This is a genomic window from Planctomycetaceae bacterium (genome assembly GCA_041398785.1).
Lineage (GTDB): Bacteria > Planctomycetota > Planctomycetia > Planctomycetales > Planctomycetaceae > JAWKUA01.
On the sequence record JAWKUA010000014.1, the window covers coordinates 57,672 to 173,014 of the forward strand.

The window sequence follows — 115,343 nt, forward strand, 5'->3', positions numbered from 1 at the left end:
AAGGGAAATTCCCGGCTCCTGAATCCGCGGACAAAGAAAAAGGAACTCATCACACAGCTCTGGCACATTCAGTCTGATTCGCGAGAGAAGGTCGAGCAGGTCGAGGCCGGGGACATTTGCGGTATCATTGGCCCGAAGGACACAGCGACGGGAGACACGCTCTGCGATCCCCAGAAGCCGATCGTACTGGAACACATTCGGTTTCCGGATACGGTGATCTCGATGGCGATCGAACCTGATTCGAGCGCCGATCGGAAAAAACTGGCCGAAACCCTTCAGCGACTTGAACGACAGGACCCCACATTCACCGCAAGAGTCGACGAGGAAACCGGCCAGACAATCATCAGCGGCATGGGCGAACTTCACTTGGAAGTCATTCGCCACAGGATGGAACGTGATTTCAATCTCAAGATCCGAGTTCACAAGCCGCGGGTCAGTTACCGGGAGAAATTAAAGGGCAAGTTGGCAGCGGCAGTGGAGTTCGCGGCCACGACACCGGCAGCCAGCTTGTACTTTGGCCTGGAAATCACCGCCGAAGAGGTGGCGGGACAGGAGCAGCCGGTCGTCATCTCCCACTCGCTGAAACCGGATGCGATGCCGGGAGCGGCGCTCCGCATTCTGATGGAGGCCATGGAAGAAGAAGCTCGAGGAGGTGGGGTTTGGGGAAATCCGCTGATGGACATGCGGATCACAATCACGCAGACTGATTTTCGCGAAGGCGAATCCACCGAGGTGGCTATTCGCACAGCTGCACGCCAGGCATTTGACAAGATCCTTCACGAAGGAAAACTGGCGGTCATGGAACCTGTGATGTCCCTTGAAGTCGTCACACCGGATACGTTTATCGGAAGCATTCAGTCCGACCTGAATTCGCGCCGCGCTCTGATCGTGGATTCCGATCGACGCGGCGACCTCTGTGTGATGAAAGTCGAAGTACCGCTGATCGAGATGTTCGGATACTCGACGCAAATCAGAAGTCTGTCCCAGGGACGAGCTTCTTATTCAATGGAACCCTGCCGATATGCAGAAGCTCCGCCCACCGCAATGAACTGAGGCATCGTGGGCGAAATGCGGTACGGTTGACTTCTGCCAGGAATCCGGATTTCCCGTTTTATTCTGCATTGCCCATGATTGACAGGATGCAGACACAACTCTAACATGTGCGATTCCCCGTTCCGGGGCGTGTTGGAATTTTCGTAACTTCTTTGCTCAAGGTGACTTGCGGTGGCTCGGGTTGGTGAAGAAAGCATCCGGATTCGGATGGAAGCATATGACCATTCCGTTCTGGATCAGTCTGCAGCCGACATCGTTGACACAGCGAAGCGAACAGGGGCGATTGTGCATGGCCCCATCCCGCTGCCGACTCGTATTGAGCGATATACGGTGCTGCGGAGTCCCCACATTGACAAGAAGTCTCGCGAACAGTTCGAAATTCGAACTCACAAGCGACTGATTGATATCTGTCAGCCGACGGGCAAGACGATTGATGCATTGAACAAACTTTCCCTGCCTGCCGGTGTTGATATCAAGATTAAGGCAACTGCGACCGCCTGACACGGGTGGATCGGTTGCCCTGTGGTTGCGTGCTGTAGCCGACTTGCTCGACTCTGCGTGCAGTTGGCCTTCCTTTGGTGTGTGCGCACTGTCGCACAGGTGGCGTAGCTATGCCCGTCGGATTATTAGGCAAAAAAGTAGGCATGACCCAGGTCTATAGTGACGAAGGCGCCATCGTGCCGGTAACGGTCATTCAGGCTGGGCCCTGCGTTGTTACTCGCATTCGAACGAAGGACCGCGACGGATACGATGCCGTTCAGCTGGGCTTTGGTCAGAAGTCACGGCGATCGGCAAGTCGCGCAGATCGCGGTCAGGTCGCAGAAGTCGGTGGTCGTCGCCAAAAACTCAGGCAGGCGGCAGGCACTGAGGGCTTGGGCCGTGCCGGCTGTGAGCCCGTCGAAATGATGAGGGAATTCCGATGTGACGACGCATCGCATGGATTTGAAATCGGCCAGACGGTTGGTGCTGATTCGTTCGCGGAACTGAAGTTTGTTGACGTAATCGGGGTCTCGAAGGGCAGGGGTCACGCAGGCGTGATGAAGCGCCATAACTTTGGAGGGCAGCGTGCAACCCATGGTGTCAAGCGAGTTCACCGGCACGGTGGCTCCATTGGCCAAAGTGCTGACCCGTCACGGGTCCTTCGGGGTACTCGTATGCCCGGGCGATACGGTGGCGTTCGGGTTACGGTGCGAAACCTTAAGATTTTTCGCGTTGACGGCGAAGCCGGAATGGTGCTTGTTGAAGGCGCGGTTCCCGGTCCCAATGGCGGTTTTCTTATTCTTCGCCGCTCAGTCAGGAATCGTTAGTCGCGGGTGCATGCAATGATTTCCGTTCCCATTCGAGATATGAGCGGTGCCGAATCGGGCGTATACGAGTTCGACCCGGCGGACCTTGCGTCATCGATCAACCGGCAGTTGCTTCATGATGTTGTCGTCATGTATGAAGCAAACCGACGCGTTGGAACCGTTCAGACGAAATCGCGCGGCATGGTAAAGGGAAGCACGCGGAAGCTGTTCCGGCAGAAGGGAACCGGTCGCGCCAGGGCCGGAAATATTCGAACACCAATTCGCAGGGGTGGTGGTCACGCATTCGGGAAAACACCCCGCGACTACAGCTACCGACTGCCAAGAAAGGCAATCCAATCGGCGACACGCATGGCACTGCTAAGTAAGTTTCACGACAGCGAAGCGGTGGTGTTATCGAACTGGTCGTGTCCGGAGCCCCGGACTCGCGTCGTCTGCGGCACGCTCGCGGCACTCGGCGTAGCGGGGCGGACGGTTCTGCTTGCAACGGATGGCCTTGATGCGAATGTCTGGAAATCGGCACGTAACATTGCCGGTGTGGAGGTGATGCCTGCGTCTGACCTGAATGCCTATTCTTTGCTGCGGTGTCGTCATCTGGTGATTACGGCATCTGCCATGGATTCGCTTCTGGGTCGCAGGGCGCAAGTGTCTGCCTGAGCCTTAAGGTGACTGAGTCATGACGGAGACAATCGAAAAGGGTATTCAAATGGAGTCGCACCAGGTAATTCGGCGACCTCTGGTGACGGAAAAGGGAATGCATGCCTCAGAAAGGCTGAATGCATACAGCTTCGAAGTGCATCCGCTTGCAACAAAATCGGACATTCGAAGGGCTGTTGAGGGACTGTGGGACGTTCGCGTTGTTGGCGTACGAACGCAGTCGCGCAAGGGCAAGACGCGCAGGCATCGCGTTGCCATCGGGCGTACAAAGAACTGGAAAAAGGCAATTGTCAAACTCCACGAAGACGACAGGATTTCCTTCTTCTAGAGCGGGGGCGGTCGGGGCTTTTGTCAGTTTCGTGGCTGGGAATGTTTTGAGGAGTTGGCGGTGGGTGTTCGTCAATATAAGCCGGTTACTCCGGGGCGCAGAGGGGCATCGGTCAGCGATTTTTCAGAGCTGACCGATCGTAAGAAGCGACCGGAGAAATCTCTCACCAGGCGAGCGAAGAAGAAGGGCGGTAGGAATAATCAGGGGAAGATCACCGTCCGTCATCGCGGGGGTGGACACAAACGGCTCTACCGGGTCATTGACTTCAGGCGTCAGAAAGACGGGATAAAGGCAACTGTCACTCACATCGAGTACGATCCAAACAGAACGTGCCGGATCGCACTGTTGGAGTACGCCGACGGAGAGAAGGCATATATCCTCGCCCCGGACAAGCTTGTGGCCGGAGCCGTGGTGGAAAGCGGTGAGTCTGCTGAGCCAAACGTCGGCAACTGCATGGCTCTGAGTGCAATTCCGCCCGGAACTCAAATCCACAATATTGAAATGCAGCCTGGTCGCGGCGGCCAGATCTGCCGGAGCGCCGGAGTCGGTGCGACACTAAATGCCCGCGAAGGACGATGGGCTCAGGTCACATTACCCAGCGGTGAAGTGCGAAGACTGCCAAGCAGTTGCCGTGCGACAATCGGAGTCGTCGGGAATGCCGAACACAGCAGCATTGTTCTGGGAAAAGCCGGACGTAAACGCTGGATGGGTCGTCGCCCCCATGTGCGAGGCACAGCAATGAACCCGGTGGCGCACCCGATGGGCGGTGGCGAGGGTCGCAACTCGGGCGGTCGACACCCGTGCAGCCCAACCGGAAAGCTCTCGAAGGGTGGTAAGACCCGAAAGCGACGAAAGGCATCATCAAGGGCTATCATCCGTCGCCGCCGGTCGCGTCGTTATGGTGAAGTCAAAATCTGACTGAAGTTGATTGAAGGTTGAATTATGGGGCGTTCGCTCAAAAAAGGGCCATATATCGATGAGAAGCTGCTCAGGAAAGTTGAGCGTCTGAATGCCTCTGGCGATAAGGAGCCGCTGAAGACCTGGGCGAGGAGCTGCACCATTTCTCCGGAGTTTGTCGGACATACATTTCTGGTACACAATGGCCGTATCCATATGAATGTCTACATCACTGAGGATATGGTGGGACATAAGCTCGGCGAGTTTGCTCCGACTCGAACATTTCGGGGTCATGGTGCGAAAGGTAAGAAGTAGTCATGAGCCTTGTCAGAGCCACTCACCGGTATGCTCGGATCTCTCCAACCAAAGTTCGACCGTTCGCAGACCTAATTCGCGGCATGTCGGCCGAAGAGGGGCTGCAGGCTCTGCAGTATGTCCCAAACCGGGGGGCTCGCTTCCTTGAGCTGGTTCTGAAGAGCGCGATCGCCAATGCTGAGGACCGCGGCGTGAGAAATCCTGACCGACTACTTATCGCTGAGTGTCGGGTGGACGGAGGTCCGATGTTTAAACGAGTCCAGCCGCGGGCGCGCGGAATGGCATTCCTGATTCGGCGCCGGACTGCACATATTCATGTCGGAGTGGACGCACCGGAACTCGGATAGCGTCGCCACTGACTCCTGTGGCATTGCTTTGAAGGTTGACACATCAATGGGACAAAAAGTCAGGCCAACCGGATACCGGATCGGCGTTATGGAGAATTGGCGCAGCCGGTGGTACGCGCCGAAACGCGAATACGGTGACCTGCTTGCAGAGGATTTCAAGATCCGCAGATTTGTCAGTGAGAAGTATCAGTTCGCTGAGATCGCCCGCGTTGAGATCGAAAGAACGCGCGATCAGGTCGTGGTTCATCTGTTTACCGCCAGACCAGGTGTCATTATTGGCAGGAAAGGGCAGGAAGTTGATCGCCTGAAGGGCGAACTGGAAGACCTTACCGGTCGGCGCATGGATTTGAAGATCGTAGAGATTTCGAACCCCAATCGCGACGCGAAGCTGGTGGCTGACAAGATTTCGCAGCAGCTCTCAAAGCGAGGCAGCTTTCGGCGTGCGATCAAGAAGACGCTCGATGAAGTCATGAGTTCCGGTGTGTTCGGCGTCAAGATTGAGATGTCCGGGCGACTGGGCGGAGCTGAAATGTCCCGCAAGGAAAAAGCCAGTCGGGGTTCGATTCCCCTTTCGACGCTGCGGCGACACATTGATTACGGATTCTCCGCAGCCAAGACTGCTCAGGGAATCATAGGTGTTAAGGTTTGGATTGATTTAGGCGACTATACGGACGAGGAGACTGCAGATGGCGCTCATGCCAAAGCGGGTCAAGCATCGAAAAAGCCAAAGAGGACGTATAAGAGGTAACGCGTTGCGGGGCAATACCGTGGTTCACGGCGACTGGGGACTGCAGTCTCTGGATCCCGGCCATGTCACCGCCCAGACGATTGAGGCGTGCCGCATCGCGGCGACGCAATATGTTCGGGGTATTGGAAAAGTTTATATTCGCATCTTTCCACAAAAACCGGTGACTGCACGTCCGCTTGAAACACGAATGGGCAAAGGGAAGGGCGAACCGGATCGATGGGTCGCGGTCGTGAAACCTGGAACTGTTCTGTTTGAACTTAAGGGTGTATCACGTGAGTCGGCGCGAGATTGCTTCAATCGAGTAGCACATAAACTTCCCGTAAGAGTCAGGCTCGTCGGTCGTCGACCTGACATTGAATAGCTAAGGCGAAACGAAAAGAACCCTGTCATGTCAAAAGCGGCGACTTTGCGGGAAATGTCTGACGAACAGCTGTCTCACGAACTAAGGGAGACGCAGCAGTCACTGTTTCGGATCCGATTTCAATCGGCCACAGAGCGAAATGACACTCCGAGTAATGTCAGGAAGCTTCGGCGGGTTGTCGCGCGCATCAAGACGATTCAGCGTGAGCGCGAACTTGATGCGGCGACAGTCGCCCAATAGTTTTGATCTTGTCGGGAAGGTGCTTTTGTATGAAGAAGATCATGGTCGGTACCGTGGCCAGCACAAAACAGAAGAAGACGTTGCGTGTGGAAATCGAGCGTCGTTTCCGCCATCGAAAGTATGGAAAGATCGTTCGCGGACGTACGATTTGCCACGTGCATGATGACGCGGAACTGGCGTCATCCGGTGACTTGGTTGAAATTGAGGAGTCCGCGCCGAAATCCAGAACGAAACGATGGAATTTGACCAGGATTGTCAGACGCGCGGATGAAGTTGCAGTTGAGAACACCGCGTCCACAAGCGACGACGTATAGGTGATGGGTCGTTGATGCAGCCTGCTCGTGGAAGAGGCATAGGGATTACACGATGATTCAAATGCAGACAATTATGGACGTAGCTGACAATTCGGGAGCGAAGCTCGTCCGCTGTATCAAGGTCTTGGGGGGAACCCGGAGGCGGTACGCTAGGCTGGGCGATATTGTCGTTGTTAGTGTCCAGAAGTCGCTGCCGGGCAGCAGCGTGAAGGCGGGAACTGTTGCGAAGGGTGTGGTCGTGCGCTGCCGGAAGCCGACTCGCAGAGACGATGGAAGCTATGTGAGATTTGACCGGAATGCTGTCGTACTTGTGGATGCGGACGGAAACCCCAAGGGAACGCGAATTTTTGGCGCCGTCGCCCGCGAACTGAGGGATCGGCGATATATGAAGATCGTCAGCCTTGCAAGCGAAGTAGTTTAACGAAACCAACTTGACGGCTCGGATAGTGCAGATTACTCATGGCTCGAATGCTGGAAGAATACAATAATCGGATTGTCGCTGAACTGAAAGCGTCACTGGGCAGAGGAAATGTCCATTCACTTCCGAAGTTGCAGAAAATCGTCGTAAGCATGGGGGTCGGCGAAGCGATTCAGGACCGCAAGCGGCTGGATACGGCGGTTGAGCACCTGACGCAACTCACCGGGCAGAAGGCTCAGATTTGCCGTGCCAGAAAGTCAGTTGCAGGATTCCGACTGCGCGAGGGCATGCCGATCGGCTGCAGGGTTACACTTCGCGGCAGGCGAATGTACGATTTTCTGGATCGCCTGATCACTCTGGCGCTCCCGCGTGTTCGTGACTTTCGCGGCTTGAATCCAAACGCCTTTGACGGCAACGGCAATTATAACTACGGTCTTTCGGAGCAGCTTGTATTCCCCGAGATCGACCCGGAGACTGTTACTCAGCCGCAGGGGATGAACATTACAATCGTCAGCACGGCCAGGACAGACGACGAGGGCAGAATACTGCTGAAGGCGTTTGGGATGCCGTTCAAAACCTCAGAGAAATAGACCCGGAATGGCCAGCAAAGCAAAGATCGAAAAGGCACGACGAAAGCCGAAGTTTAGCACTCGCATTGAACACCGGTGTGTCCTTTGTGGACGTCCCCGCAGTGTTTACCGGAAGTTTAAAGTTTGCAGAATTTGTTTTCGCGATCTTTGCCTTGAAGGTCTCGTTCCCGGCGCTAGGAAAGCAAGTTGGTAGCGACGCAAAACGTGGTTAAATCTTTTGTTTAGCGACTTTGGTACGATGAGCCATGATGACAGATCCGATTGCTGACCTGCTGACGCGAATTCGCAATGCGATTCACGTCGAACGGCCGTTTGTCGATGTCCCGATTTCTAAGACCAAAGTGCGCGTTGTGGAAGCTCTGCAGCGCGAGGGATACCTGTGGGACTACGAAATCATTGAAGGACAACCGGTCTCAGTGCTTCGCGTGAACCTCAAGTATGGTCCCAACGGTGAACACGTAATCCAGCACATTGAACGAATCAGCAAGCCGGGCCGGAGAGTCTACGTCGGTGTTCGCGATATGCAGGATGTGCGGCAGGGAGTGGGCATTTCAATCTTGTCAACCTCCAGAGGAGTTCTTAGCAACCGGGAAGCGCGCAAAGAAGGTGTCGGTGGCGAACTGCTTTGCCAGGTGTGGTAGCGACTTACCCAGGGACAATTCCAACAGAAGCGACGTGAAGCGATGTCTCGTATTGGAAAAAAACCGATCAGCTTTCCTACCGATGTCAGTGTGACGATCAGTGGTACCGCGATTTCGGTGAAAGGCCCCAAAGGCAGCCTTTCAATGACAATCCATCCAAACATGTCCGTGGAAATTGACGAAGCGAGCCGTGTTGTGCGGGTCAATCGCCCCAGTGATTCGCGAGAGAACCGGGCTCTGCATGGCCTTACCCGCAGCCTTGTGCAGAATATGGTCACGGGGGTCTCCACACCATTTGAGCGACGGCTTGTTATTGTAGGCGTTGGGTACAACGCGAGAATCTCAGGCAATAAGATTGCCCTGCAGGTTGGCTACGCAAATACCGTTGAGCTTGCGATTCCGCCCTCTGTGACTTGTGAAGTTCCCGATCCGACACGAGTGCTGATCCGCGGCGCCGACAAACAGGTTGTCGGGCAATTTGCCGCCGAGATTCGCAATGTAAGGCCACCGGAGCCGTATAAGGGCAAGGGAATCCGTTATGAAAACGAATATGTGCGCCGAAAGGCCGGTAAGGCTTTCGGTTCCAAGTAGTGATATCCTGTTGTGAGAATTTTTCAAAGTCGTTGCCGTAGAGTCGCGGCAGGTGCAGATTAATCTGAATGAGCAGTCATGAAACTTGAGAAGCGGCTGGCAAGACAGAAGGTACGACGCGGGTTTCGAGTCAGGAATCGGGTTCGCCGGGATGCTCACGGACGTCCCCGGCTTTCTGTTTTTCGCAGCAATCGTCACATTTATGCTCAGGTTATTGACGACGCACTGGGAAGGACTTTGGCAGCGGCCAGCAGTGTCGACCAAGATGTCGCGGGCCCCGGCAAGTGTGCGGGAACGCGTGAGGACGCTGCCTCTGTTGGGAAGCTGATTGCGAAGCGCGCGATCGAGAAAGGCATTTCGGCGGTGGTCTTTGATCGCGGCGTATTTCGATATCATGGACGAATTGCGGCGCTGGCAGATGCCGCGAGGGAATGCGGTCTTCAGTTCTAGCGTATCTTCGGTAACACGTGATTAAGCGAGGTTTAGGTGTCTACTGCTGAATCAAGAAGCGGATCTGCTGAGTTTGTCGTTCAGATCCGCCGTTGTGCATGTGTCGTGAAAGGCGGTCGCCGATTTAGCTTCGCTGCGCTTGTGGTTACGGGCGACGGCAGCGGACGCGCGGGATACGGTTACGGGAAGGCAACTGAAGTGCCGCTGGCTGTCGAGAAGGCCACGAAGCAGGCGAATCGATCACAGCATTCTGTCCCGTTAGTTGGCACGACAATTCCGCACCAAGTTGTAGGAACCTTTCGGTCGTCTCGTGTACTTCTGCTGCCGGCACGTCCGGGTACCGGTGTTATCGCGGGCGAATGTGTACGCTCTGTTGTCGAAGCCGCGGGCGTCCACGATATCCTTACCAAGAGCTTTGGGTCAACGAATCCGCTCAATCTGGTAAAGGCAACGTTTGATGCCCTGTCTCAGTTGCGAACGCGGGAAGTCATCGAACGCCTTCGGGGAGTATCTCTGTCATGATCCTGAATGACGTACACGTAGAGATTCAAAAAAGAAAGAAGCGCAAGCGGGTCGGTCGTGGCCCCGGTTCAGGTCACGGAAAGACGGCGGGCCGAGGACACAAGGGGTACTACAGCCGATCAGGGTCGTCACGTCGCGCCGGATTTGAAGGCGGACAGATGCCGCTCTTCCGTCGCGTGGCAAAACGCGGTTTTAACAATCGCGCCTTTGCTGACACTGTGGTGATCATTAATGTCGGCCAACTGTCCGATGTTTTTGAAGCCGGTTCGGAAGTCACTGCAGAGGCGCTTGTGGCGAAGGGAATTGTCCCGAGCCGATTCGATGTCCTCAAGGTGTTGGGTGACGGTGAACTCACGAAAAAGCTCACCGTGAGAGCTCATCGCTTTTCCCGAAGCGCAGAAGCGAAGATTGTCGCGGCGGGCGGGAAGTTTGAACGTGTCACTGTCTGACGGCAACGCCTGGCAACGGGCGACAGCCATCAGGGATTGAATGTCGGAGAGACACGATATGCTGACAAAGCTCGGAACAGTATTTAAGGTGCCGGAACTGCGGCGGAAAATCCTGCTGACAATCGCACTGCTCGCGGTTTATCGCATGGGTTTTTCGATTACGCTTCCGTTCATGGACCACGCCCTGCTCAAGGAGGCTTTCTCGAAAACTGATGACAGCGGAGGAGGATTGGGGAACCTGCTGCAAGTGGTTTCGTTATTTTCAGCATCGAGCATTACAAATGGGTCGATATTTGGTCTCGGAATCATGCCGTATATTACGGCATCAATTGTCTTTCAGTTGCTCGGAACTGTCTATCCGCCACTTGAACAGCTGCAAAAAGAGGGAGAAGCAGGCCGTCGCCGCCTGAATGAGTATACAAGGTATGCAACGGTGCTGATTTGTCTGTTGCAGAGCTTTTTCCTGATTCGGGGACTGGGTGCCGGGGCAATTTCCGGTGACGGCCGGAGCCTGATTATTGACGACTATAATGTATGGTACTGGCATCTGCTGGGCACGTTCGTGATGACTGCGGGAACGGTGTTCCTGATGTGGATCGGAGAACAAATTGACGCGTATGGAATCGGAAATGGAATCAGCCTTCTGATTATGGCAGGAATTCTCGCCAGAATGCCTGCTGCAGCCGGCGGATGGCTGAGCGGGATTCTTCAAAACGGAATTCAAGTTGGTTCACCCCAGGGTGTGGAGAAGCTGCTGGTTTTGGCTGTGCTGTTCGTGGCTGTCATCGTATGGGTAATCTTCATTACTCAGGGGCAACGGAAGATACCAATTCAAAGCGCCAAGCATGTTCGAGGTCGACGAGTGTCCGGCGGACAGCGGCAGTGGCTCCCCCTGCGGGTAAACCAAGCTGGCGTAATGCCGATCATTTTCGCGTCGAGCCTGCTCCTGCTGCCGTTCTTCGTGTTCAATCAGTTGTCAAATGTCTGGCAGGACAGCTCGATAATGAGGTCGCTTTCAACTGCGTTTTCACCTGGTCAGGGGTTCGTTTACAACCTCTGCTATATCGTGCTGATTTACTTTTTTTGCTATTTCTGGACGGCGATTACGTTTAACCCCCGCGATATGGCGGACAACCTGAAGGATATGGGTAGCTTCATTCCTGGCTATCGGCCCGGTGGACGAACCGCTTCGCACCTAGAGCAGGTGATGATTCGCATTACCTATGTCGGAGCTGCATTTCTTGCGATAATTGCTGTGATTCCCACTGTGATTTCAACGACTCTCACGGGTGATTACGCGATTGCAAGCTTTTTTGGGGGAACGGGGTTGCTGATTATTGTATCCGTTGCCCTCGACCTGGTGCAAAAGATTGACTCTCACCTGGTGATGCGAAACTACCCTGGATTGCTTGACTCCGACAACTGATTTGCGGCGTGTCAGCAATCTGAACTGTTACAATGTCAGGTGTCCGGCGTTTTTTGGAGAATTTGCCATGAAGGTCAGGTCCAGCGTAAAGCGAATTTGCGAGCACTGCAAGACGGTGCGCCGGCGAGGCCGAACTTACGTCATTTGTTCGGCCAATCCGCGTCACAAACAGCGGCAGGGCTAGTCCAGTTTAGCGCCGTAGCGACTCCGGAGAGATTTGAATGCCTCGTGTACTTGGTGTCGACATTCCAAATAATAAGCCAACGTATATTGCGTTGACCTACCTGTACGGCATCGGCCGCGTCCTGGCAGTAAAGATCTGCTACGAGCTGGGAGTCGATCCGCATGTTAGGGCAGGGGAGTTGTCTGAAGATGAAGTCAGCCGCATTACGAGCCACCTGGACAAGAACTACACCGTAGAGGGTCCGCTGCGGCGAAAAGTCCAGCAGGATATCGGTCGACTGAGAGAGATTCAGTGCTATCGCGGCCTGCGACATCGGCGCGGGTTACCGGTCCGTGGTCAGCGAACGAAAACAAACGCGAGGACCAGGAAAGGCCGCAAGAAAACCGTTGCCGGCAAGAAGGGCGTGAAAGACATGAAGCATTGACGGCAGGAAGAAGATCTGAAACATTCGCTCAGCCTCTGGTACGTTCAGCGACAGTGATCCTTTTTCAATAATCCGTGCGGGGGTGTTTCGGTCTATTGTATAGCTGAAATAGGTTCAGGGAATTAACGCGGTGTTGTCAGCATGCGGCCTTCCTGAAAAGCGCGGTTGTCGTCGAGCAAGGCCGTTGCGGATTGACGTTGCAGTGGTCATTGGCCGTCAGGCCGGTACTTTCTGATCAAAGAGAAACGATTGTGGCAAAAGTTAAGCAAAAAAAGAAGATTCGTCGCAACGTCACGAAGGGCATTGCCTACATCAAGGCAACGTTCAACAACACGATTGTGACAATGACCGACATCAACGGCGATGTGCTGTGCTGGGCGACTGCGGGGACAGTTGGTTTTAAGGGAAGTCGCAAGAGTACTCCGTTTGCAGCACAGCGAGCCGCCGAAACTGTGGCTGAGCGGGCTGCGAAATTCGGGGTCAAGGAAGTCGAGATTCGAGTCAAAGGTCCCGGTTCCGGTCGGGAAAGCGCGATCACGGGCCTGCAGTCATCGGGGATTTCCGTCCGTTCAATCGAAGACATCACCCCACTGCCACACAACGGTTGCCGACCGCCGAAGAAGCGAAGAGTCTGATCCTCTTCCTGATCGACAGTTCTCTGACAAATTGATGCGGGCGGGAGCTCGTCCTGGAGTGTGAAATATGCGAATCCGTTGGCGTGGTTTAGAGTTGCCCAGCCGGGTATTTCCGGTTCGGGAATCCCTAACGTCATCCTATGGCAAGTTTGTCGCGGAGCCGTTCGAACGCGGATTCGGCGCTACCGTTGGAAACAGCCTCAGGAGAATCCTGCTGTCAAGCCTTGAGGGAGCCGCCGTTACAAAAGTAAGAGTACAGGGCGTGCAGCATGAGTTTACAACTGTTCCGGGAGTTGTAGAAGACGTCACAGATATCTGCCTGAACCTGAAGTCCCTGGTGTTGAAGAACCATAGTGCTTCAGCGAAGACACTGCGAATTGAAAAGAACACTCGCGGCGTCGTCACCGGAGCAGATGTCATTTGCGACGACCAGGTAGAGGTCATTAATCGGGATCTGGTAATTGCGACGATGACGGACGACGTCCCGTTTCATATCGAAATGACAGTGGAGAACGGGCGCGGGTACGTTCCGGCGTCGGAGCACTACCATAACGATCCCGAAATCGGAGTGATTCCGCTTGATGCAACGTTTTCACCAATCACGAGAGTTCGTCACCACATTGAAGATACGCGTGTGGGCCAGCGCACCAACTACGATAAGCTGACTTTGGAGCTCTGGACGAACGGGACAATATCGCCATCGATGGCGTTGGTGGAGGCTGCCAAGATCCTTCGCAAGCACCTGAATTGCTTCATCACATATCGTGAACCAGGACCGGAGGCGTCGCCAGAAGGTGGTCTGCGGGGAATGATGGAAGCGACCGGGTATTCTCCGGTTGATATGGAATTGGAAGAAAAACTGAATAAGAGCCTGGCAGAACTGAACCTCTCCGTGCGGGCGACGAACTGTCTTGAGTCTGTTGGGATCAATACTGTTCGCGATCTGGTCGTCCGCAACGAAGACGAACTGTTACAGGTCAGGAACTTTGGTGAAACAACGCTTGATGAAGTTCGTGAGCGTCTTGAAGAAATCGACCTGCGGCTTGGAATGCGATTGCCCAATCAACAGCCGACGTCGTAACGCACACTGCGACGACCGGGATTTTACATCTGTCTGTTCTTGTTAGAGAGTGGTTGCCATGCGACATCGAGTTCGCGGCAGAAAACTGGGTCGGAACGCCTCCCACCGCGTTGCGATGTTTAGAAATATGGCATGCAGCCTGATTCGTACGGTCCGCGTCGACGATTCTGATCCGAACAAGCCCAGGGTTTCGGGACGAATCGTCACAACTGTACCCAAGGCCAAAGAACTTCGGCCATTTGTCGAGAAACTCGTGACACTGGCGCGAAATGCGTCGGCACATGAAGACAAGGCTGCGGAATTTGCGACATCGGCGGAACGCGACTCCGACGAATGGAAGACATGGAGAAAGTCCGAGCGGTGGCAGCAATGGGCTCAGGCGGTTGCGCCGGCAGTTGCGATGCGCCGCAGAGCCTATGCCATGCTGAGAGACCGAAACGCCGTTGACATCCTGTTTTCGGATTTGGCTGAGCGATTTGCAGATCGCCCTGGTGGGTACACTCGCATTATCCAATTGCCGAGAGTACGCCTTGGAGACGCCGGCAAACAGGCACTGATTGAGTTTGTCGGCGAGCGTGACCGAGTGAAATCGCGTCGCCGGTCGGCTCCTGTCGTTGTGAACGAGGAAACGGTGGCTGAATCCACGTCAGCCGAATGACGGAGCGCCGTCACAAGTGGAGTCATCTGGTGCCTTGTGGTGGTAGCCAGCGTGAACGTCGGCAACCACGCTTGAGCTAACGGACGTTACCGTCGCCATTGCTGCTGTGGTGATGTTTTTGCAGAATCTGGGTGCAGGTTGTAGGTGCTGTCCTTTTGGCTTCGCGACCATGCAACCCGAAACGCCTGGCAGGGACGGTGCGAATTGCTGTCGACTCCTCAGGCGCCGAGTGACTGCAGGACGCGACTTCCTGAAGACTCGATCTGCCACCTGGAACACCGCATAGGGCGTATTGCGCAAGATTTGCTTGGCTTGCTTCGCGAGAGCTGAGTAGCGATGGCAGAGTTCTGCGATTTCGTTCGTCGCTGTGTGACTTGGCCAATGCTAGACCGAACTTGAATTGCGAAAATGGGGTTTGAGCGTGTATTTTGTCGGGTGAAGTCGTGATTCCATTTTGGTGTTGTAGCCAGAAAATTAAGAAACAGGGCCAGGCGCGGCTCTGCCGAGTTGCTACAACGCCCGCATGAGCCACGAACCAATTCGCCGAGTCCACATCGAAACCGTCACCAGGGTCTACAAGGGCCGTGTTTATCGGTCCGTGTTGCTGCGGCGGTCCTTCCGCGAGGACGGCAGGGTCAGGCACGAAACCGTCGGCAACCTGTCCGATCTGCCCGACGACCTGATCGAGGTCATGAAGCGGCGGCTGGCCAGTGATCAGCCGCTGGCCGGTCACGGGGAAGCCATCCGCATCGTACGGTCGCTGCCGCATGGAAACGTGGCCGCGGTGCTCGGGACGGTGCGGAACATCGGGCTGGACCGGATCGTGTCGTCGACGCCGTCGCGGGAACGCGATCTGGTGCTGGCCATGATTGTGGATCGGGTGATTTCGCCGGGCTCGAAGCTGAGTTGCAGCGTCGGCCTGAATGAAGCCACCGCGCAGAACACACTGGCCGAAGAACTGCGGCTCGGCGACATCGACGTGCAGGATCTGTATGCGGCGATGGACTGGCTGCTGACCCGGCAGACACGCATCGAGAACAAGCTCGTGAAGCAGCATCTGGCAGACGGCACGCTGTTGTTGTTTGATGTGTCTTCAAGCTACTACACCGGCCGCAAATCGAGCCTCATTCAGTACGGCTACAGTCGCGACCATCGCCGCGACCGGCCGCAGATTGTGTACGGCCTGCTGTGCGATCGCGACGGCCGGCCGATTTCGGTGGAAGTGTTTTCCGGCAACACGGCCGACCCGGCCACGTTCACCGATCTTGTTCGGCGCGTGCGGAAGCGGTTCGGTCTTCAGCGGGTCGTGTTTGTCGGCGATCGCGGCATGATCACGTCCGCGCGGATCAACGCGGATCTGCGCGGTGTCGAAGGTCTCGACTGGATTTCGGCTCTCCGCAGCGATGCCATCAAACGGCTGGTGCAGGCGGGCCATGTGGACCGTTCGCTGTTCGACGAAACGGATCTGGCCGAGATTACGGCGGAAGACGAATTCCCCGGCGAACGGCTGGTGCTGTGCCGCAATCCGCTGCTGGCCGACGAGCGGGCGCGGAAGCGCGAAGAACTGCTGCGAGCCACCGAGAAGAAGCTGGATGTGATCGTCCGCGCCACGCAGCGCGAACACAATCCGCTGCGAGGCGAGCAGGCCGTCAGTCTGCGCGTCGGGAAAGTGATTGGTCAATACAAGATGGCCAAACACTTCGAACTGTCGATCACCGACGATGGCTTTTCCCATACCCGTCGAGAAGACAACATCGCGGCCGAAGCGGCGCTCGACGGATTGTATGTGGTTCGCACAAGCGTCCCGGCACAGCACCTGTCGCCGGAACACGTGGTGTCAGCCTACAAGAGTCTGTCGCAGGTGGAACGCGCGTTCCGCAGCATCAAGACGGTGGACCTGCAACTGCGTCCGATCTATCACCACAACGACGATCGCATTCGGGCGCACGTGTTCCTGTGCATGCTGGCGTACTATGTGGAATGGCACATGCGAGAGAAGCTGGCTGAGCTGCTGTTCGACGACACGGATCGGGAGGCGGCTCAGTCGGCGCGGCAGTCCGTGGTGGCTCCGGCGATGCGTTCCGAATCGGCCCGTCGGAAGGACGCCACTCGGCTGAACGACAGCGGTCATCCGGTGCAGAGCTTCCAGGATCTGCTGCAGGACTTGTCGACGCTGTGCCGCACGCGTCTGCGTCTGGAATCGTGCGAGGCCGAGTACCAGCAACTGACGGAATCGAGTCCGACTCAGCGCCGCGCGCTGGACCTGCTGGGCGTGACGGCATAGCCGGCCGTCCCGCGCCAAAATGACGGCCGCACCCGCCCTGTAGCCAGAACCTTCAATTTCGCGACGGTCACTTCGTGCGCAAAAACCCCGCAAAATTCAGCCTCAACCCGCAACGACCGCCCGGTTGAACCGCATCAAGTTCGGGTTAGTGGTTCTCCAGAATGCCGTGCCGACGAGAAATCGAGAACAGTTTTCCACATCGCCAGCACCGAACACAGCGTCTCTGGAGTACACCATAGAGAAGCCGCACCACGCGAGATTTCGTTTCGAAGAGTTCGAAGCGTTCCTGGTAGCGAGGACAGCGAATAATGCCCATAATGATCCGTTCCGGCGTTTCCTTCTTGAAGTCGCGTCAACTCAAACAACCTGGCCAGCACGATTGCAACGGCAGATTCCATGCTACACGTTCGCGGCAATTTTTCATTTTGATTCTGTAAAGATTCCATTCGGAGACTGCGGTCGGCGTCCGGACGATTCGGCCGCCTTATCGTGGGGAGACGCCTGGGGCACTTCTTCAGCACTCGCACGTCAACAAGAGTCTCGATAGTATTCACTTCCGCATCCTGTGCCGATGTCGTCATTGCAGACATCAGGACCCTGACAAATCGGTCATCAACATCCAGCGGTTCCTTTTCCTTCTTGTCTTGCCGACCTCAAGACCCCCTTTTTTGCAGGCGAAAAGGTGCCCGTCACCCATTGCCTGCGACCAGTCCAGCAACTTTCGCCGGTCCATCGCCCGAAGCAGCCTTCGCCACGCTTCGGTGATGATCAGTCCAGCTTCAGTCCTGCTTGTGCCGACGCCAGCATGTTGAAGAAGAAGGATATCGTTCTGTGGAAATCTTGCCATCGGGCACCTGTTTTCCAGAATCCATAAGATCCCTTCGAGGCAGGCTCGGGCTTCGACCAGGGCGTCCACCTTCGGGGACGGATCATGGTTCTAAAACAAGATCTTTGATCAGATTCCACTGGGAATCAGTGATAAATGGCTTCGGGGCCGTCCTGGACCCTGTCGTATTCGGCCGACGCTGTTTCGGCCACATGGACAGGGTAATGAGCATGTGAGCAACTCCTTTCGCCCACACTGGCATGCAATGTGCCTGCCAATCACTCAACAAAAATCAGGTTTGAAATGACCTCTGAGGGCATCTGGTAAGTCAGGTGATGTGGGCCAGGAGGTGTTCGTGTTCGTAGATTTTCCTGGGTGGTCGGGTCAGTCGGCGGAGCATGATATGAGACATGGCCATGTAAATGTCGGCCCGGGCGCTGGCAAGAGTTGCTTCGTGTTCGCGGCAGAACAGCCGGTAACGGCCCAGCCAGCCAAATGTGCGTTCCACAATCCATCGGTGAGGCAGAACTTCGAAGCCGCTGACGTCGTCGCTGCGTTTGACAATCTCCAGATCCCAGCCGAATTCCTGCTTTGTCGAATCGACCAGTTGGCCTCGGTAGCCTCCGTCCGCCCAGATCTTTTCCAGCCGCGTTTCACCGCGTGCTTCTGCAAACACCAGCCTGGCTCCGTCACGGTCCTGAACGCAGGCGGCAGTGATGACCACCGCGATCAGCAGTCCCAGGGTGTCCACCAGAATGTGACGCTTGCGGCCTTTGATTTTCTTCCCGGCGTCATAGCCGCGTTCTCCGCGGGTTTCGGTCGTCTTCGCCGACTGACTGTCGACGATGCCGGCCGAAGCCGTGGCCTCACGCCCGTTCTGTCTTCGCACGGCGGTTCGCAGAGAATCGTGCAGACGCTGCCATGTGCCGTCGTTTCGCCAGCGGGCAAAGTATTCGTAAACCGTGGACTTCGGCGGAAAGTCGTGAGGCAGCAGTTCCCACGAACAGCCGGTCCGCAGGCGGTACAGAATCGCGTTGACGATTTCCCTCAGATCGACCGTTCGTTCGCGACCGCCGCCGGGAGCCGGTGGCAGTTCCCTGTCCACATGCGCCCACTGTTCATCCGTCAAATCCGTGTTGTACGCCCTGCGAGCTGCTGTTCCTGACATGACTGACCTCCGTGTCGGTAAGAAAAGTTCCCGAAACCGACGCGGAGTTTCCACTCTCAACGAAATCTCGCCCAGACCAGTTATCTTCCCAGATGCCCTCTAAGGCTGGCGGTGTTGGTCGGTTGAGTTCAACGCCCCTCGACGCAACGCTGTGATCCGGCATTTCTGATGCGTTCCCGAGGGCTCGTGCGATCCGTATTGTCGTGCCGACTGCAACAGCATACTCTCCGCTGCACACACCAAGTGTGCGGGGAGCTCGCGGCGAATGTCGGGACATCAGTTCGATTTTTGTGCGGCTATGCGGCTGCTGTGCGAGGACATTTGTCGGCGCCATGCGGCATTTCGCCATATTGATATGCGGCGAGTGGCAGTAACGTATTCGCAGACGAGAACTCCCGCGGAATGGGGAATACAGGCGAAACTGACCCCGATGCGGTTTGAAGACGGTCGCCTGACGATGGTTCGCGACGGACGAGTGTGGGCGATCCAGCGGTTGTATCATCGCGGCCAAGAGCTGCTTTATATCCTGACGTTCTACCTGCCGCGGTTTCTGAATCTGTCATTCAGTGAAAAACTCGTGACCGTGTTTCATGAGCTGTACCATGTCGGTCCGCAATTTGACGGCGACATTCGCCGGTTCGACGGAAAGTGCTATATGCATACGGGCAGCCAAGAGAATTACGACCGGCAGATGGCTGCGTTCGCTGCACAGTACCTGAGGCGCCGTCCGGCAAGACGGCTGTATTCGTTCCTGGAACACGACTTTCCAGGCCTGCAGTCGCAGTTCGGCAACGTCGTCGGATTGCGTCTGTCGATTCCGCGCCTGATTGCTGTGGACGACGTTGCGGCATAGTGACGCATACTGGGTGCTGTTATGGAATTCGATCCCGCACAACGGCGACCCGCTGAATTCTATCAGCACATGCTTCGTGTGATCGTGCCCCGGCCGATCGCCTGGGTTTCGACAATGTCACCGGAGTCTGTCGCCAATGTTGCTCCGTTCAGCTTTTTCACGGGAGTGGGGTCGCGTCCGCCGAGCGTATTGTTTTGCCCGGCGAACCGGCCGGACGGGTTACGCAAGGATACGCTGCGAAACATTGAGAGAACGGGCGAGTTCGTCGTCAATGTCGTGCCGTGTGCATTGGTTGAGCAGATGAACGCATCCTCGGCAGAACTTGCTGCCAGCGAATCAGAGTTCGCTCACTGCGGGCTTACGCCGATTGACAGCAGGCGTGTCGCAGTTCCGCGCGTCGCCGAATCTCCTGTGCAGCTGGAGTGTAAGCTGATGCAGTCGATCCACATCGGAACCGGTCCCGGCGGGGCCAATGTCGTGATTGGCCACGTGGTACACTTGCATATCGACGACGCGATCATTGACACGAAAGGCCTTGTCGACCAGGACCTGCTGGATGCCGTCGGACGGATGGGCGGAGTCAGTTACTGCCGCACCCGGGATCGCTTCGACGTGCCGCGGCCGGATTGAGCCGGGTGAACCGTTCCGTGGTCCAACGCCGCACTGTGCGGCGACTGACACTGAGCACCGTGCCCGGCGGGAGCTCACTTGTCCGAGTCAGCGAGTCTGGCGCCGTCTGACAGTCAGGCTCGGAATTGACCTTCGCTGGTAATTACTTCCAGCCAGCGCCATTGGTTGAGGTGCGGATGCGGCAGATGTGCATGTCGGCGCAAATAAATAGTGTTGAGCCGTCTTCGCCCCAGCCACAATTGGCAGTCTTTTCTCCTGTGTCGAGTCGGCCCAGCAGCTTGCCATCAGGGGCAAACACGTAGACTCCACCGGGCCCAGTGGCGAACAGATTGCCTTTGACATCGGCTTTCAGGCCATCCGGGAGTCCCGGCAGTTTTCCAACGCTGTCGGTCGCGTCGTAGAACAGTTTCCCGGGTTCCAGCGTACCGTCGGCATTTACGGCGAACGACTTCCAGATTGCGGCTTGGGGATCCGACTGAGCCACGTAGAGCGTCTTTTCGTCCGGCGAGAAGGCGATTCCATTGGGGCGCGTCATTTCCTTCGTCAGCAGTGTAAGCTCACCGTTTTTGGCAAGCCGATAGACGCCGCAGAAGTCGAGTTCGCGGCGTTCGTCGTCATAGCGGTTGGGCAGTCCATACGGAGGATCTGTAAAGTAGAGATCTCCGTTGCTGTGATAGACGCCGTCATTGGGACTATTCAGTCGCTTGCCCTGATAGTTGTCAACCAATGTCCGTTTGCCGCCGTTACTGGTCAGCACGGAGACTCGCCGATCACCGTGTTCGCAGGACACCAGACGGCCCTGAGGGTCGCGAAGCAGTCCGTTCGAACCAGGTTCGAGTCCGTAGAAGACGGCTCCGGTGTAGCCGGAAGGCTTCAGGAACAGCGAGATACCTTCACCTTCCTTCCACTTGAACACGGAATTCCGCGGAATATCGGAAAATAGAAGGTAACCGTCGGTGGCCGAACCCATCCAGACGGGACCTTCCGACCACGTAAAACCGGACGCCAGCACCTCAATCTTTGCGTCGACGGGAATGAGTTGATTGATCGCCGGGTCCAGGCGAACGATGCTGCCGAGCGTTGCGGGTTCCTGAGCGGTGACAAACGAAGTCGTTGTCAGCAGGATGGCGAGTGCCAGCAGAGAACGGATGGCGGGCATGGCGAGTTCTTTCCGGGCGAAGTGAAAGGAGTGGAGACCTGGTATCCTGGCCGCGTTGCATCTTGAGAATCGACTGCGGCGGTGTCGAGTGACTGGGCGTCACTGTCGATGCAGCAGACGTCGCGGTGCGACCCCGATCCTTCGCGACGAGAGACTCGCGCATTGCCATTGAATTGCTGTCGTGCAATCAACGGCAGCGTGACGAGCTTCCGTTCGTGGTGATTCCCTGCGATGCGAGCCGTCAGCCGAATTTTGCGGAACGACGTTGGTGCACCGGCGGAAGGCGGCAACGGGGCGAGCCGGACTCGGCTGCGACTGGCTTCAGGGAATAGTGTCCGGGAGATCGCGTGTGTCCTGCCGGGGCAGGGCGGCATCCGGCGCGGTCTGTATGGCATTCAGCCATCGCCGACGGGCTTCGGGCAATTGCAAGCCGGGCACCAGCGAAGGGTTCCGTCGGGCCGCCGGAACCGACCGGCTGCTCGCCGGGGGCAGGTCTGCTGTTTACCATTCTGAAGTGATGCCTTCGACAGCCGATGTTCTCCGGCAACAGCCTGTTCCCGTCTATGCGAACGATTCAGAATTCCATCCTGCCTTTCCGAAACGGCGTCGCGCTGGTCGGCGCGTGTTGGGCGATGGGATGGGCAATTGCCGAGTGGCTGAGTAATCCCGTGCTGTCGATGTCACTCTGGCCAACGGACGTCAATCTGGTTGTCGGAAAATTTCTGGGAGCCCGTATCACCGAGGATTCCGTCAGTTGGCGACTGGAGCTGAGCGCGCTTGCTGTGACGGTGCGACTGACGGGACTGATGCTCCTGGTAGCATCGCTGGCATGGAGAAGGTGGCGATGGTCGGCTCCCAAACGACTGTCGAAATCGATTCGACAGACGGCATGCCTGTGGCTGATCTCATGCTGCTGGTGGCCCTTTTTTCTGCTAAGTGACCTGTTGCCTGGTGACGGTCTGGCCTGGTTTCTCGGATCGAGCCTGCCGCTGTGGATGATGACAACAGCAGCGGTGACGGTGTGGGTCTGGATCAGGACCGACGAGCAGCGATCCGGCGTCCGGGAATTTCATCTGCCGGATTCCGGGATCCGAGCGATTTTGCTGGTGAGCATGGCCGCGTGGATCGGCGTTTCGTTTTGGATGAATGAACGGCTCTACGCGGGACTGCTGGTTCCTCACGGTGATTCCGCGATGTATGAAGAACACCTTTGGAACATCCGGCATGGAAAGGGGTTTCGCAGCTACCTGGATCAGGGCCTGTTTCTGGGTGAACACATCCAGGTCATTCACCTGCTGCTGCTTCCGCTGCACATGTTGTGGCCGTCACATTTGCTGCTGGAACTGGCTGAGTCGGTGGCGCTGGGAAGCTGTGCGATCCCTCTCTATCGCATTGCCCGGCGGCACGGCGCAAGTGCCGGAGCGGCAGCATTATTGGGCATGGCATGGCTGCTGTTCTATCCGATGCACTTTCTGGACATCGCAATCGATCAGAAGACGTTCCGTCCGATTGCACTGTCGCTGCCGTTTCTGTTCTGGATGATCGACTGTGCGGAGCGGCGGCAGTTTGCGTGGGCAACCGTCTGGATGCTGGTGGCGCTGAGCGCGAAGGAAGACCTGGCTCTGGTGACATTTCCATTGGGAGTGGTGTTCGCGCTGCGCGCGGGGATTGCGGACCGCGGGTCGAGACGCGGGAATGCGGTGCCTGGCGGACCCGGTGAGTTCACACCGAAGTCCGGTGAGCATGGCCCGCAGGAAGTTCGTGGAGCAACGTCTGACACGTCGTCGGATTCGACGTCGGTCACATCGTCGCGGCTCGGGATCTGGTGGGGTGCCGGAGTTGCCGGGATTTCGATTTTCTACCTGCTGCTGGCAGTGCTGATTGTCATTCCGGCATTTCGATCGGGAGACGCGGTTCACTATGCGCGGTACTTCGGTGATCTGGGAGGCAGTCCGTCGGAACTGGTAAGAACGGCCATGACGGAACCAGGCCGCGTGCTGGCGCGGGTGTTCAGCTTTCGAACGCTGCTGTATCTGCTGGTGTTCACGGCGCCGCTGGGGTTTGTTCCGTGGAGACGACCGCTGGTACTTTCAGCGGGCGTGTTGACGTTCGGGATGCTGTCACTGCTGCAACTGGGAGACGATGTCGGCGGGTTTCCGCCAGTGCCGTATCATCACTTTCACGCTCCGCTGCTGCCGGTCCTGTTCTGGGCATGCGCGGCAGCGTGTGGCGAACGTTTTCGTCGTGCCGGGCAGTCAGCCCTGGCTGGGCACGCAACTCGATGGCGGGAACACGTTCGTCACATGTTCGGGCAGGCTTTCGCGTTGAGCGGGAACGACCGGCCGGTCAATGCGGCAGGACCTCCGTGTTCTCGCCGCAATCTCCAGGCTTCGAATCTTTGCCGCCTGGTGTTTCTCGGCTGCCTGTTTACCGGAATCACGGGGTCACAAATGCCGACGGGAGCAATGTTCTGGTCGAAGGAATCATCGTACGGCTGGCGGGCGATGTATGTTCCCGGTGAGCGAGCGGCGATGGTGCCGATTGTCCTGGAACAGATCCCGATGAACGCCCGTGTCGCGTCGACCGACTATATTCATACCCGACTGACACACCGTGAACGGTCATACGATTACAGCGACTACCTTCGGGCGGTCAGCAACTATGAAGATCGCGTGCCCGATGACACAGACTTTATTGTCATCGACACGGGACACCGCTACAGCACAATCAGGCATCCGGATCAGATCCGCGAACTTCAGCGGGAACCGGAGAAGTGGGAAGTTCTTCCGGATCGAACCAACGGATGGTTTATCGTGTTGAAGCGATCCGCGGACGGTCGTTGATCAACATGCAACGCGGAGAGATACATCATCCCCGCGACGATTCGGCGAGCGGCGCGACGGGAGTCCGCTATCGTCCAGGAACCGCAGCGGCGTGGTTCCCGGCGCGCAAAAAATAAGCCGCCGCGAAACCCGCATTTCGCGACGGCTCGGACCCCGGAACTGCACCTCTGTTTCCAGTGGGCAGTGAGGAACGATTCAGTGGTTTCAGACCTTTTCCCGCCCGGTCAGGCCGCACCCGACCGGGACAGACAACCGGCTCAGACCCGCAATGCTGAGCCGGTCAGTCGTGACTACTGAGCAGAAGTTCCCAGGATCAGTTCTTCTTCCTCCTCATGAATGATGATTCGCGGAGTCACCATCAACATCACGCTTTCAGTTTCCCGTCCGACCCCGCTGTTCTTGAACAGCCGGCTGATGTACGGGATCTTGTTAAGAATCGGCACACCGGCCATGTTGCGGCCTTCGCGAAGTCGCTTGATTCCGCCCAGCAGCACGGTGCCTCCGTCAGGAACACTGACGATGGTCTGGACCGTAATCGTTTCGATGATCGGCTGTTGCAGTGTCAGTGCACCAAGCCCTCCGGCCTGACCCTGCTGACCCTGTTGGCCCTGCTGGCCCTGCTGACCGCCGCCGAAGCCGCCCTGCTGGCCACCGCCGCCGAAGCCGCCGCCGATGCCGCCGAAGCCGCCCTGGCCACCGAAGCCACCGCCGCCACCGCCGCCAAACTGGCCGCCGCCCTGTCCACCACCCTGACCGCCGTTGAAGGCAGCCGCACCGCCCGCTCCGCCGTTGGCGAAGGAGAACGTCTGCAGGTCAATCAGGTTGTTGAATCGTGGCGACAGCGAAAGCCGGACATAGCGGCGGTCCGCGGAAATCACAGCACCAACGGTCAGGACAATGCCGTCTTGGATCTGGCCCAGGATCGGCGTAAATCCGACCGCTCCCGTTCCGACGTTGGCCTGCAGTCCGGCGACATAGGGTCGCGTGGTCTGGTCCTGAATCGTGGCGATCTGCCCGTTGAACAGCGTGACCTTCGGAGCAAACAGCACGTTCGCCCGTTCATCCGCCTGAGCAGCCTGGATGAAGAAGAAGGCTTCAATGTCGCTCAGGATCGCCATCCCGACCTGAATACCGGCGTCAGGATTGAAGTTCCCGAAGTCAGGCACACCGACTTCAAACGATCCCTGACGGAACTGGATGTCATAGTCGTTGGTGAACTGGCCGGGAGCCGCAAGTCCGGCAACCTGACCGCTGAAGTCGTCGCGAGTGGAATTCACGCGCTGGAACGTATCGAACAACTGTGTGACGACGCCCTGCTGGCCCTGCTGACCCTGCTGGCCCTGTTGACCCTGCTGGCCCTGGCCGCCCTGGCCGCCGCCGATACCGCCGACGCCGCCCTGACCGCCGCCGCCGCCCTGGCCACCGGCCTGACCCTGCTGACCAGCCTGACCGCCGGCAAGACCCTGCTGGCCGCCGGGGAAGGTCAACTGTCGGGAACCGAAGGCCGGAACGCCCGGAGGATCGCCGATGGTGTCATTGACGTTGAAGTCAAAGTCAACGCCGATTCGTTCGAAGAACCGGTCCGTCACGCTGATGAAGCGAACTTCCACGGTCACCTGAAGGTCCTGCAGCTTTCGCAGTTGTGCCAGCAGGTCCGTAATTTCGTCGTGAACGGCCGGAACCTGGCGGATGACAAGGCTCAGGGTATTTTCGTGACTGCTGATGTCACCACCGCCGCCATCGACGACCCACGAACCGGGTTCCACGGTGGACATGATCAGGTCCGTCAGTCCGGAGAAGTCAATTCCCCGTTCCGATACGGCACGGTCGCCGCTCCGGGGCCGGCCGTTGCCGTTGATGCTGACTGCAAGGTCATCCTGAACCTGAAACAGTCCATTGCCTCGGCGGGCAGCCCCGGCAACGTTGCCCTGAATGGCACTGCTGAAGGGCGACTCCGGCTCGGGGAGCCCCATCGGCACAACCAGGTCGGCAACGTTGTAGGCTCGGGATTCGTACCGGTTGTCTTCTTCCAGCCGGTTGGTGATCATCAGGACTTCGTCTTTGACGCTGAAGACCAGACCGCCGGCCTGATCCAGCAGCAGGTTCAATGCACTTCGCAGTGTGATGCCATCCACGTCAATGCTGACGGGCTGGCTTGGCGAAATGCCTTCCGTTTCGATGGCTCGTGTGTCCAGAGCAATGTTGATGCCGTGCACCGCGGCGATGTGCTTGATGACTTCCGTCATAGGCACGTCATGGAAGTGCAGCGAAATCTGTTCACTCAGGCTCTTTTCGATCAGCAATTCGCTTTCGGTCAGTTCCCGAGCGTCCGCCCGTCCGAACCGTGAGCGAGCCGTCTTCATGTCGAGCCATGTCTTGGCGTCAGGCAGGGTGTAGTCCCCCCGCGGGCCGGCCATGGATTCTTCGATGCCGTTGAACTGCTGAAGGTTCATGTCGGCCTGGCGAGACTTGACATCTTCATTGAACGCGTTTTGCCTCGCGAACTTTGACTTGAGCGTCATCGTGACGGCTTCGGGAGCCGTCGGATTCAGGTCCAGAGCCTTCTGAGCGACAAGTTCGGCTTCGGGAAATCGACGCTGTCTCATCAGATCATTGAACTGATCCGTGAGTTCGCCGAATTCCTTTTCGATGCGAATCTGGTTCTTGATGTCGCGTTCGATCTTTTCCTTTGTATTGCGATTGCGGTCCTGCAGAGCGATCTGCGGAGCACGCTGTTCCATGTAGCTGCGGATTCCGCTCTGGCTTCGCTGGACGTATCCGGCAAGAGTCTGAGTGGCTTCTTCGCTCAGTTCCGCTCCGTCAACGCTGGCCATCGTGCGGTCCAGGATTTCCAGAGCACCGGCGGGATTCTGTTCCTTCAGCTTTTCCGCACGGAAGACGGAATTCATGACTTCCGTTCGCAGACGGTCGTACCGCACGTCATGCGTATCGGCAGCCTCGGCAGCCTGATCGGCCGCACTGAATGCCGGCAGAGTGATTTCGTCAGACTCCACTGCCTGTCCGGACGCCAGCCGGACGCCGGACGGACGTTCGCTGGCCAGTTCCTGCAGAAAGTCCTGCAGTTGCTGACGCTTGAACGGTGCCAACTGCCCGGATTTCTTCCACGCGTGCAGAAACGCGGCTCGTGCTCCCATGCGGTTGTCAGCTCGCAGCAGTGCGATTCCCTGCTGATAGGCTTCGTCCGCGGAAAGTCCTTCCGGAATGATGACCGGAGTTTCGTTGGAGCGATCGAAATCGGCCGTTGCAACGCCTGTGGAGAATTCCTCCGTCGGCCATGCCGGCGAAGATTCGGGAGTGACGTCAACAGGCTTCCCGTGAGCCCGCGCATTTGACTGCGCGGGAGGCGTCTGTCGTCGTGCGATCAGGTCGGCTTCTTCAAGAATGACTTCCGGGCGATCTTCCATGACGCCGAAAGCAACATCCTGTTGTTGTGCCTGAATGGCCAGTCGTCGAGCTGTTTCCAGATCACCGAAAGCCAGAGCATCGCGTGCCTGAGCGACCAGTTCACGTGCGTTTTGGTCGGCGGAGGCGCCTTGTGCGATGGCGTGCTGAGTGCCGTGCGTTCCGGCTGCGTCCTGCTGAGCGCGTCCACCGAGTGCGCGGTCGATGTCGGCGAGGATCAGTTCGGGTCGGTCGTCCAGAACGCTGTATGTGACGCTTAGACGCTGCGCTTCGGTGGCGAGGTCGCGAGCATCGCTCAAACGGCCTTCCAGCAGAGCAGCACGAGCGTTCTTCAGCAGTTCGTGGGCACGCTGCGTTTCGACGGAAGCCGTCTGCCGCGGTTGTTCGTCCGAGAACCCGGCAGCCGGTTCGAAGCCCGATGCCTTCAGTCGGCTGATGTCGCGATGGACAACTTCGGGGCTGTCGTCAAACAGGCCATAGGCGACGTTCATCGCGGCGGCATTGTCTGCCAGTCGGCTGGCTTCGGTCAGGTTGCCGCGATCCATTTCGCTGCGAGCCTGCTGCAGCAGAGCAGTCGCCTGCTGCCACGAATGCTCTTCTTCGCGAGAACGAATATCCGGATTCGCGGGAGGGTATTGTTTGGTGAGGAAGGTCTCCGTGCCTTCAGCGCGGTCAACTTCCGCGAGGACGTGTTCGGGCTTCTCGTCCCAAAGTCCCCAGGCAACGTTCAACTGACGCGCCTGCATGGCTCGCGTACGAGCCACGGCGGTGTTGCCTTCGCTAAGAGCCTTGCGAGCTTCCTGAAGAAGCTGCTGAGCCTGTCGCTTCCTGAGCAGCTCGGCACCCGTTTTGGGCACGTTGCCCTTCGGTGCCGGAGTCTCCGCAGCGGCCTGTGCGAAAGGGTTTCCGGAAGCCGGCTCGGCGGCTTTCGGTTCCAGGTCGGACCAGTCGACGTCGTTGGTCACTGACCAGTCCTGCCCGGAACCGCTGTTCAGCGACTTCAGGAAGTCCTGCGGCGTTTGTTCGCCGGGTTGCCAGTCGGAGGACAGCGAGGCAGCGGTTTCGGCCAGTTTCCGGGCTTCCTCGATGTTCCCTTCGCTCGCGCGTTTGCGAGCATCGTTCAGAAATTTCCTGGCGGCTGAACCGTAGCCGTCTGCGTTAGCAGACTCGGTCTGAGCCGACAGTGTTCGGGATGGGTCACTGCCGCTGAACAAATACAGCGACGCGGCCATCACCGACACGCACGCGATGAATCCGATGGCCTTAGGCACGTGAACTTCCTCCTTCAGGCAGACACAACAGAATCGTCCTGATTCCGGCACACTGTCACCTGCCGGTCACGCGGACCAACAGATCGCACAGGATCAATTCCGAACTTGATGTTTCTGGAAATCACACCGCCTGCCGGCACTCGTCATCAGTTACCCGCAGGCAATTTCCAGCCCGTGATCCGGCCCCTCTCACCCATAGCGGATGCGCAGGGAACCAGTCCGGAGCGGGTTGATAGCCGTGATGTTCCGAACAGGTCAATACGGCATGAAACCTCTGTTCCGCCTTTTTTTTTCGATTCCGCAAATCCGGTTCTGGCATCGGCATTGGCTGCCGAACGCAGGTCAAAATCGCTCAGGTCCGGCCGAAATCGCACCACAACCTTCTGCAGGATGTGCCGAGTCAGCACACCGCAACCCACGGGCAGATGGGCAAACAGGGAATCCCGAAGAAAACCGGAAGGCAGACAGGCGGAGAAAATGAGGTGGCGAACGGAGCGGCTCTGCCGTCAACTTGCGTTCGGAATAAGTCCGATTGACTCGGTCGCCCGGCAGATACTACGGATGCCGATCGCGATTGCCCCGTGTCCCTCACGGGCAAGGCCAGCTCCGGCCACAGTCGCGAAGTCCTGCCACTGGTCGCAAATAGAACCACGCCCAGGCAGGGCAGGAATCATCGGGCGCCTGCAGCTCGATGCGGCGACGTTCGTACATGCCTTCGTCGACACCTTCGACCCGGTCCAGGCGCTTCAGACATGACTGCGATACGGAATACAGCTCACCATTGACGGCGATTCCGTCGCGTGCGACGCGAATCAGACCGGGATATGATCCGCAATCGAACATCCGATACACCGGCTGCGTGATCGCCGTGCGGAGAAACTCCTGGTCCTGAAGTTCGACGGCCAGTTCGCAGCCGCGTTTCAGCGATCCGTAAACAAAGATGCGTTCAGACTGACTCACCACGGGGATCCTGATGAACGGCGGAAACAGGCTTGAGCGGCAAGGCGAAGATGAGACACTGCGGAACCGCAGGCAGTCGGCCGGAAAAGCATGACGTCTCACCGAACGCGCCGCGGGATCGGTCCGCCGCCACGGTTTTGTTCTCCGCTTTGTCCTCCGTCACGGGAGCGCCCGGTTTGATTCAGCAGCATACGATCGAAGTTCGGGTGCGGTACAGCGAAACGGACGCAATGGGCTTTGTTCACCATTCGAACTACCTGAACTACTTCGAAATGGGCCGCACGGAACTGTTCCGCCAGCAGGGCGGGAATTATCGCAATATGGAACTGCAGGGGCTGTTCTTCGTCGTCGTAAAGCTTCAGTTGCGATTCCGCAAGCCTGCGCGGTACGACGACGTTCTGACACTGGAGACGCAGATCACCCGTTCGACGCCGGCTCGCATTGAACACGGCTATCGGCTGCTGCGCGGCACCGAATTGCTGACGGAAGCGTCGTCGGTGATCGCCTGCGTCGACCGAAACGGCGAACTGCAGCGCATTCCGGATGACCTGGCGGACCTGACATCAGATGCCTGAGGCGGACCGGGTGCGATTGGCACCTGAGTGCAGAAATCGCGGCGGAATTCGTGCAGCGTCGGCGAAAATCCCTGCTCGTGTATGAGAACTCTAGGCAAATTGAGCGACCTGGTTGACATTTGCCGGTTTCGTAACATACGGTCCCTCGCTGCTGGTGAGCTGTCTTTTGCCGTCCGGATTCCGGAGGCAGGCAGCACATCATCGGAACGTACCGGTGATGCAGACATGGAATCAGGTTGAGAAGGAAAGACAATGAAACACACAGTACTTCTGGCCCTCTGCGGGCTGCTGGCGTTCACGGCTTCCACAGAGGTCGAAGCGGGAAGGCGAAATGCAGGCTGTTGTGCGCAGCCAGTTCGGCAGCGAGCGTGCCGTGTTCGTCCGGTTCGCTGCCGTCCGGTGCGTCACACGCATAGCTGTTGCAACACGGGCTGCAACACAAGCTGCGGGTCCACGTACACAATGACAAGCTACGGCTGCGGTTCGTCCTGTGGTTCAAGCTGTGCTTCGACATGCAGTGCACCGATCAGCACATGCTCCACATGCAGCAGCTCGTGCGGCAGTTCCTGCGGTGCACCGATCAGCACATGTTCGACTTGCAGCAGCTCGTGTGGTGCTCCGGTCAGCACATGTTCGACATGCGGCAGCTCCTGCGGCGCACCGATTTCCACCTGCAGTAGCTGTGGCGGCTGCGGAAGCTTCACGACCTGCGGCATGTCCTCAAGCTGCGGCTCAGCAGGTTGTGGCAGCGTCAGCGGTTGCGGAGCAGGCGGCTGCGGCGTGATTTCGACATCAGAGCCTGTCAGTGCTCCGGCTCCTCCGGCACCGGCCACGGGCGCAGAAGACGCTCCGGCTCCTCCTGACGCCATCTAGTTTTCCGCCCGAGCGGCTGCCAGACAGTCTTCAGCAACGATGCTGAAGCGAGCATTCCGCGGTGGGTGATGCCGGTCGAGCCGACCGGCCTGCAATTCTGAAAAAGACGGCAAGAAGCCGTCTTTTCTTATGCGCACGCCTCGAATCGCGCGACCGCACCGTCAGCTAGCGCCCGAGCCGGCGGTTTAGATGACGTCCTCAACACGCTCCGCTATGCTGCCGACGCTGTCAGCCGGTCTGCCGGTTTGCCACCATAAAATTCGTTGCCTGCGCATTCCGGTCATCGCATAACAACCGCCATGATTTGTATCAGTCTCGGTCGCACTCGCCATTCGTCAATGCGGGAAGAGCATCTGCACCTTGCCGAAAAAGGCGCGGAGCTGGTGGAACTGCGAGTCGACTGGATGCGAAAACGCCCGGATGTCGGGCGACTGCTGCAGGACCGGCCGACTCCTGTGATCGTCACGTGTCGACGGCAAAAGGATCGTGGCCGCTGGACCGGCAGCGAAGACCAGCGGCTGACTCTGCTGCGGGAAGCCATCATCGGCGGGGCCGAATACGTCGATCTGGAAGACGACATCGCCAAGTCGATCCCGCGTTACGGCAGCACGAAGCGAATCGTCAGTTTTCATGACTTCGACGAAACGCCATACGAGCTGTTTGAAATCTACGAGCGTCTGAAGTCGTGTAATCCGGACATCATCAAGATTGTCACGATGGCGAATTCGCCGGAAGACAACGTTCGCATGCTGGAAATGGTCAGCGCCGCGGACGTTCCGACCGTCGGATTCTGCATGGGGGAATTCGGCATCACCAGCCGCATTCTGTGCGGACGCTTCGGGTCTCCGTTTACGTACGCGGGCTTCAGCCGCGACCGCGAGATGGCACCGGGGCAACTGACGTTTGCCGAGGTCCGCAACCTGTACCGGTACAACAAGATCACGAAGAACACAAAGCTGTTCGGCGTCGTGGGAGACCCGATTGCTCACAGCATGAGCCCGATTCTGCACAATGCCGCCTTCCGCAAAGCAGGATTCGACGGCGTCTACCTGCCGCTGCGAATTCCGGCCGACTCCTTCGCGACGACACTTCGGGAATACGCGAAGCTGGGATTTTCGGGATTCAGTGTGACGATCCCTCACAAACAGGCGGCTCTGGACTTTGCCGACGAAGCCGACGTGCAGACGGATCTGATCGGCGCGTCAAACACACTGTTCCAGACCAGCGGAGAATGGCACGCCACCAACACGGACTACGACGCGATCATTGAATCCGTAGTCAGCGGCCTGAAAGCCACCGGAGTGATGGAACCGCGACTGACGGAAAAGAAGGTGCTGATCCTGGGAGCTGGTGGAGTCGCCCGTGCGGCCGCGCACGCCATGCAGCAGTCAAAGGCTACAGTGACCGTGACCAACAGAACTCGCGATCGCGCGAAGGCGCTGGCGGCGGAACTCGGCTGTCTGACAATCGGCTGGGAAAACCGGGCCTCGGAAAAGTGCGATATTCTGATCAACTGCACGTCTGTCGGCATGCATCCCAACGTGAACGAATCACCGTTCCAGGAAGTCTGGATGAATGAATCCACGCTGGTTTTCGACACGGTCTACAATCCGGAAAACACGTTGTTCCTGAAAAGCGCTCGAGCGCGGGGCTGCCCGACGGTCAGCGGAGTGGAAATGTTTGTCCGGCAGGCCGCACGGCAGTTCGAAATCTTTACGGGAGCGCCGGCGTCGCTGGACTATCTGGCCGAAACCATGCGACGGGCGATGTCGGCGGCAAGGCAGTGATGCGATGATCATCTCACTGATCGGCTATCGCGGTTGCGGAAAGTCCAGTGTCGCTCCGCTGCTGGCGAAACGGCTGCACTGTGAATCGGCTGACAGTGACGACGTGATCGAAACACGTGCCGGAAAGTCCATTCGGCAGATCTTCAGCGACGACGGCGAAGCGGCGTTTCGCGACCTGGAAACTCAGGTGCTGGCAAACCTGCTGCAGCGCGACCCGATCGTCGTTTCCGCCGGCGGCGGCGCGGTGCTGGCGGAAATCAACCGGCAGCGCATGCGGCAGGCCGGTCCGGTCGTCTGGCTGCAGGCGTCCGCGGAAATTCTCGCGGAACGTATCGCGCGGGACGCAACGTCCGGCCAGCGACGTCCGGCACTGACAGGTGATTCCGCTGTGCGCGAAGTGTCCGACGTCCTGGCTGTGCGGCTGCCGCTGTATGCCGCGACCGCGACACTCACCGTGGATTCCGAACAGCTCAGTCCAGCGGAAATCGTCGAACAGATTCTTTCTGACCTGAATTCCGGCATCGTCGCCGAGCGGGAGACGTGATGGGGCCGATCCCGCCTCAATGGGTGCTGGTGACCGGTTACTTCGCCGCCGGTGCATTTGTCGGGCAGTGGTTGTCTGTCGCGATCGAACGCTTTCCCATGCACGATCGCCTGCTGAACCAACTGACATCACTCCGCGGCGCGTCGTCCACATGCACGTATTGCGGACACCCGGGATCCTGGTGGTCGAGACTGCCAATCGTGTCCCGGATGTTCGGCGAAGGACGCTGCCAGCGCTGCCGACGAAAAAAACCAGGGCGTCCCTTTGTCGTGGAACTGGTTACTGCGATGCTGTTCGCCGTCATCGCCTGGCATGAGTTGCCTCTGTCTTTGCATGCAGCACGTGCCGGCGAGGGCCTGTATTCCGCGGGCGGTCCTCCGGGACCGGAACTCATCACCGATCTGTGGCATCCGTTCCTTTGGGTGCACGTGAGGTGCCTGCTGCACCTGGCAATGATCTGCGGGCTGGTCGTAGCGACGTTTATTGACCTGGAACACCGCATCATTCCCGATGGCAGCACGGTGCCGATCATGCTGCTGGCTATTGCCGTCAGCTTCACCGTCGGCCAGGTGTTCATTGTTCCGCTGTGGTTTCAGGACACCAGCGTCGTCAGGACTCTGGGACCGCTGCTTCCGTCGACTCTGCAGCCGCTGATCTTTGAATGGAACGTGATTCCGTTTGCCATGCAGCATCCGCACTGGCACGGGTTGCTGGTCAGCCTTGCCGGACTTGCGGCGGGAGCCGGTTCGGTGTGGATCGTGCGGCTGATTGGCTTCTGGATTGTGAAGCAGGAAGCGATGGGCTTCGGAGACGTCGTGCTGATGGCCATGATCGGCAGCGTGATTGGCTGGCAGCCGGTTCTGACGGTGTTCTTTATCGCTCCCATGCTGGCGGTCTTCGCGGCCGGAACCATGTGGCTGGTGCGACGGGACCGCGAGATTCCCTACGGACCGTGGCTGAGCCTGGCGACGATCATCCTGCTGGTCGGCTGGAAACCGCTGTGGCCATACGCGAAGCGCATCTTTGACATGGGGCCGCTTCTGTTTCTGATGGGACTGGGAATGACGCTGTCGCTGGCGGCGATGCTGCAGGTCGTCCAGTTGCTGAAGCGTCTGCTGGGAATCTCCGCGGATGCTCAGGCTTCCCCGGACGTCTGGACGTCGGCCGATCACCTGTCGTACTACAACAGTCCGGCGTCCCGTGACATCTGCGAAGGGCTGGCGCGCGACGTCTGGCCGGGCGTGCATTCCGCGCAGGGGAAAAGTCAGTATCGCCGCTGGCGAGACGGCGGATAGACCTCTCACATGAGAGACGCCGCCAATCCGCCGAGCGTTCGTACCGGCCGACTGCTATCCTGCGCCGCAAAGAAAAAACAGGGGCGGCATGTGTCGTCAATGGCACTGTTCGTCAATGGCACTGGAAAGAGGATTCGCATGTCAGAAGCTCAGGAAACTCAGAAACAGGTCTGGGTCGGTTTCGATCTCGGCGGCACAAAGATGATGGCCGCGGTATTCGACGACGACTACAAGCTGCTCGGAAAGAAGCGCCGCAAGACGCGCGACAAGAGCAAGGACGGCGTCGATCTGAAGCGGCTGGCGGAAACCATCCGCATGGCGCTGGAAGATGCCAAAGTCGATCCGTCGGCAGTGCGAGGCATCGGAGCAGGGTGTCCCGGACCGCTCGATCTGAACAAGGGCGTGATTCTGGAAGCGCCAAACCTTGGCTGGAAGAACGTCGAAATCCGCGACTTTCTGTCGAAGGAATTCAACTGCCCCGCGGAGATCTGCAACGACGTCGACGGCGGCGTGTACGGCGAATACGTGGCCGGTGCGGCGAAAGGTGTTCGCTGCGTGCTGGGAGTTTTCCCGGGAACCGGTGTCGGCGGCGGTCTGGTTTACGAAGGCGCGATCTATCGAGGTAAGCGGGGATCGTGCATGGAAATCGGCTTTCTGCAGATGGCCACGGCCGGACCGTCCGCCGGGCTTGGGCCTGTGGGAACTCTGGAAGCGCTGGCCAGCCGTCTGGCGATTTCCGGTGAAGCCGCCAAGGCTGTCTACCGCGGACAGGCTCCGATTCTGGGTGAAATGGCGGGCACGGATCTGGCGAACATGCGCAGCGGAGTCATCGCCAAAGCGATCGACGCCGGAGAAAAGATCGTCGAGAAGCTCGTGCGGGAAGCGGCGGAACAGATCGGCCGCGCGGTGGGTTCGCTGGTGAACATCCTGGCGCCGGACGTCGTGCTGCTGGGCGGCGGGCTGGTTGAAGCAATGCCGAAGCTTTATCTTTCGGAAGTCGCTGACGGAGCCCGGCGCAACGTGCTGCCGTCGCTGAAGGATTGTTTCGAAATCCGCATCGCGAAACTCGGCGACTTCGCCACTGCCACCGGCGCGGCTGCTCTGGTGCGTCGCCGTGTTGAGGCGAACAGCTGAAATTCCGCGATAGTTTCGCCCCGCAGACTTCATTCGACGTTCTCAGAACCGATTCCGGATCCCTCTTCGCTTCCACAGCAATGACTGAACGGCAGCCTGTACTGTTTCCGGACTTTGTCCCGGAACCGCCGCGTCCCGCATCGACGTATCCCATCGCCGTCATCGAACTGGGAACGTCCGCCATCCGCATGGCAATCGGCCAGACCGACGGCGTTTCGGGCGTGAAATCGCTGGAACAGCTCGTTCGCGGAGTCAGCCTGGGAAAGGACACGTTCACCCGTCGCGAAATTCAGCGGGAAACCATGCTGCAGTGCATCGATGTGCTGAAAAGCTACCGCCGGAAGCTGGAGGAGTATCAGTGTACGAATCCGCAGGACATTCGCGTGGTCGCCACGAGTGCTGTGCGGGAAGCGACAAACCGGATGGCCTTTCTTGACCGCATCTACACCGCCACGGGGTTCGCCGTGGAACCGATCGACGACGCCGAAATCGCACGCGTCACGTATCTGGGAATTCGCCCGCTGCTGGAAACCAGCGCGGAGCTGCGGGATTCCACCATCATGCTGATGGAAGTCGGCGGCGGCCACACCGACGTGCTGCTGCTGGAAGGCAAGACGATCCTGCTGTCACACGCCTACCGGCTGGGATCGCTGCGGCTGCAGCAAATGCTGCGGCAGTACAATGCGTCACGGGACCAGGCGGCCAGCATTATGTCCGGGCAGATCGACCGGACTCTGGAGCAGATTCGCGAGTCTCTTCCGAAAACGTCTCGCATTGAACTGCTGGCTCTGGGAGGCGACATGCGATTCGCGGCGCGGCTGCTGCAACTGGATATCAGCAATTCGCGGATCGTGCATATGCCGACAGCTGACCTTGCGAAGCTGACCCACAAACTGCTGCAGCTCAGCGTCGACCAGATCAGCCGGCGATACCATCTGGAACTGACGCAGGCTGAAACGCTGGTGCCCGCCCTGCTGGCCAACCTGCGGGCCGCTCAGATGCTGAATGCGGAGTACCTGCTGGTCACACCGTTCAACCTTCGCGACGCGCTGCTGCAGGGAATGCTGCGGACCGCCGACTGGTCGGAAGACTTTCGTGACCAGATCATCCATTCCGCCCGCGTTCTGGCTCGACGGTACGGCGTGGACGTCGCGTACGCGGAACATGTCGCCAACCTTTCGCGGCGGCTGTTTCAGTCGCTGCAGACTCTGCAGTCGCTGCACAATCTGGACATTCATTCGGAAATCATTCTGTACGTCGCGGCGATGCTGCACGAAGTCGGACTGTTCGTCAGTTCGTCGGCGTACCACAAGCATTCGTACTACGTGATCAACAACAGCGAACTCTTCGGGCTCAGCGCCTCCGATCAGCGGCTGGTGGCCCTGGTGGCTCGTTATCATCGGCGAGCCATGCCGAAAGCCACGCATCAGGAATTCGCTCAGCTTTCGCGCGACGATCGCGTGCTTGTGTCCCGGCTGGCGGGAATTCTGCGAGTCGCGCTCAGCCTGGATCATTCGCGCAGTCAGAGAATCCGCGACATCGAATGCAGTATCGAACGCAAGCGATTCATCATTCGCACTCCCGCGCAGGCCGGCGATCTGGCGATGGAACGCCTGGAACTGCGCCAGAATGCTTCGCTGTTTGAAGACGTTTTCGGGCTCAGTGTGCTGCTCAGACTGGAACGACCGTAGCAATATGACCGCCAACGATCACGAACACTTCCTGAACCGCGAACTCAGTTGGCTGGAGTTCAACCAGCGCGTGCTGGATGAAGCCTCCGATCCGACGGTGCCGCTGCTGGAAAAGCTGCGGTTTCTCGCGATCACGGCGTCCAATCTGGACGAATTCTTCATGGTCCGCATCGGCAGCCTGCGCACGGCGGTGCGGCGAGGCAGCGTCGGTGTGGACCCGGGAGGCATGACGGCGGCCGAACAACTGGACGCCGCCAGCAAGCGCATCGCGGAAATGGTCGCCGACCAGTATGCCGTGTTTCTGAATGAAATTGAGCCGCAACTGGCGGATGTCGGCATCCGGCGGCGACACGTCACGGAACTCAACCAGCAGCAGTCGGACTTCGTCAAACAGGTGTTCGAAGAACAAATCCTGCCCGTGCTGGCTCCGATTGCGATTCACGATCCGGAACAGTTCCCGCTGCTGGCCGGCCGCACATTGAACGTCGCCGTCCAACTGGCGCCGAAGGAACCGGAAGAAGACTTTCGGTACGCCGTCATTCCGTTCGGCCGTTCCAACCTGAGATTCATCACGCTGCCGTCCGATGGCGCGTTTGAATATGTCCTTGCCGCGGACGTCATCGCGATGATGATTCACCGCTTCTTTCCCGGCGAACAGATCATCTCGACGGTGCCCTTCCGGATCACCCGCAACGCCGACCTCAGCGTGCGGGAAGAAGACGGCACCGACCTGCTGGCCGAAATGGAAGATGTGCTGGACGAACGCAAGGACAGTTTCTGCGTCCGGCTGGAACTGTCCGATGCCGTCACGACGCCGCTGCTGGGATTTCTGAAAAAGCTGCTGAAGCTGCAAAACCGCGACGTCTACGTGCTGCCGGGACCGACCGGGCTGAGCGACTTCATGCGACTTGCCGAACTGAATGGCTACGAACAGTACTGCTATCCGAAGTGGACGCCGCGCAGTTCTCCGGACATCGACCCGGACACGTCCATGTTCGACATCATTCGAGCCAGCGACGTGCTGCTGTATCACCCGTACGAATCCTTCGCACCGATCGTGCGGCTGATTTCCGAGGCCGCCGAAGACCCGGATGTCCTGGCCATCAAACAGACTCTGTATCGCACCAGTCGCAACAGTCCGATCGTGGCCGCGCTGAAACGAGCCGCCGAAAACGGCAAGAACGTTGTCGTGATTGTCGAACTGAAAGCCCGCTTTGATGAAGCTCGCAACATCGAATGGGCCAGACAACTGGAATACGCGGGAGTCCAGGTGATCTATGGCGTGCGGGCTCTGAAGACTCACGCCAAAGCCTGCGTCATCGTCCGCCGGGAACCGCAGGGGTTTCAGCGATACATCCACTTCGGCACCGGCAATTACAACGAAATCACCGCCGGCTTCTATACCGACGTCAGCTACCTGACCTGCAACGAAGAACTCGGCAGCGACGTGATCTCCTGGTTCAACGCCGTGACCGGGTATTCCCAGATTCAGCACTTTCAGCAACTGGAATCCGCTCCCATCGGACTGCGGGAAAAGCTGCTGGAAATGATTGAAGTGGAAACTCAGCGAGCCGAAAACGGCGACGACGCACGAATCGTGGCCAAACTGAATTCGCTGGTCGACCCGGAACTGATCCGAGCGCTGTATCGGGCTTCTCAGGCCGGAGTCGACGTCCAGCTTAACGTTCGCGGCATCTGCTGCCTGCGACCCGGCGTTCCGGGACTCAGCGAACACATCCGGGTGACCAGCATCATCGACCGGTTTCTGGAACATGCCCGAATCTTCTACTTCTACCACGGCGGGGATCGGCGAGTCTTCATTTCCAGCGCCGACCTGATGCCCCGCAATCTCGACCGCCGCGTGGAATTGCTGGTCCCGATCCTGAATGACGACTGCAAGCGGCAGGCGATCCGGATTCTGGAGACCTGCTTCAAAGACAACGTCAAGGCCCGCCGGCTGAACGCGGACGGCAGCTACAGCATGTCCGCCGCCAGGCAGGATTCCGTCGTCCAGAGCCAGTTGGAATTCCAGCGACTTGCCCGGGAAGCCGAAGAGAATGCGTTCGAATCCAAACGCATGACGTTCATCCCGGCGGAACCGAACTGATTCCGCTCGCCGGTCGATCGGCGAACCCCTCGCTGCCGCACGGACGGTTTTCCTTCCGCATTTGCAGCAGCCACGCATGAGACTGGTCTCACGGAGCGAGTCCGTCGCTGTCGCCGTCGGTCAGGAGTCGCACCGTGTCATGGTCCGGCATATGCCACTCACTGGGCCTTCGGCCGCAGGTCCGGTCCGGCTTTCGCCGATACCATCCCTGACGACGGACAGGTTTTGGAAAAGTTGCCGACAAATCGGTCACACCGACGGATGACGGGGGAGCACCGAGGCGCAACGGCCGACTGACGGCAGCAATGGTGCTCGCTATGATGCGTCTGCCACGGCCCGTGGCGTTAGTGCTGCGTTGTCTTTCCACCATCAACCGTTCGCCATGACGTCCCGCATTCAGCAACTGGATTCTCACGTTGTCAATCGCATCGCCGCGGGTGAGGTGATTGAACGGCCGGCGAGCGTCGTGAAGGAACTGCTGGAAAACAGCATCGATGCTCTGGCGACTCGTGTGGAAATTGATGTTGCCGCCGGCGGGATGGACATGATCCGCATCTGCGACAACGGCGAAGGGATGCACCCGGAAGATCTGCTGCTGGCGGTCACCAGTCACGCGACCAGCAAGATTCGCAGCGACGCCGATCTGCAGCAGATCGCAACGCTGGGTTTTCGGGGGGAGGCGCTGGCGTCGATAGCGTCGGTCAGCCGGTTTCGCATTCGAACGCGCCGGGAAGACTCACCCGTCGGTCGGGAACTGGAGGCCGACGGAGGCAGTGTGACCGTACATCGCGACTGCGGATGTGCTCAGGGCACGACGATCGAAGTCCGGAATTTGTTCTTCAACACGCCCGCCCGGCGCAAGTTTCTGAAGAAGGCTTCAACGGAATTCGGCCAGATCGGGGAACAGTTCACGCGCATCGCGCTCGCCTGCCCCTGCCTGCATCTGGTGCTGCGTCACAGTGATCGACTGGTCTATGAACTGCCGGCGACCACCGATCAGCGGGAGCGGATTCGGCGGTTTTTCGGCAGTGATCTGGCCGATAAGCTGATCGCCGTGGAATCCAGCACGACGACGGAATCCGGAGAAACGATCCGCGTCTGGGGATTCGTCGGTGATCCGTCGCTGAGCAAGGCCACCCGAAAGAATCAATATCTGTTCCTGAACGGACGCTGCATCCAGGACCGAAGTCTGCAGCACGCGCTGAACGAAGCGTACCGCGGACTGTTGATGGTCGGGCGGCATCCGGTCAGCTTTCTGTTTCTGGAACTGCCGCCGCATCTGGTCGACGTCAACGTGCATCCGACCAAGACGGAAGTCCGGTTTCGCGACAGCCAGGCTCTGTATCGCCAACTGCTGCACACGCTGCGGGATCGCTTTTTGTCGATGAACTTTCAGGCAGAATTCAGCGTGCCGGCGCCTCAGATGCGACACGCTGTCGGGGCAGGGCAGGTGGCGGTCGCGACGAACCCGCAACGGGAACTCAACATCTGGTCAGCATCAGCGGCGCGTCCTGATGTTCGAGTCCACGCCCCTGAACCTGCACCGTTCGAGCGGCGAGATCATAACAGCGCCGCAGCGGTCAGCGATCAGGATCACTCAGACGCGATTCCGCCGACCCGCGAAGACAGTTCAGTGTCGTCAGCGACTTCGGAAGCGAAATCGGAACGGGGGCCGCAGCCGCCGGCACCCGTTGAGACGTCTCAGCAGGCTGCGGTTTCGGCAGCGTCCGGCAGTTTCACGGCTGGCGAGTTCCGGGCCTTTCAGATTCACGACTGTTACCTGGTCGTCGCCGGTGACGCGGGGCTGGAGGTCATTGACCAGCACGCCCTGCACGAACGCATCCTGTACGAACACCTGAGAATTCGAGTACTGGAAGGCGGCGTCGAGCGACAGAAGCTGCTGATCCCCGAACCAATCGAATGCAGCGCCGGAGAAGCCGCGGTTCTGCTGGAGTACCAGGAACTGCTGAAGGAAGCGGGTTTCGAACTGGAGGAATTCGGGGGCACAACAGTTCTGCTGACAGCTCACCCGGTGCTGCTGCCAAGGGGCAACTTCGTCAACATCCTGCGCGACCTTGCCGAACAACTGGAATCCACAGACGGTAAGACATCGCGCCGCGACCTGCTGGACCACATGCTGCACACGATGGCATGCCGAGCAGCCATCAAAGCCGGACAGCGGCTGGCTCCGGAGGAAATGCAGGAACTTCTGAAGCAGCGGCATCTCGTCGACGACGCTCACCACTGCCCCCACGGACGCCCGACGTCGCTGACATTGTCACGCATGACGCTGGACAAGCAGTTCGGCCGGCTGGGCTGAATTCCGCTATTTGGGGCGGCCGACAATCTTCGTGACTGGGTGACGGTCGGTTCGTATCATGGCAGTTTACCAGCGCGACGGGACTCAAGTGCCGTTGCCAGGTCAGGTCCGAAAGCCGTCACGTTGTCCCGCCAGATTCTCATTGCGATAATCGTGCTGCCGCTCCTGGCTGGCGGCGAAGCGGTGGCCCATCCGGTGTCACATACGGACGCCTGGGTTCGTGTCAGCAGTGCCATTGACGTCCGGCTGAACGTCTTTCTGGACGACGTCGCGCGGCATCAGGGGTTGCCGCCGGATCAGGAACTGATTCCCGCCGATCGGATGCAGCAGGCGATCTCGGATTATTCACAGACGCTGATTCGTCAGTTGCAGATCTTCGACGAATCCGGCCGGCGTCTTTCCGGCAGCGTTGTATCGGATCCAACGTGGAAGCCGCCTGCAGACGGAGTTCGAATGTCGGCTGACGCATCGTTGAAGCTGGCGTGGAAACTGCGGTATTCATTCCCGGGCGAAACGGAACCAGCCAGCGCCGGCGGCCTTCGGTCGCTGACATTTCTACATACGTTCACGCACGAGTCGCTGCCACAGCCGGGGGAACTGCGGCTTCATCTGCAGGACGAAACATCCGGTCGTCGCATCGACGCCGTGGTGCGACCCGGGCGGCCGCACACGATGTTCCTGCCTGCGTCGAATGACGATGGCAAGACACCGGCACCGTCTTCCGAAGAACTCAGTGAACTCGTTGCGCGGCTGACCGTGACGCGCATGGCAGTCGTCCTGGAGTTCACAGCGCCGCTGATTCTGTGCGACAAGGCACTGGCAACGCTGCCGAAGCCTGCGGAGCAGCCCGAAGCGCCTGTTCAGATCAGTACTTCGCAGGCGATGATTGTTCGACAGGAACTTGCTGACTGGTTCGAAGATCACGTTCAGGTGCGGCTGAACGGCCAGCTTCGCATCCCCGAATCAACCACGACCGTGCTGCTGCGAATTACCAGTGAGGAGATCCGTTCTGACGGCGCAGGCGGCGAGAATGAATTCATTCCGACAATGGGCACTCGAGCCGGCATTCGGATGGTCTGGCATCGCGTCGGCGAACCTCGCAGTGTAAACGTGACTCTGACAGGCGTTCCGGGTGGGTTCGATTCGATCACAGCACACGTCGCGGGGATCGGGGACTCGCGGACTCTGGTGATCCCGGTCGTTGCCGCATCTTCGAACGACAGTCGCAGCGTTGCTGAGTTCGGCTGGACTTCCCCGTCGCGATCGGTGACGGGAGCAACAGAGTTCGGCAACATCGATTTCAATTTCATCGATCGAGCCGGGCTTTGGCGGGATTCCGGTCCGGGACGAGAGGCGACGATGGCGATCGCAAGCCTGGCACTGCTTGCCGCGCTGATTGCCGGCACACTGCTGATACGCGGGGGAATGAAAGCACGCATTCTGTACGCAGCAGTCCTGGCAGTGTTCGGCGTTCCGGCAGTCTCCATGATTTCGTCGAGCCCCGCGCGGTCGGTTGACAATGCATCCTGTCAGCGACTTACGCAGTCGTTGCTGGATCACGTCTATCGCTGCATGATGCTGAACGACGAATCCGAATCCGTCGACCGGCTTTCCCGGTTGCTGACGCCGCAGGCCGCGGAAGCTGTGTTTCTCGCCGCCAGGAACTCCGTGGGAAGCGATCCCGCGGACGTGCCCGTCGTGGAGATTCAATCGGTGCGATGCGAAGAATGCACCGCGGATCCGCTGACGCAGGACACAGGTACTGACAGCATTGAAGTGACGTGCCGCTGGAACGTCCGCGGAGTCGTGACTCACTGGGGACATACTCATGTCAGAAACATCCTGCTGAGCGGACGGATCTCCCTGTCGCCGGATGCTGAGCGATGGAAGATTGCCGCGGTCACGCTGACGTCGGCCCCGCAGATTCGTGATGACTCGTCGCCGCGGGCGGCAACGGCGACATTCGGCAACGGACTGTGATTCGACAGTTCGCAGTGTCAGCCATCTGTCGGGAATCTCCGTTCGGCCGGCAGACCGGTTGCCGTTGAAGCAGACCGGTTGCCGTTGGAAATTTGTCCCGCAGCCGTGTGGCGGGCGGCCTTCGTGAAGTCACCGGCGGGAAACGTGCTTTCCGAAAATGGATCGGTGCAGCCGAAAGTCGGAGTGCAGTTTGGCTGGATTGCATTCAGAGACCACTCATTTACACTGATTGTGACCGCAAGCCTGCCGCGATTTGAACAGGAATCGCATCAACGAATTCACCGCACGGCGTCCCTCAACGCTGCCTCGCGCGATCCCCTCGATCATTCCAGCTTAGGAAGCACAAACCCATGCGATGTCTCACATTTTTGGCACTGGCCGGGCTGACCTGGACCGCTGCGTCCGTGACCGCGGAAGACTGGCCGGGATGGCGAGGCCCTGAAAACAACGGCATCTCGCTGGAAACCGGACTTGTTGACACGTGGAATTTTGAAACCGGTGAAAATGTCCTGTGGACGAAACCGATCGGCGGCCGAGCGGCTCCGATCGTGATGAACGGCCGGGTTTACCTGGACTGCCGGACGAACGACGACGTCACAAGTCCCACCGAAAAAGTGCATGCCCGCGAACAGGTCATCTGTCGCGACGCCGCCACCGGGGAAACGATCTGGCAGGACGTCTTCAACGTCGCTCAGACAGACATCCCCGCGCCGCGAGTCGGCTGGGCGAGCATGGTGGGCGACCCGGAGACCGGCAACGTCTATCTGCATTCGGTCAGCAGTATCTTTCGGTGCTATGACCGCGACGGAAACGTTCTGTGGAACAAGTTTCTGTTTGAGGAATATGGCAAGATCTCCGGATACGGAGGACGCACACAGACTCCGATCATCGACGAAGACCGCATCATCGTCGGATTCTTCGGGCTGAACTGGGGTCGCTTCGCCGCGCCGCCGCCAAAGATGAGCTACTACGCATTCGATAAGCGCACGGGAGACCTGCTGTGGGTCGCTCCGGTCGGTAAACCGCCGCTGGACACCAACTATTCGAACCCCGTGATCGCAGTGGTGGATGGCCAGCGATTACTGATCGGCGGAGGCGCTGACGGCGGCATCCATGCGATCAACGCTCGCACGGGCGCTCCGGTGTGGTCGTTTGAAATGTCGAAACGCGGCCTGAACGCGACACCTGCCGTCGACGGGCATCTGGTCTATATCGCTCACGGTGAAGACAACATCGACAGCCTTGCCTTCGGCCGCATCGAATGCATCGATGCCCGCGGCACGGGAGATATCACAAAGTCCAACAGCGTCTGGCGAGTGGATGACATCAAAGCGGGTTACACCGGACTGGTCGTGAAGGACGGGATCCTGTACGTGGTCGCTGATACGGGAAAACTTCATGCGTTTGACAGCCAGACGGGCACGGAACTCTGGAACTACTCCCTTGGCACCGTCGGGAAGGGCTCGCCGACGTGGGCCGACGGCAAGCTGTACGTCATGGAAGTCAACGGCAACATTCACATTCTGAAGCCGTCGCGCTCGGGTGTCGAAAGCCTGTCCAGAGTCACGCTGAAGGCTGGTGACGGCAACGGACTGGATGAAATCTATGGAACTCCGGCGATCTCCGACGGCCGCGTGTTTTTCGTCACGCGCGACCGCACGATTGCTGTCGGGAACGAAAACGCCGGAAAGCGGACGGAATTTGAACACCCGAACCTGAAGGCTGAGGAAGCCGATGGAGGCTCCGAACTGGCCATGATTCAGGTCCGGCCGTTTGAAACACGCACTGTCGAAGGCGGCACCACGACGTTTTCCGTCCACGGATTCAATCGCCTGGGCCAGCCGGTGGACGCTGCCGGTGCGGAACTGAGTCTGCCGGAGGGACTGAAGGGCGTTACGCTGGAAGGCGACACAGTGACCGTCGCTGCGGATGCTCCGGCACAGGGTTTTGAAATCACCGCGAAGTCAGGCGATCTGACCGCGTTTGCCCGCATGAGAACCTTTCCGCCGCTGCCGTGGAGCTGGGATTTTGAAGGACTGACAGGCAAACAGGTACCGCCGACATGGGTCAACGCGTTCATCAAACTCGTGCCGGAAGTCATCGATGGCAATACGGTGATGAAGAAAGCCGCCGGCAAGGGGACTCCCAGCGTCGATTTCTGGATCGGCTACACCGAAATGGATGAATACACCGTGCAGGCAGACGTCATGATGAAGGAGGACAAGCGCAAGCTTCCCAGCATCGGCCTGACCGCACAGCGGTACAACCTCATTCTGAAAGGCAACACGTCCAAGCTGGGAGTTCAAAGCTGGGCTCCTCACATGCGGATCGGCAAAGAAGTCAGGTTCGTCTCCAAACCCGATGTCTGGTACACGATGAAGCTCACTGTTCAGGTCCGCGATGATGGTGCTCACGTGCTCGGCAAGGTCTGGGAACGAGACAAGGCCGAACCGGAAGAATGGACGACGGAAGTCGTCGACCCGCACCCCAATCCCAAGGGCAGTCCCGGCCTCTATGTGTACTCACTTGCGGATGCTTATTTCGATAACGTGAAGGTCAGCAAGTAGCCGAGCTGGCGCGAATCGCAATCGCTCCGTGCAACTGTGCCCCGCAACTCTTTCAAATGCGAATACAGACACAGGATCCACTCTGATGAAGAAATATTCGGTGCAACTACTTCCCGCGATGGTGATCGCAGCATTGCTGGCGGGCTGCGACGCGGCGCCAACAGCCGACAACAAAGCGTCCGATACAGCGAAGTCCTCCGGCGCGATCGAGCCCGCAGACGGCGCCGCGCCCGGGCAGGCACAGTCGACCGCAGCTGGTGCGGATGCCGACCAGAAGGATCAACAGTCCACAACGGCACCGGCAGATGTTACGCCAGCGGAAACGGCAAAGGCTGACAGCGTGACGACCGGCGACTGGCCGATGTGGGGAGGTGCTCCGGGGCGCAACATGGTCAACGACACGACCGGCGTAAATCTGAATTTCGTCGGCGATGATTTCTCGATGAAGATGCTCACACTGCTTTCGGAAGCCGCTGAAGTCAGTTTTGAAGACGCCGTTCAGAAACTGGAGTCCAGTGCGCTGGCCACGGAGAAGGGCGGCAAGTATCTGGCGGCTGCTGGTCTGATCAACTTTACTGTGGACGTTTCTAAAGTCGAAAAGGACGGCAAGCAGGTCACGGAGAAAGACTACAGCAGCCTGTCCATCACCGACAAGGGTCGCGACGCACTGCGGCGAGTTCTGTGGACAGCCACACTGGGATCGCAGACTTATGGCAATCCCGTTGTTGCCGAAGGCCATGTCCTGGTCGGCACCAACAATGGCGGGGAGTACCGGGAAAAGCACCAGGGCGATCGCGGCGTCATTCTGTGCTTCGACGAGAAGGACGGTCGGTTTCTGTGGCAGTTGACTCGCGAAAAACTGGAAGCCGGACGTGTCAATGACTGGCCCGAACAGGGGATCTGCTCCACTCCGTGTGTTGAAAATGGCCGCGTCTATGTTGTTTCCAATCGCTGCGAAGTTCTGTGCCTGGATCTGCAGGGATTCCATGACGGGGAAAACGACGGAGCCGTCACCGACGAAGCCGACTCCGAAGAACTGGACGCTGACGTCATCTGGTCACTGGACATGATGGACAAGCTTGGCGTGTTTCCTCATAACCTCGCCACAAGTTCACCCGTGATTCACGGCGACCTGTTGCTGCTGGTCACGTCCAACGGCGTCGACGAAGCACACCTGGAAGTGCCTTCGCCCCGCGCTCCGTGTTTTCTGGCACTGAACAAGAACACCGGGGAAGTCGTGTGGGAAGACAGCACGCCGGGAATCGATTCCCGGGCACCGGAACCGTTCAACAACATTCTGCACGGACAATGGAGTTCTCCGGCGGTTGGCGACGTCAACGGCACATCGCTGGTGTTCATGCCGGGCGGCGACGGTGTCCTGTATGCGTTCAATATCGAATCCGGCGAAATGGTCTGGTGGTTCGATTTGAACCCCAAGACGTCCGGCTGGGAACTCGGTGGCCGCGGAACGCGGAACGCGATCATTTCCACTCCCGTGTTTTTCGACAACAGCGTTGTGCTGGCTGTCGGACAGGATCCGGAACATGGCGAAGGTGTCGGGCACATCTACCGAATCGATGCCACGAAGCAGGGTGACGTCAGCCCCATGATTGCCGACGGCGACGGCGGCTGGAAGGAAAACCCCGACAGCGCACAGATCTGGCACCTGGGCGGCATTGACGAAGATGGCAGCGTCACCGGTGAACAAAACGGGTTGATCTTTCGCCGCACAATTTCCACCGCCGGGATCAGTGACGGTCTCGTCTACGCGCCGGATCTCAGCGGCTTCCTGCATTGCATCGACTTCGCCACCGGCGAACAGAAATGGGTCTATGACGCATTCGCCGCTGTGTGGGGGTCGCCGATGGTGATTGACGGCCGGGTTCTGATGGGCGACGAAGACGGTGACATGGTGATTCTGAAAGCCGGATCGGAACTGCAGCAGATCGAAACGAAGAAGTTCAATTCGTCGATCTACAGCACGCCGACCATTGCCAATGGCAGGATGTTTGTATCCGACCGATCACGTCTGTATTGCATCGATGTCAAGTAGTCGGCGGCAGCGTGCGATCACGCTGCCGGCGTTCGCAAACGCTGCCGCAGTCCGGGGTTTCCCGTGCGCCTGTCATCGTGTGATTTGCTGTCTGCGATTCAGACCAAGGCGACTTTCAGGCAGTTGACGGGCGGAAGTGAATCGAAGATGCAGGACCATTCTTCGCCGCCGTCCCGGCCGAGCCAGACCTGACCGGTTGTCGTGCCGAAATACACGGCTGGTGATTTCAACTCGTCGACTGTCATGGCGTCCCGCAGCACGGTGAAGTAGCCGTCCTTCTTCGGCATGCCCTTGTTCAGTCTCTGCCACGAATCACCGCCGTTCTGACTTCGCCAGACAGCGGGAGAACCGCCGGGACACGTGCGCGTCATTGGTTCGTGCGGCATCACGTAGACGACGTCCGGATCGTGGGGATGTACGGCGATTGGAAAACCAAAGTCGCTGGGCAGGCCTTTTGCGATTGATCGCCAGGTCTTACCGTGGTCATCGCTTCTCAACACGCCGATGTCGGGACGAGGACCGCCGGGACCGTGCCAGTCAGCCCAGCCGCCGTGGTTCTGCATATACAAGCGTCCGGGAGCCGCGGGGTGAGCGGCGATCTTGTGAACGCACTGGCCGAATTCCGGATACGGGTCCGGAACGAATCCGGCACCGACACCGTCGTTTGCCGCCTCGAAGCTCTTGCCGCCGTCTTCACTCATGTAGTGCCCGCCGGTGGAAATTCCCAGATGCATCCGGTTCCCGTCGCGGACGATGGTGTGCAGGCACAACCCGCCATTGCCCGGGTGCCATTGCCGCGAGTGCTGGTGATTGCTGATTCCACTTACCATTTCCCACGAATTGCCGCCATCGGAACTGTGAAACAGAGCAGCAGGCTCAACGCCGCACCACAGCTCCTTTTTGCCATTACCCGGTTCCAGAGACCAGATGTTGGCCAGGGCGCGACCGTCACCTTCCGGAAACGCGGGCGCCGATTTTGTTTCCTTAAACTTTTTTCCCAGGTCAGTTGATACCAGCAGCTTCATGCCGAAGAACGCGTTGCAGCTTGACGCAAACACGCGCGGCGCGGAACGGTTGTCGATCAATGTGGAATAGACTGACACTCCGGGACCGAATGGCCCCCGAAGGCTGAACCGACGCCGGTTCCTCGCGGACTCCGCGACGAACACACCCTTCTTCGTTCCAATTGCGACAATGACACGGTCCGCCATTTTCAGCCTCCTGAAACTGCCTGAAAGACCGAGACGACATCGCCCGGCTCCAACCGGGTTTCGAGGCCATCGCGGTCGTGAAGAAAACTGTCATTCACGAACAGGTTGACGTGCCGCCGCACGGAGCCGGTTTCATCGCAGATGCACCCGTACAAATCCGGATGCTGCCGTTTGACGGCGACCAGCACCTGTCGCACGGTCTCTCCCGCCAGCGACAGCTCCGCTTCGCCGTCGGCGTAACGCTGCAGGACACGAGGAATCCGGAAGGCAGTCACCATCGAGGCATTCTATCAATCGTCGGACTTTGGCACAGCGAGCCACGGAACAAATCCGTGCCCGGCAGAACGCGACATTCGGAAAGCGACCCTGACCAACGAATACGTGCGCGACGCCAAACCAAAAAGAAAACGCCCTGAAGCCGGGTGGCTTCAGGGCGTCGTGAACTTGTGGCGGGCTGAATCTCGGGCGGGAGTCGAATCACGGGCTGGAAATCGGGTCGCTTTCCGGGAATGGCGGTCGGCTGACGTCGTAGGTTTCCGCTGAGACGGAAGTGCCGCAGTCGCCGGTGGCACACGGGGCACACAGGGACTCGCCGCACACGGTCTGCGGCACAAGTCGACAGCGAGTATACGGAACCTGCCGCGACACCTGCCGCGCCACCATCCTGGTACAGGTGGATTCCACCTGCCGCGGCACGACCTTGCAGACTCGCTGAGTCGTCGTGTAGGGAACCTGCTTCTGCACGCAATAGGGAACTCGCCGCGTCTGCTGTTCATTCACCATCCGGCAGACGGTGTACGGAATCTGACGAGTCTTCTGCTCAGTCACATACTGACAAACCTGATACGGAATCCGCTGTGTTCGAACTTCGGTTTCCATGCGGCAGGTGCGGTACGGAATTCTCTGAACGCATTCCTTCGGGACCATGCGAGTGACCTGAACGGGCACTTTCGAAACCACGACTTCCGGAACGCAGCGGGTGACGGTCACCGGACAGCTCTGCCGGACAACCTGCGGCACCATCACGGTATAGGGAACGTCCTGTTGGACCACCTGCGGGCACCACACTCGGCGGGTGATCGTTCTGGGAGGCGCCTGGGCCATGCAGATCGACGGGCCGCACGGACCGCAGACAATTCGCGGACATACCGGGCCGGGAATGCAGTGCTGTCTGGTAACCCACTGTCCCGTCAGACGCTGGACGCAGCGAGTTCGCGTTTCGGGACGCATCACGGTGTAGCACCGTTCCTGGTTGATCGTTTCCGTCACCTGGCGATTCACGACCGTCCGCCGTTCCTGCTCGATCGTTTCACACACCGGTTGCATAACGGTGTACTTCACTTCGCGAACGTTGTCTTCCCAGACCGGCCGCTGCACGGTGTAGTTGCATTCGTTGTACCGAGTTTCCCAGGTCGGCCGCTGCACACAGTAGCTTTCTTCACGGACCAGCGTTTCCGTCACCGGTCGGCAGACCGTGTAGGATTCCTCGCGAAACGCTGTTTCCGTCACGGTTCGATAGCAGGTCTGCTGAACGTCCTCGTACACGTTTTCGTAGACCGTTCGTGACGTTGTGTACTGTTCAGGCTCGTACACGGTTTCACAGACCGTTCGATAGCAGGTTTCCGTTTCGACCTTACAGGTTGTGTAACAGGAAGACGGAGCACAGGCGGCAACCGGGCAGCACGAGTACGATGGCACGCCGCACAGCCCGGCATTCAGTGAAGGAGCCGTCAGACAGCACACGGTGGCCACAGTCAGGGTTCGTAACAGCGACATCTGAGTTCTCCGCAGATTCTGATGATCCCGCGAGTCCGTTCGCAGATGTTTGAGTTCGACCGGGAATTCTTCGACGCGGACCTGTCCGCGTACACCTGCAAAAGTGCTGCTGCAAGAGCGTACCCACAGAGCACCGGAGCTCACAGCAGACGCTGGGCCTGCGGACAAAATCTCGCACCACGGCCGGACTCGACTTCCGGTCGCGTAAAAAGAGTAAACCACGGAGACTGGCCACTTGTGGAAAACAGCAGCGACGAAGCGGTTTTCCGTGTTACGAAAACTCAACCTGCCTGAATTGCCGGACACCGCGCGAAGCTGCCTGCCAATGCAAATGTGACAACGCCTCTTGAAAAAACGTCGCCGTTTGTGGATCAACACCAATCCCGGAGTCCGGTGCGGGGGCAAACCAATCGTTGCTGCCTGCGATCGGATTTCGATGCGGCTTCCGGCGCCGTGATGCCGGAGAATTCCAGCCTTTCTTCAGTCGAACGAGCACGATCGGTGTCCGAACGGGTGCCGTGATCGAAGCGTCGAAGGTCGTTTGATCGGTGTTTATGGCTGTTTGGTATCCGGATTGCTACAATCGTGAGGCAGTGCCGTCACGGAGGTGTTTTCGCTGAGCGGACAGAATCAGAGCTGGCGTGTTTTCCCGGAGTTTGACGGCTTTGACTGGATGTGACCAAAACAAACTCAGACAGCGGTTTCCGTCATGAACCTGTCGTGTCCTGCCGAAGGAGTTCGTCGGCTGGTGACATGGGCCGATTCTCCCCTGATTCCATTACCGTTGCCGGTTGATTCGTGGTGGGGATTCGGGGTCGTTCTTGTTCTGCTGGTGCTGTTCGTTTGGGTAGTTGTTCGCTTAGTTTCGCGGGAGACGGATGATATCGATCCTGCGGAAGCCGATCGGCAGATGTTGACCGCCATCAATGAATTGCATCGCCGGGGTGACCTGAGTCCGGAGGAATTCCGATCCATCAAAGGTCAGCTTGTCGAGCGGCTTGCGGACCGCCCCGTTTCTGATTCTGCCGATTCCACCGTGGAACATGCGCGAGGGACTGGCGAGCAAACTTCAGATCACCTGCAGACCGAAATAACGAAAGACAAACACAGCGCGGCAGCGACCGGACAGCCATCAGCGTCCGGCGATGTTCGACAGCCGGAGCCGGACGGCTCCGGGCAGCACACACCGTCGATTCCGCCCGAAAAGTCTCCGGATAACTGAACTCCCATCACCAGACGCGACACACCTCAAGTAAAAGAATACATGTTTTGTTGGCAGGGATGCCGACAGTCTCGGAGATCCCGTCACCTGCCAGCCGGCAGACCTGAATTTTGATGCCAACTGGATTCTCTCTCCGGAATCAGGAACCGCATCAGGTTTCGGCTGCTGTTGTCTAAAGGAATTGAGATGCCATCGGGTAAGGATTTTGGAGCCGGAAAAAAGCCTCAGCAGGGCAAGCGAAACGCCAATTGTTCGTTTTGCCGCAAGAACTACCGTGAGGTAGGTCCGCTGGTGGAAGGACCGGAGGACGTTTACATCTGCGGAGAATGCATCGAGCTTTGCCAGTCAATTCTCGATCAGGAAAAACGTCGTCGTGGTTCCTCGCGCAAGCTGTTTAACCGGGTTCCCACACCGCGTGAACTGGTCGCGGCCCTCGACGAATACGTCATCGGGCAGGAACAGGCCAAGAAGCTGCTGTCCGTTGCCGTCCACAGTCACTACAAACGACTGATGCATCACCACGAACAGGGGGATGACGATGTCGAAATTGAAAAGTCGAACATCCTGCTGATCGGTCCGACTGGCTGCGGAAAGACGCTGCTGGCGAAGACGCTGGCTCGCGTCCTGCAGGTGCCGTTCGCCATCGGCGACGCGACAACTCTGACGGAAGCCGGCTACGTTGGCGAAGACGTCGAAAACCTGCTGCTGAAACTGCTGCACGCGGCCGACTTTGACATCGAAGTCGCTCAGCGCGGCATCGTTTTCATCGACGAAATCGACAAGATCGGCAAGACCAGCCAGAACGTTTCCATCACACGTGACGTGTCCGGTGAAGGTGTCCAGCAGGCTCTGCTGAAAATGCTGGAAGGCACCGTTGCCAACGTGCCGCCTCAGGGCGGACGCAAGCATCCGGAACAGCAGTACATCCAGATCGACACCACGAACATCCTGTTCATCTGCGGCGGAACGTTCGTCGGGCTGGAAGACATCGTGGCCAAGCGGCTTGGCCGTAAAGTCATCGGTTTCGGTAACAATTCCTCAACCGCCGAAGACGCCGTTCGTGAACAACTGCTGAATCACGCCGGCGTCGACGACGTCATGACCTTCGGGCTGATTCCCGAACTGCTGGGCCGACTTCCCGTGCTCGGAACGCTCGGTCCGCTGTCGGAAGAAGCTCTGATTCAGGTGCTGACGGAACCGAGAAACGCCCTGGTTCGCCAGTACGAAAAGCTGTTCGAAATGGAAGAATGCGGCCTTCAGTTTACAGAAGGTGCATTAAGAGAAATCGCCCGGATGGCGAAAGTCCGCAATACCGGTGCCCGCGGACTTCGCAGCATCGTCGAACGAGTCATGTTCGATATCATGTACGAACTGCCGGAACTTGAACGCGGCCAGAAATTTGTCATTACGGAAGAAATGGTCCGCGGTGAACAGCCCATGTTGCCCAATGGAGATGCCGCAGCGGCATAAATCCACCGGCAGTCGGTCGGCGAAGCGGTCAGATTTGCTTCGTCCGAATGAGCGGACGGATGCAAGTCTCGCCGCGGCCGGTTCAACATGGAAACGGTTTGGCCTGCAAACCTGATGAAAGCTCACGGCACTCAGCGACCGGTCGCTGAGTGCCGTTTTTCATTGATCCGTCAGCACTGCCGATACATCCTCATCGCCGATGTCGAAGCAGAACCGGCGTTCATCCCGAAGGCAGCGGCAAGCGGCGAACTGACTGATGTCCATGCCCGGCAACAATCCGGAAGGCCCGACCTCGCCACAGCGGCGTTTCGCTGTCGACGTCGTAAAGAAACTGCGGGCAGCGGGATTTCAGGCACTGTGGGCCGGCGGGTGCGTTCGCGACGCGATGCTCGGCCTGCCGCCGAAAGACTACGACGTCGCCACGGACGCCAAACCCGATCAGGTAATTCAGTTGTTCGGTCGACGGCATACGGTTCCCGTCGGAGCCAGTTTCGGTGTTGTGATGGTGCTGGGACCGACCAAAACCGCGGGCCAGATTGAAGTCGCCACGTTTCGCACCGACGGCGAGTACTTTGACGGTCGGCGGCCGGCGGAAGTGATATTCTGCTCGCCCGAACAGGATGCGCTGCGACGCGATTTCACAATCAACGGCATGTTTATCGACCCGCTGTCTGGCGAAGTCATCGACTTTGTCGGCGGTCGCCGAGATCTTGAAGCACGAGTGCTGCGCGCCATCGGTGACGCCCGGAAGCGATTCACGGAAGACAAGCTGCGAATGCTGCGTGCCGTCCGGTTTGCGGCGACATACGAATTCCGAATCGAACACGACACGCTCGATGCAATTTACCACCTGAGATCCGACCTGACTCAGGTCAGTGCCGAACGCATCGCTCAGGAACTGCGTCGGATGCTGGGCCACGCGTCCCGTGCAGTTGCCGTCGCGCTGCTGCATGATACGGGACTGCTGCCTGTGATTTTCCCGGACGTGTTCACCGACACTCCGGAACGCACGGCGTCGTTCCTGGCCTCACATTCGGTCATCGCGGCGCTGCAGCAGGCGACATTCGAACCCTCCCTGGCGGCCCTTCTGGATTCTCGGCATCAGGTGCAGGGTTCAAAACTCGCTGATCGTACGCTGGCGGTTCGCCGGGAATGTGGCCGGCTGCGGCTTTCCAACGACGAAACGCAGTGCGTGTGCTGGCTTGTCGATACGGCTCACGTCTGCAGCCCGGCGGAAGCACAGCCGCTGCATGTCCTGAAACCGATTCTTGCCGACACGCGCCGGAACCTTCTGCTGGACCTGCTGCGTGCGCGGCACGCGGCGGGAATCGACAGCACCGACAACGCTGAATTTCTGCGGGCCTACCTGCAAACGGTGCCGGAAGATCAACTCAGCCCGGCTCCGTTTGTCACCGGAGCCGATTTGCAGCAACTGCAGGTTTCTGCCGGACCGATCTTTAGTGACCTGCTGACCACGCTTCGTCATGAACAGCTTGACGAAGTCATCACCAGCCGTGAATCCGCTCTGCAAAGACTGCGGGAACTGATCGCCCGACGCGAAACGGACGATCGATAGAAAGCCGCAGTTTTCCAGCGACGAGCGATCTTCAGTCCGCGACAGCTGCGGCACTATCAGAGCTGCGGATCTGCCGCCAGTCGGTAGCGTTCCAGGGTCACATGCGGCCACTCATGATGTTCACCACGGACGAAGCCTGCTGACTCGGCAATTTCCCGCATTTCGGGCAGCGAGTTTCGGTTCAGGTCGGTATCGGTGGCGATGGCGATCCAGAACGTCTTGTCGGGCAGCGGACTGCTCAAGATGAAATCACGGTACAGCGGTCGCATGCCGAGGGAATCATTCCAGACGAACGGCAGTCCCAGCCTGGGATGTGTCGACTCGATATAGAACCGACCGGCCCGGCAGGCGGCGTTCTCCATCAACAGCGAATCGTCCGGGTGCATCGGCACCATGTGCGATTCCACCAATCCGCTTTGAACAAAGATGGCTTCACCGGGCCGGGAGTATTCGGAAATGAACCGACCCAGCTCCTTCCATTCAGCATCGGTGGGGTCGCCCAGTCGTCCAGGTTGCCATGGGGCCACCGGAGCCAGCGCCCACGACGAAATTAGCAGGACAGCGGTGCCGGCGACCGCAGCAGGCCAGCGTCTGCCTCGGCGCAGAACCAATGCCATCAGGCACGCTCCCGCCGGAACACACGCGACGCGGTAGCGTGGATTGGCAAGACTCGGCAGGTCTCCGGCGGCAAGGACGGCCAGCATCAGCGCCGGTAACAGCGAACACGCCAACAGCAGCGCCGCATCCCGCTTCATCGGGAAACGCGGTTCACCAGATGAACGTCCCGCCAGACAGGTCACGATCCATCCCGCCGGAAGCCCCAGCCACCACATCGGCCCGATGAATCCCCGGAGCGTCTGGTCGTCCGCCATGTAGTTCAGATACTCACCCAGATCGCGCAGCCGCAGGACCGACGGTATTAGCGGCAGGCAAACCAGCATCAGAGCCAGCATGGCGACCAGCCAGACGGAAAAATGCAGTCCGCGATTGCGTGTCGCCAGACAGCGGCCGCCAACGCATGCGGCAGCGATCACGACCAGCAGTCCCGATGTGTAGTGGGTCCACAACAATCCAGCGGCCGACACTGTCCAGAACATCGCGCGTGTCATGGAAGCAGGCAACGTCAGCCACCGCCAGGTCGCTGCCACGACGACTGCCGACATCAGCAGCACAAGTCCGTAGCATCGGGCGATCCGAACTTCGTCGAGTGCCTCCGGATGCCATGCCACCAGCACTGCGGCAATTCCGCCCAGCAGAGGATCGCGAAGTCGAACACCGAATGAAAACACCACCAGCACTGTGGCAATGTGGCACAGTGCTCCGGGCAGTCGCAGCGCCGATTCGCTCTTTCCAACGACCTTCAGTGACAGTTGCTGCAGCCAGCTCGAAAGCGGCGGTACGGCGGAATAATCCAGACTTCGCGTCAGCAGACTGCCCGGCAGGTCAGAATCGATGACCCAATAGGAAACATGCTCATCAAGTGCCAGGGGCGCTCCGCGAAACATCGGCAGCATCAACAGCACACTGCTCAGGCAGGCAAACACCAGCAGGCACCGCCCGGCGATCGTCGCGGCGTCCGCGGACTTCAATCCGCCTGCGGAATCAGACGCGGCCGACGCCCGACTCGACGCGGACGGTTCTGCTTGTGAGTTATCCGGCACGGTGATGAGTTCTTCCCAGCGACGTGATCGCGGCGCCGGATTATTTCATTCACCACGCAGGCTGTGAAGCCACGCGGCGATCACTGACCATCGCGAACAAAACGGGACGGCGCGTGTCGCGCTTACAATGCGACAGAACCGACAGCCAGCTCGTCCCGCGCATCGCGCCGACGGAATCAGTGCCGCTTGCGAACCATCGGCCTTCGCACGAGACTCCTGGCCGAACGGATCCTGAACCCGGCATCTTCCCGAACTGGCGAAGCGACCTCATGGCGAAAGACTGCATCTATGTGATCGACGTGTTCAACCTGATGTTTCAGGTCTTTCACGCGATCCCGCCAATGACGGGAACTCAGGGCCAGCCGACGAACGCGGTCTTCGGTTTCACTCGCGACATCTTCGCGATTCTCGACAGGCAGCCGACGCACCTGCTGTGCGCGTTTGACAGTCCCGGCGAAGGTCGGCGCAATGAACTCTATGCACCCTACAAGGCGAACCGCGATGAGATGCCGGATGACCTGCGACCCCAGATTCCCCTGCTGAAACAACTGCTGGAAGGTTTCGAGATTCCGTGCGTGCAGGTTGAAGGCTGGGAAGCGGACGACGTCATCGCCACCGTAACGCGACAGGCGACGGAGCAGGGCATCGATGTCGTGATCGTGTCAGGAGACAAGGATACCAGGCAGCTCATCAGTCCGTCTGTCAGGATCCTTAACAATCGCAAAGGCACGTTTCTGGACGAAGCCGGCTTGCTGGACGACTGGGGCATTCGTCCGGAGCAGGTCATCGACTATCAGGCTCTTGTGGGGGACAGCGTCGACAATGTTCCGGGAGTTCCGCTGGTCGGTCCCAAGAAAGCCAAAGCACTCCTTGAACAGTTCGGAACGCTGGATGATGTGCTGGCGAATGCCGACAAGGCTCCTGGAAAAAAACTCAGCCAGAATCTTGTCGAATTCGCCGATCTGGCGCGGATCAGCCGAGACCTGGTGACACTGCGAACGGATCTGCCCCTGCAGATCAATTTCGAGTCCGCGCGCGTCAGCGAACCGAACCGGCCGGCTCTGCGCGATCTGTTCACGCTGCTGGGATTTCGCCGCTATGCCGGAATGATGCAGGACAGTCCCGGCAACGATACTCTGCATGAACCGCAGCACTCCGTAACGGTCCTGTCGACCCCGGCAGCGTTCGAACAGACCGCAGAACTCTGGACGACGTCACGCGACGTATTTCTGTCGGCCACGTTTGCGCCGAGCAATCCCCGACACCGACGCTGCACCAGCATTGCGTTCGCCTTTGACAGTTCACAGACGTGGTATGTTCCGTTCTCCGAATCTGATTCCGCGTCGGCCGCGCTGGAATTGTGCGTGTTGCGCCGAATTGCCGAATTTCCGGGAACCGTGATCACCGACGATGCCAAGCCGCTGCTGCAGACTTTGTTGCGGCAACAACTCACCGACGTTCCGTCGGTTCGCGACTTGTCCGTGGTGGACTACCTGCTGGATGCCGGCGCCCGCGCTCACGATCTTCGTGACGTCGCGGCCCGTCGAGCGGCCCCGAATCCGCTGGACGCCGTCGATTCGGCGGCCGGCAAACCTCAGCAGCAATCACTGTTCGACGATGCCGGCACGGAAACCGCAGCCGCGGCCCGCGCCGATGCGCGATTGCAAGCTACGCAGATCATCGATCCGGAGATGCTGTCGGCACTTAAGGAGGACAACCTGCTGGCGCTGTACGAAGACCTGGAACGACCGCTGATCAGCATTCTGGCACGAATGGAATTCACCGGCATCACGGTCGATGTCAGCGAACTGCGCACGCAGAGTCAGCAGGCGAAGATTCGCGCCGACGAATTGACGGACGAGATCTACGAACTCGCCGGTCGGCAGTTCAACATCGATTCGCCCAAACAGCTTTCCGAGATTCTGTTCACGGAGCTCGGTCTGCCGGTCATCAAGAAAACCAAAACAGGCGCCAGTACAGATCAGGAAGTTCTGGAAACGCTGGCCGCCATGCATCCGCTTCCCGAACGCATCGTGGAACGTCGCCATCTGACCAAGCTGCGGGGAACCTACCTGGATGCCCTGCCGCGACTGGTGGACCGCGAAACCGGCCGCATCCATGCCGGCTTTCATCAGACCGTCGCCGCCACCGGACGGCTGAGTTCCAGTGATCCGAACCTGCAGAACATTCCGATCCGCACGCCCGAGGGACGCCGAATCCGCCGTGCTTTCACGGCCGGGGAAGACGGCTGGACTCTGTTGTGTGCCGACTATTCACAGATCGAATTGCGGATTCTGGCGCACTTCAGCGGCGATGCAGCGATGTCGCACGCGTTTCGCGAAGGGCAGGACATCCACACTGCCGTCGCGGCCGAAGTCTTTCATGTCGCACCGTCCGAAGTCAGTTCTGATCAGCGCCGAACCGCCAAGGCGGTCAACTTCGGAGTCATCTACGGACAATCCGCGTTCGGCCTGGCGGCTGCGCTGGGCATCGAAAAATCAGAAGCCGCCGCCTTCATCGAAAGTTACTTTGAACGTTACCCGGGAGTCGCTGCGTTCTGCGAACAGGTGCTGACGGATACTCTGCGCACCGGTTTCGCAAGAACCATTCTGAATCGGCGCCGGGCGATTTCGGGGATTCGCAACACGTCCGGCATCCAGCGAAACATGCCCGAGCGAACGGCCGTCAATACCGTCATTCAGGGTTCCGCAGCGGATCTGATCAAACGTGCGATGATCGACGTCGATTCCGCCCTGCAGACGTCAGCGCTGCGAGCACGCTTGCTGATGCAGATTCACGACGAACTGGTGCTGGAAGTTCATGAATCGGACGTGGCCGCGCTGCGAATACTGGTCGTCGAAAAAATGCAGTCCGCGATGAAATTCACCGTTCCGCTGGTTGTTGACGTAACGACCGGACGGAACTGGCTGGATCAGGACAAACGCATTTGACAACCGCCCGGTAAACGCGAAGACTTTTAAGCGGAACAAACCTGTTTCCACGCGCCCAAAGCATCTGCAGCAGGCATGCCGGCGGGAAGCAGGGCGTACGGCGGTCCTCCGAGACCGTTGAGTTCTGATGAAAGATTACCGACAGGCTCGGAGACCGGTCGCAATAAGAGTCTGCATGCTGGAGTGCGTTCGATGAAGAAGTGTCGGCGGTGTTCAAAGCCTGCCACTTTGCATATCACGGAAATTCATGACGGGCACGCGTTCGCAATCCACCTGTGCGAAAAGTGCGCAAGAGAATATCTGGAAGACGAAAACGACGGCGGTGATTCCAGTCCCGCCGCCGAGCTGGCGGCAAAACTCGAACAACTTGTCTCGGAAGAGGGCGAAGATGCGCTGGCGGCTCTGCAGTGCCCGAACTGCGAACTGACATTCAACGAATTTCGCGAACGCGGCCGACTGGGGTGCCCCACCTGTTACCAGGAATTTCGGCAGGAACTTCTGCCGTTGCTGCAAAACATCCACGAAGATTCCCGCCACGTTGGAAAGCGGCCGCTGCGGTCTCCCGAACAGACGCCGGAGCAGGCCGAAGTCATCCGGCTCAGGAAACAACAGCGGGATGCCGTGGAACGCGAGGAATATGAACGAGCGGCCGAGTTGCGAGATCGCATCGCCGAAATCGAGTCAATGCTGCACCGCATGCCGGGAGGTGTTCCCAAGCCACCGGCGTGAACAGACTTCAGGCAGAAATTGTCTGTCCTCAGCAGCTCGAAACAGCCGCTGACCGCGCGGAATTCCTCCGTATCCGCGACAACCGCCGCACTCGCCGCGCGCTGCCTGAAACACGCTTCGTCACCGCCGGGCGATTTGCGATTTCCGGCCCGGAGCACAATACTCTGCGCTAGGTGAAGTTCCCGGTGACACTTCGTTTTTCGCCTTTACGAAGGGCTGCAGCGAAACGCTCGCGGATGCGTTACAATGGCAGTCTCTGAAGGGTGACTCGTCGGCGGCGTCTCCGGTCCCGGGAATTCGGCGTGAACCTCGAAGTCACGAAACCGGACTCAGGGCCGCCCGGACCTGCTCGGTCTGTCGACGTGATCCGGTCGCTGTCTGTTCTGAAGGTCCTCCAAAGAAGGAATCAAAACCGTTGGCTGAAGATGGAGCAAACTCCTTTCGTCTTTCCGATCTGGCGCAGACCAGCGGGCAATGGCTGAAAGGCGACGGACCGGAATCCGACATCGTGATTTCCAGTCGCATCCGGCTGGCACGCAATGTCGCCGGTTTTCCGTTTATGTCGCGAGCCGACACGGACATCCGCCAGCAACTGGTCGATTCGCTCAGAACCACCGTGCTGGCGGTCACTCCCGAACATCATTTTCACTTCGTCGATGTTGCCGCGCTGGATGAACTGGATTCTCAGCTGCTGACCGAACGACAGCTCATCAGCCGCGAACTCGCCAGGTCGGAAGGTCCCCGCGGCGTCGCGATCGGCGAAGGCGAACACGTCAGCGTCATGCTGAATGAAGAAGATCATCTGCGAATGCAGGTGATTCACAGCGGCTTCGCGCTGCAGGAATGCTGGCGCACCATCAACGCTCTGGATGACGCGATCGAGTCGCATACCGCTTTTGCGTTCGACGAGGAACTCGGTTATCTGACCGCATGCCCGACCAACGTCGGCACCGGAATTCGAGTCAGCGTGATGCTGCACCTGCCCGCTCTGAGGCTGACGCGCGAGATTCAGAAAGTTCACCAGGCATCACAGAAAATCAATCTGGCGGTCCGGGGTCTTTACGGAGAAGGCAGCCAGGCGATGGGCGACTTCTACCAGATTTCGAATCAGATCACTCTGGGCAACAGCGAACAGGAACTGATCGACAACCTGTCCGAAGTCGTCCCGAATATCATCCGCTACGAGCGTCGAGTGCGTGAGCTGCTGTGCCGCGACAACAAGGCCACACTGGACGACCAGGTCGCGCGAGCTCTGGGAATTCTGACCAGTGCGCGTTCCATCAGTTCGGAAGAAACGATGCACCTGCTGTCCAGCCTGCGCCTGGGAATCAACCTGGGAATTGTGCCGAACATCAAAATCGCAACGGTCAACGAACTGTTCATTCACACGCAGCCGTCGCACCTGCAGAAACTCCACGGCGGCCCCCTCAAGACCGCCGACCGCAACGAAGCCCGAGCCGACTACCTGCGCAAAAGGCTCGCGGCGTCGAACTAGGCAGTCGTGTGCCTTCCCAGGCAAGTCAAGCAGCTCGCCGCTACTGTGTACGAGCGATGGCAGGCGTGCCCGACTTCAAAATATGCGTCTACTCGGAACTCGGTCACAACTACGTGCCCCGTGCTGACGAATGACTGCTCCATCGGCGATGATCCTGAAACTTCATGTGCCCATCGCCGGGCCGCCCTCAAGAGCGCCTTCGCCAGCGGCAATACACAGACATCGTCGCCAACATGATGGCGCCTGCCGCGGCACCAGTCAGAAGCGCATACGAAGGACCGGGCATACCGAATCCACTCAACACCATGGGAGAGCCGACCGGCGTCGAAATTGGTTCCAGAACCTGCGGAATCCGGTCCAGCAACCATCGGTCGATTTGGGTGACGGAGCCACCGCGACAGAACGTCAGCAGGTACGGGTACAGGATTCCGCCGCTCGGACCAACAGATGTGAAGGAATACGTCGCGTATCCCAGATAGACCGGCAAAAGAAAGAACACTGGCAGTAATGTGATATGACTTGCCCATCGAATTGGCGAACCACCGCATACGGCTGGCCAGACAGCAAAAAGTGCGAGTCCCGTTAGAAGCAACCATTCAAAGACAATGCTCGCCCAGTACCAGCGAGCACGGCGCCAGCGTTGCCAAAACTGCTGCTCAGCGACGATGCGGTAGGCCATTCGCTGGACGCCTTCGCCCGTCAGTGCGCGGGCTCGCTCGGAGTCGATCTCTCCAAGTAGTGCCGGCAGATCAAGTCGCCTGTCAGCGTCATTCCGCAAGCGGGCGTACGCCGTCGTCGCAGGCGTTTCGTCACCACGGTTCGCCGCCTCTTCCAGCAGCGAGACAACTTCTTCAAATTCGGCCACAACGTCCGCTCGCGGAACGCGGCGGATATCGCTCCCTTTCATATGAAGTTGTTCGTAGGCGACCCATTCGTGGTCCACGAGGTAAACGGCACCCATCCCGGCATCTGCAACCTGCGGAGAGAGGTTAACGTCCGCTGCAATCTTCCAGAAAACGTGAGGATGACCCTCACGCACGGGTGCCATGCGCGGTGCCAGAACTGCAAGACCGACAGCTACGATGAGCGAAATGAGACCAACTGCTGAACAACAGGCCCCAACGCGAATTCTCGGATACTTTCGATCGGCCACCATCGGCGTATGACTCTCTCAGGTCGAAGAAGATGACTTGACCGCAGTGCGAATCGAGAACATATCGATTGCCCGCTTTGGTCGCGACCCATCCGCATACGCTCTCTCACGCTCATGCCGCCTTGATTTCTCTCCGGTCTGCCGGGCATTGAAATGAGATTCTGCGCCCGATCCGTCATTGACTTTGCTACCAGGGACGCCGAAATTTATATCCTGCCTGACGGCAATAAATGATGGATCCCCTAAGATGAGTCTTCCTGGGTCACTGAGAAAATTCGCGTCTAACATTTGACTGGAGACCATCCAATGCAGTCGAGTTGTTGCTCGGGACGGAACTTCAATGATCGGCGGCGAGGTATCGTGGCGTGGCGTGTCGGTCCTCGAGTACTTGCCGCAACCATCGTCGCTGCCGCCATGAGTTTTTTGACCGGCAGCACTCCTGCTGACGTCATTACATTTACAAGTCGATCCGCATGGCTCGCGGCAGTCGATCAGACGACGATGCAGACGGCCGACTTTGAAGAGTTTACAGAGGATGTCCGCTTTGTACCTGCCCCCACCGGGGTAGGAAGTGTGGATGCAGGACCATTTTCGCTGGCAGCGAACAAGATCCTTGGCACCTCCGAAATTCTTTTGCCAAACCGTGTGGACGTCGCTCCGTTTCGTGGATCGATCGACCAAACGACAAACAACGCGTATGTGTTTGTCGAGCGCGACAGTAACCTGGAAGTCACACTCACCTTTGACTCACCGGTATTCGCATTCGGCGCTGATTTTGACAGAGTCAACGGCGCTCCTGGTGAGAGGCTGGACCTCGTGTTGACTGGAGCAGGCTCGCCGATACTTCAGGCGCCTGACGACGACACCTTCTTCGGTTTTGTGTCCGATGGTGGTCTCGTCAGCCAGTTGGTATTTCAAGCCCGAACCGCCAACGGCACGCAGAGCGGTACTGGCTTCGGCCTGGACAACGCATCGGTCGCTTTCAGCGCGAGTGCAGTGCCGGAGCCATCGGGACTGCTGCTCGTCGCTGCAGCGGGTTTCGGTTTCATCATCCGGCACCGCGTTGTGAAGCGATCGGTGCAGCGATGATGGCGCGCCTCATTCTTTGGCGTTCTGGACCAGACGACGATCCCGATAGCCGTCCACGCTCAGGTTCCCGTCCTCGCGGATCACCACTGTGACGGCTCCCGCGTCGCTGGTGAACAGGATCGACTGTGACGCAGCGTAGACCTTGTGCAGGTAATCGCTTGCCTGCGAATCGCGGGCGCTGACGATGACGTGGTCAGGATTGACGGCGTTTGCCAGGTCCGTCGTGTTGGCGGTCTTTGAACCGTGGTGCGGACTGATCAGCACGTCGACATCACCCATCCGCGGCAGCAGTTCGTTCAACGCGTCGCCTTCCAGATCGCCTGGAAAGCAGATCGTTCGGCCGGCAGACTTCAGCAGGACCAGCAGACTCTTTTCGTTGTCCTCGATATCCGGCGGCAGTGCGGACAGGTCCGCCTGAAACAGTGTCAGTGTCGCTGAGCCGAAACGACACGTGTCTTCCGTGACGGCAACACGAACCGGGACGCGGCGACTGTCGGCAACCTGCAGTACGGCGGCCGCGGCGGGCGAGTCGTTGTGCAGAAAGTCCTGCGCGAGCAGCAACTGACCGACCGGCATGCGATGCACGATTCCTTCCAGCGCGTTGAAGTGATCCATGTCGGCGTGCGAGATCAGGATTCCGTCCAGTCGACGATAGCCGCGATGCCACAGAAATCGGCAGACAACGTCGGCGGCGCGGTCACCGCGGTTCATGGCGCCGGCATCAATCAGCAGCACGCGACCGTCGCCGGATTCCACAACCGCGGCGCTGCCGTGTCCCACGTCCAGCACGGTGCAGCGCACGTCCGACGCCTGTGGCAGCTGACCATTAATCGCGAATGCAGCAATCACAAGGCTCAGCACGGCAATGATCGATGCCTGCCGGACCAGCGGACGCCAAGACACAACAGCCGTCACCAGCAAGACGTAAAACGCTGGAACGAACCACGGCGGAAGATCGGCGATGTACACATGTCCGACGTTCCACCGGGCTGTGGCGTGTACAACGGCCAGCAGAATCTGCAGAGCCCCGGAAAACAAGACTCCCGGCAGCGGCGCGGCAATCGGCAGCAGAAACCCGGTCAGCAACAGCGTGAAGCCCAGAACCAGAGCGACCGCTGTAAACGGAATCAGCAGCACATTGATCAGCAGTCCGACGGGTGAGACGACATGGAATTCCGACGCGACGAGTGGAGTCGTCAGCGCCAGAATGCACAGCATCTGCCGGTATCGCAACACCAGCCGCTTCGCGATGACTCGACCGACATCGCGCAGCCGGTCACGCAAAGTCAATGCGTCCGGCGGAGCTTCCCGATCGGTATCGTCGTCGGCATTCCGGCTGGACACCCAACCGAGCGCCGCGACGGAGAGAAACGACAGCCACGCTCCCGTGTCGAACACCAGTTGCGGCTGCCACAGTAACATGACGATTGCCGTCAGGCTCAGCAGTGACGTCGTCGAGACTTCGCGACAGGCAAGTTGTCCGGTGACAAACAGCAGAAAGAACACCGTAGCACGAACCACTGACGGTCGCAGGTCGGTCACCAGCGCATACAGCACACAGATGACCGCGGTGACGAGGAGTGCTTTGTTCCACGGCACGAGCAGCAGGTGCAGCGTTCGCATCAGAAACAGGCACAGGATTCCAACATGAAGTCCGGAAATCGCCAGCAGGTGCATGGCTCCGCTGGAGATGAATGCAGTCTCCACGTCGCTGGTCAGTTCGTTGCGATCGCCCAGCAGCAGTGCCATCGCCACGCTGCGAGATTCGCCCGTCAGTTGCCGCTGCAGAATCGACTGCGCCTGGTGCCGCAGCAGCGTCAGCCAATACCCGGATGACGTGCGGCCTGCGGCGTGGAGAACCTCGATCGCCTGCGCGTGATCGATGTAGATCAGCCCCGCCGTGTCCTGACGACGCAGGTATTCGGGAAAGTTGAATTCTCCGGGATTACCTGGATCAACCGGCCAGTCCAGAGTTCCCGTCAGCCGGATAATGTCGTCGCACGTCAGGCCCGCCGCCGCATTTCCATCTACGTAGACCCGGCAGCGGCCGGATACGGAAACATCGCCGTCCATCGTCGCGATGCTCAGGACGTCGACCAAAAACCGAGTCTGTTCGTCGGAACCATAGATCCGCGGCGACAGCAGCGATGCCGGCCGCAGATGAACCACAGGAACAGACGATATCCGCGCCGTAAGTCGGACCGTGACCGACCCGTTTTGACACAGGTCTCGCAGCGGCTGACGATCGGATTCGACGGCCGACACGTTCCATCTCATCGCACCGGCCAACAGCATCAGCAACAGGACGGCGATGGAAGCCACCCGCGGCCAGGCACGCTTCATGGAATACATCGCTGCCGCAATCACGATCGCAGCAGCAATCAGCACAGCATTCCCGGACACCGCGAACCGTTCGGCAGCGACAATCCCAAGAACGAACGCGATGGCAACCGCAGCACTCGCCGGAATGGCGTCGGTGCCCGTGTTCGCAAGATCCGTGTTCGCGATGCCGGCGTCCGCGTCGACCGTGTCGGCTGCGCCCGTCTCGGCGGTGGAAATCTGGGAGTCGGGCTGCAAAGTCATCAATTGCGTCGGCGCGGGCGTTTTTCCAGCATGGGCTGCAGCTCCTCAACGAAGTCGTTCACATCCTGAAATTCGCGATACACCGATGCGAACCGGACAAAGGCGACCTTGTCCAGATCACGCAGCGCGTTGAAGACCATTTCTCCGATCTGGCGGGACGGAACTTCGCGAACACCATCTTCATAGACGGACGCTTCCACGGCCCCGACAAGCTGATCGATCTGCTCGTTGCTGACCGGACGCTTGAAGCACGCCTTTTCAATTCCCGCGCGGATCCGGCTGCGATCAAACGGAACCCGGCTGCCGTCCTTCTTGATGACTTTGACGGGAGATTCTTCGATCCGTTCGTAGGTCGTGAAGCGGCGTTCGCACTTCAGACATTCGCGACGTCGACGAATTGAGAAATCCTGGCTGTTTCTCGAATCGATGACTTTGGTTTCGTCGTGTTGGCAATAGGGACATCGCATGTCCGGCAGGACTCCGAAGTCGGCGGGCATTCCGGCTCTGTCTTCTCGCCGCAGTCAGCCCCGGCGGCCGGATCATAGCAGGCGGCTTAATCGGATGGACAGTCTATCGAGGCGGCAGGAACGGAGCGTCAGCGTCGTAAGATGGATTCGGCTGCGGCATGCGGGCCTGCATCTGCGACTGCCACTGCTGAAGTCTGCCACGAAGCTCGGACAGCTTTTCGGGATGCGATTCGCTCAGGTCGTTCCGCTCACCCACGTCGCCGCGCAGGTTGTAGAGTTCCGCCCGGTCGAATTCGTACAGTTCGATCAGTTTCCAGTCACCGTCGCGCATCGCGGCGCCGGGAGTCCACGTGGACCCGTGGTAATGCGGGTAGTGCCAATACAGCGGAGCATGCTCAATTTCCCGTTCGCCTTTTAGCAGTGGCAGCAGACTTGTGCCGTCGACGTGGAGTTCCGGCTGCAGCGGCAGGCCGGCCAGTTCCAGAATCGTCGGGAAGAAATCCGTGCTGATGACCGGCTGATCGCAGGTGCTTCCGGCAGTTGTGACGCCGGGAGCTCGAATGATGGTCGGTTCGCGAATTCCGCCTTCGTACAGCCAGCCCTTGCCGGACCGCAGAGGCAGGTTGCAGGTCGGGCCTTCGCGAGCCAGCGTACACAATCCTCCGTTGTCAGAGAAAAAGATGACAGCCGTGTTATTGGCGAGTTTCAGTTCGTTCAGAGTCGCCAGCACGGATCCCACACTGTCATCGACGGCCGCCACCATCGAAGCATAGTCAGCGTTGTCCTGGCGACTTCGTGACATCCCGCGCCATTCGCGAATCGGTTCAGCCGGTTCCGAGAACTGCTCCTTCGCCCGATCCTGAAACTGCGGCAGTCGCTTGCGATAAGGCTGAATCGGAGAATGCACGTTGTAGTATGACAGGTACAGCAGAAACGGCTGCTGAACGTCGCGGTCTTTCAGAAACCGGATTGATTCTTCCGTCAGTCGTTCCGTCAGGTACTCACCGTCGTGAGCGGCCTGCAGATACGGGTTCTTCCACGGAGCGTAATAACCTCCTGGCGGCGATCCGACATGGAAACCTCCGATGTTGACATCGAATCCCTGATCCGTGGGAAGCGACCCTTCGCCGCCAAGATGCCACTTCCCGGCGAAGAATGTCTGATACCCATTCTGCTTCAGAACTTCCGCGATCGTGACTTCTTCCAAAGCCAGCGAATCGCGATCATCGATCTGCTGAAACCGCGGGTTGTAGGCACGATCCGCCGTGGACCCCGGAATCCAGTCGGTAATGTCAACGCGCACCGGGTGCCGTCCCGTCATGATGCTGGCGCGAGTCGGAGAACACACCGGACACGCGGCATACGCATCCGTGAATCTCATTCCGGTTGCCGCCAGAGCATCAATATTCGGAGTCTCGTGGAAGGTGCTTCCGAAGCAGCCCAGGTCCGCCCAGCCGAGATCATCGACAAGGAAGAAGACAAAATTCGTCCGCGTCGACGGCTCAGCCCCGCCGGCAAGCGCCGCCGCAAACATCACGGACATGGCAACCAGGTACGGAATCGTCTGTCTCATGGGAACCTCGCGTCGTCATGCGTGATCGGGCACCGCGCCGGCCCGATTGGTGGCGGTGGAGGGAACAAAAAATTTCAAAAACGCGTGGTTCGTTTGCCGTACCACGTCGTCTTTGAATGGCAGCGAGTGTTCGGAAAGTCAGCCGTCGCGCGATCAAAAGCCGACCGAACAACATCGAATGTCTCCGCGGCCAGTATGATACCAGGGCACATCATCGGCACGAAGCAGCCCGGTAACAACCTTCGACGCACCACCTGCGATGAATCAGCCACACCCGCCATCGAACCACCGACCGGACCTGGAACAGTACCGCACTTATCTTCAAGTCCTTGCGGAATTGCACCTGGCTCCGGAACTTCGAGGCCGCGTCGACGCTTCCGACATCGTGCAGCACGTCATGCTGAAGGCCGACGCTGCCGTCGGTGATCTGAAACAACCGGATCCGAAATCTCTGAAAGCGTGGCTGCGAACAATCCTCACCAACGAACTCGTCGATGCCTTTAAATTCCATCATCGAAACCGCCGCGATGTCGACCGGGAACGCTCAATCGCCGCAGGCATCGACCAGTCCGCGGCGGGTCTCGACGCATGGCTGGCCGCTGCGAGATTTCGGCCCAACGGGCCAGCCGTTCCTCCAGCCTGGGGCATCGCCCCAGGTATGCGGCACACAAAACACAGAGTCCCAACGGGACGGCCATTCAAAATGGCCGCCCGCATCACATTCGTTCATCATCCCGCGTCGGACCACGGCCGGACGGTCCGTGGCGCATCGGGCAACGCGATTGTGATGCCATCGATTGCCGGCCCGCGATAATCGGCGCGGTGGTGTGGTTTCGGAATCGCCGCACGAACGGCCGTCCCCTTGGGACTCTTTCGCACGTGGTGGCCCGTTACCTCGCACGTTGTGCCAGGCTGGATGAATGGTCGTCCCGCTGGGACTCAGCTCGCCTCATTCGTACTACACTGACGCTCTCTGGCTTCGCCCCTCCGACATCTCGATTCAGTCCGCCCAACACACCCGCAACGCATTGGGACTCCGCCATGACCGACGCACCGGACCCGCAATCGAACGACGAACTCGACGAACTCATCGCCAAATGGATGGAAATGGTCGAACAGAATCCGGACGCCGACCGGGAAGCCTTCATCGCGGCTCATCCGGACTACGCAGCCGGCCTGAGACGCCACTTCGAGAACGAAGACCGTTTCAACGCCGCCACGGTCCGCCAGCAGCAACCCGGCGAACCCCGCGACGACGCCGAAATCCGCCGCCTGACGGGCACCGTCATCGCCGGACGCTACAAGCTGCTGGAATTCATCGCGGACGGCGGCATGGGAACCGTCTGGGTTGCCGAACAGCAGGAACCCGTCAAGCGGCGAGTCGCCGTGAAGCTGATCAAGGCCGGCATGGATTCCAAGCAGGTCATCGCTCGCTTTGAAGCCGAACGGCAGGCGCTGGCTCTGATGGATCATCCCAACATCGCCCGAATTCTGGACGGCGGAGTCACCGAACAGGGCCGGCCGTTCTTCGTGATGGAGTACGTCAAGGGAGTCCCCTTCACTCAGTACTGCGACAAAGGCGACTGTCGCTGACCGAACGTTTGGAACTGTTCGTACCGGTGTGCCGTGCCGTTCAGAGTGCTCATCACAAGGGAATCGTCCACCGCGAAAGCGTCCAACATTCTGATCTGTCTCTACGACGGCAAGCCGGTTCCCAAAGTCATCGACTTCGGCCTGGCCAAGGCTCTGCATCAGCCGCTGACGGAAAAGACCCTGTTCACCAGCCACGGCCAGATGGTGGCACGCCGCTGTACATGAGCTCGAACAGGCCGAAGTCAACAACCTGGACGTCGATACGCGGACCGATATCTATTCTCTGGGGTCGTCCTGTACGAACTGCTGACGGGAACAACGCCGCTGAAGCGCGGCTCGACCACGCCGCGTATCAGGAAATCATCCGTCTGATCCAAAGGAAGCCGTCCGCCCCAGCACACGCCTGAGCGGTAACGCAACGCTGCCCGGCATCGCCGCTCAACGCAGCATCGAACCACGGCAACTCACGCAGTTGCTTGCGGGTGAACTCGACTGGATCGTCCTGAAGGCTCTGGAAAAAGACCGCTCCCGCCGCTACGGCACCGCCAGCGACTTCGCCCGGAGACGTGAAAACTACCTGCACGACGAACCCGTCGAAGCAAGACCTCCCAGCAGGTCGTATCGCCTGCAGAAATTCCTCAGAAAACACCGCACCCAGGCCATCGCAGCCACGACTGTCCTCTGCGTCCTGATCGCCGGCATCATCGGCACGACGTGGGGATTGTTTCGAGCCAAACAAGCCGAAGACGCGGCTGTTGCTTCGGAAGACAAAGCCGTCGACGCTCTGCAACGCGTCACGGAAGAACGAGACGCCAAAGACCAGGCTCTCGCAGCCGAAGCCGCTCAGCGAGAGCAGACCGAACGAGAACTCATCGCCGGCCTGCTGCGTCCCATTGGCTTCGGCGACGAACCGAGCCAGGCCGAACTGAAGAGCTTCGTCGACTGGTCTCAGATGGCAGACCCGCGCCTGAAACTGCGAGTTCTCGAACAAGCCTTCGAAGACCCCGCCACAGCCCTCCGAGTCGCCCGCCGAGCCGAACGAGCGATGCAGGCTTGCGTCACGCTCAGCCGCACCCGCCGAGCGAGAGCTCTGGAGTTCCTGACCGCCAAACAACTCGACAAAATGCCGACCCACGTATCGCCGCGTGCTGGCTGCTGGAGCGCGCGGACGATTTGCCGGCTCTCGCGGAGAGCACCGCTTGCAGTTCCAGAAAACACCGAAGAACCACGTCCAGACTTCATTGAGTTCGCAGGATTCTTGGCCGAAAGGACCATGTCGCTTTCCTCCCGGAGGTTCGACCGTGTCCGACGACTGATTGACGTGCTAAAGCAGGCAACCAACGGCGATTCACCGAATCGGCAGCGCCCGCTGATGGCACGCGCCACGACTCGATCAATCGAATGTCAATTTGGCATGCGACACGCTGATCGCCGTCCTTGAGCAGACTGAGACTGTTTAAATGATTGGGGTGCCCGGTACTCGTGATTTCCACGGATGGAGCTATAGCGATGTATTTATATCAGTGTTTTACGAGCAATGGCGATTGATCAGCAGCCCTAAATCATCTGGGTCGTCCGAGAACATCGGCGATTGAGGACGCATCTTACAATCGAACCGATGCGCGTTATCAATTCGCCGAAAGTATCGGACGAAGATGGGAACCTGGGACATGCACGACAGGTGGAAGAGGAAGAAGGACGACGGCGATTATCGAAGCAATTTCGAGGCGGAAGGCGGCGAAAACCGTGGTTTTGATGGGAAGTCAGCCAAACGACACATTGGGTCGACACGCCGGTCTGTTCCATGGTGAGGATCAGACCGGGGCAAACGGTACTAGATTCGCGACAAGTGGACTGAAGTTCGGCGACACGCCGGACGCAGCGCCCCAAGGCATCCTGAAACGATTCTGCGACCGGTCAACGTCGTTTTCCCAAAGCTGGATGTGGAACGAACTTGAAGACATCACGAACCAGACTAAAAGCTCACAGAAAACGGGATCGCATTGACCTCCAAACGCGCGACATTTGCTTGAACAATGATTGGCATCGTGCGGCGGTAACGTGATTGCAGCTTTGGGCGAGAATTTCCATGGATATCCAGAAATGTGCGGGAACTTGCTCAACGTCTAGACCAAAGCTACGTGTCGCGCGTGGAGCATACTGATTGCCAGTTCCGGGGGCAGCACCGACTCTGTCACTCTCGGTGCTGTCCGAGAAGCAACTCCTGTCCTCGCTAAGCGCCTTCCCGTGGACGCAGTGAACAATGCCTGGGAAACGCAAATGATCAGGCTCAGGGAGCGTGTCGACAACGGGTCACCTGAGTGGGCCGCGAAATTCCTCGGCGCGCTCGTTCCGAGCATTACATATTCCCGAGTGATACCGGCAGTCGAGGAGCTAATGCAGATTCTGACAACATCCGACGACTTCGCAGTCACAAACGCTGTCGCAGACCTCCTCGCTGAGATCGCGCCCCAGCTTGCCGAGGACGCGAACTCACACTTGTGCATCTTGATTGTGGCATTCGTGGAACGTGAATCGCATGGTGTACTCGAAGGGATGCACGGAACCGACTGCCTTGATGCGGCAATTCGGGTCATGGCCGCGCTCGCACCAAACCTCGAGCCAGACCAAGTCGATCGATCTGCGGACATCGCTGAGAAACTACTCCTGAAGCCAAGTGACCCATTTGCGGTCGCTGCAGGTGCCGAGATCACAGTAGCCCTCGCAATGACTCTAACTGCACAGCAAGTTGACGACATTGCAATGGCGTGCACTACTACATTGAAGCAGTCGAAGGATCGCCTTGAGCTAGAGGCCAGCTGCAATGCAATCATCGCACTGGCTCCGAGACTCTCCTCGGAACAAGTCACCAGCGCTTGGGACGCAGTGATCGACCGATTGCGTGAGTCGGAGGACGACTGGCATTCACGAGATGAGCTGGCTGCCGCATTAGCTGCACTGGTGCCGAGTGTCGGTCAGGATCAGATTACTTGGGCCGGGGACGCCGCGATAAACATGACCGCGAAGGCGGAACACAGTTGGCAGGTTGATGCTGCGGGCGCAATGCTCGTTGCGATCCAATCGCACATATCGCAGCCTCAATTTGCCCGTGCCGCCGATACGTTTATTGCAACAATGAACTCGACAAATGACAGCAACTTCAGATTTCACGCGAGGGAAAGGCTTATAGGGGTGGCTCCGCAACTGACGCCGTTGCAAAGGCAGAAGACGCTTGAGGTACTCCTACCAGAGCTTGAACGATACTATGAATTCGAATACCCGTTCTACGAACTGGTGGCGCTGCTTCAGCTCTCAGGCCCGCAGGATTCAGCGGGTCATGCCACGACCGTACAAGTTTATTCTTCAACGACTAGTGAATCTGAATGCTAAGCAGTCTTGGCTGTTTGAGGACGAGTCGGCTACGAGTACTGGGAGCCGTTTCAGCGGCCGATTGCAGAATCGGACGATGCAAGAGCGTTGGCAGTCTTCTTGTGCCACCCGGGTTGTTGCGGCCCGCCGCGATTACTTCCTCCGCAGGCTTGAAGAACTGTTATTTCACGATGGCAGCCTCCTGCTAGGCGGACGCAGTCGACGATGACAGCGACTCCGTGCTCACGACAACTAATAACGACGTCCAGCCTCCGCGGGTGTTTCATTCGGTACATGATGCGGCCGCATGGATTGAGGAGAACTGGCCGGATTTCGATCTCGAAGCCACGCACCCGGTGACGTGGTACGGCGACCGATAACCGAATCCGTGGCATCCGAGGTACGCCGACACGTCGTGCGGGGGCCAAACGCGGCGTCGAATGGCCGTCCCGTTGGGACTCCGTCGCGGGGCGGACTGGTTCTCGCACGTTGTGCTGGCGGATGGTCGTCCCGCTGGGACTGAATCGCAGGTCGGGGTCACACTTGAACGCGGGCGTAGCGTTCAGCCGGAGCCGCGATTTCGGCAACGGGGCCAGCCGTTCATCCAGCTCGGCATCGCCCCAGAATGCAGGTCCCTGGCACGTTGCGCCAGGCTGGGCGGATGGTCGTCCCGCTGGGACTGAATCGCAGGTCGGGGTCACACTTGAACGCGGGCATAGCGTTCAGGCCGAGCCGCAATGCGATTTCGGCCCAACGGGCCAGCCGTTCATCCAGCTCGGGGCATCGCCCCGAGAATGCAGCCGAGGACACGGAGAGTCCCAACGGGACGGCCGTTCGAACCCGCGTCGAACCATGACGCGACCCATCCACTGCCGGTTGCAAGGACGATGCGTTCGTGATTCCATTGATGGATACCGGCATCCGATTTGTCGAATCACGAATGAACGGCCGTCCTGCTGGGACTTCCGTCGCCGGGCGACCGATACCCGGCACGTTGTGCCAGGCTGATGAATGGTCGTCCCGTTGGGACTGAACCGCCCGCGTGACCGAACATGACGCGTAGATTACGATTCCGGGCCGATCGCAATGCGACCGGCCCAACGGGCCAGCCTTCATCCAGCCGGGGCATCGCCCCGGTATGCGGCACAAAACACAGAGTCCCAACGGGACGGTCGTTCGAATCGTTGACACCCATCGCGTTCGAACATCGTTGCGGGTCGAATAAACGCGCGGTCGATTCGCGCGATTGCATGGCGCTACGCGTCGGCGTGTGATTCGATCAATCGGTTGCGGGTCCACGATGATCGGATCGGTGGCGTGGTTTCGGAACCGCAAACGAACTGTCGCCCCGTTGGGACTCCGTCGCGTTGGTGTTTGTTTCCAGGGGCGATGCCCCAGGAATGCGGCCACCAACAACCAAAGTCCCAACGGGCCGGCCGTTCAAAACGATCCCACGCATCGCGGTTGCACAGCGTTGTGCGGCGAATCAACCCGCCGTCGTTTCACGAGATCACACGGCGCAATGCGTGTGATTCCATCGATCGGGTACGGTTTCGCATCCGTTTGCCTGGTCGCCGAATCGCAAAACGAACTGCCGTCCCGTTGGGACTCCGTCGCGGCGTGGGCCGTTACCTGGCACGTTGTGCCAGGCTGGATGAATGGTCGTCCCGTTGGGGCTGAATCGCACGACGATGGGACCGGGCCGCACCGTGTTTCAATCCCAGACGTATCGTTCGTCGATCTGGATCTGATGTCGGTGGCACAGCTCGCGAAATTCGTCCTGGTAGGAACGCGTGCGATGGTGATATTCCTGATTCTGAACGTACGCGACGGTTTGTTCGAGATTGGACTGGCTGACGGAGAACGCTCCGTAGCCCGCCTGCCACGTGAATGCTTGCGAACACAATGGAGCCGACTTTGCCCATTTCGATGTCTCGATTTTGGCCTGCTGGACGAGGTCGGCAATCGTGGCCGTTCGTGACAGTCCACAGACGATGTGGACGTGATCGATCCAGCCGCCGACTCGCAAGGCGGTGCATCCGGTCTGGTTGACATGATGTCCGAGCATCCCGAACATCTCTTGACGGAAATCGGGCGCTTGAAGAAATGGCCGACGGCCCTTCGTGCTAAACACGACATGCAGCCAGACCTGTGACAATGACTGAGGCATCGTGGACCTTTCCTGCAGGTGATTCGGTGTCGGACGGGATCGCAAGTTGCGTTCAGCGTAGCAGTTTGACGGTACGCACTTGAACGCTGGCGTGCAGGTGATTTCGAACGCCACCGATCCATTCTGGCACGATGCGCGATTCCGGCCCAACGGGCCAGCCGTTCCTCCAGCCTGGGGCATCGCCCCAGGTATGCGGCGGAGAACACGGAGAGTCCCAACGGGACGGCCGTTCGAGAACGATCACCGGCATCGCGGTCGTCCATCATCCGGCGTGGGGGAAACGCGTGGTTTGCCCGCAAGTTTCCACAAGGCAATGCGTTTGTGATTCCGCCGATTGGGGATCGGGCCGCGATGATCGGCGTGGTGGCGTGGTTTCGGAATCGCAATATGAACTGCCGTCCCGTTGGGACTCCGTCACGGTCCGGGCCGTTGCCTGGCACGTTGTGCCAGGCTGGAGGAACGAGCGTCCCGTTGGGACTGACTGAAACGCGGAGATTTCCGTGGTTCATCACGCCACCGGTGTCGTCTTGAGTTCTCAGAGGCCGGTGCGACCGGAATTCGAGTGTCGAATCTCGGGCGGTTCCGCATACTGGCCCGCCTTTTCGAGGAGTTCTTGCCATGCGAATACTGCCACTGACTGTTGTTCTGCTGTTGGCAGGCACGTCGATCGTGGTCGGGCGTGATCAGTCGATTGACGATCTGGAGAAAGCCGTCGAAAAGAAGGTCGTCGTGTTCGAGAAAAAGCTGAAGTCCGAAAAAGATAAGGCACTTAAAGCCTTCGATTTTCAGATCGCCGCGGTCAGGCGAGCTCCGGACCTGGACGCCGCGACGAAGGCCAGCCTGATTGCCATCCTGACGAAGCAGAAGGAACACTTCGACAAGACCGGTGAATGGCCGGAGAACAACGACATGCTTCTGGCGGGGATCGATTACGCAAGCCGGATCAGCTCGGCCTATGTATCCGTCGGTGCAGCCTTCGACAGGCTGATCAGCAAGTGCCTGGACGACGAAGACTACGAGGCCGCCAAAAAGTACGGCGACCGCAAACGCGACTATGAAAAGGAGAAGCTCGGGACGGACCGGCTGCTGGACGGAACCAAATGGCGCGGGACACTGACGAACGGGAAGACATCCACGCTGTTTCATTTGAACCTCGGAAAGATCGAAGGAAACATTCTTGAGGGCCGGATTCACATCGATCCGCACCGTCAGGGGCATCCGATTCAGGACATCCGAGGAACGATTCAGGGCAATGTCATCGAAGCAAAAACCACGAATCAGATTCAGGGAAAGAACCGACCGCGCCAGATGCGTGCCGTGCTGATGGGTAACAAGATCATCATGGCGATCGACGCCATCGAGCCCGATAAGCACCCGGAGAAATGGGTCTGGCTGGAACAGCGGTAGCCAGCGCGGGTATTCGGGGCGTTACAGACCTGCTTGTCAGTTTCCGCCACTTCCGGTACCCACACTTGCAGCGAACGCGGGTAAGGCGTAAGAACCGCAGCCTGCGAGAGTGGCGGAATTGGCAGACGCGCTGGATTTAGGATCCTGTGCCGGTAACGGCGTGGGGGTTCGACTCCCCCCTCTCGCATTCGTTCGCTTCCCCGAGGTGCCCGGCATCGACGTTCCGATGCCGGGCATCTTCGTTGTCTCCGCGCTACGACGACAATGCTGAAGAAACTTCGCGATCAGGCTGCCTTCTTTCGACAGTTCCGGCAGCAGTTCGAAACCACGGGAGCTGTCGCGCCCAGCAGCCGATTTCTGGCGAAGTCCATGACGCGGTACCTGCGTCAGCGGGGCACGGACCCGGTTCGAGTGCTGGAGATCGGGCCGGGAACGGGAGCGGTGACTTCGGAAATCGTGAAGCATCTGCGACACGGCGACGTATTTGACCTGGTCGAACTCAATGACGCTTTCGTCGACATTCTGGAACAGCGGTTTCTGGACGATCCGGTGTGGAACAGCGTTTCGAAGCTGGCGAAAGTTCACACGCTGCCGCTTCAGGACTTCGCTGCCGAACATCCCTATGACTTTGTGATTTCCGGATTGCCGCTGAACAATTTTCCGGTGAGTTTGGTGCAAACGCTGACGGAATCCTATTTCCGGCTGTTGAAGCCCGGCGGAGTGCTGAGCTACTTCGAATACATGTTCGTCCGGCCGGTCCGCAAAGTTGTGAGTCGCGGGAACGAGAGAACTCGCATTTCCGGAATTGATGAGATCATGCAGCGCCACTGCGATCGCTGTCGCATTCGGCGTGACAGTATCTGGATCAATGTGCCGCCGGCATGGGTTCAGCATCTGCGGCTGGAGGAAACCCGGGGCACTCGGCTCTGACGGATGAGCCGCCGGTGGCTGCATGTCTGTCGCGAGCCACCGTCGCTGTGTCCATCCGGTGTTCAGCCGATCGACGTGAAGTCCAGCGTCGCGAACAGATCGTCAAACGTTTCCGCGCGGCGAATCAGCTTCACGTCGCCGTTTTCGCGAAGCAGCAGTTCGGCACTGCGCAGCTTGCCGTTGTACTGAAAGCCCATGGCGTGTCCGTGAGCCCCGGCGTCGTGAATCACCAGCAGGTCGCCGCGTTCAATATCCGGCAACGCTCGATTGATGGCAAACTTGTCGTTGTTTTCGCAAAGCGAACCGACGACGTCGACCGTTCGGTGATGCGGCGCGTCTTCCTTGCCCAGCACGGTGATGTGGTGATAGGCGCCATACATGCCCGGGCGCATCAGATTGGCCATGCACGCATCGACGCCGACGTAATCGCGATAGATGTGCTTTTCGTGTACGGCTTTCGTGATCAGGTATCCGTGCGGCCCCGTGATCATGCGGCCGTTTTCCATCACGACCCGCAGCGGGTCAAGATCGGTACCGGCAATCATCTGTGCATAAAGGCCCTGAATCTGTGCGCCGAGCCATTCCAGATCCACGGGTGTGTCGTCCGGCTTGTAGGGAATTCCGATGCCGCCGCCGAGATTTACGAATTCGATGCGAACGCCGACATCGCGCTGAATTCGCAGCGACAGATCGAAAAGCATGCGAGCGGTTTCGACGAAGAAGCTGCCGTCCAGTTCATTGGACGCCACCATCGTGTGCAGCCCGAAACGCTTAACGCCGCGCTGCTTCAGGACGGTATAGCCTTCGAATAATTGCCGCTCCGTGAAACCGTACTTCGCTTCTTCGGGACGGCCGATGATCACGTTGCCGGTTCGAGCGGGACCGGGATTGAAGCGGAAGCTGACCAGTTCGGGCAGCCCCACGGTTTCGTCGACAAAATCGATGTGCGTGATGTCGTCGAGATTCAGGATCGCTCCCAGTTCGCGAGCGGCCTGGTACTCCGCCGCCGACGTGTTGTTGGACGTGAACATGATGTCTTCGCCCGACAGCCCGATTTTGCTGCTGAGAATCAGTTCCGCCTTGCTGGAACAGTCCGCGCCGAGGCCTTCTTCCTTCGCGATCTGCAGGATGTGTGGATTGGGGGTCGCCTTTACCGCGAAGAAGTTTCGAAATCCGTCAACCCACTGAAACGCGCCATGCAGTCGGCGACAGGTTTCTCGAATCCCGCGTTCGTCGTAGAGATAGAAGGGAGTCGGAAACACGTCGGCGATTTTGCGAACCGCCGCTTCGTCAAAGGGCAGGAGCCTGGGATTCGTCATGAAAGTCTGCGATGAAAAGTGAGGCCAAGGCGAGCGGCAGAGGAGTTGTTAACTGCCCGCGAGCCGCACGGTGCCAGCGGCGGTTGTGTTCACAAAGAACCGGGGCTGGTGTTTTGTCAGGTATAAATCGATGGGTCGTGTGCCACTGGCTGTGCCAGTGCTCTGCAACATTGAACTCACTGGCACAGCCAGTGGCACACATCAAAACACGATGGACAAGGCACTAGCGCCCTGCGGCTGGCGGGTCGATTCTCATCTGCGGCACGCCCAGGAACGCGGTCGGAGCGGCCGGAGTGTCGTGGGCGGATCGCTGGAATGCAACCGGTCTCAACCCGACGTCCCCGCGAACCCGACACCGTCGTGCAATCGAGTGATCTTTCCGGTTCCGGGACCGTGCCAACCGCAATCGGCCGGACGTTGCAGCCGCGTGAAAGCCTCGTCGGGTTGTGCCGGACGGATTTCGGCCTCGTTCGAACCCGCGATCGGTTTAGCCAAGTTGGCTGCGGAACACTTCGGCACCGGCCCTGATCGCGTCGTCGAGCTTGTCGACAAGTCTGGCTCCGGCTTCAGCCATGTCCGGTCGGCCACCACCTCCTCCGCCGGCGGCCTGCGCGGCGGCTTTCACGACATTGCCGGCGTTAAGGCCCTTGTCTTTGATAAGCGGCTTACTCACGGCAGCAATCAGGGCCACCTTGCCGTCGATCTCAGCTCCGAGGATGACGGCCACCGGACTGTGTTTGTCGCGCAGTTGGTCGACGAAATCTCGCAGACTTTCGCGGGAGACGTTGTGCAGCTTTTCCGCGATCAGGCTGACGCCTTTCACTTCCTGGGCTTTGGCGACGAGGTCTCCGATGGCGTCTGAAACGGAAGCCGATGTCAGTTCGGCGATCTGCCGGCTCAGGTCTTTCAGTTGTGACTGCAAAGCATCCACGCGAACCGGAAGGTCGGCAGGTTGATTGGCTTTCAGTTGTCTTTGAAGCTGGGAAATCAGTTCGTCGGATTCGCGGCTTTTCTGCAGAGCCCTGGGGCCGGTCAGAGCCGTGATGCGGCGAACTCCCTTGGCGACGGGTTCTTCCGAAGTCACTCGGCATAAACCAACCTGGCCGGTGTTGGTCAGGTGAGTTCCTCCGCAGAGTTCAACGCTGAAGTCACCCATCGTGACGACGCGCACGTTGTCCGGGTATTTCTCCCCGAACAGCGCCATGGCTCCCCGTTTTCGGGCCTCGTCGATCGGCAGGACTTCCGTGTTGACGGTGGCTCCGCTGGCGATTTGAGCGTTGATGATGTCTTCAACCTGGCGGACTTCCTCACGTGACAACGCCTGCTTGTGGGCAAAGTCAAACCGCAGGGCATCTTCTTCGACCCGTGATCCCCGCTGCGTGGCCTTGTCGCCGATCGTCTTGTGCAGAGCATGATGCAGGATGTGCGTGGCGGAATGGGCTCGCCGAATCCCTGCGCGGCGATCCGTGTCAACGGAGGCGGTCACCATATCGCCGACCGAAATCGACCCTTTTCGCAGGCGAGCTTCGTGGACGAACAGTGTCTGGTTGTGTTTCTGAGTGTCCGTGACCTCAAGTTCGGTTTCCGGCCCGCCGGTATGATGCTTCGGCTCCCGGTCGCGATCATAGAAATGCCTGTCGAGTTCGCTGATGGGCGGCTTTTGCAGCCAGCCCGTGTCGCCGATCTGGCCGCCGGATTCGCCGTAAAACGGAGTTCGGTCGAGAACCACACCCACGGGGCCGGAGTAGCCTTCCGGCACGGCGTCGACAGACTTCTTGTCGACGATCAGGCCGACCACGCGGGCTTCGGCGGTCAGAGTTTCGTAGCCGAGGAATTCGGTGTCACCGTGTTGCTTGCGAATCAGATCCAGCGGTCCGGCGGCCATCACGCTGATTGTACGGCCGCCGCGGCTGATGCCTTCGTGTTCCGTCATGCGTTCATTGAAGCGGGCACGATCGATCTTCAGACCGCGATCGTGGGCAATCGCTTCCGTAAGTTCGATCAGGAATCCATCTTCCGTGTGCAGCGTGAAAGCATCGTCCCCGCTGATGATTCCCTTTGCCGACCTGGCAGAGGAGGCCAGTGAATCAAAGCGGCTCAGGCCGCGGTCGATTGTTCCCAGAAACTGCGATTCTTCCTCACGGACCGTGTTCTGAACGCTGTCAACGGTGCTGGCCAGTTCCGGGTACGCGTCGCCCATGACGTCAACAACCGCGGGAACGATCTGAAACAGGAACGGATCGCGTTTGCCCAGCAGATAGCCTTCCAGCAACGCGCGGCGCAGCAACTGGCGGACGACATAATTCTGCTTCTCCTTGTCCGGAATGACTCCTTCGTGAACGCAGAATGTCACCGCGCGAATGTGATCGGCAATGCGGCGAATGGCACGTCCCTGTGGAGAACTGAACTCGTACCGAATGCCGACAACATCCGCTGATGCACGGCACAGCGGCTTCAGTACGTCGTTTTCGAAGTTGCTGAGGACTCCCTGAAGCACTGCGGCCGTGCGTTCGAGTCCCATTCCGGTATCGATGTTTTTCGAGGGCAAGGGACGCAGATTGTCCGGCGGATCTCCGACTCGATTGAACTGCGTAAACACCAGGTTCCAGATTTCGACGTCACCGTCGATGCCGGGTGGATGGTAGAAAATCTCGCTGCACGGTCCGCAGACTCCGTCAGGACCGGCACTCGGGGCACTCGCCGGCCAGAAGTTCTCGTCTTCCTCCAGGCAGGCAATGCGGTCGGCCGGCACGCCGACTTCGTCCTTCCAGATGTTCAAAGCCTCTTCATCAAAGCCGTGGGCTCCCTGATACACGCTGACTGTCAGCCGATCCTTATCCAGCCCCAGCCACCGTTTGTCGGTCAGGAATTCCCAGGCCCAGTGAATGGCTTCCTTCTTGAAGTAGTCGCCGAAGGAAAAATTCCCCAGCATTTCAAAAAACGTGTGATGATAGGCGGTCACACCCACATTGCTGATGTCGCCGGTTCGCAGGCACTTCTGGCACGTGGTGGCTTTGGTGAACTCCAGCTTGCCGATTCCCATGAACTCGTTCTTGAACTGATTCATGCCGGCCGGTGTAAACAGCACGGTCGGGTCGTCACGCGGCACCAGGACGTCACTGGGGCGTCGCAGGCAGCCCTTGCCTTCAAAGAACGAAAGGTATTTTTCGCGAAGTTCGTTAGTTTTCATGGCACCGGAGCCGGGTCGTCGGAGGTTCAAATGGTCATGGAATGCGGAACGATAGCAGACGCCCGTGGAGTGAGAAGCAGGAGAATCGAGCGATGCAGCGCCGTGAGGCTGGCGCGGTGTGCCCGCAAGCCGTCCCCGCCATTTCCCGCCGAACGGAGCGGGGGAGTCCGATCCCGGATTGCGTACGGCTTTTCCCTGCGAGGAGTCTCGCACGTCTGCGGATCGAACCGTCAGGCGTCCAGGATGCAGCGAGCGACGAGTTCCGTGTCGCTGAGGTCGTCCAGCAGTTCGTCAGGGTCATGTGCCGCAAGTTCCTGACGTGAGTACCTGCCGGTTGCAACCGCGATGATTCGCGCACCGACGGCACGAGCACAGCGGATGTCGGCCGGCGTGTCACCGATCACGCAGGCTTCTGATCCGTCCACCGTTCGACCGGCGGCTTTCGCCAGCGCCGCGACGGCCATGCGTGCGACATCGTCGCGGTCTGCGTGCTGATCGCCGTATCCTCCCGGACTGTGGCCGTTCCGCCGGAAGAAGCGATCGAGATCGAAGTGACGGAGCTTCACGGCGGCGCCCTGCGCGTAGTTGCCTGTCAGCAGACTCAGGGTGACATGTTCGAATTCGGCCAGTCGTTCCAGCAGAGACACGACTCCCGGCAGCAGCAACCCCGATTGCTCACGCAGGCATTCCGGAAGCCGGTTCAGATAAGCAGATCGAAACCGCTCTCGCTCCGTTTCGGTATCTTCGATTCCGTAGCGAGCAAAGATCTCGCTGACGATGCCTCGGTCCGTGCGTCCCGCTGTCAGAATTCCCTCAAATGGAAAATCGACGCAGAATTCCTCAACGAGCGCTCGTTCCATCGCCCGTTGCCCGGCTCCGCCCGTATTGAGCAGCGTTCCGTCGATATCAAACAGGATGTACTTTGGGTTCATTGTCGTGTTCGTCATGCCGTCAAAAAACGTGAGAATGTCGTGGATAAAAAAGTCGCGGCGAATCGAATTCTGACAGCCTCCGGCCTTTCCGCAGCCGTGAACCGCCGATATTCTTCGTGCCCCACAACTAATTCGCACCCGATGCGATGCCGATCGCCGCAGTGAACATGACGATCGGCGGACACCAGGATCAAGGTTCGGAACATGGCAAAGACACAAAGAAAACTGCATAAGGCTAATCACGGCAGGCGACCGGCAAGTGCCAAGGCACGACGGCTAAAGCGAAAACACGTGAAGCTTTCACGATAGAGTCTGTACGGACTGCCGATCGATTTCGGCACGTCCGGAGCACCTGTCGGGAACATCTGTTCAGTGGCCCGCACCTCAGACGAGCGTGCGGGCTTTTTCGTTCGGAGGCCCGCGAGACGCCGGGTCGACGCTCCATACGTGAACGTTATACTCCGCCAGCAATGAATGACTCACCAAACCCGGTTTCCCTGACTCAAACGCAGGTCCCGCAGACCGCCGTTCCGGCTTCGCGGTCCAGAGGAAGTGACATGATTGGCAAGGTCGGCCAGCTCTCCATCCACCAAAAGCTTGTGCAAATCTCGGGAAATCTGTGGTGGAGTTGGCATCCGGAAGTCGTTGAGCTATTTCGCCTGATTGATTCCGAGCTGTTTACGAGCTGCGATCACAACCCCGTCAAATTGCTGCAGGAATACACGCCGGAAAAGCTGGAAGAACGTGCTCGCGAGACCGTGCTGCACTCGCGAATCCACTGGGCGTACCGCATGTTTCTGGAATACACGCGGTCCGAATCGACGTGGGGCTCCACGCATACCGGCATCCTGGCCCAATCGGCAGTCGCGTATTTCAGCGCGGAGTTCGGCATTCATGAATCGCTGCCGATCTATTCCGGTGGCCTGGGAGTCCTGTCGGGCGATCACCTGAAAAGCGCGTCCGATCTGGGGATTCCCCTGATCGGTGTGGGGCTGTTCTACAACGAGGGCTACTTCGCTCAGACGATTGACGCCGCCGGCTGGCAGCACGAGGAGTATCCGCGGCTGCCGATCGAGTCACTTCCGCTGACTCCGATGGAAAACGAAAAGGGCCCAATCATCGTGTCGGTCGACACGCGGCAGGGGCCGATCTTTGCCCGCGTGCTGCGAGTTGCCGTGGGCCGCGTTGATCTGTTCCTTCTGGACACGGATATCAGGGAAAACACTGCCGAAAACCGCAAGCTGACCGGCCGCCTGTACGGCGGAGACCAGAGAACCCGCATCCGCCAGGAACTCCTGCTGGGCGTCGGCGGTGTGCGAGCCCTGAACGCGATGGGAATCGTTCCCAACGTCATTCACATGAACGAAGGCCACTCCGCATTCGCTCCGCTGGAAATCATCCGGACGCGGATGCACGAAGACTCGCTGCCGTTCAGCAAGGCTCTTCAGGAAACCGCCAGCCGGGCTGTGTTTACAACCCACACGCCGGTGGCCGCCGGGCACGACCGGTTCGATCAGGGACTGATCGAAGAACACGTCGGCCCGCTCGGCGACGCACTTGGCCTGGACGTCGGCGGACTCATGGCGCTGGGGCGCGTCGATCCGCAGAACGGCGACGAGTCGTTTTGCATGACCGTTCTGGCCCTGAAGATGTGCCGCATCGCTAATGGCGTTTCCAGCCTGCACGGCGTCGTCAGTCGTGAAATGTGGGCCGGACTCTGGCCGTGGCGCAGCGCCGAGGAAATCCCGATCGGGCACATCACCAACGGAGTCCACGTTCCCACCTGGCTGGCCGCCCAAATGCGGGCGCTGTACGACCGAGTGCTCCCCGCCGACTGGTATCGGCGAACGGGCGAACCAGAAGTCTGGAGCGGTTTCGAAACAGTTACGCCGGGCGAACTGTGGGAAACGCACCAGGCGCTCAAGAACCGGCTCATCGTCTACGCTCGCGAAAAGGCGGTTGAGCAGGCCAAACGGCGTGGCGAACCCGCACGCGTGATCGCTGATCTGGAAAACGTCTTTGATCCGCAGGCGCTGACAATCGGATTCGCCCGGCGTTTCGCTCCCTATAAGCGAGCCGACCTGATTCTCAAAGACCTGGAATTTCTGGGGAAGCTGATTCAGGACACGGATCGACCCGTGCAGTTTCTGTTCGCCGGCAAGGCTCACCCAGCCGACGAACGCGGCAAGGAACTGCTTCAGCGGATCTTCAAGCTGACTCACGAAGCTCCGTTCCGCGGCCGAGTGCTTGTGCTTGAAAATTACAGCATCGCCATGGGACGGCACTTGGTTCAGGGCGTGGATGTCTGGCTCAATAACCCGCGACGACCACTGGAAGCGTCCGGCACAAGCGGCCAGAAAGTCGTCTTGAACGGCGGCCTGAACTGTTCCGTGCTGGACGGCTGGTGGGCGGAAGCCTTTGACGGCAAGAACGGGTTCGCCATCGGCAATGGAAGAACTCACACAAATCAGGATGTTCAGGATGAAAGAGACGGAAAACAGCTTTACGAAGTTCTGACAAAACAGGTAATCCCTCTCTATTATCAGCGCGACGCCGACGATCTTCCGCAGAAATGGATCGCCATGATGAAGCGTGCCGTGCGGACGCTGGGCTGGCGATTCAACGCCGACCGCATGGTGATGGACTACGCCGCCCAAACCTACGTCCCGGCTGCGGGCGGGCTGAGCTGTTCCATCGTGACCATGCCGTAACCGAATTTCCGACGGAAAAACCGGTTATTCGTGCTGTTCCGGCAATCAGAACTCAAGAAAGTGCCGATTGACAGATCGGACTCGCGGGCCTAACGTGACAGTGCGATTTCGTCGATTCTTGCGAGTGGCATTCAGCGAAAACCGGGGAGCTTAGAGCCATGAAAACGAGAAACATCGCGAGCTGGGCCGTTGCAGTCATCACGCTAAGTGCCTTCGCATCAGCGTCCAGAGCCGTTGACGGCTGGGCTGATGGAATGATCAAGACGCCCAAAGTCGATTTCGGCGTCATCGCGACCGGCTCAGAAGCGAAAAAGCTGGTTGAAGTCCAGAACATTTACAACCAGACGGTGCATATCTCCAGTGTTCGGACAACCTGCGGGTGTTCGGCGGCGACAGTGGGTCAGACTACTGTTCAGCCTGGTGAAACTGCATTCGTCGAAGTGGCGATGAATACTCGCAAATTCAAGCAGCGGAAGGACTCGAATCTGATCATTCAGTTCGACGCGCCGCAGTTCAGCGAAGTGCGAGTTCCCATTACGGCATACATTCGCACGGACGTTGTGTTCGACCCCGGAATGGTCCGGTTTGGCAACGTCGACTACGGCAAATCCGGACAGGCCGTCGTAAAGATCGCCTACGCAGGACGCCCCGACTGGGAAATCGTGGATGTCAGGATCAGCAACCATGACTTGACGGTCGACCGCAAGCAGACGAATCGCTCGGCCGGACGCGTCGATTACGACCTGACTGTCACACTCAGCGAAAACGCCAGAGCCGGGCAACTGCGAGATCTGGTGACACTGGTCACCAACGACCAGTCTAACCCCTACGTGCCATTGATGGTGGAAGGAACCGTGGTTCCCGACATTACGGTCACGCCGTCAACCGTCAATGTTCGGGCACTCGCCCCCGGACAGACTCAGACCGTACAGGTGGTTATCAAGGGCAAACAGCCATTCATCATTGAAGACGTCGACTGCGAAGGTATGGCCGACTGCTTCAAAGCGGAAATCTCTGACGACGCGCGTCCGGTTCACGTTGTTCCGATCGAATTCAACGCTCCGAACAAGCCCGGCAAATTCAGCGAAGAAATGGTCGTCAAGATCGCAGGTCGCTCGGAACCACTGAAGTTCCGAGTCACCGGCTTGATCAATTGACCAACGGCAGTGCGTCGAACGGAAACCGGATTCAGTCACGTGAACGCGCGCGACCCGGTTTCAGTCCCTTCCACCAGTGCCGGAACGCGCTGGGCTACCATTCTCTGCCAGCCTCAATCTGTCCGTCTTTTTCGGCGGCTAGCCCCACTTCAGGGGATTTGTGGTCGACCATGCCCGAGCATGCTCCACTCGGGCGCATCAACCGCTTCAGGCCCAGCCGGCCGTTCGGATCCGGCCAGAGACAACGTCCCGAGAATTCGATCTCTTCGCTGGAGGAAAATGCACAACCGGCCGGGCAGCCGAAAGACTGGGGCGTCGACAGAAATGCGCACGGATTCACTTGATCCCACTTGGCGGCAGAAACTCAAATGCTCGAAGCACGTGTCGGCAGACCACCGCCCGGCTCATTGGGGCTTGACGTCACCGGAAGTCCTCATACTGGGGGGCATCGCCTGAAGCCCGGACAGCTCCCCGATAACAAGGCCGCAGCAATGTGGCTCACCGACGGCAACGGCACGTGGGATCTGGTGCAGACCCGTAACGCCAACACGGTCAACGAAATCACCGACATCGACAACACCACGGGAACCGCCTGGGCCACGCCGGCCTATGACTTCGCCGGCAACATGATTGGCATCCGCATCCATCAGCGTGCCTTCGTCCACGGTGGCATGGAACCCGATGACCCAGGCTCAGTGGAACGCGTTCACCGAAGCCGAATGGAATGTGTTCGAACTGGATTCTGCGGCTCACGCCCAGGGCATTCTGTCGGCTCGCTACGATGCCTGGAACCGCCTGGTGTCGATCCGCAACGGCAACGACCTGGTGGTGGAAAACGTCACGACGCCCGCGGCTACCGCATTCGCAAAGACAGCTATGTCAGCGGTGCGCTGGACGAGGAACGGCACTACTACTACACGCCCGGCTGGCAGGTGGTGGAAGAACGCGTCGGCAGCGCCACCACGGCCGACCGGCAGTACGTGTGGGGCCTGCGGTACATCGACGATCTGATCGAACGTCAGCGGGACTCAAACGGCAACGGTACTCTGGACGAGACACGCTACGCTCTGCAGGACGCCAACTGGAATAAGCAAGCGAGCACGCCGACCAATGAGGGAGGAGGAAGTGCGAGTGCGGTAGAATCCGGTTCACACGAATTCCCCTCCGGAGCGGCGCGATCAGCGAACGCTTCGCCTACGTACCCGGCGACCGAGTTCCTGAACGGCTCAGGAACCGTGCAGAGTTCCTCCGCCAGCGACTTCGAAACCCTCTACGCCAGCTACCGCTGGGACGGGAACGTCACCGACCTGCCGCCGGTTTGCACGTCGAAACCGGTTCCTGCTGCCTGGAGTCGGGACGTGGAACAAGAGAGATCCACTCGTCTACGAAGATGGGCTGTCGCTTTATCAATATGCATCAAACAGAAGCGTAATTCGCGTAGATCCCGCCGGGCAGACGTGGTTTCTGCCGAATCAGATCGGAGGTGTTTTGACACATCGAATGATGAGCAGCATACGGGCTCAGCATCATTGGCTTCCGCTTCGCAATGAGTTGACGAAGCTGCTTGAAACAAAGTGTGGAAACGTCTTTCAGGATCTCTACTTGTCTGTAGGCTACTTCATCAACCAGTTTACAACGTCCGTTGGTGGAGTCTGGGGCCGTGGCCAGCCACATCATCGAATCGAATACCCTCCGGGAAAGACGCCGTATTGGCACCGGGTCCGGGAAATCTATAGAAACGCTCCTGATTGCTGTTCTCTGATGACCGCAATGGAGGCATTGATGCGAGAAGTGTGGCAAGACCATTGGTATGGTCTTGGAAATGTTGGGCCCGTCGAGTCGCCGCCGTTCCATCCGTACAAGAAGCCTGATGTCGACACGTCAGACCTCTTTAGAAGGTATCGACACGATATCTGCAGGCTGGAACCATGTGAAGGTGTATGAAAGAAGAGTAGATCCTAGTGATACTCCCGTAATTCCATTTGTTATAACCAAGCGGCCAATTGTTGATGTCCATCCGGTTGAGAGAACTGCGCCCTCGGAGAATCCCTCTGCCAAACATTGACCGCAATACCGGCAAAAGAGCTGCCTGCGTCATCGGCGGCGGTGCCGTAGCGTATGGATGTTACCGGCTGATTCGAATGATCCCTTCCGTGGTGAAATTTGCCGCCACTATGGCCAACAATCGTTCCAAATGCTATCGCACCATAATATTGTCGAAGACGGGAGGTGGCCGTGGAGGACATGAGTGAAAGTCAAGCGGTGTGTTAGATCAGGTATTAGACACGTTGCATTCCGAGAGACAGTTTTCGCTGGGGGATGACATAGATTCCGTGTTTGATGAACGGGAGAAGACGCTCTGGCTCTTAATGAACCTTGAAGGCGTTATGCAACACAGAAGTTGTTTCCAGATTGGTTTTGTCATCCGTGTTCATTGTACGTTGACGACACGCTTGAGGCATTCACACGTATTGGGGCAAATGAGTGCCGTGACATCTACGAAGAAGCGTTGAGGTTTTTCGCAGGCAAGATGGCATACCAGTATGCGACTATCGAAGAAACGGGAAGCTCACGTTCTGCGCGTTATGAAGAACTTACCGAAGCTGAATCTTCGTTGCTAAGATCGTTGTATGAACAGTTTGATAAGGCGATTGTGAGCGACCGGCTAATGGATAAGCTCCTATATTACTGGAGCGATTCGCCTTCTGGGTCGCATTCGTCGTAGTCAGATTTGCCGATTGTCGTCGACGTGAAGCATTGGCCCTGAAGTCGGCGACAGCAAACGTTTCATTTCACTTCCGTGTGTTGAACGCGTGACGGCATTTCAAGCGGCAGCTCAAGCTGGAGGGTCGCTCGATCGACAGCATCTGCGTCATCGGGCATCCGAGTTCAGCAACGGAGCGGACACTGAGCTGGATCACCAGATGCGGTGCTGGGCCGCGATGGGAATCGAGGTTCACGTCTGTCCGACGGCACCACTGGATGCCCATCTGCTGGAGATGAAACTTGAAGATCGCGGCGTTGTGTATCACGCCCCGCGGGACTGGCCTTCCGTCGAGGGTCTGCACTGCATCGCGTACTGCAACGACGTGTTTCTGTCGGAGATTGCCGCTATCAGTCGCCATGCTCGGTCAACGACATTCGTGAACTGCATGTCGTGGAACTTCGCCAAAGAACTGGAGGCTCAGGAACAGGGGCTGATCCGGGGAATGGACTTGTTTCGACCGTCGGGGCGCCGGACCCCCGAAATGCTCGCCGGGAATCGTGTGGATGCTCCGAAGCAAGCTTCTGCAGCGAGCTGGCGTTTGGGCAGTGCCGGAGAATGATGATGCTCGGAGAGGCAGGACGTCAGCCGGAGTCGGCAGGGTCTGGCTGCCGGAAATTCGGCATCGACAGGCCTGACCGGCCGACACATAAGGTTTGCATGATGCTGTGTCGCCCCTTCAGGGCTGCGGGCATGATCCGCTGCCTTACCCGTTGCTCGCACCAGCTAACGGTATGTCGGCCCGCCGGGCCTGGAACGCATTTGGACCAGCGCCCATTTCCCGGATGAGCTCGTTCTTCCGTCGCGGAAACGTTCCGTGTCATCATACTGACGATTGTTTGTTGCGGTCCCGCGGCAGCTCCTTTCTCGGGCTGCGTTGAGTAGGCGTCGACGCGGGATTTGGAAATTTGCAGGATCTGGTTGGTGGCAAAAACCCGGCGATTTTCGCCGCTTCGGGGTTAGCAGACGGCCGGGCTTGTTTGTCATACCGCGCGGGCAATGCTCGGGCATACCGATTGCGATCCGAACACCGCTGGAAGGCATGCAGACAGGATTGGACGCCCGTCTTTTGTTGCCAAACGACTCGTTTTCCGAGCCGAGCACAACAACAGCAATCCTGTCAGGGACACCAGGTGAACATCATGATCCGAACGCAAATCCCCCAATGCCTTGGCGTAACCTTGCTGATGCTGCTGCCTGCTCCGGCGATGGCTCAGACGCTCCAGATTTTCGAAGCTCATGGTATTCCGCTGGATGAAGCTCAAAGCGGTGTGGATTTCCCCGCCGATGCTGGGTTGCCGATCGGGTCCGAGCTGCCGGAGACGGATCTGCCGCCGGACGCCGAAGCCTACGACTATGGCGAAGAACTGCTGCGGGGGCCGGTGCATGAGGCGTTTGCAGAACAGTACAACCAGGAGCCGGTCGAGGGGCTGATTGTTGATCGCGAGCCGCCGCCGAATGTTCCGGAAGTGCCTCCGGAGCTCAAACCCGAAGGCAGCAACATCGAGTGGATTTCGGGTTACTGGTTCTGGGACGATGATCGCGACGATTTCATCTGGGTCAGCGGAGTGTGGCGACACATTCCTCCCGGCCAGCGCTGGGTGCCCGGATACTGGGCGGAACTGGACGGAAAATATCAATGGGTTGGAGGAACCTGGGTTTCCACCAGCACGCCGGAAATCGAATACATCGCGCAGGCACCGCCGGAGTCGCTGGACCTCGGACCGGTGGGCACCGCTCCGTCGGAAGAGCACTTCTGGATTCCTGGCTGCTGGAACTGGAATCAGGCCAGCTATGTGTGGCGGCCTGGATATTGGTCGGCCGGATATTCGAACTGGATCTGGGTTCCTCAGCGTTCACTGTGGACACCTCGTGGTTATTTAATCTGCAACGGCTATTGGGATTATCCCATCGTGTCGCGAGGCACGCTGTTTGCGCCGTTTCGGTTTCGGCGACCGGCGTTTGTCAATGTCGGCTTCCGGTATGTTCCACGGATATCACTGCTTGCAGGCGGACTACAGGCACATTTCTGGGTGAGTCCACGGCGGCGGCATTATCTGTTCGGCGACTACTATGCCGCGAACTATCGTCGGGCGGGCATTCTTCCGTGGCATACCGTGCATCAGCGAACGGTCATTCGTGTCGGTAGCCGAGGTCTGCGTGGTTATGACCCGCTGTTCGCTCATGCCAGCCGCACGTATGGTCAGCGAGGCATCAATTTGTCGCAGCAGATCGTCAATCAGTACAACATCTATTCCAGTCGCAGCGACCGCCGACCGCCTCAGACTCTGCACGAACAGCGTCGCCGCAATGCCGCTCAGGTGGTCGCGCGATCGCCGGGATCTCGCGGTTCGCGATCGGACGAATTCTGGAATCAGGGTGACCGGCTGGCCGAATCGATTCGCGATCGAGCTCGTCAGACACCGACTGCGTTCACTCGCGTTTCCACAGATCAGCTCAGTCGCCTGCGCGAACGTGCGCTGGAAACTCCTGCTTTGGCCAGGCAGCGTTCTGAAATTGAAACCGGCGGTCGCGAACGATTTTCCTCGTCGCGTTCTGCGGCAGAGTTGCGTAGATCAGTGGAGTCGCGGGCAGCGGAGTCGCGTGTGTCAGCGGCGCAGGCGAATTCTGCGGATGGCGGATCGAACAGGCGACGTGGAACGGCTCGCACTGGCGACCCTGCGTCGACGACTGAGAGTTCTCGCTCACATGGATCCCTGCGGTCTGGAGAAGACCTGACAGCGAGGACATCGCCACGTTCCGAAGCAGTGCGGGACGCCGTGACTGGTCGGCGCGAGGGGAATGTGCGGTGGCGTTTGCCGGCGGCCGCAGCTTCCGGCGACGCGACACCGTCGCGAAGTGCGCGATCCGTTCGTGAATTGCGCGGGGACGCCACAGCCGGTGCTGCGCCGTCGGCGATCCGATCCAGCGAACGCTCGGCGTCAGGGCAAACCAATTCTTCCAGCGGCGAACGATCGGACCTGCGTTCGCGCATGGAACGTGCGACGTCAGACGCCGGTGCGGCAGCGTCGGCACTCCGTCGATCCGTTCAGGCCCGGGGTCCGGACGCGAGCAGAACGGGACCGAATTCCGGACCGGCCGCAGGTGCGGAGCAGAGAACCGTCCGTTCGGCTCCACAGTCCTCCGCAGAAGCACCACGCGTCACGCCGAGCACCCCGGCGACACGCAGTCCGGTGGACAGGCACGGCATCGCGTCTTCTGAATCAGCACAGCGCGGTGCCGATACCAACTCTCCGCTGTCTCGGCGGCGTGCATCGGCTGCCGATGGAGCGTCGTTGCAGAGGAATCGCACGTCGTCAGGTCGGCCAGCGGCCACCATGCAGGCAGGGCAGGCACCAGTTGCAACACGCAGCAAATCACCGGCAGTCGGTCGTCCGAACGCAGCAAGTGCGGTGCCTGGTCGAACACCGCGAGCAACGGCACCGGTTGCCGGTCCGTCAATCCCTCGCAGCCAACCACCGGCCTCCGGGCCAGCCATCCGCACTCGTGCGGGCGGGGTCGGCCCCGGCAACGTGCGTCGTTCCGGAAGCGGAAACGCCAATGTCGGCCGAAGTTCTGCCGTGGGCACTCCAGTGACGCGTGCTCCGGCAACGCGTGCTCCGGCAACGCGTGCTCCAGTGACGCGTGCTCCGGCAAATCGTCCACCGGCCGTTCGCAGCAACGCTGGTCGCGGTGGCTCGGGCCGAGGTGCATCTGGTCGAGGTGCAAGCGGGCAATCCGGACGCGGACGACGGTAGACCTGTCTCAGTCCCCGGAAATGATGGCTGATCGGTGCCGTTCGTGGTTGGCACGACGGACGAGCGAATTGGCTGTCCGAACAACCGAACACTGTGACTAATGCTTCACCGCAGACCCGTCGCGGCTTTTCCTTCGCTGCTTTCAGTAGCGCGGGCGGCAAGCTGGCCTGCTGCCAAGGTCAGCGTCAGCCTGCCGGGCTGCTCATTCAGGGCGCGGCCAGATCCTGCGCTGGAACACTGGCGGGACTGGTGCCACCGACGAGAACCTGACCGGCGAATCCGGCGGAAGGACGGAAGCAGACGACGAAGGTGTTGCTGCCGTCGTCGATGACCACTGGCAGCGACACGGAAGGAATTCCCGCCCCCGTCGCGGTGCTGGATGCCGTGGTGGTCAGCCGGATGGTGTGCGTGCCGGCAGGGAGTTCGGCCTGAATCACTTCGATTCGCTCCGGCAGCAGACTCCAGTACCGTGTGTCGGCTTTTTCCAGAGCTTCCCAGGCAACACCGCCAAGATTCAGCAGCAGATCGATTCCCGTGTTTCGTGAAACGGCCAGTTGGTCCTTCGCTGTATACACGGCAGCCTTCTTGATGACTCGCCGTGCGACAGCCCGCGCCAGTTGTCTGTCACGGTCGCTTTGGAAGGAATCCCAGGCGGCCTGGTTGAGATCGACCAGCACCTGACTGACGCGGTCACCGCGATCGCGGGCTGACTCAACGGACAGGACGGTTCGGAACGGGTGGTCGCTGAAATGTCGCCGCGGAACGGCAATCCTGACGGGAGCAATGGTCGGTGGCAGCGAGTGTTTTCCGGTGGCGCTCAGGATGCGGTCCGCGATCAGCAGTGCGGCGGAGGTCGGTTCGGCGCGTTCTTCGTCCCACGGCGTGACTCGACCCGCCAGCGTGATGACATGCAGGACTCCGTTGCCCTGCTGTGTGTGATTTCCGAAAGCGACGAGTTCGCTGACGGTCGATTCGGCGGTTTCGCCGGACAGATTCGTCGACGGCCGCGATGCCGACTGCCAATAGCTGATCTGGCGGATGGCACGATCAGTGACGTCCGCGTTCATCGGTTTTTCCGATTGCAGGGCTGCGAACAGGTACGTCGCCAGCGCGTTTGGAGCGAACCGTGCGGGAGCCGGTGGCGGTGCTGCGGGTGATTCAGGAACTGTTTCGGAAGGTGCGGCAACCGTCACGATCTGACCATCGCCGGTGACCGGAGCGTGCGATTTCGGAGCGAGGTCTGCAAGGTCGGCGTGGGCGAGTTCAATGGCCTGCAGTGAATACGCGAAGGCGTCCAGGCCGCCGTGAGTCAGATTGGTCAGCACCAACAGGCTGTCCATCATCCGGCGTTCGTAGTCACGACCTGACCACGCGATCGCCTTGTCGTCGCTGAGTACGGCGGCGGTCTGTTCTCCGACGTCCTTCTGCTGAAGAAAGTCCAACTGCCTGCGAGTCGCACGCAGCCGGGATTCCGCCTGTTCCGGAGAACCGCTCATCAGCAGTGCCATGGACTGGTCAAGCTGAATGATGTCGGCTTCGGCGCGACGCGCCTGCGCAGCTTCGTCCAGATGACGCATTGCCAGCGCCGGGTCGCCGGCGTCGAATCCGGAAATCGCCGCCAGATGCAGTTTTTGCGAAGAACTGCAGCCGGCGGAACTCAACAGCAGAAGTATCAGCAGCACTCGCACAGAAAAACCTCACTGTCTCTGCCGACGACAGCAACCGATGTCGAACATCAGTCGTTGAAGTGCCTGAGCTTACCCAGCAGCGACTTATGGTAGCCCTTCCGCAACAGTGCCGTTTCCTTCAGTGACTCACCCGAATGGATGTCGAGCAGCTCCAGCGTCAGTGTGTAGTCTCGCTGGTAGTCACCGTTGCTGTCCGTCGTGCCGGACGTGATTCTGGCGAACAACAGGTAATCAAACGGCTGATCGGCCCGCTGGAGTGCGGCCTGCAGGCGAAGCCGATGTTCCGGCAGGATGAGCATTTCGGGGCGGCATCGGCACTCCGCCATCGCAGCTTCAACGTAGCGCCGGCTGATCATGCGAAACGCGCCGCTCTGGCCGATCTGGGAATCGATGTGTTCGTAGATCTGTTCGCGAAAATCGCCGATCTCTTCGCTGCTCAGGTTTTCAACACCGACGAAACAGACCATCCGCACCGGCAGTCCGTCAGCGCGCGTGTATGAAACCGTGTCGATGGTATTGATTGACCGATGGGTCAGCCGGGCCACGGCTTCATCAATCAACGGCTTCCATGTTTCGGCGCCGGCTTCGTGGCTGCCGACCATGTCTCGGTCTGTGGTCGCCAGGACATGGGCTTTCTGCCGATTGCGGCAGCCGGTTGTCAGCAGCAGAGCAAGGCAGGGCAGAAGGACGAACAGCCCGAACGTCGGGCGGAGGAAGAGTCGACTCATGAGTTCGATCCATCGAACAGTTGAGAAGCGGACGTCAGCCTGAGGCGCATCGACAGAACGTCTGCGCAGAGAGGAGCCGGATTCTAAATCCCGGTCGAGTTTCCGGATAGACGGATGCCGGTCCGGCTGGAATGGCGCATGAAACAGGGATCGCCGAAAAAAATCGACGATCCCTGAAGGGCGAGAAGTGATTTCTGCTGCTTATTTCCGTGTCAAATTGATCAGACGACTTCCGTGGAGGACTCAGTGGAATGCAGGTTGATCTGTCCGAACGGCAGGGCGATTCGCAGTTCAAACTGGCGGTCGCCGCCAAGCGTTTCGGCAAGATCTGCCATTTCCTCGCTGCCGACAAAACGGTAGCAATTCACCAGCTCACTCCACGCGAAGCTGCGAACCGGTGACGGCATCAGTCGCGCGGCCGACTCCAGGTGCGGGATCGCGGATTCCAGGTCTCCCGCCTGCTTGGTGGCCACGCCAAGCATCAACTGACGCGGACCTTCAAGGGGACCAGCTTCGCCAGCCTTCTGCAGTTCGGCGACGGCCTTGTGAGGCATCTGAAGTTCAAGATATCCGTCAGCGGCGAGCAGACGGCGAATCGTTCGGGGAGTCACTTGAATTCTCATGATTATGTCATCCTTCTCGAAGTGAGACGGGGATCAACAACTCCGTTGTCGTTGTGATAATGACTCTTTCGCAAGTGTTGCGCCAAAACTCAAAAAGACAAGCACGATTCCTGCAACCCACTGCTATTTCTTCACTTATGACGGCTGACTGCCGGATTGCCAACGGTCGCCGAAGCTGCCAAAACTACAATTCCTGCATCTGACTACGACAGAATTACCAGTCCTGATCATCAGAATGCCGCACCGGGTTGCAACTTTAACCATTCTCTGCGGCAGACGAAGAATGTTGCGACGGAACTTACAACGGCCGGTGGTTTGGACTTGGCGATTCCGGGACGGACTGCGTAGGCACTGGCGGAGTCTGACGCGACGAGTCATCCGAAAGTCCGTACATGCTGAGTTTTCTGCTGGTGAGCTTTCTGGCTCCCTTCTTCATAGCGCTTGTCGCGGCGCCGGTCATTCGGTGGATTGCCCCCGCTCTGGGACTCGTTGATCAGCCGGGGCATCGCAAGGTCCACGTTAATCCAACGCCTATGGGTGGCGGAATCGCCGTGTTTCTGGGACTGGTGCTTCCCCTGGCCACGTACGCTGCGGTACCGTCGACGGTCGTTTCGCGTGTTCCGTCGCTGAGTCCCGTGGCAGCGGCGGTGGCCGATTCCGGATTGCAGCGTCAGGTTCTGGCCGTTGTCGTCGGCGCGGCGGTGCTGTTCGCAATGGGACTCGCCGACGACCGCTGGAACCTGCCGTGGTGGCTGCGACTGGGGACACAACTGGTGGTCGCCGCGAGTGTCACGTTGTCGGGAGTGCAGGCGACAGTATTCGTCAGCCAGCCGTGGGTGGGATTTGTTGTGACGGTGCTTTGGATTGTGGTCCTGACAAACGCCATGAACTTTCTGGACAACATGGATGGCTTGTCAGCGGGGATCGGCGTTATTGCGTCTGTGCTTTCGGCGGGAATTCTGCTGCTGCTTGTCAGACAGCCCCACTGGACGGTGGCGTTCGGTCTGCTGCTGCTGGCCGGTTCTCTTAGCGGCTTTCTGTGCTGGAACCGGCCTCCGGCGTCGATCTTCATGGGCGACTGCGGAAGCAACCTGATCGGTTTCCTGCTCGCCACGCTGACCGTTATGGGAACGTTCTACGACTACTCCGGCGCGCGGCATGTGATTCTGGCGCCGCTGTGTGTTCTGGCGGTGCCGCTGTACGATTTTCTGACCGTGATCCTGATTCGACTGAAGCAGGGCCGAAGTCCGTTTCACGGCGATAAGAGCCACTTTTCCCACCGATTGGTGGAACTTGGCCTGCGACCGGCTCACGCTGTGCTGACGATTCATCTGGCAACACTGATGACCGGTCTGGGAGGAATGCTGTTGTATAAGGTTTCGGACTGGACGGGCGCGTGGCTGGTGATCGCTCTGATCTGCTGCGTGCTTTGTGTGATTGCCATTCTGGAAACCGTGGGGCGCCAGCAAAAGCGATGAATCAGGTGTCTGTTTACTCCCTGCTGGCTCTGGTCACCGCCGGGTTCCTGTGGCCGTCGGAAGCAGCCATGGAAGGGCGGGGACTGCATCTTGCCGCGCTGTGGCTGATGCTTGCGGCACTGCACCCGCTTCTGGAGTCACGCTTCAATACGGCAGCGCGATTCTCGTGCCGCGGTCGGTGCCGGCTGCTGACGATCGGCATGTTGCTTCTGATCGCCGGTTTCTGGCTGTCGACGTGGCACGTGTTTCACGTTCGCGGAGATCGCCGCACGGCGCTGAACCTGGCTTTCGAATGGTCAGCAGTTCTGGCCGCATGGTGGCTGCTGAGGCACTTTACATCAACGACCATCGGCTGCGGCCGGCTTGCTTCCGTGCTGACCGGCATCGCCGTGGGACTGTCAGTTCTGGGCGTCTGGCAGCACCACTGGCTGTACCAACATCAGGCCGAGTGGTATCGGGGGATGACGGATGCCCTGAATCAGGCGACTGACGAACCTGGACTGGTCGGCCAGATGGAAGCTGCCAGCATCCGGGCCGAACTTCAGCAGAACGGAGTTCCTCTGTCGGGCACAAGCCGGGAACTCTTCGAACGCCGATTGTTGTCGAGTTCCGAGCCGTACGGCACGTTCGCTCTGGCGAATACGCTGGCGGGAGTCCTGGCCGCGTCGCTGGTGATTCTGGTCGGCAGTGTGACCACCCAGGTGCGACGACGAAGCCTGCTCCATCCCCGAACAGCCGTCCTGCAGGTGATCGCAGCCGTACTTATCGGCTACTGCCTGTTGCTGACAAAAAGCCGCACGGCCTGGGTCGGCTCGGTGGTGGGGACCCTGGCGGTGCTGCTGTCCGGCAACATCGGTCGAAGCCGGCGTCGCGCGTGGCTGGCGATTTCCGGAGTCGGAGCAGTGCTGGCGGCAGGTGCGGGAATCGGACTTGCGACAGGCGCAATCGACAGAGAAGTGGCGCTGGAAGCTCCAAGATCGCTGCAGTTTCGATTGTTCTACTGGACGGGCGCCGCGGGAGTGATTCGCGACAGTCCCGTTTTCGGAGCAGGGCCGGGCAACTTTCGACAGCGCTATCTGGCTCACAAACCCGTGGAATCCAGCGAAGAAATTCTGGATCCGCACAACATCCTTCTGGACACCTGGTCAACCGCCGGAATCGCCGGACTGGCGGGACTGCTGTTGATGATGTGGATGGGTTTGGCGCCGCTCTGGCGTGATAGCCCCGAACCGGACGATTCGCCGCGTCAGTCTCGGCGGGAACAGGGCGGCGGTCTGGTGACGGCAGCAATCGTTTCCGGCTGGGGACTCCACTGGCTCGTGCAGCTGATCGACGGGATGTCGTGGGACGACACTCAGACTGTCGTGCTCGCGATACCGGTCTGCGCATTGGGAATGGCGGTCCTGGCGGGGCGACGGTTCCCGTGTCCGCCGTCGGTGGCGGCAGCGGCGCTGCTGGCGGTGTTCGTTCATTTGCTGGGAGCCGGGGGGCTGCAGATTTCCGTCGTCGGACTGCTGCTGGCCATTCTGCTTAGCCTTGCGGTTCCCCCGGCGGTTGTCACGAATCCGGCTGTGGGGACCTCGAAGGCGAGTGTCCTTTTGCCCGCCGGCAGGAGTCTGGGCTTCGGCGGATTGGCGCTCGCGGTGATTGTCGCCGGCATTGTCCCCGTGCGAACCGCAACATCTCTGATGCTGCGAGGCGATGCGGCAATGGGAAATCGCGATTCGGGAACCGCCGAAGCGGCGTGGCGCCGTGCTGCGGACGCGGATCCGCTTGCCGTCGATCCGCGCCAACGCCTCGCGGAGGCTGCGACGTATAGACTTATGGCGGAAAGTGCCAATCGCCTGCCTGATCCTGCGCACGGGAGTCCGGAAGATCTCACGGAGAATGATGCGGCGTCAACAGAACATGAGCCGCGTGCATCCTCGCTGGCAGCCTGCGATGCCCTGATCGACTGTGACGTCTGGCGTGTCGCGGGGTATCATTACCGGGCGCAGCAGCATCAGATTCTGGCACTAAATTCCGATAACCCGACGCATTTGCGGCATGCGATCGACGACCAGAGGCGTGTGCTTGATGCGTATCCGTCAAATGGAACATACTGGATGGAACTGGCGAACATGTTTCAGGCCGACGACCAGTCTGAAGAAGCCTCGAAAGCTGCCGCCAGGGCACTGGCGATTGACGACATCAATCGGACCTGGGGACACGTTGATCGGTATCTCGCCAGCCATGAACGCGAGTACCTGGAACTCCTTGTCAACGGGGATTCACACCCCGGTACGACGCGCCCCGACAGGTAACAACAGGATCGAATCGAAGAAAGTTCTGCAATGAAGAATCTCACCACCATCGCAGCATTCATCGGGCTTGCCGGAATCCTGGTGGCCGGTCTGTATCTGTCAGGCAGCGATCTGAAGTCGTCAGATGCCGGAACCACACCGGACATTCTTGACCAGCAGAAGAGGGTGGCCACTCCTCCCAAACAACCGTCCGAAGGCCCGGAAATATCCCCGACCGGCCCGTGGCCGAAGGCTGTGGCCGAAGAGATTGAGTACAACTTCGGACGTGCTCACGTCAACCAGGAAATGGAACACACGTTTACCATTCGAAACGACGGACCTGCCGAACTTGTGCTGGTCACAGGAACGCCAACCTGTCAGTGCACCAAATTCACTCTGGATAAGACAAACGTGCCGCCGGGCGAAGTGGCGACGCTGCTGATCGAATGGAAGGGCAAGGCTGTTGACACTTCGTTCGCACACGGAGGGCCCGTGTTCACAAATGATCCTGACAACGTCACGATTCGCTTTCGAGTGGAAGGCGTCGTCGACCAGGAAATCGAGATGCGTCCCGAGGGCGACTGGAATCTGGGTGAAGTCTCGAGCGACAGCGCCGTGACGATGCACGGTTTTCTTTACAGCAACGTGTTCGACAGCTTGACTCTGAAATCCATGAAGTCGGAGTCCGGGAAGGTCACGCTGGATGCCACTCCGCTGTCGTCCGCCGACGTGATTGAGATGGACGCCCGATCCGGCATGGAAATCATCGCCACTGTTCCGCCTGACATTGCACCTGGGCCGTTCATCGACACAGTCACCGTTGAAATCGAAGAACTGACAAAGCCCGTTACGATTTCACTTCGGGCGCACAAACCCGGTGACATCAGGATCCTGCCGACCTATGGAGTAATGTGGAATGCGGAAACCCACGGACTGACACTGGGACGATTTCACACCTCGGACGGGCGGTCAGCAAAGCTGATGCTGCTGGTTGACGAATCAAAAATGGATCAGCCGCTGGAACTGACGGAAGTGACTGCGGATCCGTCGTTCATTGAAGTCACGCTGACTCCGGAAGGCAGCACCGGCGGCAAAATGAAACGGTATTCTCTGTCAGTCGTCGTTCCCCCGGGCATTCCCCGAACCGACCGCGAAGAAAACAACCCCGGCAGGATCGTCTGCAAGACAAACCATCCCAGCGGAGAACAACTGCTGCTGAACCTGAAACTAAAGGCGTTCTGAATCAGCCGGTGCTGGCCGGTCGTTCCGTGCCGTGAGCCGGCTTCACTTCCCGTCATCGATCAGGATGACCGTCACCTGGGATTCTCGATCTCACGGCAAACCGTTATGGTGCCAACCCGGCGGAGGTGTTCCGCTGGTCCATGTCCGCATCTGTCCCGTCAGCCAGGATATCTGTCGTGCGCGGTCCCGCTTTGGCCCTTCTGGGCATCGTTTGCCTGATCGCTCTGCTTTTTGTGGCACTCCGTCTTCGAGACACCAGTGTGAAGTCCACGGCTGTGGATTCCGTACCGGAGGGTGCAGCGTCAGACGTTCCGGATGCGTCTCCGGCAACCGCCGAAGCAGCGGCCCCCGTTCACAGTGACGTTGTGCCGGTCTGGAACGAATGGCCCGCGCCTCAACTGGGGCTGCTTGTCACCGGAGAACAACACGGCTACTTCGAACCGTGCGGCTGCACGTCCAACCAGATGGGCGGAATGTCCCGGCGCGCGAATCTTGCGAAGAAGCTTACGGATGCCGGCTGGACGCTGCGAGGCGTTGATCTGGGTGGATTGGCACGCAGATCCGTACGACAGGCTCAGATCAAGTTCGAAACGTCACTGCTTGCGCTGCGGGAACTGAACTACGCAGCAGTTGGACTCGGTCCGGAGGATCTCCGGCTGAGTCCCGACTTCCTGTTGTCGCAGCAGCACCTTCCGGATGACGAGCATCCGCTGTTTCTCGTCAGTGCCAATCTGGTCTTCTTTGATACCCCGGAACTCGGCACGCCGACCCCTACCGCCATTGTGACTGAACAGGGAGTGACGGTTGGAATTACGTCCGTGCTCAGCGAAAGCCTGAAGGAAACCGTTCTTCCGGAAGGAGCCAATCTGAACATCACGTGGTCGGAACCGGGGCCGGCGATTGAAAAGGCCATGGCGACTTTCGACGAAGCCGGTGCCGGTTTCCGCGTGTTGTTGTCACACGGGACGCTTGAGGAATCGAGGGCACTTGCGGAACAGTTTCCGGGGTTCGATGTCATCCTCGCCGCGGAAGGCCCCAGTGATCCGGATCCCACTGCGCTGCCGGACAAGGTCGGTAAGACTCTGGTGCTGGAGCTGGGCCGCAAGGGAAAATACGCCGGCGTCATTGGAATCTACCCGGACGACAACGAAACACCGGTCCGGTTTCAGTTGATCCCGCTCGAACGCAGCGCGTTCGACGATACTCCGGAAATGGTACAACTGATGCAGGAGTATCAGGAACGGCTGCGGGACGAGCAGATCGTTCTGTCGGAGAACCCCAAGCTGCATCCGTCGGGCGCGTTCTTTCTCGGGTCGGAGACGTGCGGAGAATGCCACTCGAAGGCTTATGAAGTCTGGGCCGCATCAGGTCATGCTCACGCGCTGGAAAGCCTCGACCCTCAGAACCAGCGGACAGGCTACGAACGCCTGAACGGAGTGGCGCGAATGTTCGACCCGGAATGCCTGGCATGCCACGTGACAGGATGGAATCCCGAAGAATACTTCCGCTATGAATCCGGGTTCCTCAATGAACCGTTTGCTACAACCGATGAACAGAAGCTGCTGGAAAAAAGCATGGCCGGCAGCGGCTGCGAAAACTGCCATGGTCCCGGAAGCCGACACGTCGAACTTGTCGACGCCGACGACCTGGACGCGGCTCGCCAGGAAGTTCGCGTGACATTACAGCAGGCGAAAGACAACGTGTGCTACAAATGCCACGACGTCGACAACAGTCCGCATTTTGAATTCGATGATTACTGGCCGAAAGTTGAACACAAGGGCATGGACTGAGTGCATCCGCTTCGTCAACTGGCCCAGCTGGTCGGCCTGCATGTGCCGGCTGAGTATCTGACTTTGCTTCAGAACTATCCCGCTGAACTGCTGGCGGCGATGCGGGCCGCCGACGGGTCCGACCTGGAAGGCACCGTCAGCGCCGTGGAACTGATTGCGGAACCCGAACAGGTTCTGGAAATCAACCGCGAAGCGCGATCCGGCCCGGTCCTGAAACCGTCGGGTGAAGAATTCTTCTGGCCGCAGCAGTTGATCGTGATTGGCGAAAGCGGCACCGGCGACTACTACTGTATCGATGCCACGGGCGAGCACGATGGCGTGCTGCTGTTTGAACATCAGCCGGTGGAATTTGCTCAGGTCTCGGAATCGCTGGACGATTTCGTCGACCTGCTGATTGAAAACTTCGCGCCATCCACCAATGATCCCGCCGCCGAGCGGTGAAACCACTGCTTTGCCGATGGCTGCCCCGGCTCCCTGAAAACCTGACGCTTCGCAATCCATGCAGACTCCGCAGAATATTCGCGTCCACAAACAGGATCGCATCCTGGAACTCGTCTGGAATGACGGGAAAACGTCACGGCTGCCGTTTCGCAGCGTCCGACAGAACTGTCGCTGCGCTGTCTGCGTCGATGAATTCACCGGACGACAGGTGCTGGATCCGAACAGCGTTCCGGATGACATCGAAATCCTTGAGGCATCGCTGACCGGCAACTACGCCATGAAATTTCGCTGGTCCGATACCCACGATTCCGGCTTGTTTACCTGGGACCATCTGCGATCAATTGCCGATCGGCTGGCGGCGGGATAGCAGCCTGCGTCGTTCCGCCGTGCTTTTGCAAACTCCGCGTGGATCTTCTAACTTACCCTGACGGGCTGAAGCGTCATCGGCCCCCAATTTCATCTTCGCAACAGGCAGGCAGCAATGGCCAAGGCACGAGGCAAGTCCGTTCCCGCGAAAGGATCGGCCGACAGTAACGGATCGATGCTCGAAAACGCCGTCGGGCAGATCGAAAAGACGTTCGGCCAGGGTTCGATCATGAAGTTGAACTCGGCGGAGAACTTTGCCGGCGTCCCGGGAATCTCGACCGGCGCGCTTTCGCTGGACCTGGCACTCGGCGGGCGCGGATTCCCCCGCGGCCGCATCATCGAACTCTACGGACCGGAATCCAGCGGCAAGACGACTCTGGCCCTGCACGCTCTGGCAAGTGCGCAGAAGGAAGGCGGGATTGCGGCGTTCATCGACGCGGAACACGCTCTTGATCCCTCATGGGCGCGAAAACTGGGAGTCAACCTGGACGAACTGCTGGTCAGCCAGCCGTCCTATGGCGAAGAAGCACTGCAGATCGCCGAGATGCTGATCAAATCCAATGCCGTCGACATCATTGTGATCGATTCGGTCGCCGCCCTGGTTCCCAAAGCCGAACTGGACGGTGAAATCGGTGACAGCCATGTCGGGCTGCAGGCTCGCATGATGAGTCAGGCGATGCGCAAGCTTACCGGAGCGATCGCCAAGGCCAGGACCACCGTGATTTTCATCAATCAGCTTCGTGAAAAAATCGGTGTCATGTTCGGCAGTCCGGAAACCACACCCGGCGGCAAGGCACTGAAGTTTTACAGCTCCTGCCGAGTCGACGTGCGGAGAATTGCGTCGCTGAAAGACGGCGACACGCAGATCGGAATCCGAATGCGCGCCAAGATCGTAAAGAACAAGGTCGCGCCTCCGTTCCGGATCGCGGAGTTCGACATGTACAACACCAGCGGCATCAGCCGGGAAGCGGATCTGGTCGATCTGGCAGTCGAAGAAAAAATCATTGACCGCAGCGGAAGCTGGTTCAGCTACGGCAAGACAAGGCTGGGGCAGGGACGGGATCGCGCGAAGGCGTTTCTGGAAGAAAACCCTGATATCGTCACTGAAATCACAAACAAAGTACTGGCGGCAAAGGGATTTCCTCCCGTTGGAGCAGCGCCGGCCGCAGAAGCCGAGGCCGAAGAACCCGTTGAGGCGGAAGTGTCCTGAACGGATTTCGGAAATGACTGAAACCTGAAAACGCCCGTGCCTGATCAAGCACCCCATGCCTATCTGAAACGCGGTCTGGTCTGGCGAATGGTGCATGTCGCCACAAGCCTGTTCACGCACAGCTGGCTGCGGCTTTCGGTCACCGGGCGCGAGAACATCGACAACACTCGCGGCGGCATTCTGCTGTTCAATCACCAGAGCTTTCTTGATCCGCTGCTGGCGGCCGTGCGTCTCAGTCGGCCTGTGTCCTATCTGGCTCGTGACAGCCTGTTTGTGATTCCGGTCGTGGGCTGGATTCTGCGAAACACCTACGTCACGCCGCTGAATCGGACCGCATTCCGCGGCAGCAGTATTCGGCAGGCCCTGGAACGGCTGGAATCCGGCTTTCTGGTGGGAGTCTTTCCGGAAGGTACGCGGACTCCCGATGGCGAAGTGAAGGCTTTTCGACCGGGATTTCTCTCGCTGGTGCGCCGCAGCGATGTCCCCATCTATCCGGTCGGCATTTCCGGAGCGGACAAGGCCATGCCGCGAGGAGCATGGTTTGTCCGTCCGGCTCGAATCACGATACACTATGGTGCACCACTGACAGCAGCCGAGTGCGAACAGCTTCGTGAGAACAGGAACGAAAAAGCCGCCGCAGAACTTGCCAGACAGCGAGTGATGGAAAACCAGTTGCTGGCAGCCAAAAACCTCAGCACACGGGCACTGACATGACCATCGACGCAAACAGTCCTGTTACGCTGTTGTCGGTACCCTATGAACCGGAAGCCGTGTTCCTCGTCAACGCGCTTGCCGATCACGGCGTCGAAGCGAGAATGTTCGGCGTGCTGACGTCGGCCTTTCGCGCGGAGGCTCCGGGGGAGGTTTCCGTCACCGTCCGCAGCGCTGACCTCGCGCGAGCCCAGCAGGCGCTGGAACAAATCGACCGCGAGCGAGGACAGGTGGACTGGTCAAAGGTCGATGTGGGTGACCCCGAGGAGTAAGAATCAACGTTTCGGCGAAGTGAGTTGGACATGCAAAAGCAAAGGATGGGGCCGAACGACACTCACCCGGATGTCGATGCCCTTCAGGCAGCAGGGTTTCGCGCGATGACGGCGGAACGGAAGTTTGCACTCATGGACTCGCTGACGACTTCGTGTGTTTCAATGGCGCGGCAGGCCATTCGGGATGCTCACCCGGATCTCAGCCAGCGCGAACGTGATTTATTGTTCGTCGAGATCCACTATGGGAGGGAATGGGCAGAGCGTCTTCGTGACCGCGCTATCGGATCGGACGAGCGATGAAGGACCAGCAGATTTTCGGCGCTCTGGCACCTGTCGTTCGCCAGCTTGATGCACAGCAGATTTCTTATTGCATCGGTGGCTCAGTGGCGAGCTGTCTGCATGGATTCGTGCGGACAACGATGGACGCCGATCTTTTGGTCGACTTGCGACACGATCATGTCGACGCATTCGTCAAGGCGTTGGACACCGATTATTACGTTTCCGCTCCGATGATTGTCGACGCCGTGTCTCGCCGACGGTCCTTCAACATCATGCTGTACGAAACGATGTTCAAGGTCGACTTCTTTATCGCGAAGGCTCGCGCCTTTGACCAGTCAGCACTCTCGCGAGCGCAGTGCAAGCTAATTTCCGGCGCGACATCAACGATCGAAGTGCGAGTGGCTTCACCGGAAGATCTCGTCCTCCTGAAACTGGAGTGGTATCGCAAGTCGAACGACACGTCGGAACGACAATGGCGAGATGTTCAGGAAGTCCTGAAGGTCAGCCGTGACGGTCTCGACATCCCCTACCTGCGTCACTGGGCGTCGGAACTGAACCTGTCTGAATTGTTGGAAGAAGCGCTGGCGGATGCCGGTGCCTGTTGATTGGGGGGCGACTCCAATTGCGATGCAGTCTTCAGCGGTGCCGGACGAGACAAAAGTCGTTCTGGCGAGCGGCGAATGAGCAACGTCTGCCGATGCTGCCAGCAGCCGCTGTGGCCGACTTGCCTGCGACAACGTGTCGCACGCCTGAACAAAACACTACGCAATATGCTCGACGACACCGACATCCAGAATTCTCGCGGCACAAAGAATCGCGTGAATCCGTTTCAGCCGTATCACTGGCTGGTCGAACCGGAATACTCCGCCAACGACTGCGTTGAGGACGTCGCTGCGATTTTTCTGACCAACCGCGAATGCCCGTTTCGCTGTCTGATGTGTGACCTGTGGAAGAACACGACCGACGATCGCGTTCCCGTCGGCGCGATTCCCGCTCAGATCCGCTTTGCACTCAAACAGCTTCCGCCGGCGCGCCATATCAAGCTCTACAACAGCGGCAACTTCTTCGACGCGCAGGCTATTCCGCCTCAGGACCTTGCAACAATCGCTGAACTGGTGGGTACGCACGAAACTGTGATCGTTGAGAATCACCCGAAACTGTGCTCAGAACGCTGCGTACAGTTTCGTGATCTGTGCGGCGGTCAACTGGAAATCGCTCTGGGGCTGGAAACATCTCATGCGGCGACGCTGGCGACGCTGAACAAGCAGATGACGACCGACGACTTCGCTCGCGCGTGTGAGTTTCTGCGGTCGCACGAGATTCGTCTTCGCACATTCATCCTGCTGCGACCGCCGGGAGTCTCGGAAGAGCAGGGGATTGCACAGGCGCTGGAATCGATTCGCTTTGCGTTTAACTGCGGCGTCGACTGTTGCTCGGTGATTCCGACTCGAAGCGGAAACGGCATCATGGATCGGCTGCAGCGCGAGGGACGCTTTACGCCGCCGTTGCTGAGGTCACTGGAATCAGTATTGGACGAAGCAGTCGGGTGGCAGCGAGGACGCGTCTTCGCCGACATCTGGGAAGCCGAGCAGTTTTCCACCTGTCCGGAATGTTGTTCCCGGCGAATCGATCGACTGCGGCGTATGAATCTCAGCCAGCGATCTCAACCACAGGTATCGTGTGACCGATGCACTTCCAGGCCGACATGCTGATTCTCGGGTCCGGTTTTGGCGGTAGTCTGCTGGGAATGATCCTGGCGAAATCGGGATGGCACGTGGTGATCGCTGACACGGCCAGGCACCCGCGATTCGCGATCGGTGAATCGTCAACGCCGCTCGCCGATGCGGCGCTGGCGAAGATCGCGACCACGTACGACCTGCCGGAACTGGTGCCGCTGACCCGCTACGGTTCCTGGAAGCGGATTCATCCGGAACTGACCTGCGGACTGAAACGCGGGTTCAGCTACTTCGGCCATTCGCCGGGACGTGACCTGACTCCGCATACGATTGCCGGACAACAACTGCTGGTATCCGCCAGCGCCGGTGATGACGTCTCCGACACGCACTGGCTGCGCAGCGACGTGGATGCGTTCTTCGCAGTGAATGCACGGCAACATGGTGTGGTGTTGTACGAAGGCGCTGAATACACTCTGCACCGCACCTCAGCCGGCTGGACGATGGAAGGCACGACTCAGGACGGACCGTTTCAACTGAGCTGTCCGTTCGTCGTCGATGCGACCGGCGCTGCAGGAGTCGTGCTGCGGACGCTGAGTATCGCCGATCTGTCTCACCAGCTTCTGACATCATCGCGAAGCGTGTTTGCTCACTTTTCTGACGTACGAAGGGTTGGCGCACTGCTGGCCGAATCGGGGATTGATCGCAGCAGACACCCGTTTCCGTGCGACGCAGCGGCGGTCCACCATGTCCTGGACAACGGCTGGATGTGGCAGTTGCCGTTCGACGACGACACAGTCAGCGCCGGCTTCATGTTCCACCGACAGAATGCTGATATCGAACATGGATTCTTCCCGGTCGAACCCGGAACACCAGGCTCCAGCGCAGCGGCCGGAACTCCATTGTCCGTCTGGGATGCACAACTCCAGCGGTTTCCGTTTCTGCGTCGACAGTTTGAAAACGCGACGGTCGTCCGGCCGCGGGAAGGTCTGGTCATGACCGGACGATTGCAGCGTCTCGCCGCGCGTGCCGCCGGACCGAACTGGGCGGCACTGCCTTTCACGGCCGGCTTCATTGATCCGCTGCACAGCACGGGAATCGCTCATACGCTGTTCGGAGTCCGCCGGCTGGCCGACATTCTTCTGACAACATCCATCAAAGACATTCGTGAACAGCGGCTTGCCGAATATTCCGCTGACCTGATCCGTGAAATCCGCCACATCGACCGGCTGGTGGAAGGCTGCTACGCGGGGCTGCCGAGTTTCCGGCTGTGGTGCGCCTGGACGATGCTGTATTTCGCGGCCGTGACGTCGATGGAACATTCATCGAAATCGAAACACGGTTCATTCCTGATGGCCGATGACGTCGAGTTTCGAAAGCTGCTGATCTCGGCTCGACGCCGGTTACAAAATTGCGTTTCGACTGGGGCGAGCAACGCCGACTGCGGCCAATTCGAAGCCTGGCTTCGCGAAGCGATCGCGCCGTGGAATTCCGTCGGGCTGCTCGATCCCGACTCCAGTGGGATGTATGCCGGCACGGCCGCACGATGATCGTTCGAAGCGTGCGGGAATAACGGAAGCGACTACTCCGGGCTCTCAACACTCATCGCTTTACTCTCAACTCTCTCCGGCAGCAGCGGCTTGTACCGGTAGTAAACTTCCAGCGTCAGCGTCGCAAGGCACGTGGTCAGCAGACGGCCGCCGCTGACGCTGTAGTCGGCCCGGTCGCGAGGCGTCCAGCTTCCCTTTTCAGCACCGGCCTGTTCCTGCTGAGCGATCAGATCGTCTCGCAGCCGGGTGTTCCAGCGAACCCATTCTTCGCCGCCCCAGTTTCGCATTGTCTGCGTGGCAAAGTAATTCGTGTACAGGTTGTCGTACGGCCCCGCTTTGTCCAGCAGAGCGATGCCGTCGGCCATGTCGCCGTCGTCGCGCTGCCAGCCCAGATACATGCGGCACAGCAGCGCCATCGCAGTAATCGATCCCTTGTACTGTTTCTTTTCCACTTCGTAACCGTAGCGGCCCTTGCCGTCGACCTGGACAGAATCCAGGTAGTGCATGACGCCGCGCAGAGCGTTTTCGGGAATGCGGATTCCGGCCTTTTGCGCCGACATCAGTGCCATCACCTGAATCGTAGTGACGGACGTGGAACCGGGTTCCTGCGGCAGGTACCGCCAGCCGCCGCCCCTGGGATCCTGCGAATTCAGCAGGAACCGCACAGCGTTTTCGGCGGCGGGCTTCAGACGGCCGTCTTTCGTCATGCTGAGCGCTTCGCACAATGCCAGAGTCGCGGCACCATGAACGTAATACGCTTCATTGGGTTCGGCGTCTTCATTGCCCTTGTTCAGAACACCGCGCAGGTCGTAACCGGCAGCCACATTGACTCCGACGTTTGTCAGATAGGTCAGACCGGCAAGAACCTGCTTCCGATATTTGCCTTCCTTATGAGTCTGTCCGGCCGCAAGAAACGGCAGCAGCGCGTAGGCCGTGCCTCCGATGGGATTGTTGACTTTTCCGGGATTGCTGCTGCGACCAACGTCGATGAAGTCCCAGCTTCCGTCCTGCCGCTGAACGGAAGCGAGCCATTCCAGAGCCAGCCCGACGGCGGATTCGCTGGCGGCGGATCCACCGTACTTCTGCAGCATTGCCTCGCGTCCTGCCGCGCTGCGGTTGTCAATCGTTGCCAGGTCCAACTCACCGGCTTCGGCGATGGCAGCTTCCGTACCGGTGGGCGTTTCCGGAAGCGTGACTTCCGCGACTTCGGTTTCGGTCGTCGCGGCCTCCGGCTCGGATTCCGCGGGTTCCGACTCGGGTTCCGGTTCAGGCTCAACGACTTCTTCGACGGGCTCTTCGGTTTCCTGTTCCAACTGTTCGCCGGGTTCTTCTTCCGGCGGTTCAATTTCTTCCGGCTCGTCGTTTCGTTCCTCCGCAAACCCGGCCATGATCGGGTTCAGTTGAACTTCCTGGTCGATCGTCAGTGTCATCAGGCTCAGCAGGAACAGGCTGATCATCAGGAATCCGAAACTGGTCAGAATGGAGCTGCGTCCCTTCTTCAGTTCTTCGGTCGCGGATCGCGATTGAGGTTTCAGGTCAGCCTTTTTCGCCTTGATCTTCACGCGCCGGGCCGCCAACTGTACGGAACGGGCACGTTCGACAAACTTCCGAACCGAAAGCGGCCTGCGTCCGCGGCGCCGGGAAGTGGTTTCCTTCGGACCACTCCCGGAAGTATCACCGATTGGAGGAGCGTCGCTCGATGGCCGTTCCGGAACGGTCACATCGGCGGCATTCGGCGGGGCGAACTGCGACTTCGTCGTGGGGGAGACGTTCGATTCTTCGGGTCGCGGAGCCGCAACCGACGGCGCAGTGTCAACGGTGGTGTCCGGCTGCAGATCCCTCGACGGAGGCTGCGAGCCGTCGAATTCGCCGGCCATGCGAAACTGCAGCACATCGAGTTCGTGCCGCATATCGTTTAGTTCGGCAACGGACGCCCGTTCGGCCAGAGCGGCGAATCGCTTCGAAAGTTCCAGATACTGCTGCGACAGTTCAGCCTGATGCACTGACGCGGCCGCGGCATCTCTCGCTCGCTGCTGCAGTTGTCTCACGAAAAGTTCGCGATCAGCGATTTCGACCGACGACGGTTTGTCGGCATCGGATGCTCCGGAATCACCAACACGCTCGGACATCGTAATGCCGCTGACTGAGGCCCTCGGGGGACGGCTCCATCCGGGAATCCTGCGGGCACTCCGGGGCACCGCCGGGCACCCAGTGTACTGCTGCAATGCTGCCCCGCAAGGCGACCGCAGTGAGCGGAACACGTCTGAGCCAGAAATTCACAAAACTGGCCTCGTTTCAGGACTCTGCCCTGGAACCAAGGGCGAGCGGCGCGACGTCAGTCCGCCATCCGCGCGGGCGAACGCATCAGGACGCACAACCAGCCTGAAATCGGACTGACGTCGCGCTACTCGCCGGGACTCGGCGGTGGTGCGCTACAGGAGACGCCTCGCACGCCTCGTTTCTGGGCTCTGCCCTGGAACGGGAAGAAGGTCAGGGACGAGAAAGATACAACAGCGAACTGCAACATTTGCTGCAATGACGAAATTCGCGGAATTTCCGCGCAGCAAATCGATGGCCGTTGTCACCATATCAGTACCGATGCAACCGCTCTCTGCTGAAACTTCTGAACGGCCTGACACAACAGCCGGTCTGACCGACCGCGACCTGCTGCGGCGCTTCGTGCAGGACGCCGACAAAGCTGCGTTTACTGAAATTGTGCAGCGGCATCAGGGGCTGGTCATCAGCGTCTGCAAACGAGTCATTGGCACTTATCCCGACATCGACGATGCATTTCAGGCCACGTTTCTGGCGCTGGCTCGTCGACCTCGACAGATACGCCGTGCGGAATCACTCAGCAGTTGGCTGTATAGCGTCGCGTGGAGAGTTTCCGTGCGGCTGGTTCGTCAAAGGAAGAAACATCCAGTGCAGGCTCTGCCGGAAGATCAGCCCGGTCGCGAACCGGACCCGTTGCAGCAGATTACGTTTGATCGCGAAAGTCTGATTCTCGACGAGGAACTCAACAGCCTGTCGGCAAAGTACCGTGACGTGCTGGTGATGACATACTTCGCAGATCGAACCAGTCAGCAGATAGCGGATGAACTCAATGTCAGCAAAGGCACAGTCGACGGACGCATTCGCCAGGCACGCAACCTGCTGCGAGTCCGGCTGGCTCGCCGCGGCGTGGCATTGGGAATGCTGGCGACAGTGGCAGCGGTAACGTCGAAGTCTGCCACGGCTGGAGTTCCCGCGCCGTTGATGGGTTCGACCATTGAACTGGGAACTCAGACATTAAACGGGGCACTTCCCGGTACCACGGACCTGTCCCATCTCGAACCTCTCATTCGCTCGGAGATGACTATGTTGACCACAAAGACGATCATTGCTTCCGTCATTGGCCTGTGCGCGGTCGCTGGCATCGCCGGTCTGAGCAGCGCGGCAAGCAGGCCGGATGCACGAAGTGGTGATGACGATGCTGTGCAGATCGATTCGGCTGATGTTTCGCCAGCGGATAAGAGTGACAGCCTGACTGCAGCAGTCCTCGAGGTCCTACCCGATGATTCAGCGGATACCGCCTCCCGTCTTGACGGAACTTCCGGTCCGAGCGCCGGTGGCGTCGCGACTCAGCCTGGCGGACTTGCTGTAACACTGGTCACCGCCACAGATACCGGCCCGAAGAGAACTCCCGCACCATCTTCTGGACCGTACAGAGCGTACGCTGCAGACGCTCGACCGAATGAAGTGTGGCTGCACGAAATGCTGGATGAGTCCATACCAGCGT

At 59.1% G+C, this 115,343-nt stretch carries 97 protein-coding genes and 1 tRNA gene (2 of these 98 cut by a window edge); 76 read left to right on the forward strand and 22 right to left on the reverse strand.

The features are described 5' to 3' along the window. The 27 genes from fusA to R3C19_16830 all read left to right on the forward strand — a co-directional run. A protein-coding gene (fusA, locus tag R3C19_16700; protein ID MEZ6061981.1) for an elongation factor G crosses the window boundary here: on the forward strand, positions 1 to 1,053 show its 3' portion. 1,020 nt of this gene lie to the left of the window's left edge; 1,053 of the gene's 2,073 nt are visible here — the last part of the coding sequence; its start codon lies off the left edge, out of view; the stop codon is at positions 1,051 to 1,053. Between the two features lie 171 nt (positions 1,054 to 1,224). Then, positions 1,225 to 1,554, forward strand: coding sequence for a 30S ribosomal protein S10 (gene rpsJ, locus R3C19_16705; GenBank protein ID MEZ6061982.1), 330 nt, complete (start codon positions 1,225 to 1,227; stop codon positions 1,552 to 1,554). Between the two features lie 404 nt (positions 1,555 to 1,958). Then, the gene (rplC, locus tag R3C19_16710; GenBank protein ID MEZ6061983.1) at positions 1,959 to 2,360 is read left to right on the forward strand and encodes a 50S ribosomal protein L3; all 402 of its coding nucleotides are present in this window, start codon (positions 1,959 to 1,961) and stop codon (positions 2,358 to 2,360) included. Positions 2,361 to 2,375: 15 nt separating this feature from the next. Beyond that, positions 2,376 to 3,014 (forward strand): 50S ribosomal protein L4, encoded by a 639-nt coding sequence (gene rplD, locus R3C19_16715; GenBank protein MEZ6061984.1) that lies wholly within the window; start codon positions 2,376 to 2,378, stop codon positions 3,012 to 3,014. A gap of 19 nt (positions 3,015 to 3,033) precedes the next feature. Then, the gene (gene rplW / locus R3C19_16720) at positions 3,034 to 3,342 is read left to right on the forward strand and encodes a 50S ribosomal protein L23 (protein MEZ6061985.1); all 309 of its coding nucleotides are present in this window, start codon (positions 3,034 to 3,036) and stop codon (positions 3,340 to 3,342) included. A 60-nt stretch (positions 3,343 to 3,402) separates the two neighbouring features. Beyond that, the gene (gene rplB / locus R3C19_16725) at positions 3,403 to 4,260 is read left to right on the forward strand and encodes a 50S ribosomal protein L2 (protein ID MEZ6061986.1); all 858 of its coding nucleotides are present in this window, start codon (positions 3,403 to 3,405) and stop codon (positions 4,258 to 4,260) included. Between the two features lie 24 nt (positions 4,261 to 4,284). After that, complete coding sequence (rpsS, locus tag R3C19_16730; protein ID MEZ6061987.1) at positions 4,285 to 4,554, forward strand: 30S ribosomal protein S19; 270 nt, start codon at positions 4,285 to 4,287, stop codon at positions 4,552 to 4,554. A gap of 2 nt (positions 4,555 to 4,556) precedes the next feature. After that, positions 4,557 to 4,901 (forward strand): 50S ribosomal protein L22, encoded by a 345-nt coding sequence (gene rplV / locus R3C19_16735; GenBank protein ID MEZ6061988.1) that lies wholly within the window; start codon positions 4,557 to 4,559, stop codon positions 4,899 to 4,901. Positions 4,902 to 4,947: 46 nt separating this feature from the next. Further along, positions 4,948 to 5,649, forward strand: a complete 702-nt coding sequence (gene rpsC, locus R3C19_16740; GenBank protein ID MEZ6061989.1) for a 30S ribosomal protein S3 — start codon at positions 4,948 to 4,950, stop codon at positions 5,647 to 5,649. Beyond that, a complete protein-coding gene (gene rplP, locus R3C19_16745) occupies positions 5,588 to 6,010 on the forward strand; it encodes a 50S ribosomal protein L16 (GenBank protein ID MEZ6061990.1) in 423 nt (140 codons plus the stop codon). The genes rpsC and rplP overlap by 62 nt, the downstream gene beginning before the upstream one ends. Before the next feature lie 54 nt (positions 6,011 to 6,064). After that, the gene (gene rpmC, locus R3C19_16750) at positions 6,065 to 6,250 is read left to right on the forward strand and encodes a 50S ribosomal protein L29 (protein ID MEZ6061991.1); all 186 of its coding nucleotides are present in this window, start codon (positions 6,065 to 6,067) and stop codon (positions 6,248 to 6,250) included. Between the two features lie 41 nt (positions 6,251 to 6,291). Then, a complete protein-coding gene (gene rpsQ, locus R3C19_16755; GenBank protein MEZ6061992.1) occupies positions 6,292 to 6,564 on the forward strand; it encodes a 30S ribosomal protein S17 in 273 nt (90 codons plus the stop codon). A gap of 52 nt (positions 6,565 to 6,616) precedes the next feature. After that, positions 6,617 to 6,985, forward strand: coding sequence for a 50S ribosomal protein L14 (rplN, locus tag R3C19_16760; GenBank protein ID MEZ6061993.1), 369 nt, complete (start codon positions 6,617 to 6,619; stop codon positions 6,983 to 6,985). 38 nt (positions 6,986 to 7,023) lie between these two features. Continuing rightward, a complete protein-coding gene (gene rplE, locus R3C19_16765; GenBank protein ID MEZ6061994.1) occupies positions 7,024 to 7,572 on the forward strand; it encodes a 50S ribosomal protein L5 in 549 nt (182 codons plus the stop codon). A gap of 7 nt (positions 7,573 to 7,579) precedes the next feature. Then, a complete protein-coding gene (locus tag R3C19_16770; protein ID MEZ6061995.1) occupies positions 7,580 to 7,765 on the forward strand; it encodes a type Z 30S ribosomal protein S14 in 186 nt (61 codons plus the stop codon). A gap of 52 nt (positions 7,766 to 7,817) precedes the next feature. Continuing rightward, on the forward strand, positions 7,818 to 8,213 hold the full coding sequence (gene rpsH, locus R3C19_16775) for a 30S ribosomal protein S8 (protein MEZ6061996.1): 396 nt from the start codon (positions 7,818 to 7,820) through the stop codon (positions 8,211 to 8,213). A 42-nt stretch (positions 8,214 to 8,255) separates the two neighbouring features. Then, on the forward strand, positions 8,256 to 8,804 hold the full coding sequence (rplF, locus tag R3C19_16780; protein MEZ6061997.1) for a 50S ribosomal protein L6: 549 nt from the start codon (positions 8,256 to 8,258) through the stop codon (positions 8,802 to 8,804). A gap of 78 nt (positions 8,805 to 8,882) precedes the next feature. Next, positions 8,883 to 9,254 (forward strand): 50S ribosomal protein L18, encoded by a 372-nt coding sequence (gene rplR, locus R3C19_16785; protein ID MEZ6061998.1) that lies wholly within the window; start codon positions 8,883 to 8,885, stop codon positions 9,252 to 9,254. A 36-nt stretch (positions 9,255 to 9,290) separates the two neighbouring features. Next, on the forward strand, positions 9,291 to 9,776 hold the full coding sequence (gene rpsE / locus R3C19_16790; GenBank protein ID MEZ6061999.1) for a 30S ribosomal protein S5: 486 nt from the start codon (positions 9,291 to 9,293) through the stop codon (positions 9,774 to 9,776). Continuing rightward, positions 9,773 to 10,225: a 50S ribosomal protein L15 gene (gene rplO / locus R3C19_16795; GenBank protein ID MEZ6062000.1), complete on the forward strand. Its 453-nt coding sequence runs from the start codon at positions 9,773 to 9,775 to the stop codon at positions 10,223 to 10,225. Before rpsE ends, rplO begins: the two co-directional genes overlap by 4 nt. A 58-nt stretch (positions 10,226 to 10,283) precedes the next feature. Beyond that, a complete protein-coding gene (gene secY / locus R3C19_16800; protein ID MEZ6062001.1) occupies positions 10,284 to 11,651 on the forward strand; it encodes a preprotein translocase subunit SecY in 1,368 nt (455 codons plus the stop codon). Positions 11,652 to 11,718: 67 nt separating this feature from the next. Continuing rightward, positions 11,719 to 11,835: a 50S ribosomal protein L36 gene (gene rpmJ, locus R3C19_16805; protein ID MEZ6062002.1), complete on the forward strand. Its 117-nt coding sequence runs from the start codon at positions 11,719 to 11,721 to the stop codon at positions 11,833 to 11,835. Between the two features lie 37 nt (positions 11,836 to 11,872). After that, entirely contained in the window at positions 11,873 to 12,259 is a 387-nt protein-coding gene (gene rpsM, locus R3C19_16810) for a 30S ribosomal protein S13 (protein MEZ6062003.1), read from the forward strand. A 251-nt stretch (positions 12,260 to 12,510) separates the two neighbouring features. Continuing rightward, positions 12,511 to 12,894, forward strand: coding sequence for a 30S ribosomal protein S11 (gene rpsK, locus R3C19_16815; GenBank protein MEZ6062004.1), 384 nt, complete (start codon positions 12,511 to 12,513; stop codon positions 12,892 to 12,894). A gap of 67 nt (positions 12,895 to 12,961) precedes the next feature. Further along, entirely contained in the window at positions 12,962 to 13,975 is a 1,014-nt protein-coding gene (locus R3C19_16820) for a DNA-directed RNA polymerase subunit alpha (protein MEZ6062005.1), read from the forward strand. Between the two features lie 58 nt (positions 13,976 to 14,033). Beyond that, positions 14,034 to 14,633: a L17 family ribosomal protein gene (locus tag R3C19_16825; GenBank protein MEZ6062006.1), complete on the forward strand. Its 600-nt coding sequence runs from the start codon at positions 14,034 to 14,036 to the stop codon at positions 14,631 to 14,633. A gap of 523 nt (positions 14,634 to 15,156) precedes the next feature. Next, positions 15,157 to 16,917, forward strand: coding sequence for an IS1634 family transposase (locus R3C19_16830; protein MEZ6062007.1), 1,761 nt, complete (start codon positions 15,157 to 15,159; stop codon positions 16,915 to 16,917). Positions 16,918 to 18,071: 1,154 nt separating this feature from the next. Here the strand turns inward: R3C19_16830 and R3C19_16835 are convergent. Then, a complete protein-coding gene (locus R3C19_16835; protein ID MEZ6062008.1) occupies positions 18,072 to 18,911 on the reverse strand; it encodes an IS5 family transposase in 840 nt (279 codons plus the stop codon). A gap of 265 nt (positions 18,912 to 19,176) precedes the next feature. Here R3C19_16835 and R3C19_16840 point away from each other — a divergent pair, with 265 nt between their 5' ends. Together R3C19_16840 and R3C19_16845 are read left to right on the forward strand one after the other, a co-directional pair. Further along, positions 19,177 to 19,764, forward strand: a complete 588-nt coding sequence (locus R3C19_16840) for a putative metallopeptidase (protein MEZ6062009.1) — start codon at positions 19,177 to 19,179, stop codon at positions 19,762 to 19,764. Between the two features lie 69 nt (positions 19,765 to 19,833). Then, positions 19,834 to 20,394 (forward strand): flavin reductase family protein, encoded by a 561-nt coding sequence (locus R3C19_16845; GenBank protein ID MEZ6062010.1) that lies wholly within the window; start codon positions 19,834 to 19,836, stop codon positions 20,392 to 20,394. 142 nt (positions 20,395 to 20,536) lie between these two features. Here R3C19_16845 and R3C19_16850 read toward each other — a convergent pair whose 3' ends face one another. Then, positions 20,537 to 21,553, reverse strand: coding sequence for an SMP-30/gluconolactonase/LRE family protein (locus tag R3C19_16850; GenBank protein ID MEZ6062011.1), 1,017 nt, complete (start codon positions 21,551 to 21,553; stop codon positions 20,537 to 20,539). A gap of 563 nt (positions 21,554 to 22,116) precedes the next feature. On the opposite strand from R3C19_16850, the gene R3C19_16855 reads away from it, so the two are divergent. Then, a complete protein-coding gene (locus R3C19_16855; protein MEZ6062012.1) occupies positions 22,117 to 24,396 on the forward strand; it encodes a DUF2079 domain-containing protein in 2,280 nt (759 codons plus the stop codon). A 290-nt stretch (positions 24,397 to 24,686) separates the two neighbouring features. Here the strand turns inward: R3C19_16855 and R3C19_16860 are convergent, their stop codons facing one another. Next, the gene (locus R3C19_16860) at positions 24,687 to 29,090 is read right to left on the reverse strand and encodes a hypothetical protein (GenBank protein ID MEZ6062013.1); all 4,404 of its coding nucleotides are present in this window, start codon (positions 29,088 to 29,090) and stop codon (positions 24,687 to 24,689) included. Positions 29,091 to 29,678: 588 nt separating this feature from the next. Continuing rightward, complete coding sequence (locus R3C19_16865) at positions 29,679 to 30,050, reverse strand: gamma-glutamylcyclotransferase family protein (GenBank protein MEZ6062014.1); 372 nt, start codon at positions 30,048 to 30,050, stop codon at positions 29,679 to 29,681. A gap of 50 nt (positions 30,051 to 30,100) precedes the next feature. Here R3C19_16865 and R3C19_16870 point away from each other — a divergent pair, with 50 nt between their 5' ends. Beyond that, complete coding sequence (locus R3C19_16870) at positions 30,101 to 30,625, forward strand: thioesterase family protein (protein ID MEZ6062015.1); 525 nt, start codon at positions 30,101 to 30,103, stop codon at positions 30,623 to 30,625. Between the two features lie 470 nt (positions 30,626 to 31,095). On the opposite strand, the gene R3C19_16875 is transcribed toward R3C19_16870, so the two are convergent. Further along, positions 31,096 to 31,494, reverse strand: coding sequence for a hypothetical protein (locus tag R3C19_16875; protein ID MEZ6062016.1), 399 nt, complete (start codon positions 31,492 to 31,494; stop codon positions 31,096 to 31,098). A 303-nt stretch (positions 31,495 to 31,797) separates the two neighbouring features. On the opposite strand from R3C19_16875, the gene aroE reads away from it, so the two are divergent. From aroE to R3C19_16925, 10 genes are all read left to right on the forward strand, one after another. Then, positions 31,798 to 33,285: a shikimate dehydrogenase gene (aroE, locus tag R3C19_16880; protein MEZ6062017.1), complete on the forward strand. Its 1,488-nt coding sequence runs from the start codon at positions 31,798 to 31,800 to the stop codon at positions 33,283 to 33,285. 4 nt (positions 33,286 to 33,289) lie between these two features. Then, positions 33,290 to 33,829, forward strand: a complete 540-nt coding sequence (locus tag R3C19_16885; GenBank protein MEZ6062018.1) for a shikimate kinase — start codon at positions 33,290 to 33,292, stop codon at positions 33,827 to 33,829. Then, entirely contained in the window at positions 33,829 to 35,124 is a 1,296-nt protein-coding gene (locus tag R3C19_16890; GenBank protein ID MEZ6062019.1) for a prepilin peptidase, read from the forward strand. The genes R3C19_16885 and R3C19_16890 overlap by 1 nt, the downstream gene beginning before the upstream one ends. A gap of 138 nt (positions 35,125 to 35,262) precedes the next feature. After that, entirely contained in the window at positions 35,263 to 36,258 is a 996-nt protein-coding gene (locus R3C19_16895) for an ROK family protein (GenBank protein ID MEZ6062020.1), read from the forward strand. An 80-nt stretch (positions 36,259 to 36,338) separates the two neighbouring features. Further along, positions 36,339 to 37,949: an exopolyphosphatase gene (locus R3C19_16900; GenBank protein MEZ6062021.1), complete on the forward strand. Its 1,611-nt coding sequence runs from the start codon at positions 36,339 to 36,341 to the stop codon at positions 37,947 to 37,949. A gap of 4 nt (positions 37,950 to 37,953) precedes the next feature. Next, complete coding sequence (ppk1, locus tag R3C19_16905; protein MEZ6062022.1) at positions 37,954 to 40,056, forward strand: polyphosphate kinase 1; 2,103 nt, start codon at positions 37,954 to 37,956, stop codon at positions 40,054 to 40,056. A gap of 382 nt (positions 40,057 to 40,438) precedes the next feature. Next, positions 40,439 to 42,376, forward strand: a complete 1,938-nt coding sequence (gene mutL, locus R3C19_16910; GenBank protein ID MEZ6062023.1) for a DNA mismatch repair endonuclease MutL — start codon at positions 40,439 to 40,441, stop codon at positions 42,374 to 42,376. Between the two features lie 153 nt (positions 42,377 to 42,529). Next, positions 42,530 to 44,356 carry a hypothetical protein gene (locus tag R3C19_16915; protein ID MEZ6062024.1) on the forward strand — a complete coding sequence of 609 codons (1,827 nt, stop codon included), beginning with the start codon at positions 42,530 to 42,532 and terminating at the stop codon, positions 44,354 to 44,356. A 350-nt stretch (positions 44,357 to 44,706) separates the two neighbouring features. After that, the gene (locus tag R3C19_16920) at positions 44,707 to 46,923 is read left to right on the forward strand and encodes a PQQ-binding-like beta-propeller repeat protein (protein MEZ6062025.1); all 2,217 of its coding nucleotides are present in this window, start codon (positions 44,707 to 44,709) and stop codon (positions 46,921 to 46,923) included. 85 nt (positions 46,924 to 47,008) lie between these two features. Next, on the forward strand, positions 47,009 to 48,976 hold the full coding sequence (locus R3C19_16925) for a PQQ-binding-like beta-propeller repeat protein (protein ID MEZ6062026.1): 1,968 nt from the start codon (positions 47,009 to 47,011) through the stop codon (positions 48,974 to 48,976). A 98-nt stretch (positions 48,977 to 49,074) separates the two neighbouring features. Here the strand turns inward: R3C19_16925 and R3C19_16930 are convergent, their stop codons facing one another. The 3 genes from R3C19_16930 to R3C19_16940 all read right to left on the reverse strand — a co-directional run bounded on the left by R3C19_16930 (position 49,075) and on the right by R3C19_16940 (position 51,963). Next, positions 49,075 to 50,187 carry a hypothetical protein gene (locus tag R3C19_16930; protein ID MEZ6062027.1) on the reverse strand — a complete coding sequence of 371 codons (1,113 nt, stop codon included), beginning with the start codon at positions 50,185 to 50,187 and terminating at the stop codon, positions 49,075 to 49,077. Positions 50,188 to 50,189: 2 nt separating this feature from the next. Continuing rightward, a complete protein-coding gene (locus R3C19_16935) occupies positions 50,190 to 50,465 on the reverse strand; it encodes a MoaD/ThiS family protein (protein MEZ6062028.1) in 276 nt (91 codons plus the stop codon). 199 nt (positions 50,466 to 50,664) lie between these two features. After that, a complete protein-coding gene (locus R3C19_16940) occupies positions 50,665 to 51,963 on the reverse strand; it encodes a hypothetical protein (protein ID MEZ6062029.1) in 1,299 nt (432 codons plus the stop codon). A 709-nt stretch (positions 51,964 to 52,672) separates the two neighbouring features. On the opposite strand from R3C19_16940, the gene R3C19_16945 reads away from it, so the two are divergent. The 3 genes from R3C19_16945 (at position 52,673) to R3C19_16955 (ending at position 56,231) form a co-directional block, all read left to right on the forward strand. Then, on the forward strand, positions 52,673 to 53,185 hold the full coding sequence (locus R3C19_16945; GenBank protein ID MEZ6062030.1) for a hypothetical protein: 513 nt from the start codon (positions 52,673 to 52,675) through the stop codon (positions 53,183 to 53,185). A gap of 186 nt (positions 53,186 to 53,371) precedes the next feature. Continuing rightward, positions 53,372 to 54,655, forward strand: a complete 1,284-nt coding sequence (gene clpX, locus R3C19_16950; GenBank protein MEZ6062031.1) for an ATP-dependent Clp protease ATP-binding subunit ClpX — start codon at positions 53,372 to 53,374, stop codon at positions 54,653 to 54,655. Between the two features lie 262 nt (positions 54,656 to 54,917). Next, positions 54,918 to 56,231, forward strand: a complete 1,314-nt coding sequence (locus R3C19_16955) for a CCA tRNA nucleotidyltransferase (protein ID MEZ6062032.1) — start codon at positions 54,918 to 54,920, stop codon at positions 56,229 to 56,231. A gap of 56 nt (positions 56,232 to 56,287) precedes the next feature. Here the strand turns inward: R3C19_16955 and R3C19_16960 are convergent, their stop codons facing one another. Continuing rightward, the gene (locus tag R3C19_16960; GenBank protein MEZ6062033.1) at positions 56,288 to 57,892 is read right to left on the reverse strand and encodes a glycosyltransferase family 39 protein; all 1,605 of its coding nucleotides are present in this window, start codon (positions 57,890 to 57,892) and stop codon (positions 56,288 to 56,290) included. Between the two features lie 269 nt (positions 57,893 to 58,161). Between R3C19_16960 and polA the strand changes: the two genes are divergently transcribed. The 4 genes from polA to R3C19_16980 all read left to right on the forward strand — a co-directional run bounded on the left by polA (position 58,162) and on the right by R3C19_16980 (position 63,067). Beyond that, entirely contained in the window at positions 58,162 to 60,843 is a 2,682-nt protein-coding gene (gene polA, locus R3C19_16965; GenBank protein MEZ6062034.1) for a DNA polymerase I, read from the forward strand. Positions 60,844 to 61,035: 192 nt separating this feature from the next. Beyond that, positions 61,036 to 61,572 carry a UvrB/UvrC motif-containing protein gene (locus R3C19_16970; GenBank protein MEZ6062035.1) on the forward strand — a complete coding sequence of 179 codons (537 nt, stop codon included), beginning with the start codon at positions 61,036 to 61,038 and terminating at the stop codon, positions 61,570 to 61,572. Then, positions 61,569 to 61,745: a hypothetical protein gene (locus R3C19_16975; GenBank protein MEZ6062036.1), complete on the forward strand. Its 177-nt coding sequence runs from the start codon at positions 61,569 to 61,571 to the stop codon at positions 61,743 to 61,745. Before R3C19_16970 ends, R3C19_16975 begins: the two co-directional genes overlap by 4 nt. A 242-nt stretch (positions 61,746 to 61,987) precedes the next feature. Beyond that, positions 61,988 to 63,067, forward strand: coding sequence for a protein arginine kinase (locus tag R3C19_16980; GenBank protein MEZ6062037.1), 1,080 nt, complete (start codon positions 61,988 to 61,990; stop codon positions 63,065 to 63,067). Positions 63,068 to 63,254: 187 nt separating this feature from the next. On the opposite strand, the gene R3C19_16985 is transcribed toward R3C19_16980, so the two are convergent. After that, entirely contained in the window at positions 63,255 to 64,115 is an 861-nt protein-coding gene (locus R3C19_16985) for a hypothetical protein (GenBank protein MEZ6062038.1), read from the reverse strand. A 519-nt stretch (positions 64,116 to 64,634) separates the two neighbouring features. On the opposite strand from R3C19_16985, the gene R3C19_16990 reads away from it, so the two are divergent. Beyond that, the gene (locus R3C19_16990; protein MEZ6062039.1) at positions 64,635 to 65,309 is read left to right on the forward strand and encodes a PEP-CTERM sorting domain-containing protein; all 675 of its coding nucleotides are present in this window, start codon (positions 64,635 to 64,637) and stop codon (positions 65,307 to 65,309) included. A 9-nt stretch (positions 65,310 to 65,318) separates the two neighbouring features. On the opposite strand, the gene R3C19_16995 is transcribed toward R3C19_16990, so the two are convergent. From R3C19_16995 to R3C19_17005, 3 genes are all read right to left on the reverse strand, one after another. Next, positions 65,319 to 67,892 carry a DNA internalization-related competence protein ComEC/Rec2 gene (locus tag R3C19_16995; protein ID MEZ6062040.1) on the reverse strand — a complete coding sequence of 858 codons (2,574 nt, stop codon included), beginning with the start codon at positions 67,890 to 67,892 and terminating at the stop codon, positions 65,319 to 65,321. Continuing rightward, entirely contained in the window at positions 67,892 to 68,389 is a 498-nt protein-coding gene (gene nrdR / locus R3C19_17000; GenBank protein MEZ6062041.1) for a transcriptional regulator NrdR, read from the reverse strand. Before nrdR ends, R3C19_16995 begins: the two co-directional genes overlap by 1 nt. Before the next feature lie 73 nt (positions 68,390 to 68,462). Beyond that, the gene (locus R3C19_17005) at positions 68,463 to 69,932 is read right to left on the reverse strand and encodes a sulfatase (GenBank protein ID MEZ6062042.1); all 1,470 of its coding nucleotides are present in this window, start codon (positions 69,930 to 69,932) and stop codon (positions 68,463 to 68,465) included. A gap of 259 nt (positions 69,933 to 70,191) precedes the next feature. On the opposite strand from R3C19_17005, the gene R3C19_17010 reads away from it, so the two are divergent. The 3 genes from R3C19_17010 (at position 70,192) to R3C19_17020 (ending at position 71,750) form a co-directional block, all read left to right on the forward strand. Continuing rightward, positions 70,192 to 70,746: a sigma factor gene (locus R3C19_17010; GenBank protein ID MEZ6062043.1), complete on the forward strand. Its 555-nt coding sequence runs from the start codon at positions 70,192 to 70,194 to the stop codon at positions 70,744 to 70,746. 227 nt (positions 70,747 to 70,973) lie between these two features. After that, positions 70,974 to 71,525: a protein kinase gene (locus R3C19_17015; protein ID MEZ6062044.1), complete on the forward strand. Its 552-nt coding sequence runs from the start codon at positions 70,974 to 70,976 to the stop codon at positions 71,523 to 71,525. A 33-nt stretch (positions 71,526 to 71,558) separates the two neighbouring features. Then, positions 71,559 to 71,750, forward strand: a complete 192-nt coding sequence (locus R3C19_17020) for a hypothetical protein (GenBank protein ID MEZ6062045.1) — start codon at positions 71,559 to 71,561, stop codon at positions 71,748 to 71,750. 127 nt (positions 71,751 to 71,877) lie between these two features. Here the strand turns inward: R3C19_17020 and R3C19_17025 are convergent, their stop codons facing one another. Beyond that, on the reverse strand, positions 71,878 to 72,660 hold the full coding sequence (locus R3C19_17025; protein ID MEZ6062046.1) for a hypothetical protein: 783 nt from the start codon (positions 72,658 to 72,660) through the stop codon (positions 71,878 to 71,880). 1,112 nt (positions 72,661 to 73,772) lie between these two features. Between R3C19_17025 and R3C19_17030 the strand changes: the two genes are divergently transcribed. Continuing rightward, positions 73,773 to 74,915, forward strand: coding sequence for a hypothetical protein (locus R3C19_17030; protein ID MEZ6062047.1), 1,143 nt, complete (start codon positions 73,773 to 73,775; stop codon positions 74,913 to 74,915). Positions 74,916 to 75,133: 218 nt separating this feature from the next. Continuing rightward, positions 75,134 to 75,274 (forward strand): hypothetical protein, encoded by a 141-nt coding sequence (locus R3C19_17035; GenBank protein ID MEZ6062048.1) that lies wholly within the window; start codon positions 75,134 to 75,136, stop codon positions 75,272 to 75,274. 1,334 nt (positions 75,275 to 76,608) lie between these two features. On the opposite strand, the gene R3C19_17040 is transcribed toward R3C19_17035, so the two are convergent. Next, complete coding sequence (locus R3C19_17040; protein ID MEZ6062049.1) at positions 76,609 to 77,064, reverse strand: transposase; 456 nt, start codon at positions 77,062 to 77,064, stop codon at positions 76,609 to 76,611. A gap of 618 nt (positions 77,065 to 77,682) precedes the next feature. On the opposite strand from R3C19_17040, the gene R3C19_17045 reads away from it, so the two are divergent. The 3 genes from R3C19_17045 (at position 77,683) to R3C19_17055 (ending at position 79,401) form a co-directional block, all read left to right on the forward strand. After that, the gene (locus R3C19_17045) at positions 77,683 to 78,471 is read left to right on the forward strand and encodes a hypothetical protein (GenBank protein MEZ6062050.1); all 789 of its coding nucleotides are present in this window, start codon (positions 77,683 to 77,685) and stop codon (positions 78,469 to 78,471) included. 103 nt (positions 78,472 to 78,574) lie between these two features. Continuing rightward, a tRNA-Leu gene (locus R3C19_17050) sits at positions 78,575 to 78,658 on the forward strand. A 77-nt stretch (positions 78,659 to 78,735) separates the two neighbouring features. Then, positions 78,736 to 79,401, forward strand: a complete 666-nt coding sequence (locus R3C19_17055; GenBank protein MEZ6062051.1) for a methyltransferase domain-containing protein — start codon at positions 78,736 to 78,738, stop codon at positions 79,399 to 79,401. 62 nt (positions 79,402 to 79,463) lie between these two features. On the opposite strand, the gene lysA is transcribed toward R3C19_17055, so the two are convergent. The 3 genes from lysA to R3C19_17070 form a co-directional block, all read right to left on the reverse strand. Continuing rightward, positions 79,464 to 80,720, reverse strand: coding sequence for a diaminopimelate decarboxylase (lysA, locus tag R3C19_17060; GenBank protein ID MEZ6062052.1), 1,257 nt, complete (start codon positions 80,718 to 80,720; stop codon positions 79,464 to 79,466). 487 nt (positions 80,721 to 81,207) lie between these two features. Continuing rightward, a complete protein-coding gene (gene alaS, locus R3C19_17065) occupies positions 81,208 to 83,910 on the reverse strand; it encodes an alanine--tRNA ligase (protein MEZ6062053.1) in 2,703 nt (900 codons plus the stop codon). A gap of 230 nt (positions 83,911 to 84,140) precedes the next feature. Then, a complete protein-coding gene (locus R3C19_17070; protein MEZ6062054.1) occupies positions 84,141 to 84,857 on the reverse strand; it encodes a haloacid dehalogenase-like hydrolase in 717 nt (238 codons plus the stop codon). Between the two features lie 455 nt (positions 84,858 to 85,312). On the opposite strand from R3C19_17070, the gene glgP reads away from it, so the two are divergent. The 5 genes from glgP (at position 85,313) to R3C19_17095 (ending at position 95,232) form a co-directional block, all read left to right on the forward strand. Further along, positions 85,313 to 87,553 carry an alpha-glucan family phosphorylase gene (glgP, locus tag R3C19_17075; protein ID MEZ6062055.1) on the forward strand — a complete coding sequence of 747 codons (2,241 nt, stop codon included), beginning with the start codon at positions 85,313 to 85,315 and terminating at the stop codon, positions 87,551 to 87,553. Between the two features lie 158 nt (positions 87,554 to 87,711). Next, positions 87,712 to 88,710, forward strand: coding sequence for a DUF1573 domain-containing protein (locus tag R3C19_17080; GenBank protein ID MEZ6062056.1), 999 nt, complete (start codon positions 87,712 to 87,714; stop codon positions 88,708 to 88,710). 491 nt (positions 88,711 to 89,201) lie between these two features. After that, complete coding sequence (locus tag R3C19_17085) at positions 89,202 to 90,260, forward strand: hypothetical protein (protein ID MEZ6062057.1); 1,059 nt, start codon at positions 89,202 to 89,204, stop codon at positions 90,258 to 90,260. 1,374 nt (positions 90,261 to 91,634) lie between these two features. After that, entirely contained in the window at positions 91,635 to 92,036 is a 402-nt protein-coding gene (locus R3C19_17090; GenBank protein MEZ6062058.1) for a hypothetical protein, read from the forward strand. Between the two features lie 580 nt (positions 92,037 to 92,616). Further along, complete coding sequence (locus tag R3C19_17095) at positions 92,617 to 95,232, forward strand: hypothetical protein (GenBank protein MEZ6062059.1); 2,616 nt, start codon at positions 92,617 to 92,619, stop codon at positions 95,230 to 95,232. A gap of 206 nt (positions 95,233 to 95,438) precedes the next feature. Here the strand turns inward: R3C19_17095 and R3C19_17100 are convergent, their stop codons facing one another. The 3 genes from R3C19_17100 to R3C19_17110 all read right to left on the reverse strand — a co-directional run bounded on the left by R3C19_17100 (position 95,439) and on the right by R3C19_17110 (position 98,271). After that, positions 95,439 to 96,920, reverse strand: a complete 1,482-nt coding sequence (locus R3C19_17100; GenBank protein ID MEZ6062060.1) for a hypothetical protein — start codon at positions 96,918 to 96,920, stop codon at positions 95,439 to 95,441. Between the two features lie 47 nt (positions 96,921 to 96,967). After that, positions 96,968 to 97,648 carry a penicillin-binding protein activator LpoB gene (locus R3C19_17105; protein ID MEZ6062061.1) on the reverse strand — a complete coding sequence of 227 codons (681 nt, stop codon included), beginning with the start codon at positions 97,646 to 97,648 and terminating at the stop codon, positions 96,968 to 96,970. Positions 97,649 to 97,869: 221 nt separating this feature from the next. Next, positions 97,870 to 98,271 (reverse strand): hypothetical protein, encoded by a 402-nt coding sequence (locus R3C19_17110; GenBank protein MEZ6062062.1) that lies wholly within the window; start codon positions 98,269 to 98,271, stop codon positions 97,870 to 97,872. 392 nt (positions 98,272 to 98,663) lie between these two features. Here R3C19_17110 and R3C19_17115 point away from each other — a divergent pair, with 392 nt between their 5' ends. The 13 genes from R3C19_17115 to R3C19_17175 all read left to right on the forward strand — a co-directional run bounded on the left by R3C19_17115 (position 98,664) and on the right by R3C19_17175 (position 111,565). Next, positions 98,664 to 99,749, forward strand: a complete 1,086-nt coding sequence (locus R3C19_17115) for an MraY family glycosyltransferase (GenBank protein MEZ6062063.1) — start codon at positions 98,664 to 98,666, stop codon at positions 99,747 to 99,749. Beyond that, a complete protein-coding gene (locus R3C19_17120) occupies positions 99,746 to 102,052 on the forward strand; it encodes an O-antigen ligase family protein (GenBank protein MEZ6062064.1) in 2,307 nt (768 codons plus the stop codon). The genes R3C19_17115 and R3C19_17120 overlap by 4 nt, the downstream gene beginning before the upstream one ends. Positions 102,053 to 102,082: 30 nt before the next feature. Beyond that, positions 102,083 to 103,273 carry a DUF1573 domain-containing protein gene (locus R3C19_17125; protein MEZ6062065.1) on the forward strand — a complete coding sequence of 397 codons (1,191 nt, stop codon included), beginning with the start codon at positions 102,083 to 102,085 and terminating at the stop codon, positions 103,271 to 103,273. 140 nt (positions 103,274 to 103,413) lie between these two features. Continuing rightward, positions 103,414 to 105,063 (forward strand): multiheme c-type cytochrome, encoded by a 1,650-nt coding sequence (locus R3C19_17130; GenBank protein ID MEZ6062066.1) that lies wholly within the window; start codon positions 103,414 to 103,416, stop codon positions 105,061 to 105,063. Further along, positions 105,064 to 105,504, forward strand: coding sequence for an SMI1/KNR4 family protein (locus R3C19_17135; GenBank protein ID MEZ6062067.1), 441 nt, complete (start codon positions 105,064 to 105,066; stop codon positions 105,502 to 105,504). It abuts the gene before it with no gap. 58 nt (positions 105,505 to 105,562) lie between these two features. Next, entirely contained in the window at positions 105,563 to 105,871 is a 309-nt protein-coding gene (locus tag R3C19_17140; GenBank protein ID MEZ6062068.1) for a DUF971 domain-containing protein, read from the forward strand. A 114-nt stretch (positions 105,872 to 105,985) separates the two neighbouring features. Beyond that, entirely contained in the window at positions 105,986 to 107,080 is a 1,095-nt protein-coding gene (recA, locus tag R3C19_17145; GenBank protein ID MEZ6062069.1) for a recombinase RecA, read from the forward strand. A 36-nt stretch (positions 107,081 to 107,116) separates the two neighbouring features. After that, positions 107,117 to 107,794 carry a lysophospholipid acyltransferase family protein gene (locus R3C19_17150; GenBank protein MEZ6062070.1) on the forward strand — a complete coding sequence of 226 codons (678 nt, stop codon included), beginning with the start codon at positions 107,117 to 107,119 and terminating at the stop codon, positions 107,792 to 107,794. Next, positions 107,791 to 108,063 carry a hypothetical protein gene (locus R3C19_17155; protein MEZ6062071.1) on the forward strand — a complete coding sequence of 91 codons (273 nt, stop codon included), beginning with the start codon at positions 107,791 to 107,793 and terminating at the stop codon, positions 108,061 to 108,063. The genes R3C19_17150 and R3C19_17155 overlap by 4 nt, the downstream gene beginning before the upstream one ends. Positions 108,064 to 108,093: 30 nt before the next feature. Continuing rightward, entirely contained in the window at positions 108,094 to 108,363 is a 270-nt protein-coding gene (locus tag R3C19_17160; GenBank protein MEZ6062072.1) for a hypothetical protein, read from the forward strand. Beyond that, positions 108,360 to 108,947 (forward strand): hypothetical protein, encoded by a 588-nt coding sequence (locus tag R3C19_17165; protein ID MEZ6062073.1) that lies wholly within the window; start codon positions 108,360 to 108,362, stop codon positions 108,945 to 108,947. The genes R3C19_17160 and R3C19_17165 overlap by 4 nt, the downstream gene beginning before the upstream one ends. Positions 108,948 to 109,112: 165 nt before the next feature. Further along, on the forward strand, positions 109,113 to 110,054 hold the full coding sequence (locus R3C19_17170) for a radical SAM protein (protein ID MEZ6062074.1): 942 nt from the start codon (positions 109,113 to 109,115) through the stop codon (positions 110,052 to 110,054). Next, positions 110,030 to 111,565 (forward strand): tryptophan 7-halogenase, encoded by a 1,536-nt coding sequence (locus R3C19_17175; GenBank protein MEZ6062075.1) that lies wholly within the window; start codon positions 110,030 to 110,032, stop codon positions 111,563 to 111,565. Before R3C19_17170 ends, R3C19_17175 begins: the two co-directional genes overlap by 25 nt. A 32-nt stretch (positions 111,566 to 111,597) precedes the next feature. On the opposite strand, the gene R3C19_17180 is transcribed toward R3C19_17175, so the two are convergent. Further along, positions 111,598 to 113,694 carry a prenyltransferase/squalene oxidase repeat-containing protein gene (locus R3C19_17180; GenBank protein MEZ6062076.1) on the reverse strand — a complete coding sequence of 699 codons (2,097 nt, stop codon included), beginning with the start codon at positions 113,692 to 113,694 and terminating at the stop codon, positions 111,598 to 111,600. Positions 113,695 to 114,163: 469 nt separating this feature from the next. Here R3C19_17180 and R3C19_17185 point away from each other — a divergent pair, with 469 nt between their 5' ends. Next, a protein-coding gene (locus R3C19_17185) for a sigma-70 family RNA polymerase sigma factor (GenBank protein ID MEZ6062077.1) crosses the window boundary here: on the forward strand, positions 114,164 to 115,343 show its 5' portion. 704 nt of this gene lie beyond the right edge of the window; only the first 1,180 of its 1,884 coding nucleotides appear in the window; the start codon lies at positions 114,164 to 114,166; the stop codon falls past the right edge of the window.

What these genes read in the sequence shown, in the direction of transcription:
- R3C19_16870 (MEZ6062015.1), top strand. Translation starts at nt 30,101, where the DNA reads ATGAGACACTGCGGAACCGCAGGCAGTCGGCCGGAAAAGCATGACGTC.
- alaS (MEZ6062053.1), bottom strand. Translation starts at nt 83,910, where the DNA reads ATGAAAACTAACGAACTTCGCGAAAAATACCTTTCGTTCTTTGAAGGC.
- rplW (MEZ6061985.1), top strand. Translation starts at nt 3,034, where the DNA reads ATGACGGAGACAATCGAAAAGGGTATTCAAATGGAGTCGCACCAGGTA.
- R3C19_16875 (MEZ6062016.1), bottom strand. Translation starts at nt 31,494, where the DNA reads ATGGCGTCAGGAGGAGCCGGAGCGTCTTCTGCGCCCGTGGCCGGTGCC.
- R3C19_16770 (MEZ6061995.1), top strand. Translation starts at nt 7,580, where the DNA reads ATGGCCAGCAAAGCAAAGATCGAAAAGGCACGACGAAAGCCGAAGTTT.
- R3C19_17110 (MEZ6062062.1), bottom strand. Translation starts at nt 98,271, where the DNA reads ATGAGAATTCAAGTGACTCCCCGAACGATTCGCCGTCTGCTCGCCGCT.
- R3C19_16845 (MEZ6062010.1), top strand. Translation starts at nt 19,834, where the DNA reads ATGCTTCGTGTGATCGTGCCCCGGCCGATCGCCTGGGTTTCGACAATG.
- R3C19_16985 (MEZ6062038.1), bottom strand. Translation starts at nt 64,115, where the DNA reads ATGGCACCCGTGCGTGAGGGTCATCCTCACGTTTTCTGGAAGATTGCA.
- R3C19_16945 (MEZ6062030.1), top strand. Translation starts at nt 52,673, where the DNA reads ATGAACCTGTCGTGTCCTGCCGAAGGAGTTCGTCGGCTGGTGACATGG.
- R3C19_16925 (MEZ6062026.1), top strand. Translation starts at nt 47,009, where the DNA reads ATGAAGAAATATTCGGTGCAACTACTTCCCGCGATGGTGATCGCAGCA.
- rplP (MEZ6061990.1), top strand. Translation starts at nt 5,588, where the DNA reads ATGGCGCTCATGCCAAAGCGGGTCAAGCATCGAAAAAGCCAAAGAGGA.
- R3C19_16840 (MEZ6062009.1), top strand. Translation starts at nt 19,177, where the DNA reads ATGTCGGGACATCAGTTCGATTTTTGTGCGGCTATGCGGCTGCTGTGC.
- R3C19_17160 (MEZ6062072.1), top strand. Translation starts at nt 108,094, where the DNA reads ATGCAAAAGCAAAGGATGGGGCCGAACGACACTCACCCGGATGTCGAT.
- R3C19_16895 (MEZ6062020.1), top strand. Translation starts at nt 35,263, where the DNA reads ATGTCAGAAGCTCAGGAAACTCAGAAACAGGTCTGGGTCGGTTTCGAT.
- rplV (MEZ6061988.1), top strand. Translation starts at nt 4,557, where the DNA reads ATGAGCCTTGTCAGAGCCACTCACCGGTATGCTCGGATCTCTCCAACC.
- rplO (MEZ6062000.1), top strand. Translation starts at nt 9,773, where the DNA reads ATGATCCTGAATGACGTACACGTAGAGATTCAAAAAAGAAAGAAGCGC.
- R3C19_17090 (MEZ6062058.1), top strand. Translation starts at nt 91,635, where the DNA reads ATGCGGTGCTGGGCCGCGATGGGAATCGAGGTTCACGTCTGTCCGACG.
- R3C19_16990 (MEZ6062039.1), top strand. Translation starts at nt 64,635, where the DNA reads ATGAGTTTTTTGACCGGCAGCACTCCTGCTGACGTCATTACATTTACA.
- ppk1 (MEZ6062022.1), top strand. Translation starts at nt 37,954, where the DNA reads ATGACCGCCAACGATCACGAACACTTCCTGAACCGCGAACTCAGTTGG.
- rpsQ (MEZ6061992.1), top strand. Translation starts at nt 6,292, where the DNA reads ATGGTCGGTACCGTGGCCAGCACAAAACAGAAGAAGACGTTGCGTGTG.
- rpmJ (MEZ6062002.1), top strand. Translation starts at nt 11,719, where the DNA reads ATGAAGGTCAGGTCCAGCGTAAAGCGAATTTGCGAGCACTGCAAGACG.
- rpsC (MEZ6061989.1), top strand. Translation starts at nt 4,948, where the DNA reads ATGGGACAAAAAGTCAGGCCAACCGGATACCGGATCGGCGTTATGGAG.
- R3C19_17005 (MEZ6062042.1), bottom strand. Translation starts at nt 69,932, where the DNA reads ATGAGACAGACGATTCCGTACCTGGTTGCCATGTCCGTGATGTTTGCG.
- R3C19_16890 (MEZ6062019.1), top strand. Translation starts at nt 33,829, where the DNA reads ATGGGGCCGATCCCGCCTCAATGGGTGCTGGTGACCGGTTACTTCGCC.
- R3C19_17170 (MEZ6062074.1), top strand. Translation starts at nt 109,113, where the DNA reads ATGCTCGACGACACCGACATCCAGAATTCTCGCGGCACAAAGAATCGC.
- R3C19_17045 (MEZ6062050.1), top strand. Translation starts at nt 77,683, where the DNA reads ATGCGAATACTGCCACTGACTGTTGTTCTGCTGTTGGCAGGCACGTCG.
- R3C19_16970 (MEZ6062035.1), top strand. Translation starts at nt 61,036, where the DNA reads ATGAAGAAGTGTCGGCGGTGTTCAAAGCCTGCCACTTTGCATATCACG.
- rpmC (MEZ6061991.1), top strand. Translation starts at nt 6,065, where the DNA reads ATGTCTGACGAACAGCTGTCTCACGAACTAAGGGAGACGCAGCAGTCA.
- R3C19_17140 (MEZ6062068.1), top strand. Translation starts at nt 105,563, where the DNA reads ATGCAGACTCCGCAGAATATTCGCGTCCACAAACAGGATCGCATCCTG.
- R3C19_17010 (MEZ6062043.1), top strand. Translation starts at nt 70,192, where the DNA reads ATGAATCAGCCACACCCGCCATCGAACCACCGACCGGACCTGGAACAG.
- R3C19_17070 (MEZ6062054.1), bottom strand. Translation starts at nt 84,857, where the DNA reads ATGACGAACACGACAATGAACCCAAAGTACATCCTGTTTGATATCGAC.
- R3C19_17120 (MEZ6062064.1), top strand. Translation starts at nt 99,746, where the DNA reads ATGAATCAGGTGTCTGTTTACTCCCTGCTGGCTCTGGTCACCGCCGGG.
- R3C19_17180 (MEZ6062076.1), bottom strand. Translation starts at nt 113,694, where the DNA reads ATGTCCGAGCGTGTTGGTGATTCCGGAGCATCCGATGCCGACAAACCG.
- rpsH (MEZ6061996.1), top strand. Translation starts at nt 7,818, where the DNA reads ATGATGACAGATCCGATTGCTGACCTGCTGACGCGAATTCGCAATGCG.
- rpsS (MEZ6061987.1), top strand. Translation starts at nt 4,285, where the DNA reads ATGGGGCGTTCGCTCAAAAAAGGGCCATATATCGATGAGAAGCTGCTC.
- polA (MEZ6062034.1), top strand. Translation starts at nt 58,162, where the DNA reads ATGGCGAAAGACTGCATCTATGTGATCGACGTGTTCAACCTGATGTTT.
- R3C19_16835 (MEZ6062008.1), bottom strand. Translation starts at nt 18,911, where the DNA reads ATGTCAGGAACAGCAGCTCGCAGGGCGTACAACACGGATTTGACGGAT.
- R3C19_16940 (MEZ6062029.1), bottom strand. Translation starts at nt 51,963, where the DNA reads ATGTCGCTGTTACGAACCCTGACTGTGGCCACCGTGTGCTGTCTGACG.
- rplC (MEZ6061983.1), top strand. Translation starts at nt 1,959, where the DNA reads ATGAGGGAATTCCGATGTGACGACGCATCGCATGGATTTGAAATCGGC.
- R3C19_17115 (MEZ6062063.1), top strand. Translation starts at nt 98,664, where the DNA reads ATGCTGAGTTTTCTGCTGGTGAGCTTTCTGGCTCCCTTCTTCATAGCG.
- rplF (MEZ6061997.1), top strand. Translation starts at nt 8,256, where the DNA reads ATGTCTCGTATTGGAAAAAAACCGATCAGCTTTCCTACCGATGTCAGT.
- lysA (MEZ6062052.1), bottom strand. Translation starts at nt 80,720, where the DNA reads ATGACGAATCCCAGGCTCCTGCCCTTTGACGAAGCGGCGGTTCGCAAA.
- R3C19_16995 (MEZ6062040.1), bottom strand. Translation starts at nt 67,892, where the DNA reads ATGACTTTGCAGCCCGACTCCCAGATTTCCACCGCCGAGACGGGCGCA.
- secY (MEZ6062001.1), top strand. Translation starts at nt 10,284, where the DNA reads ATGCTGACAAAGCTCGGAACAGTATTTAAGGTGCCGGAACTGCGGCGG.
- R3C19_17130 (MEZ6062066.1), top strand. Translation starts at nt 103,414, where the DNA reads ATGTCCGCATCTGTCCCGTCAGCCAGGATATCTGTCGTGCGCGGTCCC.
- R3C19_17040 (MEZ6062049.1), bottom strand. Translation starts at nt 77,064, where the DNA reads ATGCCTCAGTCATTGTCACAGGTCTGGCTGCATGTCGTGTTTAGCACG.
- R3C19_16955 (MEZ6062032.1), top strand. Translation starts at nt 54,918, where the DNA reads ATGCCCGGCAACAATCCGGAAGGCCCGACCTCGCCACAGCGGCGTTTC.
- aroE (MEZ6062017.1), top strand. Translation starts at nt 31,798, where the DNA reads ATGATTTGTATCAGTCTCGGTCGCACTCGCCATTCGTCAATGCGGGAA.
- recA (MEZ6062069.1), top strand. Translation starts at nt 105,986, where the DNA reads ATGGCCAAGGCACGAGGCAAGTCCGTTCCCGCGAAAGGATCGGCCGAC.
- R3C19_16885 (MEZ6062018.1), top strand. Translation starts at nt 33,290, where the DNA reads ATGATCATCTCACTGATCGGCTATCGCGGTTGCGGAAAGTCCAGTGTC.
- R3C19_17055 (MEZ6062051.1), top strand. Translation starts at nt 78,736, where the DNA reads ATGCTGAAGAAACTTCGCGATCAGGCTGCCTTCTTTCGACAGTTCCGG.
- rpsM (MEZ6062003.1), top strand. Translation starts at nt 11,873, where the DNA reads ATGCCTCGTGTACTTGGTGTCGACATTCCAAATAATAAGCCAACGTAT.
- glgP (MEZ6062055.1), top strand. Translation starts at nt 85,313, where the DNA reads ATGAATGACTCACCAAACCCGGTTTCCCTGACTCAAACGCAGGTCCCG.
- nrdR (MEZ6062041.1), bottom strand. Translation starts at nt 68,389, where the DNA reads ATGCCCGCCGACTTCGGAGTCCTGCCGGACATGCGATGTCCCTATTGC.
- R3C19_16930 (MEZ6062027.1), bottom strand. Translation starts at nt 50,187, where the DNA reads ATGGCGGACCGTGTCATTGTCGCAATTGGAACGAAGAAGGGTGTGTTC.
- R3C19_17125 (MEZ6062065.1), top strand. Translation starts at nt 102,083, where the DNA reads ATGAAGAATCTCACCACCATCGCAGCATTCATCGGGCTTGCCGGAATC.
- R3C19_17095 (MEZ6062059.1), top strand. Translation starts at nt 92,617, where the DNA reads ATGATCCGAACGCAAATCCCCCAATGCCTTGGCGTAACCTTGCTGATG.
- rplD (MEZ6061984.1), top strand. Translation starts at nt 2,376, where the DNA reads ATGATTTCCGTTCCCATTCGAGATATGAGCGGTGCCGAATCGGGCGTA.
- R3C19_17165 (MEZ6062073.1), top strand. Translation starts at nt 108,360, where the DNA reads ATGAAGGACCAGCAGATTTTCGGCGCTCTGGCACCTGTCGTTCGCCAG.
- clpX (MEZ6062031.1), top strand. Translation starts at nt 53,372, where the DNA reads ATGCCATCGGGTAAGGATTTTGGAGCCGGAAAAAAGCCTCAGCAGGGC.
- R3C19_16855 (MEZ6062012.1), top strand. Translation starts at nt 22,117, where the DNA reads ATGCGAACGATTCAGAATTCCATCCTGCCTTTCCGAAACGGCGTCGCG.
- rplE (MEZ6061994.1), top strand. Translation starts at nt 7,024, where the DNA reads ATGGCTCGAATGCTGGAAGAATACAATAATCGGATTGTCGCTGAACTG.
- R3C19_16850 (MEZ6062011.1), bottom strand. Translation starts at nt 21,553, where the DNA reads ATGCCCGCCATCCGTTCTCTGCTGGCACTCGCCATCCTGCTGACAACG.
- R3C19_16830 (MEZ6062007.1), top strand. Translation starts at nt 15,157, where the DNA reads ATGAGCCACGAACCAATTCGCCGAGTCCACATCGAAACCGTCACCAGG.
- R3C19_16935 (MEZ6062028.1), bottom strand. Translation starts at nt 50,465, where the DNA reads ATGGTGACTGCCTTCCGGATTCCTCGTGTCCTGCAGCGTTACGCCGAC.
- R3C19_16825 (MEZ6062006.1), top strand. Translation starts at nt 14,034, where the DNA reads ATGCGACATCGAGTTCGCGGCAGAAAACTGGGTCGGAACGCCTCCCAC.
- rplN (MEZ6061993.1), top strand. Translation starts at nt 6,617, where the DNA reads ATGATTCAAATGCAGACAATTATGGACGTAGCTGACAATTCGGGAGCG.
- R3C19_17085 (MEZ6062057.1), top strand. Translation starts at nt 89,202, where the DNA reads ATGTGGCTCACCGACGGCAACGGCACGTGGGATCTGGTGCAGACCCGT.
- R3C19_16900 (MEZ6062021.1), top strand. Translation starts at nt 36,339, where the DNA reads ATGACTGAACGGCAGCCTGTACTGTTTCCGGACTTTGTCCCGGAACCG.
- rplR (MEZ6061998.1), top strand. Translation starts at nt 8,883, where the DNA reads ATGAAACTTGAGAAGCGGCTGGCAAGACAGAAGGTACGACGCGGGTTT.
- mutL (MEZ6062023.1), top strand. Translation starts at nt 40,439, where the DNA reads ATGACGTCCCGCATTCAGCAACTGGATTCTCACGTTGTCAATCGCATC.
- R3C19_17175 (MEZ6062075.1), top strand. Translation starts at nt 110,030, where the DNA reads ATGCACTTCCAGGCCGACATGCTGATTCTCGGGTCCGGTTTTGGCGGT.
- R3C19_17105 (MEZ6062061.1), bottom strand. Translation starts at nt 97,648, where the DNA reads ATGAGTCGACTCTTCCTCCGCCCGACGTTCGGGCTGTTCGTCCTTCTG.
- R3C19_16920 (MEZ6062025.1), top strand. Translation starts at nt 44,707, where the DNA reads ATGCGATGTCTCACATTTTTGGCACTGGCCGGGCTGACCTGGACCGCT.
- R3C19_17015 (MEZ6062044.1), top strand. Translation starts at nt 70,974, where the DNA reads ATGACCGACGCACCGGACCCGCAATCGAACGACGAACTCGACGAACTC.
- R3C19_17080 (MEZ6062056.1), top strand. Translation starts at nt 87,712, where the DNA reads ATGAAAACGAGAAACATCGCGAGCTGGGCCGTTGCAGTCATCACGCTA.
- R3C19_16820 (MEZ6062005.1), top strand. Translation starts at nt 12,962, where the DNA reads ATGCGAATCCGTTGGCGTGGTTTAGAGTTGCCCAGCCGGGTATTTCCG.
- R3C19_17155 (MEZ6062071.1), top strand. Translation starts at nt 107,791, where the DNA reads ATGACCATCGACGCAAACAGTCCTGTTACGCTGTTGTCGGTACCCTAT.